Source organism: Campylobacter sp. JMF_06 NA1, from assembly GCF_027737785.1.
Taxonomy (GTDB): Bacteria; Campylobacterota; Campylobacteria; order Campylobacterales; family Campylobacteraceae; genus Campylobacter_B.
On the sequence record NZ_JAOVUA010000002.1, the window covers coordinates 1 to 115,343 of the forward strand.

The window sequence follows — 115,343 nt, forward strand, 5'->3', positions numbered from 1 at the left end:
CCTCCCCCTTACCAACCCCCACCCCTGTAAAACCTTAGAAGTGGCTAAATTTAAAGCTTCGCTTTAAATTTAGCTGGTTTTATTTTAACTGAAATGCTTCGCATTTCTCGCAATGACACAAAATTTTACGCTCATAGCTTGCGCTACATTTTTTACAATGACAGATTTGGTGTCAAATTTAGCTGTTTTTACCCAAAAATTCTAAAATTTCTCTCTCTAAAATTTTGCTTGGGGCGTGTATTTTGCCCTCAAACTGCGATTTATTAAATGTGCGCTGGCGTTTGGCGAGCTGGCGCGTGTGTATTGTGATGAGTTCCTCGCAACTAGCCCTTGAAATTTCGCCCCGCAAATACTCCCCGCACTCCTTCAAACCCACGCAGGATAGGGATTTGCACTCATATCCATATCGCTCAAACAAAAATTTCGCCTCGTCTAAAATTCCCGCTTCAAACATTTTTTTGGTTCGAAGCGCGATTCGCTCGTTGATTTCGTCCTTTTCGCGCAAAATTTCAAAAATTTTGAGATTTTTTATCACGGGCTGGGCAGTATTTTTATGCAAAAATTCGCTTGGAATTTCGCCAGTAGCGACATAAATGCTATACCATTTGCGCAGTCTAAATGTATCAAATGCGCTAAATTTGGCGCAAAACTCACTATCAATTTTTTGCGCAAGCGCGAAAATTTCGCTATTTTGCGGGAAAATTTGAGCGTCTGGGATTTTGGGCGCAAGGCCTGAGAGCATGGATTTTAGGTAAAATCCGCTTCCGCCTGTGATGATGAGTGGAATTTGCGATTGCGCGGCAAATTCGCGCGCTTTTTCGTATTCTTTGATAAACTCGCCCACGCTAAAATATTCGTTTGGTTCTATCAAATTTATCCCAAAATACGGCACCTGCGCTAGCTCGTCTTTGCTAGGTTTTGCGCTAGCGATGTCGATTAGCTTATAGACACAAAGTGCGTCGAGGCTTAAAATCACAGCGCCTGTTTTTAGGGCGATTTTGTGCGCTAAATCCGTCTTTCCGCTGGCTGTCGTGCCAATGAGTGCAAGTTGTAAAATTTCGCTCAAATTTTGCCTTTTATTAAATTTTGGGGCTAATTTTAGCAAATTTAAGATAGAAAAATTTAATTATAAATAGATTTTTTGCCAAATTTTTGCTAAAATACCGCCCGAAATAAGGGAATTTATGGAAAAATTTAAACAAATTTTAAAAGATATCAACGAATTAATAGTTTTCAAACACTCGGTTTTTGCCCTGCCGTTTATTTTCGTGGCGATGATAACAGCCTCAAAGGCGCAAAATGGCTCAATGTGGTTTGGCTTTGGACTTTTTGTTTTGGGTATTTTGTGCGCCGTGAGTGCTAGAAGCTTCGCAATGGCCGTAAATCGCTATTTGGACGAAGAAATCGACCGAAACAACCCCCGTTGTGCTTCAAGACCTAGTGTCGATGGGCGAATAGGTCGCAAAAATTTGCTTGCATTTATTATAGCAAACGCCGTGATTTTCGTGTTTGTGGCGTATTTGATAAACAGTCTTGCTTTTGCGCTTAGCGTGCCGATTTTGCTCGCACTTGGCTCGTATTCGTATTTCAAGCGATTTAGCGAAACTGCGCATTTAATGCTAGGTCTTTGCCTAGGCCTTGCGCCGATTGCCGGAAATATCGCAGTAACAGGCGCGATTTCGATTTGGTCTGTGGTGCTGTGCCTGGGCGTGGTGTTTTGGGTAGGTGGATTTGATGTGCTCTACTCGCTCCAAGATATGGAGTATGACAGGCAAAATGGGCTATTTAGCATACCTTCGCGTTATGGCAAAGAGGCTTCGATGTTCATTTCGAAGCTTTTTCACGCAATTTGTGTGATTTTTTGGTTTTTATACTGCGCGCTGGCAAATTTAGGCACATTTGCCTATATCGGAGTGGCTGTGTGTGCGCTGATTTTATACAAAGAGCATAAAATCGTCGAAAAAGATTTTAGCAAAATCGATAGAGCGTTTTTTACTTTAAACGGATATTTGGGTATTATATTCTTTATATTTGTTTGGATAAGTTTGTTTTAAGGAGATAAAGTGGATTTAAATATGCTTATTATTTTGGGACTTTGTGTAGTTATAGTTTTGATTTTAATCGTTATGTTTATCAAGGACAAACAGACAGATAAAAAATTCGAACGCTTCGATCAGGTCATCACCGATAGCATGCAAGAAAACTATATGTTAAAGAAAAAGCTCGAAGAACTTCACGCTATAATTGAGGGTGAGGGCAAAGGCGTAGCCAGCCTAGATATCAACGCAGTCGCTGATGTCATCGATGAGGTGATCGAGCAAAGACTAAGCGGGGTTTCAGCTTTGGTCGATACTAGGGTCGAGGCGCAAATCCGCCCGCTTTTAGAGCAGTTAAAAGAGCTACTTGTAAGCGTGAAAAAATAAACCAATCAATATAAAAATAAAATTTTGCAAAAAGAATTTTATTTATATATAATCGCTGAAATTTAGAAATTTAAGGTTTATAATGCTAATCGACAAATTTGGTAGAAATATTAATTATTTGCGAATTTCAGTTACCCAAAAGTGTAATTTCAGGTGCCGTTATTGCATGCCAAACACCCCATTTGAGTGGGTGCCTAGGGAAAATCTTCTAAGCTTTGAGGAGATGTTTAGCTTCGTCAAGGTTGCAATTGATAAAGGCATAGAAAAGATCCGTATCACAGGCGGTGAGCCACTAATCAGGCGCGATATAGCAAAATTTGTCAAAATGATAAGCGATTATGCGCCAAGTATCGATTTGGCCCTTACCACAAACGGATATTATCTCAAAAATTACGCCAAAGATTTAGCGGATGCTGGGCTAAAACGCATAAATATGTCGCTTGACTCACTTCGCCCAGAGCGCGCCAAATACATCGCTCAAAAGGGCGTTTTATACAATGTCTTAGAAGGGCTTGAAGCAGCACTGGAAGTGGGGCTGAAAGTCAAACTAAACACCGTCGTTTTGCGTGGGATTAATGACGATGAAATTTGCCATTTAATCGAATTTGCCAGAGAAAAAGGGGTGCAAATTCGCTTTATAGAGTTTATGGAAAACACTCACGCGCAAAATTTAAAAGGCGTGAAATCAAATGAAATTTTAAAAATTATCGGCGAAAAATACCAAATTTCACCACTTCAAAAGCAAGCCACCTCCCCAGCTTCGCTTTATGCGTTAGATGACGGCTACACTTTTGGCATAATTGATCCGCACAAACACGATTTTTGCGCTAGTTGCAATAGGCTAAGACTGAGCGCAGAGGGGCATTTGATACCGTGTTTGTATTTCGAGGACGCCCTAAGCATAAAAGAGGCTGTGCGCGCCGGCGACATCGCAAAAGCTAGCGAAATTTTAGCGCAGGTCTTAGAAAACAAACCAGAAAAAAATCGCTGGGAAATCGGCGCTCAAAACGAAATTTCAAGCCGTGCATTTTACCAAACCGGTGGTTGAGATTGCGCCTAGTAGAGAGCTTTTTAAGTATCCAAGGCGAGGGCAAATACTCAGGCAGGCTTGCGCTGTTTATGCGCTTTGCGGGGTGTAATCTAAAATGCGCTGGATTTGGCGCGAGCGCGCGCTCAATTAAAACTGGCGAAATTTTGGTTGGGTGTGATACGATTCGCGCGGTGCAGACGGGGCATTTTGAGAGTGAAGAAATCACTAGCGCAAACCAACTTTTTTTAAAATTTTATGAGCAATTGCCAGAGAAAAAATATAAAAATGCTATCGTCGTCATAACTGGTGGCGAGCCACTTTTGCACCACAAAAACGAAATTTTTATCGAATTTATCCAAAATTTACAAAGGTTAAATTTCGAGGTGCATTTTGAAACAAACGGCACGATTTTAATCGATTTTGAAAAATTCCCGTTTTATAAAGATTGCGTTTTTGCTATCTCGCCGAAGCTTTCAAACTCGCTTGAACCGCGCGAAAAACGGCTAAATTTCGAGGCTTTAAAAGCGATTAAAAAAAATGCAAAAGATAGCTTTTATAAATTTGTAATTTCGCCTGAATTTGACGCCGAGGCCGAAATTTGCGAAATTTTAGCAGAATGCGATAACGAGGTTTTTTGTATGCCTCTTGGCGCAAACAAGGCGGAGTTGGAGCAAAACGCAGAATTTGTCGCTAAATTTTGCATAAAAAATGGTTATAATTACTCCGATAGAGCGCATATTAGAATTTGGAACGATAAGGAAAGTGTATGATAATCAGAAAAATGTATGAGTTCGAAAACGCTCATATAGTGCGCTTTTGCGGGTCGCAAAGGTGCAGACAGAGTATCCATGGGCACTCGTATAAATGCGAGGTTTTATTAAGCTCAAATTACCTTGATAATGCCGGCATGGTCTATGATTTTGGCTATATGAAGCTTGGGATTAGGGATATAATCGATAGTTTCGACCATGCTACGACGATATTTTCTGGCGAGAGCGACGAATACAAAAACGATTTGAAAAAATACAGCGCGCGCTGGATAGAGATCCCGCAAAATGCGAGCGCGGAGCAGTTTGCGAGAATATTTTTTATATTAATTCGCAGACTTTTAGAACTAAGCGAAATGAAAAACGGCGAGCGCGGAGTAAGGCTTCATAGCGTCATCGTGCATGAGACTTCCACGGGCTATGCGCAGTGCTTCGAAGAAGACGCTGATAACGAAAATATGGGCAAAATCGAGCTAGAAGATATTAAATTTTCCCCTGGCGTAATGGCTGAGTGGAGGGATAAAAAAATGTTTGAAAAGCTCGTAAATGGCGTGAATTTTAGCTACGAAAAGGATTGCTAATGAGAGCGAAAATTTTGGGTATTTTTGCGGTTTTAGCACTTTTTACGGGGTGCAAAGAAGAGGAAGAAAAGGTGCTAGAAAAGCCGCCTGTATCTAGCGAGGTGCCTAGTGATGTGAGCATCGCAAACCCTGACCCGCTCCCGCAAATCAACCCGCAACTCCCGCCAGAACCAGTGGTAGAGTAATGGAGTATATGTTTGCTAGCGCGCTAGGCTTTCATAAATTTTTCGCCTTTGTCTTTGGCGTGCTTACGATTGTGTATTTTGCTCTAACGCGCCTTAAAATCGATAAAAACATTAAATTTTACACTTTAAATTCAGCCGAGAAAAACGGCGTCGTGAAATTTCCTGCTTTGCGAAATTTAAGGGGGATAAAAGCGCGCAAAAAGCTTTTTAATGGGCGAAAATATTTAGCTAGAATTCGCAAATTTTTGCCCGTGTATTACGCTGTTTTGGCAGCGATTGTAACAACTGGGGCTGTAATGTTGCCAGTAATGGCTAGCGTGAGCGTGAGCGTGGGGCTAATGTGCGTGGGCGCAGTGTGCATAATGGGGCTGTGCGCGGTGGGATACAAACGCCTTAAACGCGCATTTTTGGGGCAAAAATTTGAAATTTACCGCGCGCAAATAGGTAAAATTTTGGGCGCAATTTTTGCGATAATTTTGATAGTGAGTTTTATATAATGGTATTTTTTTATGATAAAAACGCAGGAAGCGAAATTTTAGAAATTTCGGGTGAAAATTTTTCTCATTTGCGCGCTAGACGCCTTAGCGTGGGCGATAGAGTGGATTTTAGAAATTTGCGCGATGAGAGCAATTATATCTATGAAATTACCGAGATTTCGCGCAAAACCGCGGTAGCGAATTTGGTTTTTAAAAACTCCGTTATCGCGCCAAAGCACGAATTTTGCCTTGCTTGGGCGGTGGTCGAGCCAAGCGTAATCGAAAAAACACTTCCTAGCTTAAATGAAATGGGCGTGGCAAAAATCATTTTCGTTTATAGCGATTTTTCGCAAAAAAATATTAGGCTGGATTTGGAGCGCATGGGGCGAATTTTGATAAATTCGTCGTGTCAGTGCGGGCGAAATTCTATCATAGAGCTTGAAATTTTATCTAGCTCGGACGAGCTTTTGGCTAAATATCCAAATTCGGTTTTGATTGACTTTGAGGGCAAAAGTTTGGAGATTTTTGATAAAAACGAGATTCCTTTTATAGGCCCAGAGGGTGGATTTTCCGAAAATGAACGCAAAAAATTTAGCAAATCTTACGAGCTAAATTTACCATATATTTTGCGCTCAAATACCGCGATAATGACTGCTTGCGCAAGGCTTATTTTCTAAAAAAGTCAAATTTGATTTTTTAAAAATTTTATTGTATAATCGCGACCTTTTAAAATTTGCAAGGAGTTAAAATGAAAAAAGATATTCACCCAAATTATGTTGAAACAACCGTAACTTGCGCTTGTGGCAACACTTTTAAAACACGCTCAAACAAAGAAGAAATCCGTGTAGATATCTGCTCAAACTGCCACCCATTTTTCACAGGTAGCGAAAAAATCGTAGATAGCGCGGGTCGTGTTGAGAAATTCAAACAAAAATACGGAATGAAATAATTGCTTTATTTCGTTCCTACGCCGATAGGAAATCTCGCTGACATTTCAACCCATGCCCTTGAAATACTCACCAAATGCGAGATTTTTATCTGCGAGGACACAAGATTTAGTAAAAAACTTCTAAACTTACTTAGCGAAAAATATCAAATAAATTTCGGTCAAAAAGAATTTTATTCGCTTCACACGCACAACGAAAGCGAATTTTTCGCCAAATTTGACACCTCAAATTTCACCCAAAAAAATTGCGCATTTTTAAGCGACGCTGGCATGCCTTGCATTAGCGATCCAGGGATTGCGCTTGTGAAATTTGCCCAAAATAACGGCATTGAATACGAAATTTTAAGCGGGGCAAACGCGCTTTTGCTAGCAGTCGCGGCTAGCGGGATAGTGGAAAAGGAATTTTGCTTTTTAGGCTTTTTGCCAAATACTGGCAAAGAGCGCAAAATCGCCATAGAAAACATGCTCAAAAACCCCTATCCATGCGTGATTTACGAATCGCCAAAGCGAATTTTAAGCCTTGTTTGCGGTATCGAAAATTTAGACGAAAATCGCCAAATTTTCGCCATAAAAGAGGCGAGTAAAAAGTTTGAAACCAAATTTTTTGGCAGCGCAAAAGAGTTAGCCCTCGCCCTAAAAACCGCGAATTTAAACGGCGAGTGGGCTGTGGTGGTAGCTGGTGCAAAAGAGGCAAATTTCGAAAAAATCACCGAAAACGACATTAAAAGCCTTGAAATTTCACCCAAAATCAAGGCAAAATTGCTTGCCAAAATCACTGGAAAATCTGTCAAAGAAATCTACAACGATTTGATAAAATAAGGCATCTCTTAACCATTTTTTGCTAAAATCGCAAAATGATTATTTACGGAAAACAATTATTTTTACATATTTTAGAACACCATAGCGAAAAATTTGTTCGCATTATGCTTGCTAAGGAGTGCGAGAGCGATATTTTTCGCCGTATTGCGCGCACTGGCGTCAAAGTCGAGCGCGTAGATAGCAAAAAAGCCCAAGCTTTGGCGCATGGTGGCAATCATCAAGGTTTTTTAGCCGAGGTTAGCGAGTTTGAATTCGCTGAGTTTGCGAGTGTGAAAAACGATGAATTTTTGGTCGTTTTATATGGGCTGACCGATGTAGGAAACATCGGCGCGATTATGCGCACGGCTTACGCTTTGGGCGCAAATAGCGTGATAATTGTCGCAAATAATCTAAACATCGAAGGCATTTTAAGGGCTAGTTCGGGTGCTGCGTATGAGCTAAATGTAGTTAGGCTCGCTGACGGGCTTAGTGCGCTAAACGAGCTAAAACAATCTGGGTTTGAAATCTGCGCTGCTAGTGCGGACGGAGAGAATTTCAAAGAGCTTAAATTTGCCAAAAAAAGGGCGCTTGTCATGGGTAACGAGGGGTTTGGAATCCCTGCAAAAGTGCTTAAAAAATGCGATAAAAAAGTATCGATCAAAATGCGCGAGGGCTGGGATTCGTTAAATGTAAGCGCCGCTTTTGCGATACTTTGTGATAGGATTTTAAATGGATGAGAAGGAAAAAAAAGATCTAGATTTAGAGCGTTTGCGAGGCATGGATTTAGGCGAGGTCGCCAATGTAACGCATATCGAAGTGGAAAATTTAAAAGCGATTTTAGATAAAGATTTTCAAAAACTTGCGAATTTCAATGTCGCTGGATATATCAAAATTTTAGAGCGCGAATTTGGACTGGATTTGAGCGAGTGGTTGAGCGAGTTTAGGGCTGCAAAGGCTAGTTTCGAACCAAACAAAAGAGCTCATGTCGAAAAGGTCTATGCGCGTGCAAGCGGTAGCAAAAGAGAGGGTGGAGGCTGGATAATATGGCTAGTGGCGATATTTTTGATAATCGCTGCGATTTTTTATTTCGAGCTTCATAAGAAATTTAACGAATTTTTAGGCTCTGCGCTAAATGAAGAGAGCAGTACCACATACTCCGATAATAGCGTGGTTAGCGATACGCAAAAACAGCTAGAAAATGTAGGCATCAAGCCTTATGAATCGCCGCGCGCGTTGGAATTTAACGCTAGTGCTTATAGCGCCAGCGATTACAACGCAAGTGCGCCAAATGCGCTAGATCGAAGCATACAAATCATCAAAGCAGAGGCTAATGCAAGCGACGCAAACGCAAGTGATAGCAATGCTAGCGATAATAACACAAGCGCGAAATTTAGCCCAAGCGACGAGCTTAAACTCACACCGCATGTTAAAATTTGGCTAGGAATAATAAATTTAACTACCGGCAAAAAACGAGAATTTGTCACAACCGAAAGCTATACGCTAAGTGCTAGCGACGAGCTTTTGATCGCTACTGGGCATGGTATGTTTGACATAGGAAAGCCAGGCGATCCAGTGAAATTTAGCGAGAAAAACACAATCAAACTCCACATCAAAAACGGCGAAATAAACAAAATTTCAAACGAAGAGTTTATTCGGCTAAATAAGGGTAAAAAGTGGTAAAAATCGTTTTCGCGCTCGCGTTTTGTTTGGGGCTGGCTTTTTGTGCGAGCCCTAGCGAAATTTTGGCGCGTTACGATATCAACGCAAGTGAAGATTTGAGCGATAAAAACGGCTTTGCCGACCTTGCAAAGATAAGCAAAATTTTAGAAAAAAACCAAATTTTAAATTTTACTCCAAGCGATAGGGCGCGCGGGATTGAGATAAAATTTCTTACGAAGCAAAATTCAAAATTTCTTTTAAAACCGCTAAATTTGGTCTTTGACAGGCTAAATTTAGAGAATTACAAAAATTTAGCTTTTCTAAATTTAGACGAGGGCGAAAAGCTAAGAAGCATACTTTTGCGCACAAACCGTATGATCGATCCAGGCGCGATTTATACTGAGCTTAAAAAGCATAAAATTTATGTCGAGGATTTTATGATTTTAGGCGATGTAATGCTGTTTCGTCTGAATTTTGAGAGTATGAATTTACTCACAAACAAAGAACAAAACGAGCTAAAAAGTAGCTATTTTATAAATATCGCAAACACCAAAAAAGCAGTTGTTAAAACCAAAGGCGCGCAGGTTTGGTATCCAAACATAGCCTTTTATGACAAAAATTTAGACGAAATTTCAAATAAAATCAGTGAGGCAAAAGTAAAAGAGTTGGAGATTAAATTCCCGCCAAATGCGCATTATATGCACCTTTGCGACGCATTTGCTGGGGAAAATATCAAACAAGGCTTAGAAATCAAACTTATAGGAGGATGAGATGTTTGACGAGATTAGATTTGGCAAAATCGAGCGATTGCCTAATTATGTTTTTGCTGAGGTCAATGCGATTAAAATGGCAGCACGCCACAAGGGCGATGATATAATCGATTTTTCTATGGGTAACCCAGACGGCCGCACGCCACAGCACATCATCGACAAGCTTTGCGAAAGCGCGCAAAAGGACAAAACTCACGGATATAGCGTAAGTCAGGGCATTTACAAACTTCGCTTGGCATGTGCTAACTGGTATAAGCGCAAATACGGCGTCATGCTTGATCCAGATAGCGAAATCGTCGCGACAATGGGCTCGAAAGAGGGTTTTGTGCATTTAACAAGCGCGATAATCAACCCTGGAGATGTAGCCGTAGTCCCAGATCCTGCCTATCCGATCCACACCCAAGCCTTCATTATCGCAGGCGGAAATGTGGTGAAAATCCCTTTGCCCTATGATACGCAAACTTTGGAATTTGACGAGAATAAATTTTTCATAGAGCTTCAAAAAACATTTGACGAGAGTATTCCTAGACCAAAATATGTCGTGGTAAATTTCCCACACAATCCAACAACCGTAACCGTCGAAAAGAGCTTTTATGAGCGTCTTGTAGCAATGGCAAAAAAAGAGAGATTTTATATCATCAGCGATATAGCTTACGCTGAGATTAGCTTCGATGGATACAAAACTCCAAGTATCTTTGAAGTCGATGGTGCCAAAGATGTCGCAGTTGAGGCATACACACTATCGAAAACTTACAATATGGCTGGCTGGCGCGTGGGTTTTGTATGCGGAAACAAACGCCTAGTTGCCGCGCTTAAAAAGATAAAATCGTGGTTTGATTATGGTATGTTTACCCCAGTCCAAGTCGCCGCTACAATCGCGCTTGATGGCCCGCAAGAGTGCATTGACGAGATAAGGGCTACTTATCAAAAACGAAGAGATGTCTTGCTAGAAGCCTTTGGCAACGCAGGCTGGGAGATTGCGACCCCACAAGCTAGCATGTTTGCATGGGCAAAACTGCCTCCACAATGCGCTGGATTAAAGAGCATGGAGTTTTCAAAACAGCTTCTAACACAGGCTTGCGTGGCTGTTAGCCCTGGAATTGGCTTTGGAAGTGCGGGAGATGATTATGTGCGAATCGCCTTTATCGAAAACGAAAATAGAATCCGCCAAGCAGCGCGAAATATCAAAAAATATCTTAAAGAGGTCAAATGAGAGTAGCGATTTTAGGCGTCGGAACCGTCGGTAACGAGGTAGCAAACATACTCATCGAAAACGAAAAGTTAATCACTGCGCGCGCTGGGGTTAAAATCGAGCCAGTTATCGGCGTGGTGCGAGATCTAAGCAAAAAGCGCAGTGCCAAAATCTCGCTAAGCGATGATTTAAATTCAGTCATAAACCGCGATGATATCGATGTTTTTGTCGAACTCATGGGCGGGGTCGAAAAGCCTTATGAGATAGTTAGTGAAATTTTAAAACGCAAAAAGGCTGTCGTTACCGCAAATAAGGCACTTTTGGCTTATCATAGATATGAGCTTGAAAATTTAGCCGGCTCCACGCCTTTTGGTTACGAAGCTAGCGTAGCTGGTGGAATTCCGATAATCAAGGCTTTGCGTGAGGGTTTAAGTGCGAATAAAATCGAAAAAATCATTGGTATATTAAACGGCACTAGCAATTATATTCTCACAAATATGATGCAAAAAAACGAAAATTTTGAAGACGCGCTAAAAAAGGCGCAAGAGCTAGGTTATGCTGAGGCTGATCCGACCTTCGATATAGGCGGATTTGACGCAGCACACAAACTGCTAATCCTAGCTAGCATTGCTTATGGGGCGCAAGGTAGGCCTGAGGATATTTTGATTAAAGGTATTGATAGGATTAGCAAAGAAGATATATATTTCGCGCACGAATTTGAGTATGTAATCAAGCTTTTGGCGATTGCAAAACGCATTGACGAAAGCCGTGTCGAGCTTCGTGTCCATCCAGCCCTAATCCCGCAAAACGCAATGCTTTCTAAGGTCGGTGGGGCGATGAACGGCGTGAGCGTTTTTGGGGATTGTATGAGCGAGAGTATGTTTTATGGCCCAGGAGCTGGTGGCAGGGCTACGGCAAGTGCAGTTATAAGCGATTTAATCGATATAGCTCGCGGTAACAAAAGCCCGATTTTAGGCTATAAAAAAGAGCTTGAAAATGATTTTGTGATTTCGCCTATGAGTGAAATTCGCACGAAGTATTATTTGCGAATTCGTGTTAAAGACGAAAAGGGCGTTTTGGCTAAAATCACAAATATATTAAGCGAAAACAACCTCTCAATTGATAGCTTTTTGCAAAAACCAAAGCAAAAAACCGAAGAGTGCGTTACGCTGTTTTTCACCACTCACACGAGCTTAGAGGCCGATGTCAAGCGCGCTATGGGCGAGTTAGACGCGCAGGAGTTTATCATACAGCGACCATTTATGATTAGAATCGAAGAGTAATGGGGCTAAAAAATTATCTCTTTGGATTTTCTGCCGAGGATAGGGCTGCTGGGTGGTTAGAGCAGAATAAATTTAAGATAATCGCGCGAAATTTTCACTCACGATTTGGCGAGATTGATATCATCGCGAGCAAAGATGAAATTTTGCATTTTATCGAGGTTAAGGCGACTAGTGGCGATTACTGCGCTGCTAGCCGTGTAACGCCTGCGAAGATGAGCAAAATTTTAAAGGCGATTGATTATTACATTTTGACAAATGAAATTTGCGATGATTGGCAGATTGATTTAATTGAAATTTATCCGCAACGGATAAATTTTATCAATAATATTTCATTATAACCCAAATTTTTACCTTTCATTAATATTGTAAAACTATAATAGTCCGATTTTCAACCAAATTTATTTAAAGGAGAATTTATGGGAAAATATATCGAACTTACATCTGCAAATTTCAAAGATGTAGTAGGCGAGGGTGTTGCGTTAGTTGATTTCTGGGCTCCATGGTGCGGACCATGCCGTATGATTGCCCCTGTCATCGACGAGCTAGCAAACGAGTTTGAGGGTAAAGCTAAAATTTGCAAGGTAAATACCGATGAGGCGCAAGATTTGGCAGTAGAATTTGGCGTTCGCTCGATCCCAACTATGCTATTTTTCAAAAACGGCGAAGTTGCAGCTCAACTAATCGGCGCGCAATCAAAACAAGTAATCACTGATAAAATCAACTCATTACTTTAAAATTTAAGGGCGAAAGCCCTTTTTATTTTTCACTGAAATTTAGCCCTAAATTTGATTAAAAAATAAAACAAAGGAGAAAAAATGTTAGATTTAGCAATCATCGGTGGCGGTCCAGCTGGGCTAAGTGCGGGACTTTACGCCACAAGGGGCGGACTTAAAAATGTCGTAATGTATGAAATGGGTATGCCAGGTGGGCAAATCACAAGTAGCTCTGAAATGGAAAACTACCCTGGCGTAGCGACCGTGATGGACGGCATGAGCTTTATGGCGCCATGGCAGGAGCAGTGCTTTCGCTTCGGGCTCAAACACGAAATGATAAGCGTCGAGCGTATCAAAAAGGACGAAGACGGCGCATTTAGCATATTTTTAGAGGGTGGCAAAACCGCTCGTGCCAAGGCTGTAATCGTAGCCACTGGCTCGAAACCTCGCAGAGCAGGGGTCAAGGGCGAGGACGAGTTTTTCGGACGCGGGGTTAGCACATGCGCTACTTGCGACGGATTTTTCTATAAAAACAAAGAAGTAGCGGTCCTTGGCGGTGGAAATACTGCGCTCGAAGAGGCGCTGTATCTAGCAAATATCTGCTCGAAAGTCTATCTAATCCACAGAAGAGACGGCTTCCGCGCTACGCCAAACACTATCGAAAAGGTCAAAAATAACGAAAAAATCGAGCTTATCACAAATGCAATCGTCGATGAGATCAAAGGCGATAATAGCGGAGTAACGGGTATCGTCGTTAGCGATAAAAACACAGGCGCAAAAAGAGAATTGAGCCTGCCCGGGATTTTTACCTTCGTGGGGCTTGATGTGCGAAACAGCGTGTTAAGGGACGAAAACGGCGATTTTATCTGCAATATGAACGACGAGGGCAAGGTTGTGGTAAATCTAAAAATGCAAACAAGCCTGCCAGGTCTTTTTGCGGCGGGTGATTTGCGCATAGATGCGCCAAAACAGGTCGTTTGTGCAGCCGCAGACGGCGCGACAGCCGCCCTTGGCGTGATTTCATACTTAGAACACTCAAATTAATCAAATTTTAAATTCTTAAATTTCAAATCCCAGCCACACCTTGTGGTTGGGGTTTATGTAAATTTAAAATTTTTCAAAAATACTAAGTTTAAATTTTAAATTCGTATAAAATTTGCAGAATTGTGAATTTTGGAAAATTTTGCGCTAAGAATTTGAAATTTTGAAATTTAAATTTTGGCGAGAGAGTGAGGGAATCGAACCCCCCAGAAAGCGGTCAACCGCCCTCTTATCGGATTTGAAGTCCGCAGACGCCACCAGGTCATCATCCTCTCCAAAACTCGCCATTATAGCAGGCTAAATTTGATTTTAGATTAAATTTTTAACCTAGATTTGCTCATTAAGAGTGAAGGCAGGATTATGAGCGCGCCAAGCAACAAAAGCGCCATTACAAGGCAGATCAAAAGCCCAAAATAAATCGTCGGCCAAAAATTGCTTATCATCATAACGCTAAATCCCAGAATTATCGCAAACGAAGTGTAATACATCGCATACCCGATACTAGCATGGCTTGCGCGGATTGCTTCTGCACTATCTTGCGTGCGCGCGAACTCGCGTCGGAAGCGAAATAGATAGTGTATGACATCATCTACGCCGATACCGATACTAATCGCGGCAATCGTAATACTCATAATATCTAGCGGAATGCCCAAAATCCCCATTATCCCAAAGCATACGCAAAGCGGGATTAGATTTACCACAATCGCGATAAATGCGTAGCTTAGCGAGCGGAAAATCAAGCAAAACAGCACAAACAAAACCCCAACCGTAATGCCAAGCGTGCCGATTTGCGAGCTCATTAGGGTTTGGAGCATGTTGTTATAAAGCACCATTATACCGCTTACCTGCGCGCTTACGCCGTCATTTGCGAGCAATTTATTTAAATCATTTTGCAAATTTTGCAAAAATTCATTTCTGCGCAAATTTGGATCGCTATCAATCGTGCGAACGCTAAAATGCGCCTCATTTTCTTCTATGCTGACATAGGGCGAAAGCACCATTTCTCGGTAGTTTTCAGGCAGTTCGGAGTAAATTAGCGCTAGCATTAAATCATCTAGCTCCTCGCCCGAGTTTATCTCGCGCCCGACTTGCAAAAGCGAGCTTAGAGAGCTTACTTGCCCGATAAATTTGTGATCGCTAATGTTTTGGTCTTTTAAAAATGCGTGAGTTTTATTGATAATGCGCATTTTTTGGGAGCTAAACCAGTATTTTGGGTCGTTTTCGTTCGCGGCGTATTCAGCCTCGAATTCGTCCATTTCCTCGCTTGGCGCGCTCTGCGATTTTGGGAATTTTATCACGATATCGAGTGGAATCGTGCCACCGAGCTTGGTGTCGATGACCTCCATACCGGCATAAATCGGGGTATTTTCCTTAAAATATCCGATAAAGCTGTTTTCCACACGCAATTTGCTAATCCCAAAAATCCCAGCCAAAACAGCTAGCGCGCAAACTGCGTAAATTTTGCCTCTGTGATTTAGGGCTAAATTCGCACAAAAATGGGTGAAGCGAAACTGCTTCTCAAAACTGCGATTATTGTGTGTGCGCTTAGATATGCTCATCACCGCGCCAAAGAGGCAAAACACCACGACTAGCGAGCACGCAATTCCCACGCTCATCATAATTCCTAGCGAAATTACAGGCTTAATATCGCAAAAGATTAGCGACATAAATCCCACAATCGTGGTAAAAATCGCAAAAAAGCATGGCATAGCCCGCTCGCGCAAGACCGCATATACTAGCTGGCGTTGCGAAAAGCTAGGAAATCTGGCGCTGTATTCGCGGTAAGCTACGATTAGGTGGATACACACAGAAACCGTGATGATTAGCACAAGGGCAATGAAATTCGAGCTAATTACGGTGATTTCAAAGCCCAAAAGCCCAAAAAGCCCGCTACTAATCATTACCGAGTAAGCGCAAATGATAAGTGGAAGCACGATGAATTTCGCCTGCCTAAAAAAGAGCCAAAAGCACGCTAGCAAGAGCACCAGCGCGCCCACGCCATAAGTGCTAAGATCATTTCTTACATAGCTTATCATATCATCGGCTATCATATTTATACCGCCCAAAAACAGCCGCTCGCTAGGGTGCGCGCTAGAAAATTCGGTGATTATGGCTCGAAGGTTTTGTAAATTTTCGTGGTCTTTGATACGAAGTTCATCTCTGTAAGCTTTGAAATTTTGCTCGGCAAGTTTTAAATTTTGCTTTAAATTTGAAATTTCGGAATTCGCCAAATTTGATTTTTTTGCCAAATTTAGGGCGTTTTTCGCACTATCTCGCGCACGAAGTAGCTCTTCGTATTTTTTCTCTGGCTTTAAATTTATCAAAATTCCAGTCGTGCCAAAATCCGCGCTGACTAAATTTGAAGCGTAAAATGGGCTAGTTAGTAGCTCTTTTTTAGCAGCGGCTAGGTCGATATCTGCGTCTTTTAGCGTGGGGATATGTTTTAAAAGCTCGCTCAAATCGCCCTTTTTGTTTAACAAAAGTGGCACATTTCCCAAATCCACCACGCTATCAACGAAATCTAGCGCGCTAAATTTGGCGTTAAGCTCTGCTATGTTTGATAGCGTCTGTTTGCTTAGCAAGTCTTGCGAGGGCGTGTATGCCACGACGAAAAAATTCGGCGTAGCATACCTCGCGCTAACTTCGCGCCAAATCTCTAAATCCTTGTCGTTTTCTAAAAGCAGGGTTTGGCTAGAAGCGTCGATTTGCAGGTGCGTGCAAAAATAACCAAAAAAGAGCGCAAGAGCGCTAAACAGCGCTAAAACACTCTTTGGAAATTTGACAATTAAGCGAAAAATGCGTTTCAAGCGTTATTTGCCACTTTCGATTACGGTCGCATTAAGGCGTTTTAATAGCTCGTCAAAGCCCAAATTTTGCGCGACATCGCCAAATTGTGAGCGATATGTTTGGATTAGGCTAACGCCCACGATATCGACATCGTAAATGCGCCAATCGCCGTTATTTGGGAAAAATTTAAAATCTATTGCGTAGTTTTTATCCTCGCCGATGATTTGCGTTTTTAGCACCCGTCTTTTTTCGCTTGGAGCTTCTTTGCTTAAAATTTTCATATCTTGGTCGGTATAAAGCGAGAGTTTATCAATAAATGAGCGTTTCAAATGCGCCTCATAAGCTTTGTTAAACTCGGCGATTTGGGCGTCTGAAAGGTTCGCATAATGCTTGGCAAGGGATAGTTTTGCCATTTGTTTATAGTCGAAATACTCATCAAATAGGGCGAAAATTTTGGCTGGTTTAGCGTCCTTTGCGAGCGCGCCGTCCCTCATAATCGAAACTGCTGTGGCGACCTTTTGGCTCATTACTGGCTCGATATCAGCGTCGCTAATAGCGTGTGAAAAACTAAAAAGCAAAAACGCCAAAGTTAAAATTTTAAAAAATTTCATTTTTATTCCTTTATTTTTTGTTCTCTGCTTTGCTCATAAGCATCGCGTAAAAATGGATATAAATCCACAGCCCCGCTTGTCATTTTCTCGTAAAATTTAGGATCGCGAGAGTAATCGTTAAAAATCCTAAACGCATTTACCGACATACTCACGGTGCTATCGTCGATATAATTTATCGGATTGGTGAAAAAATCGCCCACAAGCCCGAAAGTATCGCGCAGGTTGCTAGACCCTAGTATCGGCCACACGATATGCGGTCCTGCTGGCACGCCCCAGTATCCTAGTGTCTGCCCGAAATCCTCATCGTGGCGCGGTATGTTAAAATGCAAAGTCGCTGCGTCGCTAAGCCCAGCAAAACCGATTGTGGTGTTTATCAAAAATCTCTTTGTCTCGTCCCAAGAATTTTCCCATTTGCCCTGTAAAAGGTTGTTTGTCAGGCGCATTGGATACATTAGATTGTGGAAAAAGTTCGCAAACGCCCCTTGTATGGGATCTGGCATGACATAATCATAGCCTGTGGCCACAGGTGTCACCAAATAGCGGTAAAACACATCGTTAAAGCCCGTCATTACGCGGTTATAGCCACTTAGCGGATCGAAAACTTCCTTTTGACTATACTCGGCGTCAAACTCATCAATCTCGGCGCTAGTATCGGTGGCATACAGCGCACAGCTACACGCAACAGCGCATAAAAAAGCTCTATGAAATTTCAACCATTATCCTTTTAAATTTAATCGAAAGGGCGATTTTACAAAATTTAAGTAAATTTTTGTCTATGTGTGAAATTAAAATTAAAATAATAAAATAAAATCCCATAAAAAGGTATTTTTAAGCTTTTTAAATATATTATTTTATACAGACAAAATCATAAAAAGTAAATGAAATAAAAAGGAAAATTTATGAACGCTAAATTTGCGCTAGAACTTTATCTTAGCAAGGATACGACGCTGATTTCACGCCATATCGCCTTGCTAAAAGCTGTGGGTGAAACTAAATCAATCACCAAAGCCGCCCAAAAAATCGGCATTAGCTATAAAAACTGCTGGGATAGCCTAAATTTGATAAACAACGCCAGCAAAAAGCCTCTGATTTCTCGCGCGCAAGGCTCGAAAAAAAATAGTGGCTCGGAGCTCACTGACTATGCTAAAAGCCTAATTCGCTCCTATGATATCATCAGCAGGGTTGGTGATAGCTTTTTGGAGCAAATTTTAAAGGCTGATGATATCAGCGATGAAAATTTAATCGGACTTGAAAGAATCGGCATAAAACTCTCAGCCAGAAATCAATTAAACGCCGTTATTAGCGAGATTAGCAGAGGCGCAGTCGATAGCATAATCACACTCACGCTTTCAGGTGGCGAGAAGCTAGACGCGCAAATCACAATAGAAAGTGAAAAAAACCTAGAATTAAGGCCTGGCAAAGAGGTTTTGCTAATTTTCAAAGCCCCAAGTGTGAAAATTTTAAAAGGCGAAAATTTGGGCGAGTGTAACGGCGTGAAATGCAAAATCAGTGATGTCAAAATCGGCATTAAAAACGCTCAAATTTGCCTTGATACCGCAGGTCATCAAAACATAATCGCCATAATCGCGCGCAAAAGCGCAAATGAGCTAAATTTGGGCGTGGGCGATGAGGTGATGGCGTGCATAGAGCCTGATGATATCATTATCGGCGTGTGATTTGAGCGATAAATTTTAAAATTTAAAATCCATTTTTTTTAAGGAGAATTTATGAAACACAAATTTTTACTTTGCGCTCTTGCGCTATGTGGTGCGTTAAATGCGGGCGAGGTATCTATCGCAGCGGCTGCGAATACGACTTACGCTTTTGACGAGATTAAGTCTGAGTTTGAAAAGCTAAACCCAGATACTAAGCTAAATGTGAGCCTTGGTGCAAGTGGCGCGCTAAATACGCAGATTAAAAACGGCGCGCCATTTGATATTTTTATGGCGGCTGATATGAAGTTTGCCGATGATTTGTTTGAGGCTGGTTTTGCTACGGCAAAAGCGCAAACTTACGCCAAGGGCAAGGTTGCAATGCTAAGCGTGCGTGGCGTGGATTTAGGGAAAGGGCTTGACGCGCTAAAAGACGAAAAGGTAAAAACGATTTCTATCGCAAACCCAAAAACAGCCCCTTACGGCACAGCCAGCGTAAATGCTATGCAAAAAGCTGAAATTTATGATAGCGTAAAAGGAAAAATCGTCGAGGCTAAATCAATCGGCGAAGCCCTAACACAGACGCTAAGTGCGGCTGATGTGGGATTTATCGCAGCCAGTGCGATGTATGCGCCAAAAATGAAAGAGAGTGGCTGCAATGAAAGTGCATGCGAGGAGGGCAAACATTTCGTGCTTGTGCCTAGCTCGCTTTACGAGCCAATCGCGCAAGGTATGGTAATACTCAAAAAAGCCGAAAATAACGCCGAAGCAAAGGCATTTTATGACTTTATTTTAAGCGATAAGGGTAGAGAAATTTTCGCCAAATACGGATATGAGTTTTGAGAGTTAGGGTAGAGCAAATTTTAGCGAGCGAGGGAATTTATAAAATTCTTTTCTCGCACGGGCTTTGTGGAGTTTTTTTAGAACTCCCAAAGCCCCTTAGCGTGGGATTGGGCGTAGAAATTGGCTTTAAAGCGACGCAGGCAGTATTAGCTCGCAAAAAATGCGAAATTTCGGCAGAAAATGAAATTTGTGCCGAGATTTTAGATATTAAATTTGGCGAAATTTTATCAAATTTAAGCTTTTGCAAAAGCGGGCAAAATTTAGAATTTGACATTATCGCAACCACGCAGAGCGTGCGAAATTTAGGGCTTTGCGTGGGCGATGAAATTTACATTTATGCAAATGCAAGCGCGATTTTTATAGAGAAAATTTATGATTAAGATTGATTGCGAAAAACGGCTAAACGAAAATTTTAAAATCAGTGTGAATTTAAAGATAAAAAAGGGCTCCTTTGTCTGTCTGTATGGGGCTAGTGGATCTGGCAAAACCACGATTTTAAGGCTACTTGCTGGCTTTATGAAAATAGATAGTGGGGCGATTACAAACGGCGAAATCACGCTAGATAATGGGCGAAAATTTATGCACGCTAAGCAGCGAAAAATTGGCTTTTTGTTCCAAGATTACGCGCTTTTTGAGAATATGAGCGTGATAGAAAATCTGCTTTTTGCCAAAAAAGATTTGCAAAAAGCAGGTGAAATGCTAAAATTTTTAGAGCTTGAAAAATACGCAAATTTCGCTATTTCGCAGCTCTCTGGCGGACAAAAACAGCGCGTGGCACTAGCCCGCGCTCTAATGCAAAGCCCAGAAATTTTGCTACTTGATGAGCCATTATCGGCGCTAGATTATAAAATTCGTGAAAAAATCCAAGACTATCTCAAAAAAATCCATGAGAAATTTCGCCCTACAATTATCCTTGTCAGCCACGATATCAGCGAGATTTACAGGCTGTGCGAGCGTGTGTATGAGCTAAAAAACGGAAGCCTTGTGCGCGAGGGCTCGCCAAGTGAAATTTTCTTGCAAACTAGCGGTTCGCAAAAATTTAGCTTTCGTGGCAAGGTGGTTGCTTTGCGCGAAGCAGGTGGCGTAAATATCGCTATAATCGCTGTTGGGGCGCAACTTTGCGAAGTGGTTTTAAGCGTGAGCGAGGCTAGGGATTTGCGCGTGGGCGATAGCGTGAGCGTGGGCGCAAAGGCCTTTAATATAAATTTGAAAAAAATCGAGGAAAACAGTGATTGAAGCTTTACAAAATTTAGACCTCACGCCGTTTTTGATTTCGCTTAAACTCTCGGTGGTGACGACATTTACTCTGTTTTGGATTTGCCTGTTTTTGGCATATTTTATGGCGTATAGGGAGTTTCGCGCCAAAAGCGTGATTGAAAGCGTCATTTCGCTTCCACTCGTGCTTCCACCAAGCGTGCTGGGATTTTATCTGCTTGTGTTTTTATCGCCGTATTCGACGCTTGGCAAATTTTTCGATGAAAATTTTGGTCTGCGATTTGTCTTTAATTTCAGCGGTTTGGTGATTGCAAGCTGTATTTACTCTCTACCATTTATGTTTTCGCCCATGCTTAGCGGGTTTCGTTCGCTTCCAGCCTCGCTTCGCCACGCTTCGTGGTCGCTAGGTAAGGGGTTTTTTGCTACGCTTTTTAGGGTGCTACTACCAGCGATGAAACCGTCCTTGATAAGCGCTGTGGTGATATGCTTCGCGCACACTATGGGAGAGTTTGGCGTGGTGCTGATGATAGGAGGCTCTGTGAGCGAGCAGACCAAGGTAGCTTCGATTGCGATTTATGAGGCGACTGAAATTTTGGATTTTACCAGCGCGCATTTATACTCGGCGATTATGCTGATTTTTAGCTTTTTGGTGCTTTTGGCTATGCATTTTTTGGGAGAAAGGTCAAATAAAATAAGACTTTAATCACTTTTTTGCTAAAATGGCGCGAAAAATTTAAATTTTTGGCATAAAAATGGAAGATAAAAGAGTAATAACCAAACGATTTTTTATAGCTTTGATTCTTGGAATTTTGGCTATTTTCGCGCTTGTTTTTTGCATTTTTGGCTTTGTGGGCTCAAATATCCAAGCCGAGCTTTCTACCAAATTAAGCGTAGCAAAAAACGCTGTAAAAGACCGCAACGACGAGCTTTTTAGCGAACTTCAAATTTTATCTGAAAACCTTAAAACCTATCAAGGTTTAAAAACCGAAAACGAGTATGCAAGAAGAACCTTGTATTTCCGTCTCATCGAGCATACAGCCTCGCAAAAGCAAAATTTCGACGCGATTTTTTATGTCAGGGCTGTGGGTAATCAAGACGAGGTTATAGCCTCGTATTTTAATGATTCGGCTATGGCAAATTTGGGCGAACTCAGGCTTGATAATTTTATCTCAAAAATCAAAGACAACCGCTATATCTCGCGCTTCATGCGGATTAATGGCGCAAATAGATATTTTTTGATCCAAAAGGTCGAGGCAAATACATTTTTGATAGCCTTTGCAAACACAACCTCGCTAAATGACAAATTTACCGGCCTTGGCGAAATTTTGATTTTTAACAAAGAGGGCGAAATTTTTAATATCACAAACGATATTTTCGCACTTTATACAAATAGATTTGATTTTGAAGGCGAGAAAAAACTCAAAATTTTAAAAAGCCTTGGCGAGCGCAAATTTGTCTATTTTGAGAAATTTGATGATTCGAACAATTTCATAATGATAAGCAAAAATTTAAAAGAATATCTAAGCCTAAAAAACCTTTTGGTTTTGCTAGCACTTGGGTTTTTGTTTTTGTATTTGCTAATCACTTTGGTAAATTACAAATTTTTAAAACGCCGAATTTTCGATCCTTTGCACCTGCTTCACAGCTCTGTTTCAGGTGGCGTTTATAAGGCCACGGCGACTAAGATCGAAACCATGGGCGCGCTAGATCAAATTTTAGAAATCGCGCAAAAACTCGATGAAAGCGTGCAGTATTCTGGCAGGGCTAGCAAGGTGGATTTTACATTTATCGACGCGCTGAAAAAAAGCTCGCTAATGATTTTTAGCGTAGAAAACACAAATGGCATGATAAACAACGCTAGCCTCAGAGCCAAGGAGCTTTACGGCGATGATATCGTGGGCAAAAATATCTTTACGCTAGAAGCGACTTCACTGTATGAAAACGCCCGCCAAAGCCAAATTTCACTTTACACCAAAGAAAATTATGTTATCCACACGCACGATACCCCAAACGGCAAAAAGGATATGTATATCAAAAAGACCTTTGTGCGCAATGGCGAGGATATTTTGGTGCTTTATGTCTTGCTGGACGCCTCAAAATACCGCAAATTTTACACCGATACCAAAGAGAAGTATAAATATCTAAATGACGCTCCAATCGTAACCGTAGTCATCAAAGGTGGCGAAATAATCGATGTCAGCGCTAGTTCGCGTGAAATTTGGGGATATGAAAATACTCAAATTTTAGAGGGCAAAACATATTTTTGGAGCCTATTTCAAAAAAGCGACGCTGATTCTTTGCAAAACGAGCTAAGAAACCTTATGAGCGATACTAGGCAAAATAACGAGGTTACAAAGCGGGTTTATCCGATTTTGCATAGAAATTCGATTAGGGCGTTTTATGAGATTACGATTTGTCTGTATAAAAAAGAGCGCAAAGTCGTTATGTATTTTACCAACATACACGATAAGCTCATGGAAATCAACAAACTCAAATCAGATATGAAAAGCAACGAAGAGCTTTTAAAAACCAGATCGTATAGCCCATGCACGATTGATTTGCTAGCCAAAAAAATCATGCTTAGCAAAGAGTATATGGAGATTTTAGGTAGTAAGGAAGCTAGCGTCGATACAGAGATGAGTATAGGCGATTTCGTAGCGAAAATTTACTATGTGGATTTAAAGAAATTTAACGACGAACTTAACAAATGCAAGCTAGGCATAAGTGATGAAATTTCATGCGAAATCAGAATCAAGCTAAACGACGAGCTAAGCGATAACGACGAGCTAAAATACGCGTGGATTAGCCTACAAGGATATGCTAGCAAAAAAGAAAAAAGAAGTGGCGGTGCCGAAGAAATCGTCGCTACTATCGAGGATATCACTGCTAAAAAAGACATTGAAGCTGAGTTAAATCTAAATTCAAATGTATTTTTAAGGTCGTTAGAAGCGATTGTCATCACAGATGATATCGGTAGGATTATCCGCGCAAATAGGGCATTTTATACGATTATGCAATTTAGCGAAACCGATGTCGTGGGCGAGGTGCCAGAGTATTTCAGAGTCGATCATGACGGCGGTATAATGGGCGAAATCAAGGAAAAGCTTGACAAAGAGAGCCTAAGCTATACAGATGAAATTTACTGCGTCAAGAAAAACGGCGATGATTTCCCTGCGCTGTTTTCGGCTATCGCGATAAAAGATGAATTTGGCGTGGTAAGCAACTATATTTTAATGTTTAACGAAATTTCTGAGATTAAGAAAAAAGAGAGCGAGCTTGTCAAAATCGCTCACCACGACGCGCTTACAGGCTTGCCAAATAGAATCTACATTATGAACGCAGCGGGCGAGTATCTAAGCGCGGCAAAGGAACAAAACAGGCTTGCGGCTGTGCTATTTATAGATTTTGACGGATTTAAGGCAATTAATGATAATTTCGGCCACGATGTGGGGGATTTGTTTTTGCAAGAGGTCAGCAAGACTATGAATAACCTACTTCGCAAGGGCGATATTTTAGCTAGACTTGGCGGAGATGAGTTTGGCGCGATTATCGGGGATTTGAAAGACGAAAAAGCAGCGCACGCGCTATTAGAGCGACTTTTAGGAATTGCGAATAAAAAATTTAATCTTGATGGCAACGAGGTAAGCGCGAGCGTGAGCGTGGGCGCGGCGTTTTACGACGGAAGCGAGGAAATCGATTTCAACGAGCTTTTAAGCAGGGCAGATCGGGCGATGTATCGCGCTAAAACGAGCGGAAAAAATAGATATTGTATCTTTGATAAAGAGAATTTCGACGATTTGCAAATCAGCGAGGAAAGGCTGAAAAAATCTATCGAAAACAATGAATTTTTCATGCTTTATCAGCCTATCATCGATGATAAAGACAAAATTTACGGCTATGAGCTTTTGCTTCGTTGGCGACGCGAAAATTTGGGCGTTTTGTTGCCTAGCGACTTTTTATTTGATATCAGAGAGCCAAAACTTGAAATTTTAATCTCTAAATTTTCATTTACGCAAATGTTGAAATTTAACAAAGAGACAAATTCTCTTTGCTCGATAAATATCAGCCTAGAAGTGCTAAAAAGCGATGAATTTTACCATTTTGCTTCGCGCGCGATAGAAAAATACGCGCCAAAGACCGAGCTATTTATGTTTGAAATCACCGATTTTAACGACAGAACCGCGGCTGATTTTAAACTCATTAGACAAAGATACGCTGATTTTGGTATTAAATTTGCTCTAAATAATGCAAATCACCAAAATTCAAAATACCTAAAAGGTATGCCTTTTGATATCATTAAAATCGATATGAGGCTCTGCCTAGATGTCGCCAAAAAGCGTGAAGGTATAAAAAATCTGCTAGATTTGGTGAAATACTTGCGCGGCGAGCTGAAATTTGAAAAACTAGGCGCGCAGGGTATCGAAAATGCGCTCTCACGCCGTTTGCTTAAAAATTTCAAATTTAATTTTATGCAAGGAAATTTCCTCGGAAAAGCCGTAGATAGAAGGGAAATCACCGCTATCATCGCCAAGCTAAAAGAGGCCAAGGGCGCTAAGCCAATCACAAAAGATGAGTTTGAAAACTTTTTGATTGCCCTTGATTACAAAAATATCGCGCTTGAATTTTTAGAAAACGCAGAACACGGCGATATCACCGATCTTCGCTTTGAAGTTTTCCAAGAAGAAATCAAAGAGATCAAAACCAGAATCGAAAAATCCACAAGCCATAAATTTATGCTAAATACAGAAATTAATAAGCAAATTTTGGATATTCTTGCGCTTGAATTTGAAGATTTACAAAACTTCATTACAAAATACAAAGCGCGAGTAGATAAGTTTATACTAAATTTGGAGGAATCATGATAAATAGCGTCAGTGCGGACTTCGATCACGAAATACCAAATGGTTCGCGCCTATATTTTGGCACAAGCGCAAAACTAAAAAGAGAACTCGAAAACAAAGCTAGCAAAATTTTAGAAAATCACGGTTTTAGCGAAATTCTCACGCCGTATTTTTCGTATCATCAGCATTTGAGCGTGGCTGGGGCGAAGCTTTTGAAATTTTCCGATCCTAGCAACCACGAAATCGCACTCCGTGCCGATAGCACGGTCGATGTCGTGCGAATCGTGCGCCGAAGATTAAAAGATGAAAGCTTAAAAAGACTTTTTTATATCCAGCCTACATTTAAATACCCTAGCGAGGAATTTTACCAAATCGGCGCAGAGTTAATAGATGAGAGCAATCTAGCCTTGGCGATAAAAATCGCAATACAAATTTTTAGAGAATTTAGCTTAGAACCTGTTTTGCAACTAAGCAATATCGAAATTCCAAAGCGAATTTGCGAAATACTAAATTTGCCAATTAGCGTTTTTGAAAAGGGTGAGATCGAGACGATTTTGGCTCAAAACTGCGACTGGCTAGCTAAAACAGCGCGCGCGACAAATTTGGACGATGTGGAAAATTTACGAAAAATCGTGCCAGAGGAGATCAGGCCTTGTTTAGATGAAATTTTAAATTTAGGCGTAGAGTATAAAAATATCAGAGTTTCACTTTTGTATTATTCAAAAATGCGCTATTACAAGGCGCTATTTTTTAGATTTTTAGACGAAAATAGCGTGCTTTGCAATGGCGGAAATTATGAGATTGACGGATTGAAGTCGAGTGGTTTTGCACTTTTGGTTGATGCATTGATAGAAAAATTAATGATAAAGGATTAAACATGAGTAAGGTTGATGTAATCGTAGGCGCTCAATGGGGCGATGAGGGTAAAGGTAAAATCGTAGATATGATTAGTGCTAATTACGATTTCGTATGCAGAAGCTGTGGCGGACACAACGCCGGTCATACAATCATCGTAAATGGCGAAAAATATGCGCTTCACCTAGTCCCAAGCGGTGTTTTGCACAAAAATATCATAAATATCATCGGAAATGGCGTGGTCATTAACCCTGATGTTTTAATCACTGAAATGGCGCAATTTGGGGATTTGAAGGGTAGATTTTTTATCAGCGAAAAGGCGTTTTTAAATTTAGAGTATCACTCGCTAATCGACCAAGCTAAGGAAAAATTAAAAGGCGATAAGGCTATTGGCACCACAGGCAAGGGTATCGGACCTGCGTATGCGGATAAAATTTCGCGCACAGGACACCGCATAATCGAGCTTTTAGAGCCAGAGAAATTAACTGAGGCTTTGGTTAGGGATTTTGCGAGCAGGGCGCAACTTTTTGAGAGCTTAAATATCAAAATTCCTGATAAAATGGAAATTTACGAGGAAATCAAACGCTACAAATCTGTGCTAGAACCATATATCGCAAACACAACTAATATGATTTGGAAGGCACTTGATTATGATAAAAAAGTCCTTGTAGAGGGCGCGCAAGGAAGCTTGCTAGATATCGATCACGGCACATATCCGTATGTAACTAGCTCTTCGACTATCGCAGCTGGGGCTTGCACAGGTCTTGGCTTAGCGCCAAAAGATGTTGGCGAGGTCATCGGAATTGTCAAAGCCTATACTACGCGCGTAGGAAACGGCGCTTTCCCAACAGAGGCCAAAGATGAGTATGGCGACAGGCTTTGCGAAATCGGGCGTGAGTTTGGCACTACGACAGGTAGAAGACGCAGATGCGGGTGGTTTGACGGCGTAGCAGCGAAATACACATCTAGAATCAACGGAATTGATAAATTTGCCCTTATGAAACTCGATGTTTTAGACGGATTTGAGAGTATTAAAATTTGCAAAGCATACAAAATAAATGGCGAAGTGATTGATTATTTCCCAATCGAGCTTGGCGTGGTAGAGCCTGTATATGAGGAAATGCCGGGCTGGGATAGCGTAAAAGGAATCAAAAAATTTGAAGATTTGCCACAAAATGCGCAAAATTATATTAGAAAAATCGAGGAACTAACAGGCACAAAGGTAGGATTTATCTCTACTAGCCCTGAGCGAACAGATACAATTATATTATAAGAAAGGCGGATAATGCGAATACAACTAGCACATGTTCCATACATAGCGCAAAAAATTGCGATAGATATATTAAATTCTGGCATGGTTACACTTAGCTCTGGCGTCGAGCCCATAGCCAAGGTAGCAGCTGAGATCATCAAAACTGATTTGCAAAAAGAAAAAGCCATAGACGAGCGCGCAAATGAGCTAATGGACGAGAGAATCGATGAATTTGACGAAATGAATGTAAATAAAAAAGATATGTTTTGGCTCATCAAGCGCAAACTCGCCGCACAAGAGAATTTCGAGCTGATTTTCGAGGATAGATACTCAAATATTTCGCATGAAATTTTAGAGACGATTTGGAAGAAAAATTTAGTAGATTATCAAGTGAGCGAAAATCGCATTAAAACTATCATTTACAACTCAATCGAGGGGTATTTGAAAATTTACAAAAAAATCGAAGAAGATGTCTATGAGCTAATGCAAGGACATGGCAAAAAGCTAATCCCAGGCACTGAGGAATACGAGCTTGTGTTTGCACAAACTTACGAAAAAGAGCTTAAAAAAAGAGGTATGCTGTGAAAGCGTATGTTTATTTAGAAAACGGCGTGTTTTTGGAGGCAAAGGCGTTTGGCAAGGGTGGAAGTGCCTTTGGCGAGCTTGTATTTAACACCTCTATTACAGGATATGAAGAAATCATCTCAGATCCTAGCTATGCTGGGCAGTTTATTGTATTCACTATGCCAGAAATCGGCATTGTAGGCACGAACAGCGACGATGAGGAGAGTGGCAAAATCCACGCTAGTGGAATTTTCATCCGCGAGTTTAACAACACTCCCTCAAATTTCAGATCCGAGCAAAATTTAGAAGAGTATTTCATCAAAAACGGCAAATTTGGCGTATATGATATAGATACGAGGTATCTTACAAAAATGCTTCGCGATGAGGGAAATTTGCGGGTTTTTGTCTCGACTGAAATCAGTGACAAGGAAACCTTGAAAAAAGCTCTTCAAGACTCAGCTAGGATTGAAGAGGTTAATTATGTCAGCATTGTAAGCACCAAAACCCCATATATCCACGAAAAAGGCCATTGGGACGCGAATAAAGGCGCTTATAGCACGCCGAAAAAAAATGGCAAAAAAATCGCTGTAATGGATTATGGTGTGAAGCGAAATATCCTAAATGAGCTTTGTGATTTGGGCCTTAGCGTGGAGGTTTTCCCGTATAATACTAAGGCAAAAACGCTGATTGACAAATTTAACTCTGGCGAAATTCACGGCGTATTTTTATCAAACGGCCCTGGCGAGCCAAAAATGCTAAAAGACGAAATCGCACAAATCAAAGAGATAATCGAGGCTAGGATTCCGATTTTTGGCATTTGCCTTGGTCATCAGCTTCTCTCAAACGCTATGGGCTATGAGACATACAAACTCAAATTTGGCCAGCACGGCGCAAACCACCCTGTGCAAAATTTGTTTAACAAATCTATCGAAATCACAGCGCAAAACCACAACTACAATGTGCCAGAATCCATAGCTGAGATTTGCGATATCACGCACAGAAATCTATTTGACGGCACGATTGAGGGCGTGAGATACAAAAACTACCCTGTTTTTTCGGTCCAACACCACCCAGAAGCGAGTGCCGGACCAAACGAAAGCAAATACATTTTCAAAGAATTTTTAGAAATTTTATGATTAGTTTTTTTGCTATCATACCCGCCACGCTAATGCTGAGCTTGACGCACTGCATCGGCATGTGCGGGGGCTTTGTGATAGCATACAATGCCAAACTAGCTAGCCTTAGCCCTGCTAGGGCGTTTTTTTTCTCGCTTGTTTATCAAATTTGTAGAATTTGCGCTTATATCATGCTTGGCGCACTTGGTGGGGCATTTGGCTCGGTCATAGTTTTTGGCGATAAAACAGCTGGTTTTATGCAGTTTTGCGCGGGAATTTTGCTAATTATCTTTGGCGTTTCTTTGCTAAAACGGGGCGCACTTTTAAAATTTATCGAAAATCAAAAAATTTATAATCTTTTTTTAGCCAAACCTATGAAATTCGCCCTTGGCAGGGAGGATATTTTGGGGTTTTGTCTGCTTGGGTTTTTAAACGGACTTTTGCCATGCGGGCTAGTTTATACCTACCTAGCCATGGCGATAATGAGCCACGATGCCCTGCAAGGCGCGCTTGTAATGGCGGTTTTTGGATTATCTACCTTGCCTGCGCTATTAGTTTTTGGTGGCGTGGCGAATTTCATCAGCGCAAAATTTTCGCGCGCTATGCTTTATATCTCTTCATTTATCATAATTATCTTTGGAATTTATTGGGCTTATTGTGGATTTATTCTCACAAGATAAATTTTTTAAGTCTTATATAAGTTAAATTTTGAAAAAATGATAAATTACATTTTAAGGGGCGTTTTATGAGTGATATTTTAAAAAATTTAAGCATATTGTTGGTCGAAGATGAGAGTAAGATGAGAAACTCTCTAAGAAATACATTTGAAGGGATTTTTAAAAATGTCTATGAGGCCAAAGACGGCGTAGAGGGACTTAAAAAATTTAAAAAATACAATCCAAATTTGGTCGTTACAGATATTTTGATGCCTATCGAAGACGGGCTTGAAATGACACGCCAAATCAAACAAATCTCCCCAGACACCCCAGTTGTCGTCCTTAGCGGATTTAGCGAGAAAGCTCAGCTTCTAGGGGCAATCGAGGCAGGTGTAGCCAAATACTTCATAAAACCTGTTGATATGGAAGAATTTAAAGAAGCGATAAAAAGCCTAATGAGCGCGAAACTTAGCGTCAGTAGCGTGGTAGAAATTTCAGGCGGATATAGTTTTGATCCGCTAAAAAGGGTCTTGACTCACGGCGAAGAGGAAATTTCACTTACAAAAAAAGAGCTTGCTTTTATTTCTTTACTAGTTTCTAGGATTGATACTTTGGTCTTGCACGAAGAGATTAAACGATATGTCTGGGCGAACGACAACTCAGTCTCAGATGTGGCAATCAGAACTTTTATCAAACGAATTCGAGATAAAATCGGCGCAGATGTTATCAAAAATATCCCAAGTTTGGGCTATAAAATCGAATCTAAAAAAGAGTAAAATTTTCGTTGATAAAAATGTCACAAGTTTAAAACTTTTGCAAACAAAAAGTTAATAAAAAGTCAAATTTAAGCTTTTTAAAACTTATTAACTCTTATAATCCTCCATAAAGTTTCTCGACTTTTAACCAAATTTTTAAGGAGGGTTTTATGAATCCTGAACAGGCATTACGCAGTGGCAAGATGCTAAGCTACGATTATACAGTGGCGAAATTGTTTTTGTATTCTACTCTGGCATTTGGTATCATCGGTATGCTTATAGGCACGCTTATAGCATTTCAGCTAGCATATCCAGATCTTAACTACTTGCTTGGAGAGTATGGTACATTTGGCAGACTTAGACCATTACACACAAATGGTGTCATTTATGGTTTTATGCTATCTGGAATTTGGGCTACATGGTATTATGTAGGACAGAGAGTTTTAAAAGCATCGATGAGCGAATCAAAATTTTTGATGTGCGTGGGTAAATTGCACTTTGTGATTTATATCCTAATCATCTTACTCGCTGTGGTTTCACTTTTGGCTGGTGTTACGACATCAAAAGAGTATTCTGAGTTAGAGTGGCCTATCGATATTTTGGTTGTTGTCGTGTGGGTTTTGTGGGGAATTAGCATTTTTGGTCTAATCGGTATCAGACGCGAAAAAACGCTTTATATCTCTGTTTGGTATTATATCGCTACCTTCCTTGGCGTTGCTATGCTATATTTGTTTAACAACATGGAGATCCCAACTAGATTGCTTACTGGTATGGGTAGCTGGATACACTCTGTATCAATGTATGCTGGCACAAATGACGCTATGGTTCAATGGTGGTTCGGTCACAACGCCGTTGCGTTTGTATTTACCGTAGCGATTATCGCTGAAATTTATTATTTCTTGCCAAAAGAGAGTGGTCAGCCGATTTTCTCATATAAACTATCTTTGTTCTCATTTTGGGGATTGATGTTTATCTACCTATGGGCTGGCGGTCACCACCTTATCCATGGACCAGTTCCTGATTGGGTTCAGACAATGGGTTCGGTTTTCTCTGTTGTTTTGATTTTGCCATCTTGGGGAACAGGTATTAATATGCTCCTTACAATGAGAGGCGAGTGGAATCAACTAAGAGAAAGTCCATTAATCAAATTTATGATTTTGGCTTCTACTTTCTATCTATTCTCTACTTTGGAAGGTCCAATCCTTTCTGTCAAATCAGTAAATGCCCTAGCGCACTTTACAGACTGGATCCCAGGACATGTCCATGACGGCACACTTGGCTGGGTTGGATTTATGACAATCGCTGCTATGTATCACATGGTGCCTAGAATGTTTAAAAGAGAACTTTATTCAAAATCTTTGATGACAGCTCAGTTTTGGATCCAAACAACAGGCGTTGTGCTATTTTTCAGCTCAATGTGGATTGCTGGTATCACACAAGGTATGATGTGGAGAGCAACTGATGATTATGGCAACTTGCTATACTCATTTATAGATACAGTTAGCGCGCTAGTTCCTTATTACTGGATTAGAGCGATTGGTGGTTTATTATACTTCATAGGTTTGTGTATGTTTGTATATAATATCTTGATGTCTATTCGCGCAGGCAGAAGCTTAGACCAAGAGCCTAGAAGCGCTTCACCTATGGCTGCGTAAGGAGAGAAAGATGTTTAGTTGGTTAGAAAAAAATCCGTTCTTTTTTGCGGTTGGTGTTTTTGTAGTCATCGCTTATGCTGGTATCGTTACAATTTTGCCAGATTTTGCTAATAGCGCTCGTCCAATCGAGGGCAAACAACCATATACTGTTTTGCAACTCGCTGGTCGCCATGTCTATATCCAAGAGAGCTGTAATGCCTGCCATTCACAACTTATTCGTCCGTTCAAATCAGAAACTGACAGATATGGCGATTATTCAAAAAGTGGTGAATTTGCTTATGATAGACCATTTTTGTGGGGTTCTAAAAGAACTGGCCCGGATCTTGCTAGGGTCGGACGCAACAGAACCACAGGCTGGCACGAAACTCACATGAAAGATCCAAAAGTCTTAGTCGGCAAATCAATCATGCCTGCATACAAATCTATGTTTAAGAAAAACGCAGATATGCAAACAGCCTATGCTGAGGCTTTGACGATTAAAAAAGCCTTCAATGTCCCTTATGATACAGCTGGCGCACCAAAGCTCGAAGCTGATCCTAGCAAGGACGCTATGTCAAATTTTGAAAGCTATAAAGCTGAAATGATGGCAGAGGCTGAGGCAATCGTAAATGATATGCGCGACGAAGATGTCAAAGCGGCATTTAAAAACGGCGAAATACGCGAAATCGTTGCGTTAATAGCATATTTAAATAGCTTAAAATAGGGGGTTTGTGATGAGCGTTGATTTCATAAGGCAGCTACAAGCTTACGGCTTTATAGCTTTTGTCATATTGGCCTGCCTTGGAGTTTATGGATACTGGTTTCATTTAAAACACTCTGAAAAAACAGGGCGCAGAAACTACGAAAAGTATGCAAATTTGGCGCTTGATGATGAGCTTGGCAGTGAAATCATAGAGTCTCGCACACCTACGAAAGAAGAAAAAGGAAAATGATATGAAATGGCTAAATTTAAGCGATAATGTTAATGTTGCGGCGCTGATAGCGTCGTTTATACTTGTCGCAGTTACGGCTTTTATCGTTAAAAAATATGCTGGTCAAAGTAAGAGCTTAAACGAAACTACCGAGACAACTGGCGAAGATTTTGACGGAATTGCCGAGCTAAAAAATGGCTTGCCAAAAGGCTGGGCTATATGTTTTGTTTTGATGTTTGTCTATGCGTTAGTGTATTTTTTCATCGCTTATCCGCTAAATTCTTACTCACAAATCGGCGAGTATAACGATGAGGTAAAGGCACACAACGCTAAATTTGAAAAAACCTATGCAAACGCTGATAGCACTACGCTAAAAGCTATGGGCGAGTCGGTGTATTTGGTGCAATGCTCACAATGCCACGGACTTGACGGAGATGGAATCGATGGCGAGTCTGCTGACCTTACTAAATGGGGCAAAGAAGCTGGCATAATTGACGCTATCAACAAAGGCTCAAAAGGTCTAAATTATCCACTTGGCGAAATGCCAGCAGGTATGGTTAGCCCTGAGGACGCAAAAGCGGTAGCTGCATTTATGGCAAAAGAAATTTCTAGCCTAAAAGCTACAAAAAATGAAAATTTGGTTGAAAAAGGTAGAGAGCTATGGCCTACTTGCGCTGCTTGCCATGGTGATGACGGCAAGGGTATGGACGGCTCAGCGCCAGATCTTAGCAAATACGGCTCGGCTGAATTTAGCGTCGATGTGCTAAATCGTGGCAAAAAAGGCTTTATCGGCACAATGCCAGCCTTTGATGACGGGCGTTTAAACGATGTGCAAAAACGCGCCGTTGGCGAGTATATCAACTCTATCAAATAAAGGGGCGATTATGGAAAATGTAAAAAGATCGGTTTTTGCGCTAAATGGCGTAACTGGAATGCTAATCGCAACTGCGCTTTTGCTGGCGATTCTTGCATGCCTTACCTGCCTTGGCATTAAGACACAGCAAGCTGTCATGGATAAGCCTTATGAGCTAAAAGACATTAGCTCTGTAAGCGAAAAAAGCTCAGTCGATACGCAAAAAAAAGTATTTGTGATAAAGGATAAGTGATGAGTGATGCATTGATTGAAAAATTGATTTTACTTGGTTGTATCGCTTTGGCTGTGGCAACTGCTGCCTCTGTTTTGACTAGAAATATCCTATTTATCGGTTAATGAGAGCAATTTTTGCGATTTTTTGCCTGTGCATTTTAGCGCAGGCAAAATTTGTTTTAAACATGGGCGAGATTATCACGCCTATGCTTGCAGAAAAAATCGAAATTCTAGGCGCTGAAACGCAGGATAAAACCGGCGTGGGTGTCTATGTCCTAGCCACGAAGAGCCTTGGTGGCGCAAGTTTAGAAAATTATGCCCTAAATTTCGCCTCAAATTTAAGCTCGCCTTATGCGCTTTTAGTCTTTGCTGAGGCTGAGCATAAGGTCGAAATTTACGGCTCGCCTGAGGCGTTAGCGCTTTTTGATAGAGAGCAAATTTTAAGCGTAGGAAGCCGTGGCCGAATAATCCCAATCATCGCTTCGCAAAAAAAAGATCTAAACCAAACCCAAAAAATTGGCGTTTATAACGCTGCGCTTTTAAACGGATATGCCGAGATTTGCGACCAAATCGCCGCTTCAAAGGGGGTTGGGTTGGAGAATTCTATCGGCAATACAAACAACAATTTCATAAATTTCTTGCGCTATATTTTTTACGCGACGCTGATTTTCGCGCTAGGCTCATATCTATACAAAAAAGGCAGAAAAAATGGCGCAAAATAAAAAAACTCTGTGGCCCTATGGTATCGCATTTAGCATAGTAGCAATCATCGCAGCGTGCGTAGCGACGATAATTTTCTCGCTAGATTATCCGGTGCATAGCGATAATTTTTACTTCGATAAATACCAAAAAGTCGATGAGAATTACAATGAGATCCAGCTAAAACAGCAAAATTTCGAAAAAAAATATGAGGTAAATTTTGAAATTTCAAATCCGCAAAATACAGAAAAATTTAGCCTAAATTTGCCGATAAAAGCGAAAAATAATGCCAAATTTGATAAAATCTCAGCCGAAATTTTACTTACTAGACCAGATAGCACGACTTATGATAAAAGGCTTAATACGCAGTTTTTAGATGGTGTGTTACGAAGCGAAAATTTTAGTATCGAAAAGCTTGGCAGGTGGCAGGTAATGGCAAAAATTTCAGATTCCATAGATACAGGATTTTACAAATTTGAATTCAACGCAACCAAAACAACTTCGGGTATTTACGACTTACAGATCCTTGAAGGAGGCCGTAAATAGGGCAGAGTGCGGAATAGTTTTCGCTGAGAGTTTAAGCGAATTTTACAAAAAGGCGGTTTTTGTAAATGGCTTTGATGAGTGCGGACAGATCGAGCGCACACTTTTTATGCAAGAGGCCGTCAAAAATACCAAAAATGCAAACGAAAAACTCCATTTCCCAAGCGAATTTTTCGAATTTATGCAACACAAAGATTATCTGTTTAAATTTTTCAAAGAGCTTGCTAGCGAAAAGGTGAGCCTGCAAACTCTCGATTTTAGCGATACTTACGCGCAATACAGCGAACATTTCGAAATCTTAAAAGAGCTTTTGCAAAATTACCAAAATTTTTTGCAAAACGCTAAAAGCTACGATGAAATCACGCTTCCGCAAATTTATGAATTAAACGAAAATTATCTCAAAAGATTTGATAGCATTGAGATTGATATCGACGGAAATCCGAGTAAATTTGAGTTTGAGATTTTAAAGCGAGCTTCGCAGGTTACGCAAATTTATCTAAATTTTAAGGCAAGTAAATTTAATCAAAAAACGCTCCGTAGTATTAGCGAGCTTTGCGGGCTTAACTTTGAGAGCGGATTTAGCTACAAGCTAAATTTAAGCGAGAATAAAATTTTAGAGCCTTACACTGCGCCAATCCCACAAAATAGCGAAATCGTGCTAAAAGGATTTGAGCTTAGGGCTTTGCAGGCTTGCTATATTTTTGAGAAAATTTCAAAATTTATTAGTCTTGGAATTAATCCGGAAAAAATCGCAGTGATTTTGCCTGATGAGAAATTTGCTAAAACCCTTAAAGCTTTGGACGAAAAAATTAACAAAAACGCTCCAATGCTGAATTTCGCCATGGGTGAAAGTGTCAGAGATAGCCTATTTGGTGTGAGTTTGGCTAAAATTTCAGAGTGCATTAAAGAAAACATAAGACCAAATTTCAACCCACAATATCTAAATTTAGGCAAAGATACGCCGCGGGATTTGCCAAATGAGTATGATTTGTTTTTTAAAGAGGCTGGGATTAGTGAAGAAATTTTTGATAAATTTAGAGAAAATTTCAACAAAAGCGTAGAATTTGAGGTTTTTGATGCTTGTATAAATGAGCTTTTGCGCGCAGTCAAAACCAAAAACGATGCCCTAGCAAACAAGCTAAAATCGCCAAAATTTTTAATCAAAATTCTAAACGAAAAATTTGGCGAAAACCTTACGCTATCAAATTTGATTGATCTTTTCCTTGGCGAGCTAAAAAATGTCAAACTCGATGATATTAATGGCGGAAAGGTCACTGTAATGGGGCTTTTGGAGAGTCGTGGTGCAAACTTTGAGGCTGTGATAATCCCTGATTTCAACGATGATTTTGTGCCAAAGCGAAGCGAGGGCGAGATGTTTTTAAACAGCACTCTTCGGGCCAAGGCTGGGCTAATTAGCCACAAAGACAGGGAGGATTTGCAGAGGTTTTATTACTCTTGTTTGATTTTTGGCGCGAAAAAAGTGGCGATTTGCTACCATGATACAGCGGAAAAATCGCCGTCTAGGTTTTTGAAAAATTTTAACACGCAAGAAGATATGGACGAGTTTAGTATGCAAGATTATTTGCGCATTTTTAATGGCAAAATCTATGAAAAGCCGGAATTTAGCGATTTTACGCCAAATATGAAGCATGATTTTTTTGCTCAGCCTGTTTCGCACGCTAGATTTGATACATTTAGCACATGCAAAAGAAAGTATTATTACTCATATATTTTAAATATCAAAGAGGGGCTGAAATTTGGCGAGGATAACGCTTCTATGGGAAATATCTTGCATGAGGCATTTGAGGAGTATTACGCTAAATACCCTAAATTTGACTATGCAAAATTTGAGGAAATTTACCTTAAAAAGGCTATGAAAAAAAATGCCGATTTTTACAGCATTTATTATGATTTATGCAGGGTTAAATTTTTGGCTAAAACCATAGTTGAACATGAACAAAAGTGGAATTTTGCGCAAAGTGAGGCGAATTTTGACGGCGTTAAATTTAACGAATTTGCCACAATTAACGGAAAAATCGATCGCATAGACACAAACGAAAGTGGCGATAGATTTATCATTGATTACAAAAGAGGCGATTACAACGCCAAATCAATGCAGCTAAAATTCTACAAAGCCCTTTTGGGTGATGATGAAATGGAGGCTGCGTATCTCTCGCTAAGGGATAAAAAATTCGTTTTCGATGAAAACGAAAAAGATGATGCCACAAAAAGCGCATTTGAAATTTTATCTGAAAAATTTGAAGAAATCAGAGCGCTTTGCGAAAGCGAAATCAGCTTTGAGCGCGCGAGCAAGAGCGGTGCATGCAAATATTGCGCGTATAAAATAATCTGTAAAGGCGAAATCAATGATTAAGATGAAGACAAATGAAGGCAAGGACGCAAGATATCTAGCGCTTGAAGCTAGCGCAGGTAGCGGAAAGACATTTTCTTTGGCGGTTAGGTTCGTAGGGCTCGTGCTTTTGGGCGAGAATATAAATGAAATTTTGGCCTTGACCTTTACTAAAAAAGCGGCCGCTGAGATGAAGGTGCGTATAATCGATACATTTTCGCTGCTTCACACTCCACAAAAAGAGGCTGAGCTTGACGCGCTTTGCGTGCTTTTGAGCAAGGAAAAAGAGGAAATTTTGCGCCTTAGAGATGAGCATTTGGCGAAATTTATGGATTGCGCTTTGAATATTTCGACCTTTGATGCGTTTTTTGGCAAAATACTGCGCGCGTTCGCCCTAAATGCGGGGATTAATCCAAATTTTCAAAACGACGATAATATACTAAAAGCCCAAAATGACGCTTTTATCAAAGAAGCTTTCAAAAACGATGAATTATCGGGCAAAATGTATGGATACATAAACGATGCAAATTTAAACAAACAAGCGTTTTTTGAGGGCATTAGCGAGCTGTGGGAAAATGGAATAAGCGCAGATATTAGCCAAAGCAAAGCCCCGAATTTAGACGAAATCAATGAAATTTTAGCCCGTATGCACGAAATTTTAGTGCGCAATAAAGCGAGCGATAAACAACTAAACTTTATGACGCAAACTAACAATATTAGCGAATTAAGTGGCAGATCGTGGTTTGATAAACCAAGTTTAGATTACAGAACTTTTGCTAAGGCTTTTTCGCCTGATTTAGATGATGAATTTGCAAATTTAAAGCGCGCAATGCTTGAATATGCGATAAAATTTGAAAATTATCAAATTTCATCTTTGGCAAAATTTCTAAATTTCTACTCACAAAACAAAAAAGAACTTAGCAAAAAAAGCGCTAAGATGACATTTTCTGATGTTAGCGTGGGCGTGCATGAGCTGTTTTGCAAAACTGGCGAGATTGGAGAGCACAATGATTTGCTCTATTTTAGGCTCGATTCGAAAATCAAGCACCTTTTAATCGATGAGTTTCAAGACACCAGCGTTTTGCAGTATGAAATCATGCTTCCTTTGATTGATGAAATCGTCGCAGGGCTCGGTCAAAGTGGGCTAGGAAGCCTTTTTTATGTGGGCGATAAAAAGCAAAGTATTTATAAATTTCGCGGGGCAAAAAAGGAGCTTTTCGATTCGCTCAAAGATAGACATAATCAAATAGTTTTGGAAACTATGCCAAAAAATTATCGCAGTTTAAAGCTTTTGGTTCGATTTGTAAATGCGATTTTTGGGGATTTGGTGGCAAATGAAGAAACGGGCGAAAAATACGATTACAAACCGCAAGAAGCAAATAAATTTAATGAGAGCAAATTTAGTGCAGAGGTTTTAGATAAAATTTTAAAATTCCCAAAAGAAAATAAAAATTTATCGTTTTTTACGCCAGATGACGACGATTTTGGCTATATTTGCGCTAAGACATACGAAGATGTTTGCGAGGGCGCTGTAAGCGAGGCTATACGCTTGATTAAAGAGCATAGCGTAAGCCCTAGCGACATAGCGATTTTGTGCTGGACAAATAAAGATGTAGCAAAGATACAAGAGCTTTTGTCGCTAAAAAATATTCCATCTTCGACTGGCGCTACGAAAAAACTAATTGCTACGCCCCAAGTTAAGGCGATTAGCGAGTATGCGAAGTATCTAATTAGCAAAGATGAAATTCGCGCTTTAAATATAAAATCGCTTTTAAATTTAAGCGACAAGCCAGAATTTAGCCCAGTTTCGCTAAGTGATGAGCCTGTGAGCGTAGCTAAGACAATCGCTGAAAATTTAGGGCTAAATTTTGGTGATGAAAATTTACTCATATTTTTTGAAATTTTGCAAAAGTATGATAGCTTCGCGCAGTATCTTTTCGCAGATGATAACAGCGACGCCTATGCCAAGGAGCTTAGTGGGGTCAAGATTATGACCGTGCATAAGTCAAAGGGGCTAGAATTTGCGCATGTGATTTTGTGCGATTTACTTAGCAAAGGAGGCGGTGATAGGGATAAATTTATGCTAGGCTACGACGGGCAGTGGCGCATAAAATACCGCATGACAAATAGAGAAATTTACGATGCAGAGTATGCAAAATTTAAAAAAGATAGCGAAAATTTGGAACGAGCTGAGGTTTTCAACAAGCTATATGTGGGCTTTACAAGAGCCGAAAAATCGCTGATAATCGTAAAAAAAGGCGGTGTTTTAAACGGAAACAACCCTAGCTATTTTACGCCTTATACTTCGAATAAAGTTGATAAGAAATTTTTAGTTATCGAGGATTTTGAGTATGGCTACATCATACCAAGTAGCGTTACGCCAGCGTTAGTGCAAAAACCAAAAAAGATAAATCTACAACCAGTCGCGAAACAAAATATCACAGAGTATGAAAGAGCCAGCGATAGGGCTGTCGTGGCGGAATTTAGCAAGGTTTATAAGGGCGAGGCGCTGCACTACACGCTTGAAATGCTCGATGATTTTGAGATTTCTAGCTTGGAGAGTGCGCTAAATTTGGCAAAAAATCGCTATGCGAAATATTTGGATTCGAGCGATTTTGATGAGATTAGGCAAAAGGTCGAAAGCTTGTGCGCTAATGAGGAGTTTTTATCATACATATCAGGGTGCGAAATTTACAAAGAAATTTCGATAAAACGGGAAAATGGCGGAGTTTCTAGGGTGGATTTGATGTGCGTTAGAGATGATGAGGTTTTGCTTTTTGACTACAAAAGCTCTCCATATTTTTTAGAAAAAAACAAAAAACAGATTAAATCATACAAAAAAGATTTAATCCTATCAAGCAAAAATCCAAATTTGAGTGTTCGCACATTTATCGTGGTTTTAGAAAATTCTGTAAAAATCGAAGAGGTAAAAGAATAAATTTAACTCCCAAAATGGGAGTTAAATTTTAGTATAGCACTACATGGACATTTCGTGGTCCATGCACGCCAAGAACTGTGATAAGCTCGATATCTGCGGTGCGAGATGGTCCCATGATAAAGTTGATATTTGTAGGCAACTCATCTTTTGTAACCTCTGCTAAGGCTTTATCTAAGCTTTCTACAAGGGCATTTTTTCTAAGCAAAATAATGCAGTTTGTCGGAAGCAAGCTAAGAAGTCTTGGTTGTGCTTTTGAGCTAACTACGCAGCATACGCCAAAGTTTGAAACGCCAAGTTTTGCTTGAATAATCGAAGTATCCGCATCAAAAAGCGCTTCTCTTATCTCATTTACTGGTTTGTCAAACGGCAATTTTTCTGCTTGCAATTTGTCTGTTTTGATTGGCAAATCTGAACCAAACATAACTGTTTTTGCGCCGACTGTTTTGACGATCTCTTCTACTAGCGCTTGAAGTCCTTTTTCGTCTGTCTCATGAACAATGGCTTTATTATTTGTCAAATTTGTCTTAAAGTTTTCATATTTATCGCCTTCGTTTTCGACAAATTTAGTTATATCTAGTGGTTCGATTTCTGTTCTTTTAGCTACTCTGTTTGACCTAATTTTAGCTAAAATTGTCTCTTTGCTACTCATAGATTACTCCTTCGATTTTTTGGATATCTGCGTGTAGATTTCCTTTTAAGACAGGTGCTGAGCGATGTCTTGTCCATAGTTTTACCACAGGGATTGAATCTGCCTTTTTAACTACGAAATTTGAGAATTTAGAAGCTATGGAAATTCCAGTTCTCCACATAAATCCATTTGTAGCAACTGTTCTAAATCCAGCAAATCCCATTGCTTCGATTTTGCTGTGTTCTAGCAAATCAGAGCCTTTTGCTTTTTTCTTACCTTCACCGACTTTATTGCTTCTTAGCTTTCTGATTGTCTCTGCTAACGGAATTTTAACAGGGCAAACTTCGCTACATCTACCACAAAGTGAGCAGAAATTAAGAATATCTGCATTTTTTTCCATACCAAAAATTTGTGGGCTGATTACTTCGCCGATTGGTCCTGGATATACAGCGTGGTATGTGTGACCGCCGATTTTCTCATAAACAGGGCAGTAGTTCATACAAGCACCGCATCTAACGCATCTTAGAGCTTCGAAGTATTCTTCATTTGTTAGCATATCGGTTCTACCGTTATCTAGTAAGACAACATGGACTTCTTTTGGACCGTCTAACTCGCCCTCTTTTCTAGGGCCTGTGATGATGTTGTTATAGCAAGTAATAGGCGCACCTACGGCTGATGGAGTAACAGGCGAGTGAGCGCTTACCACATCTTCAAATGTCTCTAAAACTTTTTCTATACCACAGATTACGATATGCACATCAGGGGCTGTGGTACACATTCTACCGTTACCTTCGTTTTCTAGCAACCAAATGGCTCCTGCCTTGCTAATACCAAAATTTGCGCCTGAAATTCCGATTTTCATCGTTCTAAATTCGTTTCTTAGGTGGTTTCTAGCGATTGCATTTAGTTTTTCAGGTTCGCTCTCTAATGGCGCACCTAAGCGCTCTTGGAAAATTTTACCGACTTCATTGCGGTTTTTGTGAATCGCAGGGACGACGATATGAACAGGCGGATCTTGGATTAATTGGATAATCAACTCACCAAGGTCGGTTTCTTGGGCTTTGATGCCTCTTTCTTCTAAATAGTGGTTTAGGTGAATTTCTTCACTAGCCATTGTTTTTTGTTTTAGAACTTTATCTCCGTTGTGAGATTTTATAATTCGATAAATTATCTCGTTTGCTTCCTCGCCATTTACTGCCCAATGCACTTTCATGCCGTTTTTTGTAGCATTTGCTTCAAATTCGAGTAGTCTTTCATCAAGTGTCGCAAGAGAGTTATTTTTAACGGTTCTTGCTCTGCTTCTTAACTCATCAAAATTTTTAAATTTTGTAGTGCTAAGTCTATTTCTGTTACCTTGAAGAGTGTGCATAGCAGAATCAAGGTTTGCTCTTAGTTGTTTGTCAGCAAGCTTTTGATTTACTAGATTTTCATGATTCATCATAGCGCTGCTCCTTCAATTCTTTTGATTATGAAATCATATAGATGAATACCTTTTACTCTTGAACCATTTTTTTCCATAGTTCCTGCGATATTCATCAAACAGCCGCCATCACCTGAAACGATATAATCAGCTCCGCTTTCTTCTATGAATTTAATCTTTTGTTGAACCATAGCGTTAGAAATTTCAGGCTCTTTTACAGCGAAAGTTCCGCCAAATCCGCAACATTCCTCTTCTCTTTCAAGCTCGATTAATTCTACATTTTTGAATTGAGCTAGCAAATTTTTAGCGTTTTGGATTGATTTTTGGACGCGCAAAGCGTGGCAGTTCGAGTGCCAAGTGATTTTTACTTTTTCGCCTTTGTCTTCGTATTTGACATGCAAAACCTTGTCTAAATACTCGCACAAATCATAAACCCTAGAACTAAATTCTTTGACTTTTCCTTCGTATTCTGTGCCTTTGAAAAGCTCGACATAATCGTGCTTCATCATGCCAGCACACGAACCAGATGGAACGATAACAGGATAATTTTCGCTAAAAAGATTGATATTGTGTAGGGCTATTTTTTTAGTGTCTTCGAAATAACCTGTATTGTAGCTTGGTTGGCCACAGCAAGTTTGATCTTTTTTGAAAATAACCTCTACACCCTCTCTTCTTAAAAGCTTAACTGCATTTAAAGCGGTATCGGTAAAAACCGCGTTGCCAAGACAGGTTGCAAAAAAATAAACCTTATTCACCTTTATTCTCCTTTCTCGAATAAATTTAAATTTAAACTAGTTATTTTATCACGCTTTTGGAATATTTTGTATTAAATTTGGATTAAAATAACATTAAATTATAATTAAAATGAAATGTAATTTTTTTATTACAATATTTTTTAAGTTTAAAAAAAGAAAAATTTGAAAATTTTAAAATTTAAGCGCAAAAACAGGATAAAAAATAGTGAAATTCTATCCGCAAAGATAGAATTTCACTCATAAAATTTATAGCAATATCACACCGATTATAACGGCTATTATTGCATAAAATACTGCTGGGGCTATATTGTAAGTAAGACATCTAGCCTCACCCTTACCTAGCAAGCCAACAGTCGCACACACAGCAACGATATTGTTGATACAAACCATGTTACCGATAGCACCACCAACATTTTGGAGTGCAACAATAACTTCGGTTTTTAAGCCAACAAGCGTAGCTGTTTCGTATTGAAGACCTGAGAAGAGCATATTTGATACGGTATTTGAACCAGAGAAAAATGCTCCAAGAATACCAACTAGTGGCGCAACAGCAACATAAGCTTGACCTGAAATATCAGCAAAGAATTTCGCCATAAGTTTAATCATAGAGTAGTTAGTTCCATCAACTGTTGTGCCGACATTTAACATGATTTGAACCAAAGCCAAACCAGCTGCTAGTGGAATTGCCGCTGCTGCAACTTGTTTGAAAGTTTTGCTCCAAGCCTCTTTTACATCATTGCCACTCATTCTGTGCAAGAATATAGTAAGGATAGCAACCAAAATAAATGGAATAATACCTGGTAAATAGCCGTAGTTGAAGCTATATGCAGTGCCAGGGACACCAAACATCAAGTTATCAGGAGCAGTAAATAGATTTATTTTCCAGCTTTGTAGAATTGGTTTTAATCCGATTGCAGGAATACGAGTAACAACTAGTATAAATGAAATAAGGATGTATGGTAACCAAGCCATAAACAATGGCATCTCTTTTTTGCTACTCTCTTCTTGTTTAGGTGCATTTTCAGAAGCCTGAGTTGAACCTATCCAAAATTCTTGCCATTGTGCGCGAGGAACGAAATCCCAGTTCTCTTTTGGAGTCATAAATCCAGCTTTTGCAGATGCGATAAGGATACCAAGAGATATAAGACCAGCAAGAAGTGATGGTAACTCAATACCCAAGAATTTTGCGCCTATCAAATAAGGAACGATGAAGCTAACTGAGGCAAGCATAGCAAATGGCAATGCAGGAAGAGCGTCTTTGAAGCTTCTGTTTTTACCGAATAGTTTTACCATTATCATAACAACGATAAAAGGAATAAAAATAGCGCCTACTGAGTGGATGATAGCAGTATTTGTGCTAACGGTAGTGATATATGAATCTATGTTTCCGCCACTTCCTTCTACAAGACTTTGAACGGTAGTTTTAACACCAAATGTTGGAGTTCCAACCGCACCGTAGCTAACAGGCGAGCTGTTTAGCACAAGACATGCAAGAGCTGCACTAAGAGCAGGAAAGCCAAGACCTACTAGAAGTGGAGCAGCCAAAGCAGCAGGTGTTCCAAAACCAGCCGCACCCTCAATAAATGCACCAAACGCCCAACCGATAATCAATACTTGAACACGGCGGTCGGTTGAAATTTTGGTAAAGCCGTTGTTGATTGATTGCATAGCGCCTGAGTATTTCATAGTGTTTAATATCAAAATAGCACCAAAAATGATGACTAAGATATCAAACGCCTTCATAAAGCCCAAAAGCACATACGCCAAAACGCTGGTGCCATCAGCATTTACACTAAACGCAGACAGAGCTATACCAATCGCTAAAAACATGGCAACACTAAGCGAGAGCTTAGAACTAAGTTTAAACCCTATCATCATAACCAAAATGACGACAATAGGTAAAAAGGCTAGCAAGGTATGCATCGTTAGATCTCCTTTGCAAGATAAATTTAGATTATCTTTTGATAATTCTTAAATTGAAAGTCTATACAAAAATAAATAAATAATAAATAAAAAAGAATACTTTAATTATTTTTTAAAAAAATTTTAAAGAAAATGTATTTAAGGTATCAAAATTTCCAAAATTTTGCCCCAAAAAAACTTAAATTCTTTAAATTTTACTTAAATTCAGTTTTTTATAAGGTTATTTATGTAAAATCCCATTTTTCAAAATTTTTAAGAAGGCGGAAATCATGACAGAAATTACAAAGCCTAGCGAAGTCAAACGCGACTGGGTTGTTATTGATGCAACTGACAAAAGATTCGGTAGAATGCTAACCGAAGTCGCAGTTTTATTGCGCGGCAAACACAAACCATGCTACACACCAAATGTTGATTGTGGCGATTATGTCATTATCGTAAATGCTTCAAAAGCAGTTTTTACAGGTGCAAACAAAGGCGAGGATAAGCTATATCACAGCTATTCAGGGTATTTTGGAAGTCTAAAAAGCGTTAAATTTGAGGATATGTTGAAAAACAATCCTGCTAAATTATACAAACTTGCAGTTCGCGGTATGCTTCCTAAAACAAAACTAGGTAAAGCAATGATTAAAAAGCTTTTCGTTTATGAGGGTAGCGAGCACCCACATACAGCGCAAACAACAAGTAAAGGAAAATAATTATGGCAACAATTTACGCAACAGGCAAAAGAAAAACAGCCGTAGCTAAGGTATGGTTAAAACCAGGTAGCGGTAAAATGGTTGTAAATGGTATGGACCTAAATACTTGGCTTGGCGGTCACGAGGCTATTAAATTAAAGGTTATTCAACCGCTTTTAGTTACAAAACAAGAGACATCTATGGATATCACTGCTCAAACACTAGGCGGTGGCTATTCAGCTCAGGCAGAGGCGTTGCGCCACGGTATTTCACGCGCACTAGCAGCTATGGATAAGGATTTCAGAGCGGCTCTAAAACCAAAAGGTCTTTTAACTCGCGATTCTCGCTCAGTCGAAAGAAAGAAATTTGGTCGCAGAAAAGCGCGCAGAAGCCCGCAATTCTCAAAAAGATAATAGGGTTTTGGCTGTTATTTTTCAAGGTTTTTTTAAACTTAATTGGAAAATTTTAAAAAATTTTAAAAAAAGATTTACTATAATTAAAAGTTTTAAATTCATTTCGAAAGGATGTTTAATGAAAAAAGTTTTACTTGCACTAAGCTTGTGTGCATCAAGTGCACTACTTGCAACAGATGCGGATTATCACTGGGAGATTACTCCTACAATCGGTGGTATGACTCACGAAGGTAACATGGATTTGGATTCAAATTTCATGGCAGGTCTTCGCCTAGCTAAAAACCTTCAAGATTCATTTATCGATCAAATCGAGTTAGGTTTTGACTATTCTCGCGATATCGGTTTAGAGGATCTTGCTCACAGAAATGGTGGCAAAGAGCCAAACGCTAAATACTACCACATCAATTTGGTAAAAGATTTAGTAAATTTCACTGACAACTTCAAACTATATGGCTTAACTGGTGTTGGTTATATGGATTATAGCAAAGATGTATATAATGACGGCGACCAAGACAGCGGTTTCTGGCAATATGGTCTAGGTATGAAATACTACATCACAAGAAACTTTGCTACAAAACTTGAAGCAAGAGACGCTATCAGATTCGAAGACGGCAACCATGTTCTATTCTACACACTTGGCTTCGCTGTTGATTTCGGTAAAAGATTCGCTGACGCTGCTGCAACTGGCTGCGTAGATTCAGACAATGACGGCGTATGCGATGATATGGATAGATGCCCAGGCACAGCTGCTGGTGTAGTTGTAGATGAATACGGCTGCGAAAAAGTAATCAGACTAAACCTAGGCGTAAATTTTGCTACTGATAGCTCAAAAATTTCAGACGAATACATGAGCGAAATCAAAAATGTAAGCGACTACCTAAATGAGCACTCAGATTACAGCGTAATCCTAGAAGGCCACACAGATAGCACTGGTTCAGACGCTTACAACCAAAAACTATCTGAGAGAAGAGCAGCTGCTGTTGCTGGCGCATTGCAAAACTTCGGCGTTGATGCTGCTAGAATTTCTAGCGTAGGCTATGGCGAGTCTCAACCAATCGCTACAAACGCTACAAAAGAAGGCCGCGCTCAAAACAGACGCGTTGATGCTAAATTTAGAAAATAATCTTTCTAAAAATTTTAAGCGGGGCTTAGGCTCCGCTTTTTTTATTTACAAAAATGCAGAAATTTAACACTACAATTTTATTTGATTTAGACGGGACTTTGATAGATTCGACCTCTGCGATTTTGGAGGGTTTTGCTTATGCTTTTTCTAAAATGGGCGAGGCTTGCCCAGATGATGAAGCAATAAAAAAACTAATCGGCTATCCACTCGATGAAATTTTTGCTGGACTTGGCGTAGTGGGCGATACGAGCGAATATGTAAGGCTCTATAAAGAGAAATATGTCAAAATTTATCTAGATCAAACCACGCTTTTGCAGAGTGCTTACGAAGCTGTGGAATTTGGTGCTAAATTTGCAAATTTAGGCGTGGTTACCACGAAAACATCGAAATTCTCTAAACTCTTGCTAGACAAACTTGGCGTTGGCGAGTTTTTCAGCGTGATAATCGGCAGAGAAGATGTAGAGCATGTCAAACCGCACGCCGAACCTATCATAAACGCGATGAAGGGATTAGGCTTACCTGTGGATAAAAGCGTTTTTATGGTGGGCGATACGAAGCTCGACGCACTAGCAGCGAGCAACGCCGGAGTGCGTAGCGTGGGTGTAATGTGTGGGTATGGCGATGAGGCGCAGCTTAGAAAGCACTGCGAGTTTGTCTGCGAAAACGCTTATGCGGCAGTGAGTTTAATCAAACAAAATTTATAATTCCCCTTGGGCTATCGTCTAATGGCAGGACAACGAACTCTGGATTCGTGAATATAGGTTCGACCCCTATTAGCCCATCCAAAATTTTAAATTTTTTCAAAATTCACAAAAAACTAAAAATTCACTTTTTTGCTATAATCTATCTTATTAAATTTTTTAAATTCGGAGATTTTATGAAAAAAATAATTTTGACGCTATGTATAATAGGACAAATTTTTCTAAATGCCAATCAAAGCGATAAAGAGTTGATAAATTCGCCAGAACTTGATAGTAAAACAAACGAGCAAATGCAAAATTTATTTAAACTTGCATATTATCGCACTGCTTACAATGTCGCTAAAATGGATAAATTTAGACAAAAACTCGACAATAAGGAAATAACTTTTGCCGAATTTGACGAAGCTACGAAAGATTTAAGCATAAAAACTACAAAAGATTATTATGACAATCTTGGCATTTTTAGAGAAATCAAACTTTCAAAACACGCCAATTTTATGGTTAGCTCTGCCGTTAGACAAGATGATATAAAAGAACTTCCAAGCGAAATTTGCATGCTTGAAAATTTAGAAGAAATCGATGTAGAAGGCACAGGTATTACCGACCTGCCACCTTGCGTGATAAATTTAACCAAGCTTGAAAGGCTAAATTTCGGTAAAACTTACATAAAAGAAATCCCTGAAACCATAAGCAAAATTCCAAATCTAAAACGCCTATCTTTGCGAACTTCTAAGCTAGAAAGATTAGGAGAACACATATCAAATTTAAAAAATTTAGAAGAACTAGACATTTCGCAAACAGCGATTTCTGAGATACCACCGCAAATCGAAAATCTTGTAAATTTAAAAGAGCTTCGCTGCTACAACTGCGACAATCTAAATTCACTGCCAAAAGAACTTGCAAATTTGCAAAATTTGGAAGTATTGGACTTGATGAATTTAACTATAAAGGACTTTCCAGATGAAATTTTAAATTCAAAAAGCCTAAAATTACTAGATTTAAGTTTTGAAAATTTCCCGTCGAATTTTGCAAATCTTCAAAGTTTGGAAGTATTGAAAATCGGAAAAATAAATATGGAAAATTTGAGCGAAATTTTGAAATTAAAAAATTTAAAATGCTTAACGATTAGAAGCGGAAACGTTACTGCCCTACCCGATGAGATAGAAAATTTAATGGATTTAGAAGAGCTTTATTGCACGAACGGGGATTTGGAAACAATCTCACCAAAAATCGCAAATTTAAAAAATCTAAAAGAGCTTTGGATTGACGGCAACAAAAAACTATCGCAGTTGCCAGAAAATTTGGGCGATTTAGAAAGCTTAGAAACCTTGCTTATATATGATACGAATATAACCAAACTACCGCAAAGCATGGCAAATTTAAAAAAATTAGATGAATTATGGATTTCAAATACGGGGATTAACGAACTTCCAAGCAGATTTGGGAATTTAGAAAATTTAAGAGAACTAGGTATAAATAACACCAAAATAACCGAATTTCCAAGCGGTTTTGAAAATTTAAAAAATTTAGAACAGCTGTATTTCAAAAACACACCGATTAAAAACCAAGAAATTTTATCAAAAATGCCGAATTTAAGGATTATTGAGAAATAAATCAATTTCTGTGATTTATTTCTCATATACAAATTCAATCAAAACTTCTTGTAACCTTGAAATTTGGCGAATTTGCGTTCGCCAAATTTTGCTAAATTTTATATTTTCGCAAACACTGCCTCGAATTTGTCTGATTTGTCATTGCGAGAAAACGAAGTTTTCGAAGCAATCCAGAAAAATTTAAAGCAAAATTCAACCTAAATTTAGCATTGAACGATTTTTTAAATTTTAGATTGCACCGTGCTTTTCTCGTAAGGGGGAAGGGGGCTTGAATTGCGAGGTCGCGCCCCTTCCCCCTTACAATCCCCCAACCCCCGACGACGCTTTACAAGGTGGCTAAATTTAAAGCTTCGCTTTAAATTTAGCTAATTTTATTTAACTGAAATGCTTCGCATTTCTTTGCAAAGATAGATTGAGTAAATTTTTGCCTTAAATTTCGCCAAATTTTATTTGATTTTTTCCTTGCCTTTGTATGTGGCGACGACCTTTGTGGTGCCGTCTTTTTTGATTGCGATGACATCGTAAATCTCAGGCTCGGCGCCAACTTCCATGCCTGGGCTTTCTAATGGCATGGCAGGAACTGCGATTCCTACAATATCGCTTGGTTTTTGATTTAGGATTATGCGGATTTCGCCTGCTGGGACATGGCCTTCGACGACATAGCCATCAATCAGCGCAGTGTGGCAGCTAGCAAGCTCCAATGGGACTTTTTCGTCGTATTTTTTTTGGATAAAAGCTTCATCGTCTAGGTAGATGTGTTTGGTCTCAAAGCCATTTTCGCGCAGATAAGCCGACCATTTGTGGCAGCACTCGCAGGTTAAGCCCTGATAAATTTCGATGAAATTACCAGCGTGCAAATTCGCGCAAAATACGCCGAAAAGCGCTGTGGAGAGTAAAATTTTATTCATTATAAATCCTTTGATTACAAAAATTGTGGCGATTATATGACAAAAGATTAAATTTTAAAAATTCCTTGCCAAATTTGGCAAGGAAGGTGGATTATAAGCATTTTGAGATTGCTGATGAGATCGCAGATTTAGGGACATAACCCTCAGAATCGCTAGTCAAAGAGACATCGCAACCTGGTTTGTAGTTTTTCCAAGTGTAGATATTGCCGTTGTTTGCGGTAGTGCGGATAGAATCTGGCTGTTTATTCCACGCTGAAATTACTTGGTTGATATGAAAAGCATCGCTTTTATTGACTACGGCATCGGTTGTGCTTGCATCTGGTAGGTTCTCTTCGACCATTTCTACGGTGTCGTTTGAGACCTCTTGGACTTTGTCTGTCACGCCACTTATGCTTGGCTCATTTGCTGGGGCAGTGGTTTGAGAAGCGCTTTGAGTGCGTGCGCCGGTTGGTTGGTTGGCTATATTCCAGTTAGAACAGCCTGTGAAAATAGCGGATAAAAGGATTATCGCAGCTAATTTTTTCATCTAAATTCTCCTAAAATAAATTCACGCTGATAGTATCACATTTATGTTTAGTTTAAAATTAAAACTGCAAATATCTTAAATTTTATTATGCGTTTCAGTAGGAATTTATGAAATTTAAGATAAAATCCCAAGTTTATTACCAAATCGGGCTATTAAATTTTGCAATGCAAATGCCCTTTTGGCTACCAAATTTTTAAGGAGCTTTGATGTATGCAATCATCAAACACGGCGGCAAGCAATATAGAGTAGAAGAGGGAAACTACCTAAATCTAGATCATTTTGCAGCAGAGCCAAAAAGTAAAGTCGAACTTAGCGAAGTTTTAGCGCTAAATGACGGCGAGTTAAAGGTAGGTGCGCCATTTGTTAAGGGTGCAAAGGTGGTTTTAGAGGTCGTTACAGAGGGTAAAGACAAAAAAGTCGTAATCTACAAAAAACGCAGAAGAAAAGACTCAAAATTAAAACGCGGTTTCAGACGCCAATACACTCGCGTCAAAGTTGTCGCAATCAACGCATAAAGGATAGCTAATGGCACACAAAAAAGGTCAAGGTTCAACCCAAAATAACCGTGATAGTATCGGACGCCGCTTAGGTGTGAAAAAATTTGGTGGCGAGTTTGTTAGAGCTGGCAATATCATCATCCGCCAAAGAGGCACTGCAACTCACCCAGGTAGCAATGTAGGTCTTGGCAACGATCACACAATCTTCGCTCTAATCGACGGCGTAGTAAAATTCGAGCGCAAAGACAAAAATCGCAAACAAGTATCAGTTTATCCTGTTGCGTAATTTTAGGGGCTTTTCGCCCCTTTTCTTCTTAAAATTTCCACTTTAAAAAGTATTTTTAACCGATTTGGCTATAATTGCCGTTTTTAAATTTAAGGATTGTTATGTTTATAGATAGTGTAAAATTTAGTGTAACTTCCGGCAAGGGCGGAGCAGGGTGCGTAAGTTTCAGACGCGAAAAATTTGTCATTTTAGGCGGACCTGACGGCGGAGACGGCGGAGCAGGCGGCGATGTATTTTTTAAAGTAGATAAAAACTCTCACACTCTCTCATTTTACAAAGGCAAACGCGCTTTCAAAGCCCAAAATGGCGCGCCTGGCGAGGGTCGCAAAAAAACCGGCAAAAGTGGCGAAGATCTATATCTCATAGTGCCACCTGGAACGGCGGTGTATGACGATGATAGTGGCGAGCTTTTGCTTGATTTGACGATTGATGGGCAAACGGAGCTGTTTTTAAAGGGTGGCAAAGGGGGCCTTGGAAATGTGCATTTCAAAAACTCCGTAAATCAGCGCCCTGAATACGCTCAACCAGGGCTTCCTGGCGAGGCAAAAAATGTGCGATTAGAGCTAAAACTCATCGCAGATGTAGGACTTGTGGGCTTCCCAAATGTCGGCAAATCCACTCTAATCTCTGTTGTTTCAAACGCCAAACCCGAAATCGCAAACTACGAATTCACTACAATCACGCCAAAGCTTGGCATGGTTAGCGTAGATGAGTTTAGCAATTTCGTCATCGCTGATATCCCTGGTATCATCGAGGGGGCGAGCGACGGCAAGGGGCTTGGGCTAAAATTTTTGCGCCATATCGAGCGCACTAAAATTTTGCTTTTTATGCTTGATCTTGCAAATTATCGAAGCCTAGGCGAGCAATACCGCGCACTTCGCGCCGAGCTTGAAAAATTCTCGCCAGATCTCGCAAAGCGCGCCTTTGCGATTGCGCTTACGAAATTTGACGCATGCGAAAATTTTGAGGAAAAATGCGATGAATTTTTGCGCGAATTTGGTTTTGAAAAAAGGCAAGATTACGAAATGTTTGGCAAGCTCGATGAGAGCAAACCAGCCTTTGTTATGGGGATTTCAAGCGTTGTGGGCGCAGGTATAAACGAGCTAAAATTTGAGCTATTTAAACTTGTGAAAAAAGAGGAAAAATGAAAATAGTTTTTATGGGCACGCCAGAGTATGCGACGACGATTTTAAGGGCATTGGCGGCTAAATTTGAGATTGTGGGGATATTTTGTCAGCCAGATCGCCCTGTGGGTAGAAAACAAATTTTAACCCCGCCAAGCGTGAAAATCTGGGCGCAGGAAAATTTAAAAAGCGTGCCGATTTTTCAGCCAAATAGATTGCGCGAGGGTGATAATGAGCGCATTATCAGGGAGCTTGCACCCGATTTTATCGTCGTGGCAGCGTATGGTCAAATTTTGCCAAAAGGGATTTTAGAAATTGCGCCGTGTATAAATTTGCACGCTTCTATTTTGCCAAAATTTCGTGGCGCTAGCCCTATCCAAAGCGCGATTTTAGCGGGAGAGGCGCAAACTGGCGTAACGGCAATGCTCATGGACGAGGGGTTGGATACTGGCGATATGCTGGATTTTGCCCGCACTTCGTGCGAGGGCAAAATGGCTAGTGAGCTTTTTAGCGAGCTTGGCGAGTTAGCGGCGGGGCTGATTGTCAAAGTTTTGCAAAATTTCACCCAAATTTCGCCGATTAAACAAAATTCCGCCCTTGCTTCGCATTGCAAAAAAATCCTTAAATCCGACGGCCTTGTGGATTTTAGTGAGAGTGCAAGCGAGATTTATAACAAATTTCGCGCTCTAACTCCGTGGCCTGGAATTTACACTGCCTCGGGGCTTAAAATTTTAAATTTAGAGTTAGCGCAGGATTTCAAAGAGAGAGAATTTGATAAATTTGGCCAAATTTTAAGTATCCAAAAAGACGGATTTTGCCTTTCTTGCAAAAGAGGCGCGATTAAAATCACAGCTTTGCAAGAACCAAGCAAAAAGCCCATAAGTGCGAGTGATTTTATAAATGGCAAACGACTGGGCGTGGGTGAGTTTTTATGCAGATAGAATTTGCTGGGATTTTGCCCTCGACGCAAAGCGAATTAATCGAAAGATTGAAAAACGGAAGCGCCACTGCGCCTTTTTGTTTAGTGGCGCAGGCGCAAAGTAGCGGTCTGGGCTCGCGCGGAAATAGCTGGGAGAGTGCAAGCGGAAATTTGGCGTTTTCGTTTTGCGTGGAGATTAGCGATTTGCCCCAGGGCGTGCCACTGCAATCAAGCAGCATTTATTTTGCGATGATAATGAGAGAATTTCTCGCTTCGTGCGGTTCTGAAATTTGGCTCAAATGGCCAAATGATTTTTACATAAATGATCGCAAAATTGGCGGAATTTTGACTAACAAAATCAAAAACACCCTAGTTTGTGGCATAGGTATAAACCTAGTTAGCGCGCCCGAATTTGCGGGTATATTAGACATAGAAATCACTCCAAAAGACGCTGTGGAGGGGTTTTTAAATTTATACAAAAATAAAATCTCGTGGAAGCAAATTTTTAGTAAATTTTCGTTACAATTTCGCCTGTCTCAAAATTTTTGCGCTCATATCGAGGGCGAAAAGGTCCCACTCTCGCAAGCGAGGCTTTGCGACGACGGGGCGATAATAATAAATAAAAAGAGGATTTATAGTTTAAGATGAGCGAGATAATAACGATTGCAAACCAAAAAGGCGGTGTAGGCAAGACAACCACAGCGATAAATTTAAGCGCGTCGCTTGCGATGAAAAAAAAGCGAGTGCTTCTAATCGATGTCGATCCTCAGGCAAACGCCACGACTGGGCTTGGCTTTAATAGAAGCGATTTTGAGTTTAATATCTACCATGTCTTAACTGGTCGCAAAAAACTCTCCGAAGTCATACAAAAAACACAAATGGAGTATATGGATCTAGCCCCTTCAAATATCGGTTTGGTGGGTATCGAGCGCGAAAGTGCTGACGAGGCTGATTTCAAACTAATCCTAAAAAACAAAATCGAAGAGATAAAAGATATATATGATTATATCATTATTGATTCGCCGCCTACGCTTGGCAGTATCACGGTAAATGCCCTAGCAGCTAGCAATAGCGTGATAATCCCGATTCAGTGCGAATTTTACGCATTAGAGGGTGTCGCACTCGTGCTAAATACCATAAAAATCGTCAAACAAACCATAAATAAAAATTTGCAAATCAGGGGCTTTTTGCCGACAATGTATTCTGCGCAAAACAACCTTGCCAAGGAAACTGTGGCGAATTTGCAAGAGTATTTTGGCGAAAAGCTATTTTACATCGGCAAGGATAAAAACCTTGTCGTAATCCCACGCAATGTAAAACTCGCCGAAAGCCCAAGCTTTGGCAAACCGGTAATTTTATATGATAAAAAATCGGCTGGTTCGCTAGCGTATCAGGATTTAGCAAAAGCAGTAATGGAGAAAAGATGAGCAAGGTCAAAAAAAGTGTGCTAGGACGGGGTTTAGGCAGTATTTTAGAAGATGTCGAAAAGGCATACACAAAAGAGCTAGAAGATGGACAATCTGAAAATTTAGTCATCGAAATCGATGTGGATAAAATTTCGCCAAATCCATATCAACCAAGGCTAAATTTCAACGAAGAAGCACTTCGCGAACTAAGCGAGAGTATCCTTAGACACGGCCTTATCCAACCAATCGTAGTCATCGAAAAAAATGGTGCCTATGTCCTAATCGCCGGCGAGAGAAGACTAAGAGCAACCAAGCTAGCAGGTCTAGCTAAAATCAAAGCCGTTGTAGCAGACCTTGGTTCGCAAAACATGCGCGAACTAGCCCTAATCGAAAATATCCAAAGGGAGAATTTAAACCCAATCGAGCTAGCCAAATCATACCGCGAACTAATCGAAGAGTATAAAATCACGCAAGAAGAGTTAGCCGATATCATCAAAAAATCCCGCACGCAAATCACAAACACCATGCGTTTGCTAAATTTATCAGCCCCGCTCCAAGATGCTTTGCGCACGGAAAAAATCAGCCAAGGCCATGCTAAGGTCATCGTAGGTCTTAGCGAAGATGAGCAAATTTTGGTTTTAAATACAATCACTGGGCAAAAACTCAGCGTCAGAGAGACCGAGGATTTGATCAAAAAACTAAAAAGCAAAGAAAATGTCAAAACTGCAAACAACCATAAAGAATTTCAAACCTTTAAGCCAGAACTTATGAAGCTGAAAGAAAAATTAAACAAATTTGGAAAAATCAGCGTGAAAGATAAGAAAATTCTCATAGAATTTAGCGAAATTTCACAAATTTCAGACTTTATGAAACAGATAGGTTAAAATTATATTAAATTTTAATCTTAATTATTGTAGTATCCCAAGTTTATATAAAATTTAGCCAAGGAGGTGTAATGCTAGAAATTAGTGTATCTGCAATGCTGACGACAATCATTGTGTTTTTAGCTCTAATAGCATTTTTAAATACAAAGCTTTACAAACCGCTTCTTGCGCACATGGAAGCGCGCGAAAAAGCGATTAGAGAAGATGAGGAAAATGCTAGAAAAAACGCACAAGATGTCGATTCTAACAAAGCAGAGATAGCAAAGGTTCTTGACGCTGCGAGGGTCGAGGCAAGTAAAATTAAGCAAGAAGCGGTAGATAGCGCAAAAGAGGTTGCTAGCAAGGAAATTGCTGAGCAAAAAGCTAAATTAGAGGCCGATTTTGCGAAATTTAGCGAAAGCTTAAACGAGCAAAAAGCAAGCTTAAAAAGTGATTTGAGTGCGAAAATCCCTGATTTCAAAGACGAAATCAAATCTGCACTTTCAAAAATTTAAGGAGTCGGCGTGAAAAAATATCTAATTTTCCTTATTTTGCCACTTATCTCGCTAGCTAGCGGACATGACGGCCCCAAAGACTACGATATAGTATGGAGAACGATAAATTTCGTATTGTTTTTCGGCATTTTATATTACCTTCTAAAAGGCCCTGCAAAAGACGCTTTCAAAGCCAGAATCGATAGTATCGCTAAACGCCTTGAAACAAATCAAAGAATTTTAAAAGAATCAAATGAGAAAAAAGAACAAGCAAAAAAAGATTTAGAAGAGGCAAAAGCCCAAGGCGCATCGTTAATCGAAACTGCTAAAAAAGAGGCTGTGTTTGCAGCTGATAAAGTAAAAGCAATGAGCGAGCAAGAGATTAAAAATTTAAACAAATCTTTCGCTGAGCAAAAAGATTTCGAAACGCGCCGTATCGAAAAAGAGGTCGTAAATGAAATCTTAGATGAGGTTTTTGCAAAAGATACTATGGAATTCAAGCAAGACAAGCTTCTTGATATCATTGAGAAAAAGGCTGTGTGATGATAGATAATACGGCGAAAAAATATGTAAGCGCACTGATTAAAACTTATAAAAAAGACGAATTAGGCGCTGTTTTAGGCACATTGGAGACTATCTCATCTGCGTTTAAGGTTTCAAAATTTGGCGATATTATAAAATCTCCAACAATCAAAGACGCTGATAAAGTGAATTTAATACTTTCTTTTATCAAAGATCCAAGCGATAAAATCGTAAATTTTATTAAATTTCTTGCCAAAAACAGAAGAATTGGTTTGATTCCTCAAATCACAGATGATTTGCGTAAAAATATCTCTGCTATGGATAACAAATTCCACGGCAAAATTTACTCAAATCAAGATATTAGCGAGGATAAAATCAAAGATTTGCAAGGCAAAATTTCAAAGAAATTTAACGCCGAAATTTTACTCGAACTAGTCAAATGCGACTACGAGGGTATCAAAATCGAGGTCGAGGATTTGGGATTTGAGATTAGTTTTTCAATCGATAGATTGAAACAAAAAATGAGTGAATATATTTTAAAAGCAATTTAATAAGGAGTAAAGTGTGGGTGCGAAAATTAAAGCAGACGAAATTAGTAGCATAATTAAAGAGCGAATTGAAAGCTTTGATCTTAGCGTTGATGTCGAAGAGACAGGTAAGGTTGTATCTGTTGCTGACGGTGTCGCTAATGTTTATGGCCTAAAAAATGTTATGGCTAATGAAATGGTTGAGTTTGAAAACGGCTCTCGCGGTATTGCGCTGAATTTGGAAGAAAGCAGTGTCGGTGTCGTTATTTTGGGCGATACAAGCGGTATCAATGAAGGAAGTAGCGCAAAAAGACTTGGCAAACTTTTGCGTGTTCCAGTAGGCGACGCGCTAATAGGACGCGTTGTAAATGCCCTTGGCGAGCCGATTGACGGCAAAGGCCCAATCGATACAAATACAACAAGATTCGTTGAAGAAAAAGCAAAAGGCATTATGGCTAGAAAATCAGTTCATGAGCCACTTCAAACAGGTCTTAAAGCGATCGACGCCCTTGTTCCAATCGGTAGAGGTCAAAGAGAGCTAATCATCGGCGATAGACAAACAGGTAAAACAACCGTTGCAGTTGATACTATCATCAACCAAAAAGGTCAAGATGTCGTTTGTATCTATGTCGCTATCGGTCAAAAACAATCAACCGTAGCACAAGTCGTTAAAAAACTAGAAGAATACGGCGCTATGGAATACACTATCGTAGTTTCAGCTGGTGCTAGCGAGGCCGCTGCGCTTCAATACCTAGCCCCATATTCAGGCTGCACAATGGGCGAGTATTTCAGAGATAACTCACGCCATGCTTTGATTATTTATGATGATTTAAGCAAACACGCTGTTGCATACCGCGAAATGTCATTGATTTTAAGAAGACCACCAGGTCGTGAGGCTTATCCGGGCGATGTTTTCTATCTACACTCTCGCTTACTTGAAAGAGCTAGTAAGCTAAGTGATGCGCTAGGTGCTGGTAGCTTAACAGCGCTTCCTATTATCGAAACACAAGCAGGCGATGTTTCAGCATATATCCCTACAAATGTTATTTCGATTACTGATGGTCAAATTTTCCTTGAATCAGGTCTATTTAACTCAGGTATCCGCCCTGCGATCAATGTTGGCCTCTCAGTTAGCCGTGTTGGTGGTTCAGCGCAAATCAAAGCGATTAAAAAAGTTTCAGGCACACTTCGCCTTGACCTTGCTCAATACCGCGAACTTCAAGCGTTTGCACAATTTGCAAGCGATTTGGACGAAAGCAGTAGAAAACAACTAGACCGCGGTCAAAGAATGGTTGAAATCCTAAAACAACCACCTTATAGCCCGCTTCCAGTTGAAAATCAAATCGTCATTATTTTTGCAGGTAGCAAGGGATATTTAGATGATGTCGCACCAAGCGCAATCGGCAAATTTGAAGCTGAGCTTTATCCATTTATCGAGGCTAAATACCCTGAAATTTTCGAGCAAATCAGAACCAAAAAGACTTTGGAAAAAGATTTAGAAGAAAATTTGGCAAAAGCATTAAATGACTTTAAAGCGACATTTTCGGCATAATAAGGCTAAAAAATGGCAAATTTAAAAGATATTAAGTTAAAGATAAAAAGCGTAAAAAATACAGAAAAAACAACAAAAGCTATGAAGCTTGTTTCTAATGTAAAGCTTAAAAATACCAAAGAAGCTGCTATGCGCTCTCGTGCTTATGCTGTGAAGATCAACGATGTTCTTGGCGAAATTTCAGCACGAATCAAAGACTATGTAGCTGCTAGCGTAGGTGATGATGATAAGCTAAAAATTTTTAACACAAGCAGAGAAGTCAAAGTTGTTGATTTGCTTTTTATCACAGCAGATAAGGGACTTTGCGGTGGTTTTAATATCAATACCATTAAACAAGTAAAAGCCCTAATCGAAGAGTATAAAGCGAAAAATGTAAAAGTTCGCCTAAGAGCTGTGGGCAAAAAAGGCATTGAGTATTTTAACTTCCAAGGTGTCGAGCTTTTAGAAAGATATGTTGGCGTAAGCTCATCGCCAAATCCTGAGAAGGCTAATGATATCGTAAATGCTGCGGTTGCTGATTTTAGAGAGGGCAAAACTGATAAGATCGTTCTTATCCACAATGGATATTTGAATATGATTTCGCAAGAAATGAGAGTTTCTACCCTCGTGCCTATTGGACAGCCAGAGATTGATGAGAGTGCTTTTAAAACTGGTTCTGTAATGGAAGTAGAAGTTCAGTATCCAGAAGATGAAGAAATTTTGATGATGAATTTGGTGCAAAGCTATTTGAGTTATAGTATGTATTATGCTCTGATAGATTCACTTGCAGCAGAACATTGTTCTAGAATGAATGCTATGGAAAACGCGACAAACAACGCAAAAGAGCGTGTCGCTCAGCTAAATTTGGCATATAATAAAGCTAGACAAAGTTCTATTACTACTGAGCTGATAGAGATTATCAGCGGTGTAGAATCAATGAAATAATAAATGAAAGGAGAATTAATGAAGGGAATAATTTCTCAGGTAATGGGTCCTGTCGTTGATGTTGATTTCAATGACTACTTACCTAAAATTAACGAAGCTATCGAAGTCAAATACGATGTCGAAGGCGAATCAAAAAGATTAATTTTAGAAGTTGCAGCTCACTTAGGTGATAACCGCGTAAGAACAATCGCTATGGATATGAGTGATGGTTTGCGCCGTGGTTTGGAGGCTGAGGCACTTGGTGCGCCTATTAGCGTTCCAGTTGGCGAAAAAGTTTTGGGTAGAATTTTTAATGTTACAGGCGATTTGATTGACGAAGGTGAAGAGGAAAATTTCGAAACTCGCTGGTCAATCCACAGAGATCCGCCAAGCTTTGAAAACCAAAGCACAAAAAGCGAAATTTTCGAAACTGGTATTAAAGTTGTTGATTTGCTAGCTCCTTATGCAAAAGGTGGAAAAGTTGGTCTATTTGGCGGTGCCGGTGTTGGTAAAACCGTTATTATTATGGAGCTAATTCACAATGTTGCTTTCAAACACAGCGGTTACTCTGTATTTGCGGGCGTTGGCGAGCGAACAAGAGAGGGAAACGACCTTTATAACGAAATGAAGGAATCGGGCGTTTTGGATAAAGTTGCCTTAACCTATGGTCAAATGAACGAACCACCGGGAGCAAGAAATAGAATTGCTTTGACAGGTCTTACAATGGCTGAGTATTTCCGTGATGAGCTAGGACTAGATGTTTTGATGTTTATCGATAACATTTTTAGATTTTCTCAATCAGGTTCAGAGATGTCAGCGCTTCTAGGACGAATTCCAAGTGCCGTTGGTTACCAACCGACTTTGGCAAGCGAAATGGGAAAACTTCAAGAGCGTATTACATCGACTAAAAAAGGCTCAATTACATCAGTTCAAGCTGTTTATGTTCCAGCTGATGACCTTACAGACCCTGCTCCTGCAACGGTTTTTGCTCACCTTGATGCGACAACCGTTCTAAACAGAGCGATTGCAGAAAAAGGAATTTATCCTGCGGTTGATCCACTTGATTCAACTTCAAGAATGCTTGATCCGCAAATCATCGGCGAAGAGCATTACAAGGTAGCTCGTGGCGTTCAAGCTGTGCTTCAAAAATACAAAGATTTGCAAGATATTATCGCAATTTTGGGTATGGACGAGCTTAGCGAAGAGGATAAACTTGTGGTCGATAGAGCTAGAAAGGTCGAGCGTTATCTTTCACAACCTTTCTTTGTCGCCGAAGTTTTCACAGGAAGCCCTGGTAAATATATCAGCCTTGAAGAGACTATCGCTGGATTTAAGGGAATTTTAGAGGGTAAATATGATGATTTACCTGAAAATGCTTTCTATATGGTAGGAAATATTGACGAGGTAGTGGCAAAAGCCGAAAAAATGAAGGCATAGGAATCTGCTATGAATAAATTTTTACTATTAGAAATCGTTACGCCAGAGGGTTTGGTATTCTCTGGCGAAGTTGCGTCTGTCCAACTTCCAGGTCAAACCGGCGAACTTGGTGTTTTGCCTGGACACTCTACCTTGCTGACTGGTCTGAAAAACGGCAACGAGGGTGGTATCGTTGAGATTGTAGATAAAGAGGGCAAAAAGCAATTAGTCATAGTAAATGGTGGATTTTTAAAAGTCGATGAGGAAAAAACCACTATTTTGGCAACTCAGGCTGTGGCGATAGGTGGCGATAGCGAAAATGCTGTCGCAAAATCGTTGCAAAAAGCCAAAGAATTGCTAAATTCTATCAGCACAGATACTATGGCTACCTCTGCTATCATGGCCAGAGTTGATGAATTTGCAAGGCAAAAATAAGTATGTTGGATCTTATTTTAAGTTATTTTACAAGAAGCACATTTATTACGATATTTGTGCTTTCTTGGCTTTCGATATATTTTATAGTTACATTTACCATTTTAATTTCGCGCTACGCAGGGCTTAGTGCATGGCAAGTCAAAGAAACAAAGGCGCTAGAATCGCTTTTAATGGGTGGCAAGATTGCACTTTCTGGATCGATTTTTCAAAAAATTACTCCCGAGCGAACGACCAAAGAGGCCCTAAATGTCTATAAAAGCAAGGCTGAGCGCGACGCTACTAGTGGGCTAACTTGGCTTTCTATCATCGCTTCGACATCGCCATTTATAGGGCTTTTTGGAACGGTTGTTAGTATTTTGGATACATTTTCAAAGCTAGGGGGCGGAAATTCAGGAATAGATACTATCGCACCAGCCATTAGCGAGGCTTTGGTTGCGACAGGTTGTGGAATTTTCGTCGCTATTCCTGCATATACTTTTGCTTTACTTATTAAGCGTAAAGCTTATGAGGTTACAAGCATTATAAACCGCACATCTGATATCTTGCTTCATAAAGCAGGCGCAAAGTAGAGTTGTATGTATAATTTCGATGAAAATCCTGAATTAAATATAACTCCGCTTGTCGATATTATGCTGGTTTTGCTCGCTATTTTAATGGTGGCGCAAACTGCGATTATTTATGATGAGAGAATCGAGCTTCCAAGCGGTTCGAAATCGGCTTCATCGCAAAATACAGCCGAATTTATGCTCGTGCGTGTAGATGCAGATAGTAAAATTTATATCGACACTAGCACTATGAGTTTGGCTGAATTTCCAGATAATTTGCAACTCATCAAAAGTAGCGGCAAATACGCTGTGGATAAGCCAGTTTATATCCAAGCCGATAAAAAAATCATTTATGATAATGTAATGTTTGTTTTAAAGACGCTAAAACAAGCTGGTTTTAATAAGGTTGTGCTTCAAACAAATGGCTAGATATTCAAATTTCACCGGGGTTAGATATGATAATTTTAGATCATTTCTAATCGCTTTGGCTCTATATTTTAGCTTGCTTGCTATTTTTCTTTATCAAATTTCAGAATACAAAAATAAAGCGAAAAAATATACCGATGATTTGGGCGCGATTATGGATATCGCAATCCCAATAGATTTTGACGATTCGCCGATACCAACAGCCCCAAATATCGCCGAAGAGGACAAAGAGGGCGACCAACACGAGCAAGAAGAAAAGCCAGTCGAAGAAGAAACTCTAAAAACAACCACTGAGGTTACTACCCCACCTCCACCACCTGCGCCAAAACCAGAGCCAGCAAAAGAGGAGGTAAAAAAAGAGGAGCCAAAACCAGAGCCTGAGCCAGAACCAATCCCGGAGAAAAAGCCAGAAGAGCCAAAGCCAAAAGAAGAGGCTAAAAAAGAGCCTGAGCCAAATTTGAACGATCTGTTTTCTGATACTACGAAAGATAACAAAAAGCTAAGCGAGAGTGTATCGAAAAACGACGCTGTGCAAAGTAGCAAAAAATCAGATAAACAAACCCAAACCAAGGCGAAAAATCAGGCGACTTCGCGCAACGCGCTAGTAAAATCAAATGTCGTTACTGGCAAAACTCAGCTTACTGGCGAATACGACGCATATCGTGGCAAGATAAACAAAATCCTCCAACGCCTTTGGAGCAAATACGCAACCACTGTCAATGACGATTCCACCGTCGTTGTAACCTTTGGTGGAGACGGCAGGATTAGCGATTATCAGATCAAAAGACTTGGAGCAAATACCGAATTTAACCAAAAACTAAGAGATTTCCTAGGAAATTTGGAAATGCAAAATTTCCCAAAATCGCCTGACGGGAAGCCTTTTATTTATGAGATAAATTTAAACGATGTAGTTAGAAATAAATTTTAATTTACAAATTTTTACTACAATTGCATTTTTTTAAAATTTTGCAAGGAGAGATAATGAAAAATTTAATGTTGATTTTTGCATTTTGTATGGCTGTTTTTGCGGCAGATGCGACGACTACGATTACAAACGAGGGCGTAAGCCTGCCAAGAATTGTCGTTCAAAATGCATCAAATCTTTCAAACGCTGAGTTTAATAACAAATTTTTTAAACTCATGGTAGGGGATTTAAAGGTTGGCGCTACTTTCGATGTTAGCGACGAGTATTTGGTGAGCGATTATAACGGGGACGCTAATTCAAATTTAGGCGAGCTAGGGGCTGCGCTTATCGTAAGATACGCAGTTAGCGACAAAACATCACCTATGAATTTAAAGGCCAAAGTCATCGAGGCTGGGACTGGTAGAGTAATGTATGAGAAAAGCTTTTCTCTCTCAAACGCCGAGAAATACCCATTTTTGGCTCACATGGCAGTTTCTGAAATCGTAAAAGAGCTAGGATATTCTGATGTGGATTGGATGAAAGAGATGATTTTGCTCTCTCGATATACTTCGACAAAAGAGAGTGAGATTATGGTGGCTGATTATACGCTGACATACCAAAAGGTAGTTTTGCGTGGTGGATTAAACATCTTCCCTAAATGGGCGAGTGCGGCACAAAATGAGTTTTACTATACTTACTATGTGAATCAAAATACCCCTGCGATTTATAAATACAACCTTTCAAACGGCTCAAAAAGTAAAATTTTCACAGGTAAAGGTATGACAATCGTAGGCGATGTAAGCTCTGATGGTCGCAAACTTCTAATCACAAACGCACCAAAAGACCAACCAGATATTTATTTATATGATGTAGGCTCAGGTTCAGCTAGACAGATTACAGATTACCCTGGAATCGATGTAAATGGAAATTTCATCGACGGCGATTCAAGGGTAGCTTTCGTAAGCGATAGACTTGGGTATCCAAATATTTTTGCCACTAGCATAAATGGTGGAAATGTAACACAAATGGTATATCACGGCAAAAATAACAACTCAATTAGCACAAATGGAAATTATATAGTCTATTCTAGTCGCGACGGATCTGGTAGCTTTAATATCTATATGATCTCAACTCAAACAGATATGATTCGCCAGCTAACATCTGGTGGCAAAAATATGTTCCCTAGATTTTCTAGCGACGGCGGCAGTGTTATGTATATCAAACAAGCAGGCGGTGGAAGTTCAGTAGGAATTATCCGTGTAAATGAGAATAAAAGTTTTCAATTTCCATTAAAAATCGGTCAAATTCAATCGGTTGATTGGTAATTTTAAATATTTTTATGCTATAATCTTGTAATTTTTTTTGAAAGGATAAGTATGAAACATTTAGTTTTAACTTCAGTTGCAGTTGCTGCTCTACTTTTGAGCGGTTGTTCTAAAAAGAATCCAGAGGTAGATTCAAATTTAAGCGATGCTGACAGATTGGCTGCATTAGCTGCTCAAATTCAAAGCGAAGTTGGCAATGTATATTTTGATTTCGATAGATTTAATATCCGCGCTGATCAACAAGGTACAATCAACAACAACGCAGCTTTATTCAACCAAGCTGGCGCAGAGGCTTTAACTGTTAAAGTTGAAGGTAACTGCGATGAGTGGGGCACAGATGAATACAACTACGCTCTTGGTCTAAAAAGAGCAAAAGCTGCAAAAGATGCATTGGTTGCACAAGGCGTAAATGGCGACAGACTATCAGTTGTTAGCTACGGCGAGAGCAACACAGTATGCAAAAATGGCACAAAAGAGTGCGACGCTCAAAACAGACGCGACGAATTCAAAGTAGGTTTCTAATTTGAGTTTCAAATCAAATTTAGCTGTGGCGCTTCTTGGCGTTACAGCTTTTTTACATGCAGAAGTTTCGGCATTTGATGCTGGCAATATCGGTTCAGACAGCTCTTATGGTCTGACAGAAAACGAGCAATTCTTACGCGACAATCGTAAAAAAGTAAATGATATGCAAAACAACCTAAATAGTGTTAATGAAAACATGGAGGGTTTGCGCACTGTCGTAGAAGGAGCTAATGAAAAAGTTTCAAATTTAGAAAGCAGAGTGGCTGATTTAGAGATTCGCACGACTGGTCGCAGTAACGGCAGTAGCGAGCTAGATCAGATGAAAAAAGATATCGCATGGCTAAAATCTCAAATTTCTGAAATTAATGCAAAACTTGGAAATTCAAGCGTAAAAAAAAACGCTGAAATAAGCAAAAATACTGGCGCTCAAAGTGCCAAGGGCGCTAGTGCAACTACCACAAATAAATCAAATTTTAGCGCCAAAGACAATGCTTCAATCGCAAAAGAGGCAGAGGAATTATTTAAGAAAAAAGACTATGCAGGCGCCAAAGAGCGCTACGCTTACCTTGCTAGCAAAAATTATCAACCAGCAAGATCAAATTATATGTTAGGCGAAGTGGCGTATTTTTCGGGCTCTTACGGGGACGCGATTAATTACTACAAAAAGAGCATTTCGCACAATCAAAAACAAGACTACACACCAAGACTTTTATATCACACAGCAATTAGCTTCGATAAAATCGGGGATAGCGCAAGCGGAACGAAATTTTACAACGCTCTAAAATCATCTTACCCTGATTCAAAAGAGGCCAAAGCTGCACCAACACGCTAAAATCAAAATTTGATAAATTTTAATTTAAGGAGAATTTTATGGCGCAAAACAGAGTTATAAAAATGTATTATGAGCTAAAAGACGCAAATTCAGGCGAAATTTTAGAGTCAAATTTCAACGCAAATCCGATTGCCTTCATCACTGGCAAAGAGCAAATTATCCAAAAACTAGAAGATGAAGTTCTAAGCCTAGGCGAGGGAGAGAGCAAAATTGTTAGAATTTCACCAAGTGACGGCGTTGGCGAATACAACGAAAACGCTATCCAAATTTTGCCAAAAGAGGAATTTGCAGGTATTGATTTGGTCGTAGGCATGGAGCTTTTCGGTCAGGCAGAAGACGGCGCGACAACCCGCGTAATCGTCAAAGCAATCGGCGAAGAAGATGTTACAATCGACTTTAACCACCCATTTGCAGGCAAAGAGTTAGAATTTAATGTCAAAGTCGTCGAAAACCGCGAGCCGAGCGAAGACGAGCTAATGACAGGCGTGCCTGAGGGCGAGCATACTTGTGGTTGTGGCGGACACGGACATCATCATGGCGAAGACCACGAGTGCTGCGGCGGACACGGTCATCACCACCACGGAGATCACGAGTGTTGTGGCGGGCATGGACACCACCACCATGGTGATCATGAGTGCTGCGGCGGACACGGTCATCACCACGAGGACTAAGATATGAAATACGCATTTATTTTCCCGGGTCAAGGCTCACAAAGCGTGGGTATGGGCAGAGAAATTTACGAAAATTTTGCCAGCGCAAAAGAGCTTTTGGACACTGCTAGTGCGCATACTAAAATCGATTTTGCAAATTTGCTTTTTGAGGCAAATGACAAACTTGATATTTCTGAATTTACTCAGCCAGCAATCGCGCTAAATTCGATGATGTGTGTTTTGGCGCTAAATGAGCAGATTAAAATTTCGCCTGAGTTTTTGCTAGGACACTCGCTTGGCGAGTTTAGCGCGCTTGGTGCTGCTGGCGCGATTGAGGCAAAGGAAATTTTAAGGCTTGTAAATATCCGCGGGAAATTAATGCAAAATGCTTGCGAGGGCAAAAATGCCGGTATGATGGTGGTTTTGGCCCTTAGCGATGAGGTAGTTTGCGCTATTTGCGACGAGGCTAGGGCGCAGGGCAAGCAGGTTTGGGCTGCGAATTTCAACTGCGACGGACAAATCGTCGTGGCTGGCAACCGCGATGATTTGGCGAGTTTGGAAGCTAAATTTAAAGAAGCTGGCGCAAAGCGCGCAATGTTGCTTAATATGAGCGTAGCTAGCCACTGCCCAATGCTTCAAAGCGCAAGCGACGAGCTTGTGAGCCATTTAGAGCCTGCGCTAAATGAGAGTTTCGCCCCAGTCGTAGCCAATGCAACAGCTAAAATTTATAGCACAAAAAGTGAAGCCCTAGGGCTTTTAAAAGCGCAACTAATCAGCCCAGTGCTATACAAACACAGCGTGAAAAACTACGAAAATAGCGTGGATTGCTTCGTCGAATTTGGCGCAAGCGTGCTAAAAGGGATAAACAAAAAAATCACCGACAAACCGACTTTTAGCATTTCAAATTTAAGCTCGCTAGAAGAATTTGTAAAATTCGTAAAGGAAAACGCTTGAAAATCGCAATTTTAGGCGCAATGCCAGAGGAAATAGAGCCACTTTTGGCGAATTTAGACGCCAAAAAGATTGATTATGCAAACAACGAATTCTACCTTGCGAAATTCGGCGCGCACGAGCTTATCATCGCTTACTCAAAAATCGGCAAGGTAAATTCTACCCTTACTGCCACGCTGATGATAGAAAAATTTGGCGCGGAGAAGCTTATTTTCACGGGCGTTGCAGGCGCGCTTAAAGAGGGTTTGAAAATCGGCGAAATTTTATACGCTACCCGCCTAGTCCAGCATGATTTGGATATCACTGCCTTTGGTCATCCGCACGGATTTGTGCCAGGAAGCCCGATTTTTGTGGATACTGACGCGAATCTTAACGAAATCGCACAGCGCGCGGCAAGGGAATTGGGGCTAAATTTAAAATCAGGCATTATCGCAAGTGGCGATCAATTCGTATGCGAAGAGGCGCGCAAAGCTTGGATTAAAGCCGAATTCGACGCGAGCGCGGTCGAAATGGAGGGCGCTAGCGTGGCGCAGGTTTGTCATGCGCTAGGTGTTGGCTTTTGCGTGTTAAGAGCCATTAGCGACGAGGCTGGAAACAAGGCTGAGTTTGATTTCGACGAATTTGTCGTAAAAAGCGCGAAAATCAGCGCGAATTTAGCCCTAAAAATGGTCGAACTTCTTTGATAAATATCTCCAAAAAACTTTTGCGCGTGGTCGGTCAAACCAACGCAAAATACAAAATGTTCGAAGAGGGTGATAAAATTTTGCTCGGACTTAGTGGTGGCAAAGATAGCATGTCTTTGGCACACATTTTGAAGCATTTCCAAAGTGTAAGCCCGCTAAAATGGGAGTTCGAGGCCGTAACGATAAGCTACGGCATAGGCGAAAATTTGAGCGAAATTTCAGCGCATTTTAACAAACACGAAATCCCATATCGTATCATTGAAACCAAAATTTTCGAATTTGGCAAGGAAAAAATCCGCGCAAACACCACATTTTGCAGTTTTTGCTCGCGCATGCGCAGAGGCTATCTCTACACATACGCACTCGAAAACGGATTTAACAAAATCGCCATAGCACACCATTTAGACGACGCTGCGGAGAGTTTTTTTATGAATTTCACCTACAATGGCGCACTTCGCACGCTAGCTCCTAGATATACCGCCGAAAATGGACTAATTATAATTCGCCCGTTGATTTTATGCAGGGAGCGCCAGCTAAGTGCCTGTGCGCAAAACAACGCCTTGCCCGTGATGAACGAGGAGGAGAGCTGTCCAGCCCGCCAATACGGCGGCAAGGAACCAATCGCCAGAGCTGCGACAAAGGAACTTTTAGCCCAGTATGAAAAGGCTCACCCGAAATTTTTTATCAGCTTAGAAAGCGCGTTTAACAACATCCACGACGACACATTTTTCACACCGAAATTTTAAAATTTTGAAATTTGGTAGTTAAATTTTAGTTTCATATTAATAAAATTTTAATAATAAATAATTTTTCAACCTAAATTTAGACGAATTTTGATAAATTTACATGTCAATTATCAGATTTCTTTGAAAAGGCTGTCGTGTGAGTAAAATTCATCAAATTGTAATCACAAATCCGGAGCTTTGCATAGGTTGTAAGGCGTGCGAGAAGGCTTGTGTTAAAGAATCTATAAAACGCGGCAAACTAGGAATTACACGCATTAGAGTATTCAAAGTAGAAAAAACTTCTTCTACAAACCAATGTCGCCAATGCGACGATGCTCCATGTGCCGTAGTTTGCCCAAGCGGTGCTTTGCAAAATTTAACAGATTTTGTCCATCTCAATGAGCATTTATGCGTCGGCTGTGGGCTTTGCACCGTAGCCTGTCCGTATGGCGCCGTCTCATTAGATAGCACTGGTGTTTTTGGAGTCGAAAAAGACGCGAACTATCTTAGCCAACCGGGATTTCCAAGTCTCGCTGTCAAATGCGATATTTGTGATGGTAGAGAAGAAGGTTCGGCCTGTGTCGAAGCCTGTCCAAAAGGTGCGATTATAATGCTAGATTCAAATTCAGAGCATAAAATCGGAAAAAAACTCAAAAATACGGAAAATATGCAAAATTTCATCAAGGCTATCAGCGATAGAGATGTTGATTTAAGCGAGTTCGTGGCTCCACCTGCGCCAAAACCTGCGCCAGAAGCGAGCGTGGCTGAAAAACCAGCTGAAAAAGCGGCTCCTGACACGGCGTCTGCGCCACAGAGTGCGCCAGCCCAAAAACCGGCTGAAAAACTAGCCCCACAAACAGCTCCTGCCCTAACTCCTGCACCAGATGAGAAAGTGGCCCAAAAACTGGCTTCTCAAAAGGTTGAAGCAAAAACCGAGCCAAAAGCGGAAGTCAAAGCTGAGCCAAAAACCGAGCCAAAGCCTAGCGATGAGATAAAACCGCAAAAAGTAGCCTCTAAACCGAAAAAAGAGAGCAAAGGGGCAAAAAATCCGAATTTGAAATCTAACGATAATAAGGATGACAATGCTTGAATTTATTTTTATTTCATACTTATTAATAGGCGTTATCAGCTTAGCTCTTTATAATTCGCAAAAGACTGCTTTGTATTTTGGATTTATTTCAAATGCCGCTATTTCGGTAGTGGGCGCGCTGTATTTCCTATCGCAACTGCATGGAAGTAGCGAATTTGTGCTTAGGGGATTTTTGTTTGAACCAAGCTTTTTGCTAACGCCTTTGGGTGCATTTTTTAGTTTTATAGTATGTTTTATAGGCGCGATGAGTGCAATTTATTCGCTTGGATATTTGCAAAATTTCAAGCTGAATTTCGCTGTAAAATCTGCGCTTTTTAGCTTTTTTATGCTAAGCATGCTAATGGTTATTAGTAGCAACGATGTCTTTGGATTCGTGGTTTTATGGGAGTTAATGACGCTAGTTTCTGCGCTAATGCTCAAATTCAACGACACTCCAAGTTCGAATTTCACAGTTATGCTATATCTTGGCGTGGCGCAAGTGGGCGCGTTTTGTATCGTTATAGCGTTTTTGATTATGGCGCATAGTGCTGGAAGTTTGCATTTTAGCGACTGGAATTTCAATACTTCATCTTTATTTATTTGCATTTTGCTTTTTATCGGATTTGGCACGAAGGCTGGTCTTGCGCCGTTTCATGTGTGGAGCCCACTAGCATATCCTCTTGCAAATTCAAATGTCTCAGCGTTATTTAGTTCCGCGATGAGTAAGGTCGCGATTTTTGGTTTGATTAAATTTATGTTGATTGCCAAAATTCCTGCCTCTTTTGCCTTAGCTATGATGATTTTGGGCGCATTTGGTGCTGTTTGGGGTATCATTTTTGCTGCGCTTCAAAACGAGTATAAAAAACTAATCGCATATAGTTCTGTCGAAAATATGGGAATTATTTTGCTAGCACTTGGTGCTGGACTTTATGGGCTTGCTACTGCAAATAATATTTTGGCAGCCTTTGGTTTGGCTGGTGCGATTTTACATAGCTTAAATCACAGCGTGTTTAAGGCTGTTTTGTTCTTTGCTGCTGGAAATATCTACAATGCAAGCAAAAAGCTAAAAATCAACTCTTTGGGTGGTTTGGCCAAATTTATGCCAATCACTGCGTTTTGTTCGCTAATAGCTGTGTTAAGCATAGTCGCAATTCCGCTATTTAACGGCTTTGCGAGCGAGTGGCTGATATATAAAGCGCTTTTATCAAAAACAGATCCTGGAATTTCAAGATTAGTTTTTGCGCTTTCAACTATCGGTTTGACGCTAGCTGGCGTGCTTTGTGCGTTTGCCTTTGTTAAATTTTACGGATTAATATTTAGTGGCAAAGCCAAAGGCGAGTATAGGGAGGCTTCGATTTTCTCGCTCGTGCCTATGGTGATTTTGGCACTTTTCTGCGTGATTTTGGCTCTTTCATCGCCTATGTTTGTAAGCAAAATTTGGTCATTTATGCCAGTGGCAGATAGTGGAGCGACGCTATCATTTTCGCTACTTTGGCTATGTTTGATTGCTATGTTAATCTTGCCATTTGTGATTTTGCTAGTTTTCAAATCGCCTTTTGATAAACCAAAACTAAGCGATCCGTGGGCGAACGGATTTAAATTCAGCAACGATTTCTTGCCAAATTCAAACACAGCCGTGGGTGATTTAAGGCGAGTTTTGGCTAAATTTATGTGCATAAAAATGCGCAAAAAAGGTAGCTCTTATAGTATTATCGTAAAAGATGTTTTTATGGAGTATATCTATAAGCCTATAATTGATATAAATATGAAAATAGCCGATAAAATCGCCATTATGCAAAACGGCAAGAGTGCGACTTACGCATTTTATATGGTGCTTTATCTTGGCATTTTAGGCGTGGGAATATTTTACTTTTTTGGAGGCAAACTATGATATTACAACTACTTTTAGCTCTTGCCTTGATGCCACTATTTGACGGTATTTGTCGAAGTTTGCGTGCAAAAATCCAGTCTCGCCAAGGACCGCCGATTTGGCAAACTTATTATGATTTGTTAAAACTTTTGCGCAGAAAGCGAACAGCTCCAAATTCAGCCCATTTTGTCTTTAAATGGACGCCGTATTTGCTCGTGGCAATCGGAGCATTTTTGGTAATGCTAACTGCTGCTAGGTGTGAGAGCATTTCAGATTTGATTGTTATCGTGTATCTGCTGGTCGCATTTAGGGTTATTCTAAATTTAGCGGCATTTGATAGCCTTAACCCATTTGCGGCAATCGGCGCAAACAGAGAAAATATGCTAGCCCTTTATGCTGAGCCTATTATGATTTGCGGTTTGATTGTGGTTTGTGTAATGTTTGGGACTACAAATTTAACCACTATTCATAATGCGGTCATTAACGGCGAAGTTGGATTTAAAATTTCATTTATAATAGCAGGAATCGTATTGTTATGGTCTGTTTATATCGAAATGTCAAGAAAGCCTTTTGATATAGCAGAAGCAGAACAAGAGGTTCAAGAAGGCGTCGTGGCTGAATTTAGCGGTAGAGATTTGGCGCTCATCGACATTGGAGCTATGCTAAAACAATTTGCCGTAATTTGCCTATTTGTTAAAATTTTTATCCCTTTTGGGTTTAATAATTTACTACTAGATTGCATTTTTACGGTGATTTTGGTCGAATTTGCCACAACGGCTGCTGTGTTAATCGATAACTTCGGTCCTAGGTATGCAATGCTTTCGACTTTGAAATTAAACGCTTCGTGGATGCTAGGACTTGGCGTTTTAAGCGTAATTTTGTTTGCTGCGGGGGTTTGATATGGAAGTGTTTGCAATACTTTTAATGATGATTTCTTTGGCGGTATTTTCGTTTAGGGATTATAAAATTTCAATTTCTCTTTATGCGTTAAATACCCTTTGTTTGGTGACGCTATTTTTTATCATGGCGGCCAAATTTGGAGCTGGCGAGCTGTATTCGTGGGCGATAATCGCGGTCATTACCAAGGTGATTTTGGTGCCTGCGATACTTTTCTTTACCCTTATTAGAATCGATGAAAAGCACGAAAACGACCCATACACAGGATTTTTCTTATCGCCTGTGATAGCTTTTGCTTTTTCGATTGGGCTAGCTTATCTTTTGACGCCAATCTTTATGAAATTTGCAATTATTCAAAATGAATTTGTCATTTGCGCTGCGATTTTTACATTTTGGATTGGGGTTTGCGGATTTATTTTAAGAAGGTCGTTTTTAAAACAAATTTTGGCTTATTGTTTGATAGAAAATGCGGTTCATCTAAATTTAGCCACAAACGCTTGTAATGCTAGTTCGCTAGTCGAGCTTGGAATTTTAAGCGACGCTGTGTTTGGAATTGCGATTATGGCTATTTTGGCGGTTAGATACAAAGAGGTCTTTGGTAGCCAAAATACGAATTTAGCCAGCGAGTTAAAGGGTTGAGTATGATAATATGTTTATTGCTTATTTTGCCGTTAATATTTGCGGCGTTGATTTATTTCGTGCCTGATAACAAGATAAAAGTCGCGAATTTGGTCTTTGCGCTAATTATTTGTGCGGTTATTTTTAAAGCTATTTCGCTTATAGGATATTCGCCGCTTTTCGCACTAAATAAAATGCTGTTTTTAGATAGCTTGGGTGGAATTTATCTGACAATCATCGGCATTACAGGGACTTTGGTAACGCTATATTTTCCTACTTATCTTGGTTGGAGAGATGAAAGTCCTAAAAAAATCAAAAAAATGCTAGTTTTAGCCTATATCACGACATTTGCTATGATACTATCTGCTGTGGCAAATGATATTGCTATTATGTGGGCAGCGGTCGAAGCGACAACGCTAAGTAGTGTTTTTATGGTTGTTTATAACAAGAAAAAACAAATCGTAGAAGCCGGTTATAAATATGTAATGGTCTGCTCTCTTGGTCTAGCATTTGCTATGTTGGCTACTATTTTGCTTTATTCAAGTGGCGGGATTTTATTTACAGATTTGATTGATAAAAAAATCGATCCGCTTACGATGAAAGTTATTTTTATCCTAGCTCTTGTGGGATTTGGCACAAAAGCAGGTCTTGTTCCAACCCATACTTGGCTTCCTGATGCTCACGCGCAAGGTCCATCTCCGACTTCTGCTGTGCTTAGCGGTATAGTGCTAAAAGTCGCAATGCTAGCTCTCATTAGATACTATTTTATCGCTGCAAATTCAGTCGGCATGGAATTTGTAATGGATACTATGCTTGTAAGTGGCGTGATTACACTTTATGTGGCTGGGTATTTCTTGGTAACTCAACACGATGTAAAACGCATGCTTGCTTATCACAGCGTAGTTCATATGGGCGTTATCGCATTTGCTTTGGGAGTTGGCGGGAAAATCGGCGTAGCGGCAGCACTTTTCCATTGCCTAGCTCACAGCCTTACAAAAGCCCTAGCTTTCCTTACCACGGGAAATACTTGGAGAATTTACCAAACAAACAATATGCACAAAATGGGCGGTCTAGCATACACTGCACCGCTTACTTGCGTGTTTTTTGGAATTTCGATTTGCTCACTTGTTGGAGTTCCGGCTTTTGCGATTTTCGTAAGCGAATTTATGACTTTTACACAAGCAATTTTGACAGAGCGATATGTCGTAGCGATTATTTTTGCGATTGCATTAGCAGTTATTTTCATAGCAGACTTTTCACACTTTTTCTTAGCTTCATTTGGCAAAAACCAAAGCGAGTTAAAATACGATAAAGAGATGAGTTTGTTTGAAAATTTACCGCTTATATTTTTGGGCTTTTTTGTTATCGCTTTCGGACTTTGGAAGTTTGAGTTTTTCTGGAATTTGCTTGATTTGAGCGTGAATTTAATAAAGGATTTAAGATGATAGGTGATTTATACATTAGTCAAATCGAAAGCGAATTTAACATACTTGAAACCACTAGACAAACCGATAAACAAATAACGATTTTGGTCGATAGAAACGACCTGCCTGCTGTGGTAAATAAGCTATATTATGGTATCGGCGGTTGGTTGGTGACGATGGTAGCAAATGATGAAAGGTCTATAAATAAACATTTTGCGCTTTATTATGTGCTTTCTATGGAGGGTTCTAAATTTAGCCAAGATGATGAATTAGAAGAGAAATGCTTTATAACCGTTAAAACTCTAATTCCGGCTGATGATCCTGTTTATCCCTCAGTTACGCCACTCGTTAAGGCTGCTGTTTGGTATGAAAGAGAAGCTTTTGATCTTTTTGGGCTTAGAGCGGAAGGGTTAATCGATCCAAGAAGACTTGCTATGAGTGATGATTGGCCACTAGATTTATATCCGCTTAGAAAAGATGAGATGAATTATAAATTTCGTCCAGATCCACTAAGCATAGAGCCTGATTATGAATTTAAAAAGCCAAAGGGAGTAAATACCCAAGCTATCCCGCTTGGACCGCTTCATATCACGGCTGATGAACCGGGACATTTTAGGCTTTATTGTGACGGCGACACGATTGTAGATGCGGATTATAGGCTGTATTATGAGCATAGAGGCATGGAAAAACTAGCCGAAAATCGTATGAACTACACTCAAATGGCATTTTTAGCCGAGAGAGTTTGCGGAATTTGCGGTTTTGCGCACTCTATCGCTATGGCAAGAGCCACAGAAAACGCTATGGGGCTAGAAATCCCTGAACGCGCGCAGGCACTCCGTATAATGAGCGCAGAGGTCGAAAGACTTCACTCAAATTTGCTAAATATCGGTTTAGCGTGCGAGGTTACAGGAAACTATACTGCATTTATGCATGTATTTAGAGTGCGTGAATACACGCTCGATTTGGCCCAAATTTTAACAGGTGGCAGGAAAACTTACGGCACGGTAACCGTAGGCGGTATGAGGCGAGATATCAGAGCCAAAGAGATAAAAGAGATTTTAAATTTGCTCTCTAAAATCGAGCAAGAATTTGAAGATGTCTGGGAAGTCATCATAAATGATGAAAGACAAATGTCTCGCTGGAAGGGAATTGGCGTTTTAGATCCGCAGGTCGGTAGGGATTATGGCTCAGTAGGACCTACAATCAGGGCTAGTGGATTTAAGCGAGATGTTCGCTACGATTACCCTGATGAATTTACGAAAAAACTCAAATTTAACATAAATACCGAAACTAGTTGCGATGTCTATGGCAGAGTCAAGGTGCGCTACCACGATACAAAAGACGCGATTAGTGTGATTAGGCAGTGTATTGATATAATGCCAGGTGGCGATATCATCGTAAGTAGCGATTATAGGGTTAAGCCAAACAGCTACGCAATCGGTTATATCGAAGCTCCACGCGGTGAAGATATACACTGGATAATGCAAAGTGGTAGCCAAAAGGTATATAGATGGCGTGTCAAAGCCCCTACATTTAGCAACTGGCCAGCCCTAGCTCATCAGCTTCGTGGCTACACCGTCGCTGATGCTGCGCTTATCGTATGTAGCCTAGATCCGTGCTATTCATGCACCGAAAGGCTAACCGTAGTCGATATAAAAAGCGGAAAAAGCAAAATTTTAGCCGGAAAAGAGCTTAAAGCGATTTGCCAAAAAGGAAATTAGATGAAAATTTTTGATTTAGTGAAAAAAAAGGGAGTTGTTACAAAGCCTTATCCGTTAGCGCCGTATGAAATGAGTGAAAATTTCAGAGGCCGCCCAGAATACACCTACGCTTTGTGCATTGGTTGCGCGTCTTGTGGTGTGGCTTGCCCGCCAAACGCAATCAGCGTCAAAATCGAAGATGAAAAATCAGTAGTGTGGCGATACGATACTGGCAGGTGCATTTTTTGTGGTCGTTGCGAGGAGGTCTGCCCTACAAAAGCTATCAAACTTAGCTCTAAATTTGAACTAGGCGTGAATTTCAATCGAGCTGATTTGCATGTGTGTGGCACTATGGAGGCGCATAACTGCTCGCAGTGTGGTAAGGCCTTTACTTCGAAGCGTTTTGTCCAAACCGCGCTTAGTAGAATCGCGTCTTCGAATATGAGCGATGATCGCAAAAAGCTAGCCAGAGAATATACGCAAATTTGCCCTGCTTGCAAACGCGAAAACACAGCAGCGAAAATGCGAGAAAATGATTATCAAAGGATTGTGTGATGAGCGGCGATGATAAATTAAAATTTTTAAAACAAATTAGGCGAAGTTTCAGCGTTTTTCGTGTCGATTGCGGCAGCTGTAATGGTTGCGAAATCGAGATTTTCGCCACTCTTGCTCCACAATGGGATCCAGAGAGATTTGGCTTCAAACTCGTCGCAAACCCGCGCCACGCCGATATTTTGCTAGTAACTGGACCTGTTACTAGGCAGATGTATTATCCGCTTTTGCGCGCGTATGAGGCTATCCCTGAGCCAAAAATCGTCGTAGCCTTGGGCGCGTGCGGTTCAAGTGGCGGAATCTTCCACGATAGTTACGCCGTGTGGGGCGGTGCGCAAAGCGTAATTCCAGTCGATGTCTTTATCCCCGGCTGTCCTCCGCACCCAGCTGGCATTTTATATGGGCTAGCTAGCGCGCTTGGGCTAGTAGATCAAAAGCTAAAAGAGCAGAAATTTGAAAAAAGTGAGAATTTTATTTTCACAGATAAACCTTCGTTAGTAGGCGATATGGCGTTTGAAAAATCAGCTTACCAAAAGGCAAAATTTTTGATGAGCTATGTCCATGCTGATGAGCTTTATGACAAATTTATGGACGCGCTTCGCACAAGCGGTGAGCCTAAAAACCCTGCTAGCGTCAAAACAGCTGTTTTAAACGCGATTAGCGCAGAAGAGGATCCGAGATTTAAAGAGTGCTTGGGAATTATCTACAACGATGTGTATGGCAAGTATTTTGGCGCAGAAAAAATCGATCCAAAATCCCTTGCTTGGGCGTAAATTTTAAATTTACGCCCCTTTTTAAAATTCTACAAATTTTATCTAAATTTATCAAAAATATCCCAATCTGATAATTTATACAAAAATACTAAATTTTTATTCAAATTTTGCTCAAATTTAAGCAAAATTAAGGGGGGGGGGGTATAATGAAGAGTATTTTTAAAAGGGGAAATCATGAAAAAACTTCTTTGTTCATTGGCGGGCGTAGCTTGCTTGGGTGCTGGCGTAGCCAGCGCAAACACGCTAGATCAAATCAAATCTAGCAAGGTTTTAAGAATCGGCGTGAGCGAGCACATGGCACCATTTAGCGTATTGCAAAGCGATGGCTCATTTGTGGGCTTTGAGATCGACTTTGCAAAAGAGGTCGCAAAGGCTATTTTAGGCGATGAGGGCAGGATAGAGTTCGTAGGCGTGCCTCAAAAAGAGCGCTTAGACTATGTCAAAGACAACAAGGTCGATTTGCTAATCGCAGCTTACACTAGAAACGAAAAACGCGCCCAAGTGGCTGATTTTTCGGTGCCGTATTTTTCTATCAATCTCTCGACCGTTTCGAAAAGATCAGCCGGTATCAAATCAATTGAGGATTTAGAGGGCAAAAGAATAGCCGTCATCGGCGAGAGCAACTCAGATGTCTGGGTGCGCAAAAACCCTAATATCACCCCAGTGCCATGCCAAAACAACAAAGACTGCTACGACAAGGTCAATCGTGGCGAGGCTGACGCGTATATGCACAATATCGTCTCAGTCGCCTCTGTGCCGGTGCTAGATCTAAATTTCGAAGTATCAATCCCAAAAATCGGCGAGACATTTTTCGACTGCGTCGTCACCCAAAAGGGCAACAGAGATATGCTACAATTGGTCGATCAAAAGATTTTCGAGCTCTCGCAAGCAGGCTATTTCGATAAAAAATACGATGAGACTATCGGGCCGTTTTATAACGGAAATGTCCCTAAACACTACTTTTTGTTAGATGATTTATACAATCAATTTTTAACTATGTAATCACCGCGAAATTCGCATTGATTAAAATTTTAACTTCTTAAAAATTTGGCGCGAGTGTTAGATCGCGCCAAATTTCAAATTTAGGCTTTTTGCCTACTAAAAATCCCAAAATACGCACAAAACGCAAAGCCAAGCGCCACTGCATACGGCGCGAATTCGCTAATCCCCTTAGCCGAGCTAGCTAGCGAGAAATTATGCGCGATAGCCCCGCCACACGCCATGCCAGCGACGAAAATCGCAGAGTTTAGGTTTCCGCTTCCAGCCTGGACTAGGTGTTTGCCAGGACAGCCTTCGCACAGCGAAAAGCACAGCCCCGCCAATGCCATGCCAGCAAAATTCCAGATAAATTCGTTATGCGCGATTGGTTGAGCTTCGAAGCCGAATTTATACTGCCCAAACGCCAAATTTGCGATTGAGGCACTCGCGATCACCGCCACTATGCCCCAAAACATAGAAAAATCGCCGTTAAAAGTGCGCGAAAGTGCGCCAACGGAGCAAAATTTGCTTCTTTGCATAGCCGCGCCGATGATAACGGCTACGATTAGGGAGATAAAAATCGGCGCATGTTGCGAACCAGGGCCCGAAGTCGAGCTAAAAATCGCGCCATTTTCGCCAAATTTCACCCCGCTAATGAGTGCTAGCAAAAGCAAAATTCCGATGATAAGTGGCATTGCGCCAAGCGGTTTTGAAAGCTCGTTTTCGCGCTCTGTCTCGTATCCGCTAGCCTTAAAAAACCTGCCACAAGCCACCCCGGCAAATAGCCCCACTACGCCAGCGATTGCGCTCATATCGCCTCCGCCTAGGCGCAAAAACGCTCTCCACGGACAGCCCAAAAACACCAAGCAGCCAATCATCGCAAAAATCCCTAAGATAAATCTCGTAAATGGCGATGAGGCCGAGAGTGTGCGATACTCGCCACTAATTAGCGAGGCGATAAAACCGCCGATGATAAGGCCGATGATTTCTGGGCGTATGTATTGCACCACGGCCGCTCTGTGAAAGCCAAGCGCACCAGCTGTATCGCGCAAGAAACACGCGGCGCAAACGCCCATATTCGCGGGGTTGCCATAATGCACGAGCGCGGCTCCGCCAAGGCCAAGAAGGGCACCTGAAATGATAAAAAGTATGGTTGATTTTGGCATTAAATTGCCTTTTTGATAAGTTAAGCAGACCTGCTTTTTTCGGGGCGAATTGTAGCGAAATTTGATTAGAGTTGATTGAAAAAATTTGATTAGTTTGGGATAGAAATTTGGTTTTAAATTTATGAAATTTGCGGGTTTTGAGTTATTGCATTAAATTTTGGGTTTGGGCTTTGCTTTCGCGCAAAAGTAGTTTTATGTGTTTTAGCAAAATAGGTGAAGCATAGGGTAAAAGTTCGCTAAATTCGGGGTCGAGCGTGGCGTAGGTTTTGGCTAAATGGTTGTAAAATCTCGCTTTGTCATTTTCGGTGCAAATGAAAAGCTCTTGCTCGAAAACGCCTAACGCCTGAGCGATGAACGGGATTAGCTCGACTTTTAGCTCACGATTGCCGTTGAGGTAGTTGTAAAGCGTGGGTTCGCTAGGGATTTCGCCTGTGGAGTTGAGGTGCGGTTCGAGCGATAAAATCCGCCTGACAAGCTCTTTTTTGCTAATATTTTTTTCTTTTGCAATCTCGGCGATTTTTTCGTAAATTTCCATTTTCGTCCTAAATATTCAAAATGAATAACTTCTTTGAATTTTAAATATTTTTTTATTCGTATTGAATATTTATAGACTTCGAATTGAATAAATTTAGGGAAAATTGGGTAGAATTAGGGGAAATTTTTAAAAAAAGGAAAAATTATGAAAAAATTATTTCAATTTTCTATCTTAGTTGTTGCCGTAATGTTATTTAACGGCTGTGCAGAATTAAATCAAGCATTAGAAGAGAGCGTATCGGAACCTGATTGCAGAAGCGAAGGAATAAATGCTTGTGCTATGCTTTGCGAACAAAATGTAAGTGAAAATTTCTGCCTTTATACATCGTGTATGTATTTACAAGCTGGAAATGAGGCGAAAGCTCGTGAATACCGCACTAAAATTTGTGATTTTTCAAGCGTAGCCGATAAATATGGCGGTAAAATCAGTTGTATTTTAAACCAAAATGAACAATTTAAAAACACAATTCCTGATTGCAATAAATATTTGGATAAGGAATAAAAATGAGATTTTTGTCAGTTTTGTTTTGCACATTTTCTTTTTTATTAAGTGCGGATGTTTCTACCATAAAATCGGATATATTTCAAGGTAAAAATATCCAAAACGGATTAAATGAGTTGATTTTGTTATGCGAAAACGGGCAGGCTAGTGCGTGTGGGGCTGTCGGCGAGATAGCTACTAGTCAAGGAGACAATAAATTTACTATTTCATATTTGAAAAAATCTTGCGAACTTGGTGGAGATTGTTCGTGCTACGAAAATTTTATGGCAGGTAATCCGATAAAAGATTGCGAAAAAGAGCCTACACAAGATATTGAAGAGGCAGAAGCTATCAAAAATGAGCTGAACGAACTAATGTTGTTATGCGAAGAGGGCATTGCTAGTGCGTGCGGAGCTTTGGGCGAGATAGCTGCAAAGCAAGGAGATACAAAATTTGCCACTCAATATCTAAAAAAATCTTGCGAACTCGGCGGAAATTGTTTATGTTATGAAAATTTTATGGCAGGAAATTCGATAAAAGATTGCGAAAAAGAGCCTACAAAAGATATTGAAAAGGCAGTAATTGTCGAACAAGAGCAAACTATACAAGAACAAATTGCCCAACAACCACAAACCAAAGCAAATTCTCAATCTGCACATGTAGCACAAGAAAAAATAGAATATACACAAACAAATGCGGAAAAAGAGCCACCAAGCATAATGGAAGGAATTAAAGCCATATTTTATGTTACAATTTTTTATATCATTTATAAAAAAATTTTGCGTCCGATATTTTCTTTTTTTGGCAGAATAAATTCTTCATTTAGCAGTGCTTCGCGAGATGATGACATGTATGATGAACGAAAAATGGAAAAAATGCATAAAAAACAAATGAAAGAAATAGAGCGAAAAAATAAAGAAATGCAAGAAAAAAATCAAAGAGAAATGGAACGGAAAAATAAAGAAATGGAGGAAAAAAATCAAAGAGAGCTTATCGGTTCGGCCGTGCAAGACGGAAATTATGTGTATGTCTATAATCTAAAAGGAAGTCGATTATTTTCTAGGTTAGGAGAGCTCGTTGGCTATACTAGCACAACGGTTTCTGTTCTAGATAAAAATAGCGATGGCAAATATGGCACGGTATATGTGTATAACAATAAAGGAAGCCAAATAAGCTCTAAACCATGGCGTAAAAATTAAAGGAGATAAAAAATGAATAATGATATAACGATAAAAAATTCAACCGAATTACTAGACGAACTTTGGAATACTATAAAATCGAGTGGGCTTTATGCCTACTCGAAAAATGATATTTATGATTATCTGATTTATCTGATAAACAAATATGATGAAAATCACTTTTTTGATAAAAATTCAAATGCTAAAAATTCAAGACTTTTAAAGATTTCTCAAACTCGCATCAAAACGGCTAAGACAAATATTTTAGTTAAATTTATGGGGCAAGAGACTGATTATGATGAAATTTTTGTAAATTTTTTGAATAATTGCAAAGACAATCTTGTTAAATTTACAGAAATCATAGAAAAAGGCAAAATCAAGTTTGTGTTGGAAAATCCAGCAATTCGCATAGTCTTAGAAAGTAAGCTAAAAAAATCAGCTAGCAATACCTTGGATTATCATCTAAATAAAGAAATTGTTGAGATAGAAATAAATGATTTTTTAAATATGCTTTTAAAAGAATTAGAAGAACTTGAAGCAAAAAAGAAGATTAAAAAATTAAGCGAAAAAGAGCAAGAGTTATTTGAAAAATTAAGTCGTGTTAAAGAAACTTTGACCGAAAAAGAAAATAAGATGAATAAAAAAGCCAATATAGACACGACTATAAAAATTACAAATGCAATTAGTTCGTTTTTAGGATTTGTTACAAATTTGGGTGAGAAATTAAATTTTTTATAAAATAATTTTAGCAAATTTAAAGGATAAATTTATATATAACACAAAATTTATCTGCAAGGAATTAAAATGATAAAAAAAGCAAAAAACCTAAAAATGAGACGAAAAATTAAATTAGGCATAGCGTGTGCGCCAGAAAACGATACCACAAAATATTTTTACATCCACGGATATAATTCGACAGGATTTGAAACTGCGAAAAATATCGAAAAACTAGGGATTGAGGTTGAAGTTTTGGGCTGGGATAGTAGGGCGGATTTCGAAATAAATTTTCAAAATTTATGCGTCAAATTGCCAAAAAAAGGCGATTTTAAAATAATTGCAACTTCGCTTGGCTGCTATTATGCCAGAGCGATTGCTGAGAAAAATTGTTGTGATTTGGTCCTTTTTAATCCGTGTTTTGACCCACAAAACTACGATTTTATCGCGGAGAGAAAATCATATAATCATAAATTTAACCCAATGCTTACGGTGCCAATGTCGATTTTCGTCTCGCAAAGCGATGAAGTTTTGGTAAATAATGTAGAAAAAGTTAAAGAATTATTCGGCGGTTGTTGTTATATCGAAGTAACGAACGAGCGCCACCGAATAACAGATTTTTCGAAATACAAAGATACAATTTTAAAAGATAGTTGGTTATAAGTATAAAATTTTGGCGATTATTCAAAAATAATATAAATATAAAGCTTTCCTTGAAAATTTAAGGAAAGCTTGAAGAGATTTGGTAGTTAAAATTTATGATTTCTTCTAAAAATTTAATTACTTCATCGTATTAAACACCCTATCGCCAGCGTCTCCTAGACCTGGGACGATGTAGCCGTTTTCGTTTAGCTTCTCGTCGATTGCGGCGGTATATACAGGCACATCTGGGTAGATTTCACTGAATTTTTTTAGTCCCTCAGGTGCTGCGATGATAGAGATAAATTTGATCTTTTTCACGCCCTTTTCTTTGAGGAATTTCACCGCGTCAATCGCCGTGCCACCGGTGGCAAACATCGGATCTATGATGATTGCGGTGCGCTCTTTGTAGTCGGCCGGGAGTTTTGCGTAAAAAAACTCAGCCTGCAAACTCTCTTCATTTCGCTGAAAGCCCAAAAACCCGACGCTCGCATCCGGAATTAGCTTAAAGACAGCATCCAGCATACCAAGTGCAGCGCGCAAAATAGGGCAGATCATAATCTTTTCGTCTAATCTTTTTGCTGTCATTTTCGCCACAGGCGTCGTAATCGGCGCGTCTTTTAGGCGCAAATCGTTGCTTGCCTCAAAAAGCATTAGGTAGCTAATCTCGTCGATTAGCATTCTAAACTGAAACGGATCTGTCTTTTTGTCTCGCAGGATTGAGAGTTTGTGCTCGATTAGGGGGTGTGAGATTTGTTTGATATTTTTCATGATTTCACCTTTCATAAAATTTGCCTATTATACAGAAAATTGGTAATGAAAGGGTAGATTTTGGGATTTTGATCGGTGGCGGACAGGGAGGGATTCGAACCCTCGAGCCCCGGTTAGAAGCTGCACCCTTAGCAGGGGTGTGGTTTCGGCCAGCTCACCCACCTGTCCAAGTAATAAGAAATCGCATTATATCGAATAAAACTAATATAACGCTTAAAATTTCGCTAAATTTTGAAATTTTGGTTGTTTTGTGGTAGGGCTGGGGAATACTGCGCCGAGAATTTTGGCGTGTGTATAATGCGCTATTGAGCGTAAATTTTGTTTGATTTGTCATTGCGAGCGAGTGTAACGAGCGAAGCAATCTAGCACGGCGAAGCCGTAACGAAAAATTAAACCAGCTAAATTTAGAAAAACTTCGTTTTTCTAAATTTAGCCACTTCTAAGGTTTTACAGGGGTGGGGGTTGGTAAGGGGGAGGGTAGCGTCTCCTAAAAAGCGCGCCCTCCCCCTTACAGAGAATTTCAAAATTTCGCCTAAAATTTAAAAAATCGTTCAATGCTAAATTTGGGTTGAATTTTGAATTTAAATTTCCCTGGATTGCTTCGAAAACTTCGTTTTATCGCAATGACACGGAATTTGCGTTTTGGTGATTTTAGCGCGTAGATTGCGAGAATTTTTGCTTCGCAAAAATTCTCGCAATGACAAATTAAGGGTGCGGGAATTTCTCTGGATTGCTTCGCTATGCTCGCAATGACAGCAAATTCAGCGCAAGGAATTTTAAAGTCGTAGATTGCCATGACGGCGACAAGTCGCCTCGCAATGACAAATTTGACAAATTTGATAAATTTTGGAGATTAAATTTTAAAAAAGCAAAATCAGGGGGCGCGAAGCCCCCGAGCAGAAATTATTTTTTTACGATTACGGAAATTCCGTTTGGAATCACAGTTAGGCTCTTTTTGCCTAGCGCATGCGCCATTTCTAGGGCTTCTTCAAGGCTAGCGGCATATTTCATTTTCATATCTTCGACCATGGTTTTGATCTCAGGGCGCGTTACCATGATGACTGTGTGTTTGATCAAAACGCGCGCGAGAATTTGGCTTTCCCATTGATCTGGGATTGTTTTTTCTTGTGGGGTTGCCATACATTGATCGTAAAAGGCTTGCGCGCTTTCGCAATCTTTAAGTGAGCGATAAAATCCCTCGCCACCGTGTCCATCAGCGCAGTATGAGCACTCGATGATGACGCCACCAGGGTTACAGGTAGCCTCAGCCGCGGTCATTGATTTGACGCATTGGTATAAATTTTGATCAAGTGGCGCGCCGCCATTTGATGTGATGACGATGTCTGCCATTTTTGGCTCAACTTTGGCGTAACTTAGCAAAAAGTCGCAACCTGCTCTGTGCGCTGTGACATAATTTCCCGCAAACGCTGCGACCGTTTTTTTATCCTCGTCGATTACGACATTTACGATGTAGGCGAGTTTGGCAAATTTCGCCGCTGCTAGCATATCTGTGTGCAATGGGTTGCCATCTAGCACGCCAGTGCGGGCAAATTCGCTATCTATGAATTTCGAGCAGTGATTTCCTAGCACGGTTACTTTGTCGCAAACGCCAGGCAAAACGCTCTTTCTGCCGCCACTAAATCCAGCGAAAAAGTGCGGTTCGATGAAGCCCTCTGATACCAAAAGCTCGGTCTCTACGGCTACTTTGTCGATTACACACGGCGCGCCTGATGGCAAAATGCCGATTTGTGTGTTTGAATTTGGATCGAAGCAATCATGCACCACGATTTTTGAGCTTTCATAAATTTCATCGCCTAGTTTGGCGCGGAGCTCGGCCTCTGTGGTAGGGCGGTGAAATCCAGTGGAAACTAAAAGCGTGATTTCGATATCGGGATTTCCCTCTTTTAGCTCGGCAAACATATTTGGCAAAATATCCTTGCTTGGCACTGGGCGGGTGTGGTCTGAGATGATGATGACGCAGTTTTTCTTGCCTTTGGCAAGCTCGCACAATCGCGGGCTATCGATTGGGTTCGCCATAGCTTTTTTTACGATTTCTAGGCCGCTACCCTCGGCTTTAAGCTCGTCGATTTTAGAGCGCAAAACATTTGCGTCCCCCTCGTCGAAGTCGATAAAAGTATTGCCGTAAGGAATCTTTAACATTATGTCTCCCTTAAAATGAAATGAAAATTAAACTTTTTATTATACAGCGATGGGGTGTATATTTTGCTTAAATTTCAAAATAAATTTTAAAATTTAAGTTATGAAAAATATCGGCAAAATTCCTAAAATAGGGCATATCAAGGCGCAGGTTTTAGAGCGAATAGCGCCAAGAGCGCATAAATTTGCAAGCACAAAAAGTGGAAGTGGAATTTGCGCCTTGAAGCTTGGAAGCGTGAAATTTAAAAAACTAATCAAAGCCTCATCAAAAACCCCGCCCAATCCGCACAGGTGCAAAACCACGCTAAGAGGGTAAAAAATCACAAAAATATATCCGATGATAATCACGCTAAGTTGCTGAAATGAAGCTAGCGGAAAGAAAAAATACACCGCGATATTCATCGCAAACCAGACATAAAGATTAAAAAGCGCCAAATTTGCGAAAGTGCCAAATTTGCCCCAAAAATGGTGCGAATACAAAAAAATATAAAGCACACCAAGGGAGGAAAAATAAAACCCTACGCTAAAAGCTAGATGCGGAAAAATGGCCAGTAAAAGCGCAATGCTAAGGAAGAGATTGGCGAAATTTAAAAGCTCGAAATTGCGCCACAAAAGGGAAAATCCCACCACGCACATCGCCAGCGAACGCAAAAAACTAGGCGTAAAATCCAGCACAAAAAGATAGCCAATCATCAGCAAAATCGCCGTAACGCTAAGGTCAAATTTGAGATTTCTCCACGGGAAAAATCGCCTCTGCAAAATGCGATAAATCGGCGCAAAAATCAGAAAAAACGATGAAAAAATAATGCCTAAATGAAACCCGCTAATCGAAACAATATGCGCGATCCCCCAGTGCGTGATGTTTTGGCGCAAATCATAAGGCATGGGCGTGGCGAAATACAGCGCGCTGTAAAGATCGGCTATAAGGGGGTTTTCGTGCTGAGAACGAATAAAATTTATGGCTTTGGTTTTGGGCGAGTTTTCGTAAAATGGGGCGGAAATTTTAAAATTTGGCGCATAAAACCTAGCCTTCACAAAATCCAAAAAACTCAAATTTTGCGTGATGATACCCACACTCACGCGCGCGAATCGTGGGAATTCGCGCCCGGTTTTGGTCGTGGTATAAATCGTAAAATTCCCTGATTTTAGTTTTAGCACGGTGTATGTGCGGCCTTTGGCGTTTGTTTTGTCGTAGGAATTTAAAATTTGGCTTTGTAAAAATATGCGAGAATTTGATTTAAATTCGCAAAATTCGTGGTATTTAAACGCCAAATTTAGCGCAAAAATCAAAATGATAAAAAGCGAAAATAGGCAAAATTCTTTTTTGTTATAAAAGAGTTTGAGTTTCAAAATTTTGAAATTTGGGCGAAATCACTTTCGCCCACGCGCCCTTAGCACGAAAAATTCATCTTAAACTCATACGGAGTAGGGCGTGCTTCGTATGGCCAAACTTGGGTTTTAAATTTCATGTGTTGATAAGCTTGGATAAAATCGTCGCTCATAATATCTTTGAGATACGCTCTATCGCGGATCAGCGCTTCTAGCGAGCCACGAAGCGTGTGCGGGAACTGCTCGATACCGCGCTCGCGAATCTCATCAAGGGTGAGTTTAAATAAGTTTTCGTCCATTGGCCCTGCTGGCTCGATTTTGTTTTTCACGCCATCAAGTCCTGCCATTAGCATTGCAGCGAAGGCTAAATACGGATTTGAGGTGCTATCTGGGAAGCGAAATTCAGCCCGCACACTCTTTTCGCCTGCGCCATAAGGAATTCGCACAGAAGCTGAGCGGTTTTGGCTAGAATATGTCAAAATCGACGGAGCCTCAAAGCCCGGGATTAGGCGTTTGTAGCTGTTTGTGCTAGCATTAGTAAATGCAGCGACACTTCTAGCGTGAGAGAGCACGCCACCGATATACCATCTGGCGAAATCGCTTAAATTTGCGTAATTTCCCTCGCCATAAAATAGGTTTTTGCCGTCTTTCCATATTGATTGATGCACATGCATGCCATTTCCGTTGTCGCCATAAAGTGGTTTTGGCATGAAAGTCGCGGTTTTGCCGTTTAGTTGGGCTACCATTTTGATGACATATTTGAGTTTTTGCACATTGTCAGCCATTTCGACTAGATTGCCAAATTTCACGCCGATTTCGTTTTGGCCTTGGGCTACTTCGTGGTGTCCTAGCATGACATCTAAGCCCACTTGCTCCAAAACCTGCATCATCTCAGCCCTTAAATCAGTGGCTGTATCGATTGGCTGAGTCATCAAATATCCGCCTTTTTTGCGTGGGCGGTGACCGCTATTGTATCCTGATGAGAAGTTCGTATCGTCGTTCCACTCGCCTTCTTCGGTGTCTATCTCATACATAGCGCAGTTTGTGCTATCGACGATTTTGACATTATCGAAGATGAAAAATTCATTTTCAGCCCCGAAATACGCCTCATCGCCAAGCCCGCTATCTTTTAGGTATTTCATAGCCTTTTTGGCGATTGAGCGAGGGCATTTTTCGTAAAGTTCGCCCTTGTAAATATCGAAAATATCGCTAAAAACCACAGCCGTAGGGTCTGCGGTAAATGGATCTAAAAATGCAGTTTCGACATCTGGCATCATTAGCATATCACTTTTATCGATTGGTTGCCACCCGTCCATCGAGCTAGCGTCCATTGGGATACCATTTTTGAACTGATCTGGTTCGACGATTTTGATATTGTAGCTGATAGAGTGCCAAAATCCCTTCATATCCGTAAAGCGGAAATCGACAAATTTAACTTCGTTTTCTTCGCAAAATTTGAAAAATTCATCGACATTATTCACAAATTTTCCCATTTCTTCTCCTTAAAAATTCTAAATTTTATAATTTTACCCTTTTGTTACTTAAAATACGAAGCGAAATATTTTTGTGTGAGTTAAATTTTGAAATTTGCGCAGTTTGAAAATTTGGTGCTAAATTTAGTGATAAATTTAAAAAACCCCGCGAAATTCGCAGGGTTAGGGGAGTATGAAATTATTTTAGGAAGGCTTATTTTTTATCTTTTTTAAGCTCTTTTTGCGCCTCTCTTTTTTCCTTGCGCTCTTTTAAATTTTTAGCCAAATTTGACTTTTGCTCTGCGTTTAGCACACCAAGCAAGGCCTCGATGACACCAGCCTCGGCGGTGATTTGCTCGGTAAATTTTTTGCTATTATTTTCGATAAATTTTGCTTTGTCAAAATTAGCGATATCTTCTAGCAAATTCTCGCGTGGCTCTGATTTTTTGGCGATTCGCGCTTCGTTTGCTTCAAACATTATTCTGCGCACCTTCGCCCATTGCTCATCGCTTAGATCAAGGCGTGGAAGCTCGCGCATAATCGCGCCTGTGTAGCGGTCATTGTGCCCCATTTTGTGGAATTTTTTCATACCTTGGCCAAATTTCGCCCCCTTTGCTTGGCAGTTTTTCATATCGCCAGCGCACGGCATTGCGCCGCCTTCGAAACCGCCTTCGAAACCACCCTTAAATCCGCCCATTTTTGGCATTAAATTTGGAGCGCATTTATGCTCTGCGTTTGCGCATGGAAGCGGAGTTTGTCCGCCTTGCGGACCTTGTGCGAAAGCCCCAGTTGTCAAAACAGCGCACGCTAATGATAGAACTAACTTTTTCATTTTTTCTCCTTTGCTTTAAAGTTGGCGTGATTATACGCGCGCAAACTAACCCCAAAACCCACGCTTTGCTAACCAAAGCTAACTTTGAGAAAAATTTACGATAAATTTGGAGTTTTGAAATACTGCGCCGATATGCTCGCTATTGTCATTGCGAGAAACGGCGCAAGCCGTTTCGTGGCAATCTACGAGCATAAAATTCCTTGTGCTAAATTTGCTGTCATTGCGAGCCGACACCTAACTACCAAAAGATAAATGTTAATTTTTAAATTCGCAGTTTGCAATTCGTTTCCTTTATTTGATTTTAAAGTAAATTTCTTGTTTTTCATCATAAACAAATATTCTTTTATCCATTTTATTTGCTTCAAAATAATCAAGTAGCTCGGTAACTTCCGAAAGCATATCTTTACTAATTTCCATATATGATATTTCTTCATTGTGATTTAAATGTTTTTGTTGCACTTCATAAGAATACATTGCAGGCATATTAAAAAACATTATATGAGCCTTTTTTTTAGTAATTAAATGATATTCATCATTGATTTTAATAACTTTTTGCAAATCCGAATATAACTTTTTAGTTTCATCGTCAAATTTGCAAGTAACATAAAAATCTACAAAGTCCAAATGCGAAAGTGTATAGCTAACATACTTTTTACAAGTTTTATAAAATTTATCTCTTTGTTTCTCTAAAATCTTATCATACTCCTTTGTTAGCTTTTCTATCTCATCATCGCTTTTATCTAATGCTTTAAGTTTAGCGTTATAATGGCTTTTTAAATAATACAACTCATAATTTATCAAATCATCTTTCATTGCTTTTATAATAAAAGGTTCTCTAAAAAATAACAAAACTATCGGTAAAAAATATATCACCATCAATATAGCGATAAATTTAAAAAATTTTTTAACAAATTTACGCAAATTCTGTTTCACTTTTTTATAAATTTTATAAAATTCACGCCATTTTCGTGCGAATAGGCGATTTCGTAGCCGTTTAAAATCGCTGTTTTTTGTATGATAAATAGCCCAAATCCATACCCGCTCGAACTTTTATGCCGCACGCTTTTATCCAATTTCCAGTTTAGTTCTAGCTCGCCGTTCGCGCTAGAAATGTCCTTGGCTAGGGGCTCGCCGCTGTTTTCGAAAACTATCGCGCCATGCGTGGCGTAAATTTTAATCTCGTGATTTGGCGAGTAATTCAGCGCATTTTCGATTAAATTTTTAAGACAAATCTCCCACAGCTCGGCACTTCCGTAAATTTTAAAATCGCGTGCTAAATCAATGCAAATTTTATCATTTTCGCGCAAATTTAGCTTTTCGCGTGTGCGCTCAAAAACCTCGCCAAAGCCCATTTGCTCGCACTCTACCGCCTCGGAGCTAACCAGACTTTCAAGAAGCCTGAAATTTTCTAACTGCTCGTTTATCTGCGCAAAAAGCCTAGCCAAATTGCCCTGATTTTGCGGGCTGGGAGCGTTTTTTAGGTAGAAAGCGCCCTTGGCAAGGGGAGTTTTCATCTCGTGCATGAAGATTTTGTTAAACATTTCTCTGGTGCCAAGAAGCTGTTTTATGCGCAAAATCGCGCTATTATAGGCGTTTTGGATACGAGAAATTTCTTTATAATCGCTTTTAATTTCCAAAATTTTAAACTCGCCGTTTTTTAAATTTAGCAAATTTGAATAAAGCAAATTTAATGGCGCCAAAGCCTTATTTAAAAAGAAAAAAAGTAGTGCCAAAATGCCTAGCAAAACGCAGAAAAAAATGTCGAAAACCGCGAAATCTCGGTCATTATCCAAGGCGCGCAAAACCATATAATTAATCGGCGTGTATATGAAAAACAGCTCCTCGCGCCCTGATTTTACGATCTGATACCCGCTGTTTTTATCGCCGAAACTCTCGATGATTTTGGCATTTTTGGTGCCGAAATTTTCGGCTAAAACAAAGCCATTTTGCGCCAAAATTTCATCGCTTGGCAAGCTAGCGTTTAAAAGCTCTTCTTGGAAACTTTGCAAATTTAGCCGTAAATTTAGGCGCAAAGTCTCTTTGTAGCGATAATCCTTCCAGCTATGCACGCCAAACCACAAAAAAACTACCCCCAAAAACGCTACCAAAAAAAGTATCAAAATGCGCCTGAAAATGGACTTTTGCGCGCTGTTTTGCGAATTTATTTGCGCTGAAATTTTTGCGCCCTTTTGCGTATCCGTATGCGTCAAATTTTGAGAATTTCCCTGCGCTGAATTTTGCGCCGAATTTTGCTCGCTATTTGGCAAGGCGATACCCTCTGCCGCGAAGTGAGATTATGTGATTTGCCTCGCTGTGAGGTTTGATTTTGGCTCGAATTTTGCTGATTATCATCTCCAAATTTTTCTCATTTGCCGATACAATCGAGGGCGAGGCGCGCAAAATTTGCTCCTTGCTGACAGCGGCTGGGAAGTTGCGAACTAGCTCGCCAAGCACTTCAAACTCAGCCAGCGTAAGCCCCAAATTTACGCCCTTAAACAGCACATCGCCTAGATTTTTATCCACGCTAAACGCTAAATTTTCGCTCTCTTCTTTAAAATCATTTGCCCTGCGCAAAAGCGAGATTATGCGCGCGTATAGCTCGTCTGGGTCGTATGGTTTGGGCAGATAGTCATCAGCCCCGATTTGCAGGGCGCTTACCTTATCGACGGTTGAGGCGCGCGCGCTTGAAACGATAACCGGGATTTTGCTTTTTTTGCGGATTTCTTTGCAAACTTCCAGCCCGTCCATGCCAGGAAGCCCCAGGTCTAATAAAACCAAATCAAACTGCGCCAAATCCGTGCTAATCGCCAAAAACGGATCCTCACACGCCTCCACGCTAATGCCTCGCGAACCTAAAAATTCGGCTATCAATCCAGCAAACTCTGCGTCATCTTCAATCAAAAAAATTTTTACCATTTTCGCTCTTTAAATTTTGATATAAAACCTTAATTATATGTAAATTTTGTAAATTTGAGAGTTCTAAATAATAAAATTTATTAATTAGATACTTTTTATTTAAATTTATCGTTTATAATACCGCCGAATTTAAATTAAGAAAGGAGACATGAAAATGTCAAAAGTAACAAAACAACTAAACCAAATCCAAGCAGATGCACACGCGCTATTTGTCGCATTTCACGCATATCACTGGAATATCAAAGGCCTACAATTCGCGCCAATCCACTCTTACACAGAGGAGGCTTACGATGAGTTTGGCGTGCTTTTTGATGACGCAGCTGAAAGAGCCTTGCAAATCGGTGGCAAACCAGTAATCAAAGCCGAAGAGCTAATCAAACTAGCCTCTGCTCCAATCGATCTAAAAGACGATTATAGCGCAGAAGAGGTGCTAAAAAATGTGAAAAAAGCCTATGAATATTTGCTAAAAGAGTTCAAAAAACTAGCCGAAATCGCAGATGAAGCAGGCGATATCGTAACATCAAATTTCGCACAAGACAAACTTGGCGGATATGAAAAACGCCTTTGGATGCTTGATGCAATGCTTGCAAAATAATTTTTGCAAACCTCAATAAAAGTCGCCAAATTCGGCGACTTTTTTAAATTTAATCTCAAAATTTAAACCTAAATTTAAACCTTGAAATTTCAGTCAAATTTAGTCTAGCATTTTCCTGCTTTTTTTAGCAATGCGTTGCATTTTTGGTTTGACGCGCCATTTGCGCCGCCGATTTTGGTGCATAGCGTATCAGAATCTAGTGCTACGACGCTGGTGAAATAGCATCTATATAGATTGCCTTTATTATCATTGACCTTAAAATGCACAGAGTCGATTTCGCTGACCACTGAGTCTTTAACGATTGTTAAATTTGATTTTTCTATACCTGTGGCAAGCTCGGCTCTATCCAAAAGTGAAGCCTCTTTTACAAATGGTTTTTTGACATAACCGCATCCACTTACTAAAAGCGCGATAATAGCGCAACCAAAAATAGATTTTTTCATATATACTCCTATTTGGGTAAATTTAAAGGAAGTGATTGTAACCCCCTCCCCATTAAAATTCACTTAATTTAGTGTGAGATGAAATTTTTGAAATTTAAAAAATTAAGCAGAAAAGTCGCCAAATTTGGCGACTTGTGAAATTTGTGAGTTTTAGAATTTATCGTGCGTATTCGCGCCGTTTGTGTTATCCCACGGAAGTTTGGTTCCTCCAAGGATATGAAAGTGCAAATGCATGACCTCTTGGCCGCTGTTTTCGCCGCAGTTGCACACTAGGCGGTAACCTGTCTTATCTAGCCCCATTTTCACAGCGACTTCCTTGATAAAACTGCTTAGCCCTACCATGACTTCTGGTGGGGTTACTTGGAAGTTTTCATAGCATTTTTTCGGAATTGCCAAAATGTGGATTGGTGCCCTTGGGCTAATGTCGTGAAACGCCAGAAAATCGTCGTTTTCTAGGACTTTGTTGCATGGAATTTCGCCTGAAACAATTCTTTCGAAAATATTCATAATAAATCCTTTTTGGGTTAAAAAATCAAGGCGAATTATAGCTAAAAATTTCAAATTTATGAATTTTTACCTTGCTTTTATGAAATTTTAAATAAAATCGCAAAATTCATTTTTTTACAAAAAGGATAAATTTTGCAAGAAATCAAAGCCAAAATCGAAGCAGCCACTAGCTTAGATGAAATCGAAAAAATCCGCCTTGAATTATTTGGCAAAAAGGGCGTTATCACCGAGCTTTTCGCTCAGTTAAAGTCCGTCCCTGCCGAGCAAAAAAAGGATTTTGCAAAAGAGGCAAACCAAAAGCGAGATATTTTTTCCGAGCTAATTGGCGCGAAAAAATCAGCCTTGGAGGCAATCGCGCAAAAAGAGGCGATGAAAAAAGAGGCGATTGATGTTACGCTGTTTAACGAAAATGTCGCTAGCGGGGCACTTCACCCTGTAATGGAGACTATGGATAAGATAATAGATTATTTTGTATCGCAAAATTTCAGCGTAGAATCTGGTCCGCTAATCGAAGATGATTTCCATAATTTCGAAGCGCTAAATTTACCGAAATACCACCCAGCGCGCGATATGCAAGATACATTTTATCTAAATTCAGGCGAGCTTTTGCGCACACACACTAGTGGCGTGCAAATCCGCACAATGGAGAAATTCAAAACTCCGCCAGTGCGTATGATAGCCCCAGGTGCGGTATTTAGACGCGATATGGATTTGACACATACGCCGATGTTTCACCAAGTAGAGGGTTTAGTCGTCGAAAAGGGCGCAAATGTGAGCTTCGCAAATTTAAAATACATTTTAGAGGATTTTTTGCATTATATGTTTGGCGATGTCAAAGTGCGATTTCGCCCTAGCTTTTTCCCATTCACCGAGCCTAGCACAGAGGTCGATATTAGCTGTATTTTTTGTGGCGGATCGGGCTGTCGCGTGTGCAAACAAACTGGCTGGCTAGAAGTGCTAGGAAGTGGCGTGGTAGATCCAAATGTGTTTAAAGCGGTAAAATGGAGCGATGTGAGCGGATATGCCTTTGGGCTTGGGGTCGAGAGATTTGCTATGCTACTTCATAGAATTCCTGATTTGCGCTCACTTTTTGAAGGCGATATTAGATTATTGGAGCAATTTAAATGATAATAACGAAAAATTGGTTACAAGATTGGATTGATTTAAGCGAAGTCTCATCAGAAAATTTAGCCCTTACGCTAAATTCGATTGGCTTAGAAGTCGATGCGCACACTCGCATGAATATCCCAAATTTGGTCGTCGTGGGGCTTGTTAAAAGCAAAAGACGCCACGAAAATTCAGACCATTTAAATGTCTGCGAAGTCGATGTGGGCGAAAAAACGCTCCAAATCGTGTGCGGAGCCAAAAATGTCGATGCAGGGCAGTTTGTAGCAGTAGCACTCGTGGGAGCGAAGCTTCCTGGCGGATTGGAGATCAAACCAGCCAAACTTCGTGGCGAAGAGAGCTTTGGTATGATTTGCTCATCGACCGAGCTTGGGCTTCCTAAGACCTTTGATGGGATTATGATTTTAGACGAAAGTATCGGCGAGCTAATCCCTGGCAAGGCGCTAAATGAGTATGAAATTTTTAACGACGATATAATCGAGATCGAGCTGACCGCAAACAGAGGCGATTGCCTTAGTATTTTAGGTATCGCGCGAGATCTTGGTGCTGGGTTAAATTTAGCGTTGAAAGAAAAAGTCGAGTTCAAAGATTCTGAAAATGCCCCAGGAATCGGCAGAATTCTAAATGTCCATACAAACGCCGAAAGCAACGCGAGATTTTCGTTTCGCGCCTTTGAAGCAAAGAAAAATTTCGGCCTTTCCTTCAAACACATTTTGCGCCTTGCGATTGCCGATTTGCTAGGCTCTTGCGCTGTGCAAAACTATCTAAGCTATGTTACGCACGCGACGGGAGTTTTGCTAAGGGCGTATGATTTCGAAAAAATCGCTGGTGGGAGCGAAAAAATTTCACTTGATATTAAACAGCTACAAAACGGCGAATTTGGCGTGTATTGCGGTGAAAAACTGCTAAGTATCGCCGGAATTTGCCAAGATGAAAATTTTAAAGCCTGCGATAACACAAAAATCGCAATCATCGAGGCAAACTACACCAAACCCCTTGTCATCGCAAAAGCCATAAACGAAAACAAAAGCCTAAAAGGCGACGAGCAGGTTTATCGCTCATCTCGTGGTAGCGAGCCAAGTCTAGGCGTGGGAACGGATCTTTTATTTCGCATTTTGGGCGAAAATCCTTCGATTTTGCCGTATGCTGGCGCGCAGAGAATTTCGAGCGCGTATGAGCCTGTAACGATTAGATTTAGCGACAAAGAGATTAATAAAATGATTGGCGCAGATATTTCGCGCGATCAAATCGTAAAAATTCTAAAAAAACTAGGATTTGATATCAGCATAGAGGCTGATTTTATCAACGCCAAAGTTCCGCATTTTAGGCACGATGTGCTAAATGCGCACGATATTTGCGAGGAAATCGTGCGAATCGTAGGCATCGATAATATCGCCTCAGCACCGATGAAATTCGAGGAAAAAACACGCATAAACGAAACTTATATAAATTTGCAAAATTCACGCAAAGTGCGCAAAAAAGCGGCTGCTTTGGGATTTTTCGAGTGTGTGCATTATGTCTTTGACGATAGCAAAATTTTAGCCTCTCTTGGATTTGCGCCGTGCAAAAAAGAGATTTTAAACCCAATCAATAGCGAGTTAGACGCGCTTCGCCCAACGCTGATAAATCATCTTTTGGCTTCATCTGAGCGAAATTTGAAAAATTCGAAAAAAAGTGTCAAACTTTTTGAGCTTGGCACGGTTTTTGACGCTGAGGGCGTGCAATCGCAAAAACTAGGATTTGTCGCAAGCGGACTAAAAAACGAAAGCTCTATCGCAAACGGCGCGAAACCTGTGGCTGTGGATTTTCTATACTTTGCGGGATTAATTCAAAGCGTGATTGGTAAATTTAGCGTGAAAATCCCAGAGCAAAAAATCGGCTTTTTAAGCGAATTTGAACAAGCTCTAATCGAGCAAAACGGCGAAATTGTGGGCTTTATAGGACGCGTAGATGGCGATGTAGAAAAAAGCCGTGATTTGGAAAAAACATATTTGTGCGAGATTGATTTTGGAAAGTTAAAATTTGAAAGAATTATGGCAAATGCTTATTCGAAATTCCCTAGTATTTCGCGTGATTTAAGTATTTTGGTGCCAAATGACCTTAGATTTGAGAAGATTAAAGAGGTTATAAGCTCCCTTAAAATCGACGCTTTGAAGGAATTTTTGCCGACTGATTTATACAGAGACGAAAGCCTAAAAGATAGCGCAAGTCTGACAATTAAATTTAGTTTCCAAGACGATAACAAAACCCTTGAAGATGACGAAGTAGCGGGCTTTATGGATAAAATTTTACAAGCATTAAATCAAAATTTAGGATTAGAATTACGATGAGAATTTTCGCTCAAAAATCGCCATTAAATGCCGAAATTTCAAATATCGGCTCGGATAAATCGATCTCTCACAGAAGCGCAATTTTCGCGCTTTTATCGGATAGGACAAGCAAAATTTCAAATTTTTTGCTAGCCGAGGATACGCTAAATACGCTAAAAATCGTAGAGGCTCTGGGCGCAGAGGTTAAGCGAGTGGGTGCTTTGGTCGAAATCACGCCAAAAGGCGCGATAAAAGAGCCAAATATGCCATTGGAGTGCGGGAACTCAGGCACTACGATTCGCCTTTTTATGGGGCTTTTAAGCTCGGTTAAGGGATTTTTCGTCCTAAGTGGCGATAAATACCTAAACGAACGCCCAATGCGCAGAATAGGGGGTCCCCTAAGCAAAGTAGGGGCGAAAATTTATGGTCGCGATAATGCAAACAAAGCTCCGATTGCAATCGAGGGAAATAGGCTTGAATATTTCGAATTTGATAGCAAAATTTCATCTGCTCAGGTCAAAACCGCTATGATTTTAGCCGCCCTTAATAGCAATGGTTGCAAATTTAGCGAACCTGAGCTAAGCCGCGATCACAGCGAAAAAATGCTAAAAGCCATGGGAGCGGATATTAGCACAAACGGCCTTGAACTGCGTGTAGAGCCACTACGCGCACCACTTAAACCGCTTGAAATTTTCGTGCCAAACGACCCAAGCTCGGCGTTTTATTACGCTGTGGCAGCCTCGATAATCCCGGGCTCGCATATCGTGCTAAAAAATATGCTTTTAAATAAAACTCGCATAGAAGCTTATGAAATTTTAAAGAAAATGGGCGCGAAAATCAGCTACAAAAAAACCGATGAAATTTACGAAGAAATCGGCGATATTGAAATTTCTTACGCCCCGCTTCACGCCGTAGATGTTAGCGAAAATATCCCATGGATGATAGATGAAGCCCCAGCCCTAGCCGTGGCGTTTGCCTGCGCGCAGGGCAAAAGCACTCTAAAAAACGCAAAAGAACTTCGCGTCAAAGAGTGCGACCGCATAGCTGTCATGGTCGAGGGATTAAAGGCGTGTGGCGTGAAAGCTAGCGAGCTAGAAGATGGCTTTGAAATCATGGGCGGTGGAGAAATGAGTCCAGCAATCATCACGCCTCATGGCGATCACAGAATTGCGATGAGCTTCGCTATTTTGGGGCTTAAATGCGGTATGATGATAGAAGATGCCAAATGTATCGCGACATCTTTTCCAAATTTCAGCGAAATTTTAAAACAAATCGGAGCTAGCGTTGAGGATTGAAATGGCGAAAAGCTACGGCTTTTGCTTCGGGGTCAAAAGAGCGATTAAAATCGCAGAAAACGCAGGCGAGGCCTCGACGATAGGCGAGCTAATCCATAACGCAGAAGAGATCAACCGTCTAAGGCAAAATTTCGGCGTAAAAACCCTAAAAGATGCTAGCGAAGTAAGCGATGAAAAAAAGCTCATAATCCGCACACACGGTATCCAAAAAGAGGATTTGACGCGCCTAAGAGCGCAAAATAAAGAGCTCATCGACGCGACCTGCCCCTTTGTGACCAAACCACAGCAAATCGTCGAAAAAATGAGCGATGAGGGGTATGATATCGTGATTTTTGGCGATAGCAACCACCCAGAGGTAAAAGGGGTGAAATCTTATGCTAAGGGCAGGGTTTTTGTGGTTTTAGAGCCAAGCGAATTGGACGAGATTAAGCTAAATTCAAAGGTTGCGGTAGTTTCGCAAACTACGAAAAAAATCGAAAATTTTGTCAAAATCGTGGATTATTTAATGCAAAAATCGCGTGAGGTGCGTATTTTTAATACTATCTGCAACGCAACGCTAGAAAACCAAGAAGCAGCCGCCGAACTTGCCAAAAAAGCCGATATTATGATAATCGTGGGTGGCAAAAATTCATCAAATACAAAACAACTTTTTTTGATTTCGCAAAGCTTTTGTAAGGATAGTTATTTGATCGAAAACGAAGACGAAATCGAGCAAATTTGGTTTAAAAACAAAAATTTATGCGGGATTTCAGCAGGGGCTAGCACGCCTGATTGGATTATCAAAAAAGTCGTTGAAAAAATCGAAAAAATATCAAAATTTTAAAATTTCATCTCAAATTTAACATATCAAAATTTAAAAAAATTTAGTTGATTAAAAGCAAAATTTAGGTAAGATTTAGTTTTTAGCATTTTTGTTAAAAATGTAAATAAATTTAAAGGAAGCTTTATGGCCGAGGTGAACGAGAAAGTTCAAAATCACGCAGATGAAGATTTTGCGAAATTGTTAGAAGAGTATGACAACCAAAAATCACACGATGAGGTAGTCACAGGTAAGGTTATCGCTGTTAAAGACAACGAGATTTTCGTAGATGTGGGTAGAAAGCTAGAAGGAGTTTTGGATGTATCCGAAGTGAGCGACGCCCAAGGAAACTTGTGTGTAAAAGTAGGTGATGACATTAAAGTCGCGATAATCGGAAGTAGAGGTGGTCGCCCGGTCGTATCATATAGAAAAGCTATAAAAAAAGAAAAAGTTAAAGCATTTATCGATTCTTACGATGAAAATGCAGAAAATGTATATGATGTCAAAATCGTCTCTTTTAACAAAGGCGGTTATGTTTGCGTTAGCGAAGATGATGTCGAGTTTTTTATGCCACGCTCTCAAAGTGCGCTTAAAAACCCAAATGGCGCTATCGGAAAGACTTTTAAAGTAAAAGTTCTAAAAGTAAATGAAGATGAGCTAAGTATCGTGGTTTCACGCAAAAAATTGCTTGATGAGGACCGCAAAGCTAGCAAAGAAATCATCGAAAAAATCGTAGCTACTGAGGGTGTCATCGAAGGCACAGTCAAAAAAATCACAACTTATGGTATGTTTGTCGATGTAGGCGGCGTAGATGGTCTAGTTCATTACAGCGAAATTTCATACAAAGGCCCTGTAAATCCTAGCTCGCTTTACAAAGACGGCGACAAAGTCCCAGTCAAAGTCGTCAAATACGATAGCGACAAAAAACACCTATCTCTTTCAATCAAAGCTGCAATGCCTGATCCTTGGAACGAGATCAAAGACAGCCTAGAAGTCGGCGACACAATCCGCGTAAAAATCAGCAATATCGAGCCTTATGGCGCATTTGTTGATTTAGGCAACGATATCGAGGGATTTTTGCACATTAGCGAAATTTCATGGGATAAAAATATCAAAAATCCAAAAGACTTCATCAGCGAGGGCGAAGAAATCGATGTAGAAGTCGTAGAAATCAACCCAGATGAAAGAAGACTAAGAGTAAGCCTTAAAAACTTGCTTCCAAAACCATTTGATGAATTTTTGGCAAAATACAAAGTCGGTGATGTGGTAAAAGGGGCAATCACAACAATCACAAATTTCGGCGCGTTCGTTAGAATCGACGGCGTAGAAGGTCTTTTGCACAATGAAGACGCTTCTTGGGATAGAAACGAAAAATGCAAAAATTTATTCAAAATTGGCGATGAACTAGAAGTCAAAATTATCAAAATCGACAACGACACACAAAAAATTTCACTAAATCGCAAAGAGCTAGGCGATAGCCCGATTAGCGATTATGCGAAATCTCACAAACAAGGCGATGTCGTAAAAGGTAAAATTCGCGATATCAAAGATTTCGGAATCTTCGTAGAGTTAGAAGGTGGCGTAGATGCGCTACTTCGCAAAGAGGATTTGGGCGATAAGAGCGCAGATGAGATCAAAGTCGGCGATGAAATCGAAGCAGCGATCGCATTTATCGACGAAAAGAAAAATCGTATTCGCCTAAGTGTTCGCAGACTAGCTCACCAAAAAGAGCGCGAGCTTTTAAATGAAGTAAATAGCGATGACGAAAAAATGACTTTGGGAGATCTTATTAAAGATCAACTAAAATAACCCCGCTTGCAAGGCAGTTTTGCCTTGCAACTCCACATACAAAATAGGAGAAATTTATGAAAACTGTAATAGTTTGCGACGCAATCCACAATATAGGTTTTGAACTTCTCTCAAAAGAATCAGATATCCATGTAATCGACGCTACCGATGTCCCAAAAGACGAGCTTTACGGCATGCTTGGCGATGCAGATGTAGCAATCACTAGAAGCTCGACTGCGGTAGATGAGAAATTCTTAAATTCAGGAACTAATCTCAAAGCTATCGTGCGCGCAGGCGTGGGCGTGGATAACTGCGATATCGACGGCTGCTCTAAGCGCGGAATTATCCTTATGAATGTCCCTACGGCAAACACAATCGCCGCTGTGGAGATGACTATGTGCCACCTGCTAAATGCCGCCCGCAAATATGTAAATTCGTGCAATGATTTGAAAATCAATCGCATTTGGAAACGCGAAAAATGGTATGGCACCGAGCTATACAAAAAAAGCTTAGGCATTATCGGTTTCGGCAATATCGGCTCTCGCGTGGGTGTGCGCGCACTTGGCTTTGGTATGAGCGTCATCGCGTATGATCCATACATCGATCCAGAAAAAGCCACAAAACTAGGCGTAAAATACACTACGAATTTCGACGATATCCTAGCGTGCGATTTCATCACAATCCACACACCAAAAAACCGCGAAACTATCAATATGATCGACGAGCCACAAATTGCGAAGATGAAAGACGGCGTGCGCCTCATAAATTGCGCGCGCGGTGGATTATACAACGAAGCAGCCCTAGTAAAAAACCTAAAATCAGGCAAAATCGCATATCTAGGCATAGATGTTTTCGACAAAGAACCAGCCACTTCGCATGAATTTTTAGATATCGAAAATTTAACCGCCACTCCGCACCTTGGCGCGAATACTTTGGAATCACAAAGAAATATCGCGGTCGAAGCCGCTGAGCAAGCTATCAGCGCAGCACGCGGTATCAGCTACCCAAATGCGTTAAATTTGCCTATCAAATCCGAGGATTTACCAGCCTCAATCGAAGCGTATGTGGATTTGATATCAAAAATGGCATATCTAGCCGCCCAAATCAACAAAGGTCCGATAAAATCTATCAAAATCGAGGGTAGTGGCGAGATTTCGCAATACCTAAATTCAATGCTAGTTTTCGCTATCGTGGGCGCACTACACGATAGTTTGGGCGATTCGCTAAATTATGTCAATGCGAAATTCTTAGCCGATGAGAAGGGTATCGAAACCGAGTATAAAGAGTGCGTGGGCAGTATCTACAAAAATGAGATTGGCGTTACGATTATCACAGACAAGGATACTTCGAGCGTCGTGGGCACGGTCTTTGACGGCAAAGAGGGTCGCATAGTCAATGTCAATGGATTTAAAACTGACTTCAAGCCAAAAGGCAAGATGATAATCTTCAAAAACACCGATGTCCCGGGCGTCATCAAAAACATAAGCACGATTTTAGCCGATGAGAATATCAATATCGCTGACTTCCGCCTAGGCAGAGGCGAGGACGGCAACGCACTAGCCGTGATCTTAGTCGATTCTCAGGTGCAAAAATCAGTCCTCGAAAAGCTCGCTAAACTTGACACTTGCCTCATGGTGCGCTACGCATCGCTATAAATTTAGTCAAATTTAATGGTGGGGTTATAATAATGATTTTATTATAACCCCAAAAGAAAGCAATATGATAAAAAATTTAAAATTCTATAAATTTTAGATGCAAAATTTTATACATTTACAAAATAGCGCAAAAATGGGACTTTTTTATAAAATTTTAAAATTTTTTCAAATTTTTTGCAAAAATAATTGAATTTTTTAATTTTTTTTGCTATAATCCACGCAAGTTTTACATATATGTATGTAAAATGAAATCTATTTGCAAGGAGGAAACCATGAGAAAAGGTTTCACTATGATCGAGTTGATCTTCGTTATCGTTATTTTAGGTATTTTGGCAGCTGTTGCTATTCCAAGACTTGCAGCTACTCGTGATGATGCTGAGCTTAGCAAAGCAGCAACTAACCTTTCAACAGTTGTAAGCGATATCACAGCTTATTACACAGCTAAAACTTCATTTAGCAATGATGTGAAAGATATGACAAATGTTAGTTTGGGTACTGGCACTGGTACTATATCTGGTAATTTACAAATAAAAGGTGCCAACTGCATTAACATCGAGGCAGTTGAGGCAGTTGCAGATACTGTATCAGCTTCTGGCACTATCACTCAATATGGAGTTCCAGCATATGTTCATTTGACAAAAGATGGTACAAATAGTCCGTTATGCGATAGTTTTGCAGCTATCCCTGCTGTTGCAAAAATGTTAGCTGCTGAGCCTATCTATGGTAAAAAGATTAAGAGCGATGGTACGTTAGACACTAGTGCAAAACTACCAAAGGGTTCATATCCAGTTGGTGGAAGCAACGTAGTTTATTAATAAATAAACTAAGTTAATAAACTTACACACTTAGCCCTAGCTTCGGCTAGGGCTTTTTTATTAATCATAAATCCAAAAAATGATAGCGATAAGAAAAGTATGAAAAATATGGAAGCCTTCGAAAAAGAATATTGTAAATATATAAATGAGTAAAATCTATGATTTCCCTAATTTTATTTTTCATTTTTTTAGTAGCTCTGTTTTTTGTCCAATCTGCTAAATTTAGAGTCTTTGGCGTGGTTTTGACATTTTTGTTTTTGGTTATTACTATTTTTAATTACACGGCGTATTTTTATACTGGACATTTTTTGAATTTATCGCTTATAAATCTCTTGGCGATTAGCTTAGAGGGTGCGCCGATGATGAGCTTTTGGCGCGAAATTTTGATCGTTGTTTTAGTTTTGGTTTGTGTAGTGTTGTTTTGCATAATGCTTTGGCAAAGGTTGAAGCGAAGAGAAAATTCGATTAAATTTTGCGCTATTTTGGCTATCGCTTCCTACATTTTGGCGATTGTTTTCAATCCTTTAACTAAATCTTGCGTAGAAATTTTTCAAATTTTAAATCCCAAATATCATAAAGAAGCTCGTGCTATGCTTCAAAAATATATCGTCAAGCCAAAAATAAATCCAAATTTTAAAAACAAAAATATCGTTTATATATATTTGGAGAGTTTTAGTAGAGATTTTACTACTGAATTTGTCGGTCTTACGCCAAATATAAATGCTCTTACGAATCGTTTGGATTTTACAAATATCAATCAATTATCTGGGGTATGGGGAGGTGCGAGTGTTACCATAGAAGGGCTTTTTGCGTCACAATGTGCTTTTCCATTTGGGTTTTTTAGAAAACCAAAAAAGGGCGAAAATACCGTAGCCGAAGCAAAAAAAGTAAATTTTCCAACAAAAATCTCGTGTGCCACGCAAATTTTGCAAGATCAGGGGTATTATACATATTTTATCAAAGGTGCCCCTTTGAACTATCAGCGCACCAAAGAGCTTTTATCTAATCAAAACTATAATGAAACCAAAGGTTTTGATGAGCTCAAAAATCAGGGCGCAAAGAGCAAAAACGAGTGGGGTGTAGATGATGATGAGATGTTTGAGTTCGCGTGGCGGGATTTCGAGCGTTTGAGCCAAAGGGGGGATAAATTTATCCAAGTCGTTTTAAATGTCGGAATGCATGTGCCAAATGGTTTCATATCAAAATCTTGCGAAAATTTAGCTTTTCCATATAACGAAAAAATGCTAAAAGCTGTGCATTGCACGGATTATTTAGTTGGCAAATTTATAGGTAAAATTCGCTCGTCGCAGTATGGGAAAAATACTATTATCGTCATCCAAAGCGATCATCTTATGCCATATACATTTACTGATATAAAAGATGAAAATTTAGAGGATTCAAAACTCTTTTTTACGATCTTAGACGATGATATTGCTGGTGTGCAAAAAGTGGAAAATTACGGCTCATCGCTGGATACATTTACTACATTTTTGGGATATATAGGCGTGATTGATAAGATGAATCTAGGCAGAAATATACTCAAAATTCCGTCTATAAATTCCGAACAAGATATTAGGTATATTTATAATACAGCCATATCTAGCTTTGATGATTTGGACTATAAAGAGCGGTAAAATTAAATTCCTCGCACTAAATTTGCTGTCATTGCGAGCATAGCGAAGCAATCCAGAGAAATTTCATTGACTTTAATTTGTCATTGCGAGAAATAGTGCAAGCCGTTTCGTGGCAATCTATAAGTTTAAAATTTAAGGTCAGTGTTTTTGCGAAATTTTAAAATTTAAGTAGAATTTTGCTTTAAATTTTACTGGATTGCAACGCTGGGCTTGCAATGACAAATTGGAGTAAATTTTATAATAATAGCAAGCGTATCGGCGCAGTATCACGCAAAACACCAAAACAATTTCAAATCAAATTTTACAAAATTCATTGTAAATTTTGAAATTTCTGGTGATTATAAACTCTCATTTGCTTTGTGTGAAAAAGATAAATGTGGTAAGATGGTTGCAGAGGAGGGATTTGAACCCCCGACCTTCGGGTTATGAGCCCGACGAGCTACCACTGCTCTACCCTGCGATACAAAAATGATTTAAAGAAGAGTGGATGGGGTAGGAGGATTCGAACCTCCGCATGATTGGACCAAAACCAATTGCCTTACCGCTTGGCGATACCCCAATGCAAAAGAATTTGTATTGTACAGAAAAACAAAGCAAAAGTCAAGAAAAATCGTGAAATTTAGCAAAATTATATTTAAATTTTAAAATTTCGCAAAAACACTGACCTTAAATTTTAAACTTGTAGATTGCCACGAAACGGCTTGCGCCGTTTCTCGCAATGACAAATCAGAGGCAATGGAATTTCTCTGGATTCTTCGTCGCTAACGCTCCTCGCAATGACAATAGCTAGCGTGTCTGGGGCAGTATTCACAGCTCGCGAAGCGTAATGACAGCAAATTTGGCGTTTGGTGATTTTAATTTATAAAATTTTCACAGAATTTAACTTAGTCTATCTTTGCTAAAATGCGAGATTTAGGAGAGTTTATGAGAGTATTGCGCTACGAATTTCGAAATTTTTAATCTGTATAGATTTTGGAATCGCGCATTATCTCATCATACGAAATTTCGGTAAAAATACGTGAGGCTTTTTTGTAAATTTCATCATCATCTTTAAAAGGCAAACTATCCGTCGCAAGTAAATTTCTCCCTAAATTCATCTCGCCCAGTATCCCCATATACCCAAGCAGGGTGGTAAAAGTATCAAACGAAGTGCCTTTTTTATCTATCGTTACGGTGCCATTTATATCATCGTCTAAAATCATAAAAAAATTTTTTGAATTTCGTAAATCTGTATCAAGCTTAGTATCACTACTATAAGATAATGGGTGATCGTTTTGTAAAACTATGATAGTATTTTTGCTAAATTCAGAAGCGCGAATTTTATCTATAAATTTTCCGACTAAAAAATCGGTGCAATGCGCTGCTTTTTGCATTTGGCTATCGCTGGCAAAGGGCAAATTTTCGCAACTTTTGGATAAAAATCCATTTGGCGCGTGAGTTCCTATCGTCAAAAGCGTTTGCAAGAAATTCTTTTTTTCTTTCGAAAGGCGCACGAAGTCCTCCCACGCGATTTCTAGCATATCGTCATCATCTACACCCCATGCGTTGAGATTTTTCTCGCCTTGTTCTAAAATCTCAATTTTCCCTTTCATTTCATTATATTTTCGGTGATTTAAAAATGTTCTTGTTGATTGAAATTCTAAATCAGCACCCTTCATAAAATACAGATAATATCCTTGCTCTTTTAAAATATCGCTGGCGCATTTGATATTTTTGGAAAAATTTTTATCCATTTTATCTTTGTCAAAAACATAGATATAATTCAACGCGCAATGTGACCCAAAAAGTCCTTTTAGCGTAAAATCAGTATCGACAACTTGTGTCGTATTTGTAAAATCAATTTTATTATTTAAATTAGAAAAATACGGCGTGAGATTTGGAAAAAGTTTTTCATCTAAATAGTTGCGATTAAAACTCTCCAAATAAATATAGACTATATTTTTATTTTTGGCCGCTTGTTTGGGCTTAGGAACTGCGATATATGGATAAACGGTTTTTTTAAATTTAGCCACAGGAGGATTGTAAATCTCGTAAAGCTCTTTTGCGTTTATATAAAGCGGATTTGTCAAAAAAGCCGTTATGAAAAATATCGCAAAAATCGGAATAAATTTGATATTTTTGGTAAGTTTTGGCGAAATTTTTTGATATAAAATCATGCAAAAAAGCAAAATCGCCAAAATGACGCAACCAAGAAGCGCGAGTTCTTTTGCAAAGGTCGAAAACGGTGCGCCTATAATAGAAGTTTTTATAAATGTAACGACATAAAATCCAAAATGTTTGCCAAGATAAATCAGCAAAATCGTATCAAAAACAAAGGCCAAAATATACACAAAAATTCCAGCACAAGCAACGCCCAAAAGCCATTTTTTGTGTAAAAATTTAGCCAAAAAAAGTGAAACGATAAAGCAAAGCAACGAAGCGTATGTCATTTTAACCTTTTTATGCAAATTCGCGCAAAATATTTAAAACGCCGAATTTTAGCAAATCCTTGTTTAAAATTCTCAAAATTTTATCTTTTTGCGCTATAATTTAAATTTTACAAAATTTCAAAAGGATACAATCATGATCAAGACTTGCTTATTTCCTGCTGCGGGGTATGGCACGCGCTTTTTGCCAGCCACAAAATCGCTACCTAAGGAAATGCTCCCAATCCTTACAAAACCACTAATTCACTATGGCGTAGATGAGGCGTTAGAAGCTGGTATGAATAATATGGCATTTGTCACAGGGCGTGGAAAGCGCGCTTTGGAGGATTATTTCGATAGAAGCTACGAGCTAGAAGACCAAATCAAGGGCACTAGCAAAGAGTATTTGCTAGATGATATTAGAAAATTAATGTCATCTTGTCAGTTTTCATTTACCCGTCAAGAGGATATGAGAGGGCTAGGACACGCGATTTTTACAGGCAAAACTCTCGTTAGAGATGAGCCATTTGGCGTAGTTTTGGCTGATGATTTGTGTATAAACACCGCTGGCGAGGGCGTGCTAGCACAAATGGTTAAAGTTTATGAGAAATATCGTTGCTCAATCGTAGCCGTAATGGAAGTAGAAAAAGAAGATGTCAGCAAATATGGCGTAATCGCGGGCAAAAGCATTAGCGATGATTTGATTATGGTTAGCGATATGGTCGAAAAACCAGCCCCAAAGGACGCCCCATCAAACCTAGCAATCATTGGCAGATATATACTCACGCCTGATATTTTCGATATCATCGAGCGCACGCCAGCTGGCAAAAACGGCGAAATCCAAATCACCGACGCGCTCTTAGAGCAGGCCAAAAACGGCGTTGTAATGGCGTATAAATTCAAGGGCAAACGCTTTGATTGTGGCTCTGTGGAGGGCTATGTCGAGGCGACGAAGTATTTTTATGAAAAAGAATTTGCAAAGAAAAAAAATGATAAAAAATAAACTTTTTTTCACCAAAGCCAAAAACGACGCGCTAAAAAATGTCGCTTTGGCGCTAAAAGATGAATTCGAAAGTGGCGAGATCGGGTATTATCACCTACCAAATAGCGGCGAGAGCGCGATCGCGCAGGCTAGCGAGTTTTTAGCTGGCAAAAATTTTAGCGCTGTCGTAGTCGTGGGAATCGGCGGTTCGAGCGTGGGTGTAAGGGCATTTTACGAAATGCTACGCGAAAAAATAGAGCCAAATTTAAGATTTGAAATTTTGGATAATTTAGACGATTTTAGCGTCAAAAACGCCTTAAATGGGCTCAAATTTAACGATACACTCTTTATCATCTCGTCCAAATCCGGCACCACAATCGAAACCATTTCGCTATTTAAGGTCGTTTTAGATGAGTTTGGTGCGCAGGATTTGAGCCGCAATTTCATCTTTATCACAGATCCAAATTCGGCGTTAGAAACCTACGCAAAAGCTCAAAACGCCACCGTGATAAATATGCCAGCCAATGTTGGCGGGCGATTTAGCGTGCTTAGCGCAGTTGGCCTCGTGCCAGCTCTCGCTCTTGGGCTTGATGCGCGCGCCTTGCTAGCTGGCGCGAAAATGGCGCAAGAAAGGTTCTTGGGCGAAATTCTAAACGGAAATTTCGAAAATTTAGAAAATAACGAAGTCGTGCAAAAAGCCCGCCACTACGCCACTCACAAAAACGCCACAATCAATGTGATTTTCAGCTATTGCGACAGGCTCAAAGCCTTCAACGACTGGTATGTCCAGCTCTGGGCAGAGAGTATCGGCAAAAAAATCGGCTACACGCGATATGGGCTTACGCCTGTCGGGCTAGTTGGCTCGCGCGATCAGCACAGCTTCTTGCAGCTTATCATGGATGGCGTGAAGGACAAGACAGTAACATTTATGAAGCTAAAAAACTCCGGCACATCGCGAAAAATCCCAAATTTGAGCTTGGAAAATTTGGCTAGTTGCGACTTTGTAAATGATCTAAGCTTGGAGAGTGTGCTAAATTTCCAGTGCGACGCGACCGCGCAGGCTGTGATAAACGAGGGCGTGAGTGTCGATGTCATCGAAGTAGGCGCGCTAGATGAGGCAAATGCTGGATTTTTGTTTTATTATTTTGAGCTACTAACTAGCGCGGTTGGGGCGATTTTGGGCGTGAATACCTACGACCAGCCAGGCGTTGAAGCAGGCAAACGCATACTAAAATCAATGATTTTAAATAGATAATTTTTTGAAATTTAGCGCATTAAACAGCTTCTCGCAATGACGATAACCTATCATTGCGCTTCGCAAGTCGGGGATACTGCCCCGATACGCTAACCATTATCATTACAAGAATTTTTGAAGCATTCGCTATTGTCATTGCGAGGTGACGCAGTCGCCGTGACAATCCACGAGCCTAAACTACCATGCGCTTTAATTCCTGTCATTGCGAGCGAGTGTAACGAGCGAAGCAATCCAGAGAAATTTCCTTGCCTTTTATTTGTCATTGCGAGAAACGGCGCAAGCCGTTTCGTGGCAATCTACGAATATAAAAAATTTCGGCGCAGTATTTTTGCAGAATTTCAAAAATTTAAGTGGAATTTTGCTTTAAATTTTACTGGATTGCTTCGCTATGCTCGCAATGACACGAAATTAATATTTTGGTGATTGTCGCTCGTAGATTGCTTCGCTTTCTGCGAAAGCTCGCAATGACAGATTAGACAAATTTGTTCGCTATTGTCATTGCGAGGAGCCGTGCAACGGCGACAAAGCAATCTACGAATTTAAAATTTGAGGTCAGTGTTTTTGCAGAATTTCAAAATTTAAGTGGAATTTCCATTTAAATTTTACTGGATTGCTTCGCTATGCTCGCAATGACACGAAATTTACATTTTGGTAATTGTTATTCGTAGATTGCTTCGCTTTCTGCGAAAGCTCGCAATGACAAATCAGCCAAAATTTCCTCGCAATGACAATCAAGCGGCGCGCAGTCGCTGTCGTGGCGAAATTTTGCCCTATCCGAACCCCATATTTCAGCGAAATTTTCGAAATTTATGAGTAAAATTTAGCCCAAATTTGGCAAGGAAAATTTATGAGAAATCCATTTCACTCCCTCAAATACCGCAATTTCAGGCTTTATTGGATTGGTATGAATCTCTCATTAATCGGCTCGTGGATGCAAACAATCGCGCTTCCCTGGATTGCGCTCACGCTCACGCACGACCCCTTTAAGGTGGGGCTTGTTAGCCTCGCGCAGTTTTTGCCCTCGCTACTATTCACGCTATTTTCAGGCGTTTTGCTCGATCTCTTTGACAAGCTTCGCATACTTTTGTGCGCGCAAATCGGCATGATGATCATAGCGTGCATTTTCGCCTTTTTGGCGTGTTTTGAGGCGTTTAGCTTCGCAAACATTTTCACGCTTTCCCTCATAAACGGCGTATTTACGGCGTTTGACTCGCCCTCGCGCCAAGCCCTCGTGCGCTCGCTCATCGCTTCTAGCTCCGAGCTTCCAAACGCAGTCGCGCTAAATTCGATCTCTTTCAACCTAGCCCGTATCACAGGACCTGCGCTTGCTGGGCTGATAATGGCGCACTTTGGCGCGAAATGGTGCTTCGTGATAAATGCTATTAGCTTTTTAGCCGTCATTATCTCGCTATTTTTTGTCAAAATTTCCGAGCCCGCTAGCAAAGTGTCGCGCTCAAATTTAAGCCCCCTAGCACTCATCAAACAGGGCTTTTCGTATATGATTTCTAAAAAAATTTTAAGCGAAATTCTGTTTATTGTGCTGATTTTATCGACCTTCATACCTAATTACAATATCACAATTTCAGCTTTTGTGAAATTTGATTTGGCTCAGGGCGAGCGGTATTTTGGGTATTTGATGTCGCTTTTGGGGCTTGGGGCGCTGTGCGGGGCGCTAGGAGTTGCTAGTTTTGGGAATTTATCGCTGAAATCTATCCGCATTTGCGCCGTGCTTGTGTGCGTGATCTGTGCGCTGGCTGGGGCTGTGGCGAGCTTTGCTTACAATGCCACGCTAATCGCGCTGCTTGGATTTTTTTTCGTTTTGACAAACTCGTCGATGAACTCGACCGTGCAAATGCACACCAGCAACGAATTTCGCGGCAGAATAATGAGTATCTACACTCTATTTTTCTTGGGAAGCACGCCATTTGGCGCGCTTTTTGCGGGGTTTTTCACGGATAAATTTGGCGCGAAATTCGGCTTTTTTATCAGCGGATTTTGCGCGCTAATTTTGCTTTTGGCTCTGTTTTATCTGCGCAGAAATAAATAAAAACCTACTTAAACGCTATCTTTAAATTTGCGCTTAAAATTTGGGCAAATTCGTCGAAATTTGGCAGGTCGAGTTTGGCTTTTCGCATTTTTTTGCCCCACATACTCTCGGGGAAAAAGCTATCATTTTTAAACCTAGCTTGCAGGTGAATATGGACTTTGGGCACATAGTTTGCGAAGCTTGCGATATTGATTTTATCGGGGTTGTAGAAGTCTCGCATGCTCCTTTCGCACTCCAAAACAGCCGCCCAAAGGTGCGCGATCTGCTCGCTTGGCAAATCCGTAATCTCCTTCGCCTTAGTTTTGGTGAAAATTTTGATCCACGGAATTTCGCTCTCTTCGCGCTCGATAAAAATTATATCATCTTCGTATATCATATTTTCTCCTTATAAAAATATGGAATTTTAAACAAAATTTAATTAAAATCGCGTAAAAATTTAAAGGAAATCCGTGAAAATCGCCGTTGCAATCTATGATAATTTCTCACTTTTAAACCTAGCCCAAATTTTAAACACCCTAAGTGAAAGCGAGCACAAAGTGCGAATCTATGCGCTCAAAGAAGCCGTGCAAAGCGCGCAAAAAGCCTGCGTGAGGGCCGATGTCAGCGACGATAGCCTCTATGGAAACGACGCTGTAATCATCTGCGACGGAGAGTGCGAGGATTTGGTGTATAACTCGATCTTTACCGCGTGGCTTCGCTCCGGCGCAATGGCGCGCAAAATCATCGGCTTTGGGCGCTCTGCTCTGCTTTTAAATGCGGCAAAATTTGAGAATTTTACCCTTTTTGATAATTTTGATAAAGATGAATTTTTGCAAAATTTAGTATAAATTTTGATTTTCTCAAATTCCGCTACCGCAAGCTTAAAACACTGCGCCGAAATTTTGAGTTTGTGTAAAATTTCAAATTTTGCTTTTAAGTGTAGTAAGCCCGCAAAGCTGGCGCAGTAATCTACAAAGTGTTTTAAATCATAACAAATTAAAGTCTAAAAAATGCACTCAAAACCCCACTTAGTGTGTTTTGGGCTATATTTTTTCAAATCTTAAAAATTATGACTCATAGTCCAAATTTCTATTTTTCACTCATTAACTCAGGTATGTGTTTCAAAAAATCAGTAAAAGATACACATCTATTTTTTGGAATAGCGGCAGCAATCCAATTTTTGCCTCTTCCCTTTTCTATTCCGCCGTCTTTTTTCAATGGATTTTTAAAGCTGAATTCTTCTTCTAGAAAATAGT

The 115,343-nt window shown here is 40.1% G+C and carries 119 protein-coding genes, 5 tRNA genes and 2 pseudogenes (1 of these 126 running past the window's edge); 97 read left to right on the plus strand and 29 right to left on the minus strand.

The annotated features are described in order from the left end of the window. Positions 1–178: 178 nt before the first annotated feature. On the minus strand, positions 179–1,057 hold the full coding sequence (gene miaA, locus OFO07_RS02670) for a tRNA (adenosine(37)-N6)-dimethylallyltransferase MiaA (RefSeq protein ID WP_270871063.1): 879 nt from the start codon (positions 1,055–1,057) through the stop codon (positions 179–181). Positions 1,058–1,184: 127 nt separating this feature from the next. Between miaA and mqnP the strand changes: the two genes are divergently transcribed. The 18 genes from mqnP (at position 1,185) to trxB (ending at position 13,867) form a co-directional block, all read left to right on the plus strand. Further along, positions 1,185–2,054 carry a menaquinone biosynthesis prenyltransferase MqnP gene (gene mqnP / locus OFO07_RS02675; protein WP_270870851.1) on the plus strand — a complete coding sequence of 290 codons (870 nt, stop codon included), beginning with the start codon at positions 1,185–1,187 and terminating at the stop codon, positions 2,052–2,054. A 9-nt stretch (positions 2,055–2,063) separates the two neighbouring features. Next, on the plus strand, positions 2,064–2,423 hold the full coding sequence (locus OFO07_RS02680) for a hypothetical protein (protein ID WP_270870852.1): 360 nt from the start codon (positions 2,064–2,066) through the stop codon (positions 2,421–2,423). Positions 2,424–2,505: 82 nt separating this feature from the next. Then, positions 2,506–3,471, plus strand: coding sequence for a GTP 3',8-cyclase MoaA (gene moaA, locus OFO07_RS02685; RefSeq protein ID WP_270865852.1), 966 nt, complete (start codon positions 2,506–2,508; stop codon positions 3,469–3,471). A gap of 2 nt (positions 3,472–3,473) precedes the next feature. Next, the gene (locus OFO07_RS02690) at positions 3,474–4,223 is read left to right on the plus strand and encodes a 7-carboxy-7-deazaguanine synthase QueE (protein WP_270871064.1); all 750 of its coding nucleotides are present in this window, start codon (positions 3,474–3,476) and stop codon (positions 4,221–4,223) included. Beyond that, positions 4,220–4,801, plus strand: coding sequence for a 6-pyruvoyl trahydropterin synthase family protein (locus OFO07_RS02695; protein ID WP_270870853.1), 582 nt, complete (start codon positions 4,220–4,222; stop codon positions 4,799–4,801). The genes OFO07_RS02690 and OFO07_RS02695 overlap by 4 nt, the downstream gene beginning before the upstream one ends. Continuing rightward, the gene (locus tag OFO07_RS02700; RefSeq protein ID WP_270858431.1) at positions 4,801–4,986 is read left to right on the plus strand and encodes a hypothetical protein; all 186 of its coding nucleotides are present in this window, start codon (positions 4,801–4,803) and stop codon (positions 4,984–4,986) included. Before OFO07_RS02695 ends, OFO07_RS02700 begins: the two co-directional genes overlap by 1 nt. Next, positions 4,986–5,483 (plus strand): hypothetical protein, encoded by a 498-nt coding sequence (locus OFO07_RS02705; RefSeq protein WP_270870854.1) that lies wholly within the window; start codon positions 4,986–4,988, stop codon positions 5,481–5,483. Before OFO07_RS02700 ends, OFO07_RS02705 begins: the two co-directional genes overlap by 1 nt. Continuing rightward, on the plus strand, positions 5,483–6,139 hold the full coding sequence (locus tag OFO07_RS02710) for a 16S rRNA (uracil(1498)-N(3))-methyltransferase (protein WP_270870855.1): 657 nt from the start codon (positions 5,483–5,485) through the stop codon (positions 6,137–6,139). Before OFO07_RS02705 ends, OFO07_RS02710 begins: the two co-directional genes overlap by 1 nt. A 71-nt stretch (positions 6,140–6,210) precedes the next feature. Beyond that, complete coding sequence (gene rpmE, locus OFO07_RS02715; RefSeq protein WP_270858428.1) at positions 6,211–6,411, plus strand: 50S ribosomal protein L31; 201 nt, start codon at positions 6,211–6,213, stop codon at positions 6,409–6,411. After that, positions 6,412–7,227 carry a 16S rRNA (cytidine(1402)-2'-O)-methyltransferase gene (gene rsmI, locus OFO07_RS02720; protein ID WP_270870856.1) on the plus strand — a complete coding sequence of 272 codons (816 nt, stop codon included), beginning with the start codon at positions 6,412–6,414 and terminating at the stop codon, positions 7,225–7,227. Between the two features lie 35 nt (positions 7,228–7,262). After that, entirely contained in the window at positions 7,263–7,943 is a 681-nt protein-coding gene (gene rlmB / locus OFO07_RS02725) for a 23S rRNA (guanosine(2251)-2'-O)-methyltransferase RlmB (RefSeq protein ID WP_270864809.1), read from the plus strand. Further along, complete coding sequence (locus tag OFO07_RS02730) at positions 7,936–8,886, plus strand: hypothetical protein (RefSeq protein ID WP_270870857.1); 951 nt, start codon at positions 7,936–7,938, stop codon at positions 8,884–8,886. Before rlmB ends, OFO07_RS02730 begins: the two co-directional genes overlap by 8 nt. Continuing rightward, a complete protein-coding gene (locus tag OFO07_RS02735) occupies positions 8,880–9,635 on the plus strand; it encodes a hypothetical protein (protein ID WP_270870858.1) in 756 nt (251 codons plus the stop codon). The genes OFO07_RS02730 and OFO07_RS02735 overlap by 7 nt, the downstream gene beginning before the upstream one ends. Position 9,636: 1 nt before the next feature. After that, positions 9,637–10,848 (plus strand): LL-diaminopimelate aminotransferase, encoded by a 1,212-nt coding sequence (locus OFO07_RS02740; protein ID WP_270862213.1) that lies wholly within the window; start codon positions 9,637–9,639, stop codon positions 10,846–10,848. Next, positions 10,845–12,110 carry a homoserine dehydrogenase gene (locus OFO07_RS02745; protein ID WP_270870859.1) on the plus strand — a complete coding sequence of 422 codons (1,266 nt, stop codon included), beginning with the start codon at positions 10,845–10,847 and terminating at the stop codon, positions 12,108–12,110. Before OFO07_RS02740 ends, OFO07_RS02745 begins: the two co-directional genes overlap by 4 nt. Then, entirely contained in the window at positions 12,110–12,448 is a 339-nt protein-coding gene (locus tag OFO07_RS02750) for a YraN family protein (protein ID WP_270864814.1), read from the plus strand. Before OFO07_RS02745 ends, OFO07_RS02750 begins: the two co-directional genes overlap by 1 nt. Positions 12,449–12,526: 78 nt before the next feature. Further along, complete coding sequence (gene trxA / locus OFO07_RS02755) at positions 12,527–12,844, plus strand: thioredoxin (protein WP_270862210.1); 318 nt, start codon at positions 12,527–12,529, stop codon at positions 12,842–12,844. Positions 12,845–12,925: 81 nt separating this feature from the next. Then, complete coding sequence (gene trxB / locus OFO07_RS02760; protein WP_270862209.1) at positions 12,926–13,867, plus strand: thioredoxin-disulfide reductase; 942 nt, start codon at positions 12,926–12,928, stop codon at positions 13,865–13,867. A gap of 175 nt (positions 13,868–14,042) precedes the next feature. Here trxB and OFO07_RS02765 read toward each other — a convergent pair. From OFO07_RS02765 to OFO07_RS02780, 4 genes are all read right to left on the minus strand, one after another. Further along, positions 14,043–14,140 (minus strand) — tRNA-Sec (locus OFO07_RS02765). Between the two features lie 38 nt (positions 14,141–14,178). Beyond that, positions 14,179–16,671, minus strand: a complete 2,493-nt coding sequence (locus OFO07_RS02770; protein ID WP_270870860.1) for an efflux RND transporter permease subunit — start codon at positions 16,669–16,671, stop codon at positions 14,179–14,181. A gap of 3 nt (positions 16,672–16,674) precedes the next feature. Further along, complete coding sequence (locus tag OFO07_RS02775) at positions 16,675–17,262, minus strand: Tgt2/MlaC family protein (RefSeq protein ID WP_270870861.1); 588 nt, start codon at positions 17,260–17,262, stop codon at positions 16,675–16,677. Between the two features lie 2 nt (positions 17,263–17,264). Further along, positions 17,265–17,975 carry an MlaA family lipoprotein gene (locus OFO07_RS02780; RefSeq protein ID WP_270870862.1) on the minus strand — a complete coding sequence of 237 codons (711 nt, stop codon included), beginning with the start codon at positions 17,973–17,975 and terminating at the stop codon, positions 17,265–17,267. A 186-nt stretch (positions 17,976–18,161) separates the two neighbouring features. On the opposite strand from OFO07_RS02780, the gene OFO07_RS02785 reads away from it, so the two are divergent. The 22 genes and pseudogenes from OFO07_RS02785 to OFO07_RS02885 all read left to right on the plus strand — a co-directional run bounded on the left by OFO07_RS02785 (position 18,162) and on the right by OFO07_RS02885 (position 41,193). Continuing rightward, a complete protein-coding gene (locus tag OFO07_RS02785; RefSeq protein WP_270870863.1) occupies positions 18,162–18,938 on the plus strand; it encodes a TOBE domain-containing protein in 777 nt (258 codons plus the stop codon). A gap of 51 nt (positions 18,939–18,989) precedes the next feature. After that, entirely contained in the window at positions 18,990–19,757 is a 768-nt protein-coding gene (gene modA / locus OFO07_RS02790) for a molybdate ABC transporter substrate-binding protein (protein ID WP_270870864.1), read from the plus strand. Continuing rightward, positions 19,754–20,137: a hypothetical protein gene (locus OFO07_RS02795; protein WP_270870865.1), complete on the plus strand. Its 384-nt coding sequence runs from the start codon at positions 19,754–19,756 to the stop codon at positions 20,135–20,137. The genes modA and OFO07_RS02795 overlap by 4 nt, the downstream gene beginning before the upstream one ends. Further along, positions 20,130–20,993 (plus strand): ABC transporter ATP-binding protein, encoded by an 864-nt coding sequence (locus OFO07_RS02800; protein WP_270870866.1) that lies wholly within the window; start codon positions 20,130–20,132, stop codon positions 20,991–20,993. Before OFO07_RS02795 ends, OFO07_RS02800 begins: the two co-directional genes overlap by 8 nt. Continuing rightward, complete coding sequence (gene modB, locus OFO07_RS02805; protein ID WP_442868065.1) at positions 20,989–21,675, plus strand: molybdate ABC transporter permease subunit; 687 nt, start codon at positions 20,989–20,991, stop codon at positions 21,673–21,675. The genes OFO07_RS02800 and modB overlap by 5 nt, the downstream gene beginning before the upstream one ends. A 49-nt stretch (positions 21,676–21,724) precedes the next feature. After that, positions 21,725–25,834, plus strand: coding sequence for a sensor domain-containing diguanylate cyclase (locus OFO07_RS02810; protein WP_270870868.1), 4,110 nt, complete (start codon positions 21,725–21,727; stop codon positions 25,832–25,834). Next, complete coding sequence (locus OFO07_RS02815) at positions 25,831–26,688, plus strand: ATP phosphoribosyltransferase regulatory subunit (RefSeq protein ID WP_270870869.1); 858 nt, start codon at positions 25,831–25,833, stop codon at positions 26,686–26,688. Before OFO07_RS02810 ends, OFO07_RS02815 begins: the two co-directional genes overlap by 4 nt. 2 nt (positions 26,689–26,690) lie before the next feature. Next, a complete protein-coding gene (locus tag OFO07_RS02820; protein WP_270870870.1) occupies positions 26,691–27,941 on the plus strand; it encodes an adenylosuccinate synthase in 1,251 nt (416 codons plus the stop codon). Between the two features lie 12 nt (positions 27,942–27,953). Next, positions 27,954–28,505, plus strand: coding sequence for a DUF507 family protein (locus OFO07_RS02825; protein WP_270870871.1), 552 nt, complete (start codon positions 27,954–27,956; stop codon positions 28,503–28,505). Continuing rightward, the gene (carA, locus tag OFO07_RS02830; protein ID WP_270858406.1) at positions 28,502–29,620 is read left to right on the plus strand and encodes a glutamine-hydrolyzing carbamoyl-phosphate synthase small subunit; all 1,119 of its coding nucleotides are present in this window, start codon (positions 28,502–28,504) and stop codon (positions 29,618–29,620) included. Before OFO07_RS02825 ends, carA begins: the two co-directional genes overlap by 4 nt. Continuing rightward, the gene (locus OFO07_RS02835) at positions 29,617–30,279 is read left to right on the plus strand and encodes a sulfite exporter TauE/SafE family protein (RefSeq protein ID WP_270870872.1); all 663 of its coding nucleotides are present in this window, start codon (positions 29,617–29,619) and stop codon (positions 30,277–30,279) included. The genes carA and OFO07_RS02835 overlap by 4 nt, the downstream gene beginning before the upstream one ends. Positions 30,280–30,344: 65 nt before the next feature. Further along, positions 30,345–30,692: pseudogene (locus OFO07_RS07855) on the plus strand (response regulator transcription factor); the annotation flags it as partial. Positions 30,693–30,782: 90 nt separating this feature from the next. Then, positions 30,783–31,031: pseudogene (locus OFO07_RS07860) on the plus strand (helix-turn-helix domain-containing protein); the annotation flags it as partial. 182 nt (positions 31,032–31,213) lie between these two features. Further along, a complete protein-coding gene (gene ccoN, locus OFO07_RS02845; protein ID WP_442867883.1) occupies positions 31,214–32,665 on the plus strand; it encodes a cytochrome-c oxidase, cbb3-type subunit I in 1,452 nt (483 codons plus the stop codon). A gap of 10 nt (positions 32,666–32,675) precedes the next feature. Further along, the gene (ccoO, locus tag OFO07_RS02850) at positions 32,676–33,368 is read left to right on the plus strand and encodes a cytochrome-c oxidase, cbb3-type subunit II (protein ID WP_270858402.1); all 693 of its coding nucleotides are present in this window, start codon (positions 32,676–32,678) and stop codon (positions 33,366–33,368) included. A 10-nt stretch (positions 33,369–33,378) separates the two neighbouring features. Continuing rightward, positions 33,379–33,597: a cytochrome c oxidase, cbb3-type, CcoQ subunit gene (locus tag OFO07_RS02855; protein WP_270870873.1), complete on the plus strand. Its 219-nt coding sequence runs from the start codon at positions 33,379–33,381 to the stop codon at positions 33,595–33,597. A gap of 1 nt (position 33,598) precedes the next feature. Next, positions 33,599–34,450, plus strand: coding sequence for a c-type cytochrome (locus OFO07_RS02860; protein ID WP_270858400.1), 852 nt, complete (start codon positions 33,599–33,601; stop codon positions 34,448–34,450). A gap of 10 nt (positions 34,451–34,460) precedes the next feature. Continuing rightward, positions 34,461–34,682: a DUF4006 family protein gene (locus OFO07_RS02865; protein ID WP_270858399.1), complete on the plus strand. Its 222-nt coding sequence runs from the start codon at positions 34,461–34,463 to the stop codon at positions 34,680–34,682. 103 nt (positions 34,683–34,785) lie between these two features. Then, the gene (locus OFO07_RS02870) at positions 34,786–35,385 is read left to right on the plus strand and encodes a TPM domain-containing protein (protein WP_270870874.1); all 600 of its coding nucleotides are present in this window, start codon (positions 34,786–34,788) and stop codon (positions 35,383–35,385) included. Next, on the plus strand, positions 35,372–35,908 hold the full coding sequence (locus OFO07_RS02875) for a 4-hydroxy-3-methylbut-2-en-1-yl diphosphate synthase (protein ID WP_270870875.1): 537 nt from the start codon (positions 35,372–35,374) through the stop codon (positions 35,906–35,908). Before OFO07_RS02870 ends, OFO07_RS02875 begins: the two co-directional genes overlap by 14 nt. Further along, the gene (locus OFO07_RS02880) at positions 35,838–38,279 is read left to right on the plus strand and encodes a PD-(D/E)XK nuclease family protein (protein ID WP_270870876.1); all 2,442 of its coding nucleotides are present in this window, start codon (positions 35,838–35,840) and stop codon (positions 38,277–38,279) included. The genes OFO07_RS02875 and OFO07_RS02880 overlap by 71 nt, the downstream gene beginning before the upstream one ends. Beyond that, on the plus strand, positions 38,272–41,193 hold the full coding sequence (locus tag OFO07_RS02885) for a RecB-like helicase (RefSeq protein ID WP_270870877.1): 2,922 nt from the start codon (positions 38,272–38,274) through the stop codon (positions 41,191–41,193). Before OFO07_RS02880 ends, OFO07_RS02885 begins: the two co-directional genes overlap by 8 nt. Before the next feature lie 28 nt (positions 41,194–41,221). Here OFO07_RS02885 and OFO07_RS02890 read toward each other — a convergent pair whose 3' ends face one another. The 4 genes from OFO07_RS02890 to OFO07_RS02905 all read right to left on the minus strand — a co-directional run bounded on the left by OFO07_RS02890 (position 41,222) and on the right by OFO07_RS02905 (position 45,919). Continuing rightward, positions 41,222–41,842 (minus strand): LutC/YkgG family protein, encoded by a 621-nt coding sequence (locus OFO07_RS02890; RefSeq protein WP_270870878.1) that lies wholly within the window; start codon positions 41,840–41,842, stop codon positions 41,222–41,224. Beyond that, positions 41,835–43,262: a LutB/LldF family L-lactate oxidation iron-sulfur protein gene (locus tag OFO07_RS02895; protein ID WP_270858393.1), complete on the minus strand. Its 1,428-nt coding sequence runs from the start codon at positions 43,260–43,262 to the stop codon at positions 41,835–41,837. The genes OFO07_RS02890 and OFO07_RS02895 overlap by 8 nt, the downstream gene beginning before the upstream one ends. Continuing rightward, entirely contained in the window at positions 43,259–43,996 is a 738-nt protein-coding gene (locus OFO07_RS02900) for a (Fe-S)-binding protein (protein WP_270870879.1), read from the minus strand. The genes OFO07_RS02895 and OFO07_RS02900 overlap by 4 nt, the downstream gene beginning before the upstream one ends. A 246-nt stretch (positions 43,997–44,242) precedes the next feature. Next, on the minus strand, positions 44,243–45,919 hold the full coding sequence (locus OFO07_RS02905; protein ID WP_333720483.1) for an L-lactate permease: 1,677 nt from the start codon (positions 45,917–45,919) through the stop codon (positions 44,243–44,245). A 269-nt stretch (positions 45,920–46,188) separates the two neighbouring features. On the opposite strand from OFO07_RS02905, the gene rplM reads away from it, so the two are divergent. The 6 genes from rplM to OFO07_RS02935 all read left to right on the plus strand — a co-directional run bounded on the left by rplM (position 46,189) and on the right by OFO07_RS02935 (position 50,443). Then, positions 46,189–46,614 carry a 50S ribosomal protein L13 gene (gene rplM, locus OFO07_RS02910; protein WP_270858390.1) on the plus strand — a complete coding sequence of 142 codons (426 nt, stop codon included), beginning with the start codon at positions 46,189–46,191 and terminating at the stop codon, positions 46,612–46,614. Between the two features lie 2 nt (positions 46,615–46,616). Beyond that, the gene (gene rpsI, locus OFO07_RS02915) at positions 46,617–47,006 is read left to right on the plus strand and encodes a 30S ribosomal protein S9 (RefSeq protein ID WP_270858389.1); all 390 of its coding nucleotides are present in this window, start codon (positions 46,617–46,619) and stop codon (positions 47,004–47,006) included. A 118-nt stretch (positions 47,007–47,124) separates the two neighbouring features. Then, the gene (locus tag OFO07_RS02920; RefSeq protein WP_270868453.1) at positions 47,125–48,129 is read left to right on the plus strand and encodes an OmpA family protein; all 1,005 of its coding nucleotides are present in this window, start codon (positions 47,125–47,127) and stop codon (positions 48,127–48,129) included. Positions 48,130–48,182: 53 nt separating this feature from the next. Beyond that, positions 48,183–48,833, plus strand: a complete 651-nt coding sequence (locus OFO07_RS02925; RefSeq protein WP_270870880.1) for an HAD family hydrolase — start codon at positions 48,183–48,185, stop codon at positions 48,831–48,833. 7 nt (positions 48,834–48,840) lie between these two features. Further along, positions 48,841–48,914 (plus strand) — tRNA-Gln (locus tag OFO07_RS02930). A 92-nt stretch (positions 48,915–49,006) separates the two neighbouring features. After that, a complete protein-coding gene (locus OFO07_RS02935; protein ID WP_270870881.1) occupies positions 49,007–50,443 on the plus strand; it encodes a leucine-rich repeat domain-containing protein in 1,437 nt (478 codons plus the stop codon). A gap of 446 nt (positions 50,444–50,889) precedes the next feature. On the opposite strand, the gene OFO07_RS02940 is transcribed toward OFO07_RS02935, so the two are convergent. Together OFO07_RS02940 and OFO07_RS02945 are read right to left on the minus strand one after the other, a co-directional pair. Beyond that, positions 50,890–51,351, minus strand: coding sequence for a DUF411 domain-containing protein (locus OFO07_RS02940; RefSeq protein WP_270870882.1), 462 nt, complete (start codon positions 51,349–51,351; stop codon positions 50,890–50,892). A gap of 91 nt (positions 51,352–51,442) precedes the next feature. Beyond that, the gene (locus OFO07_RS02945) at positions 51,443–51,877 is read right to left on the minus strand and encodes a hypothetical protein (RefSeq protein ID WP_270858384.1); all 435 of its coding nucleotides are present in this window, start codon (positions 51,875–51,877) and stop codon (positions 51,443–51,445) included. A gap of 206 nt (positions 51,878–52,083) precedes the next feature. On the opposite strand from OFO07_RS02945, the gene rplU reads away from it, so the two are divergent. From rplU to OFO07_RS03110, 33 genes are all read left to right on the plus strand, one after another. Beyond that, positions 52,084–52,392 carry a 50S ribosomal protein L21 gene (gene rplU, locus OFO07_RS02950; protein WP_270858383.1) on the plus strand — a complete coding sequence of 103 codons (309 nt, stop codon included), beginning with the start codon at positions 52,084–52,086 and terminating at the stop codon, positions 52,390–52,392. 10 nt (positions 52,393–52,402) lie between these two features. Beyond that, positions 52,403–52,660 carry a 50S ribosomal protein L27 gene (gene rpmA / locus OFO07_RS02955; RefSeq protein WP_270858382.1) on the plus strand — a complete coding sequence of 86 codons (258 nt, stop codon included), beginning with the start codon at positions 52,403–52,405 and terminating at the stop codon, positions 52,658–52,660. A gap of 101 nt (positions 52,661–52,761) precedes the next feature. Further along, entirely contained in the window at positions 52,762–53,808 is a 1,047-nt protein-coding gene (obgE, locus tag OFO07_RS02960) for a GTPase ObgE (protein WP_270870883.1), read from the plus strand. Continuing rightward, positions 53,805–54,725, plus strand: a complete 921-nt coding sequence (fmt, locus tag OFO07_RS02965; protein ID WP_270870884.1) for a methionyl-tRNA formyltransferase — start codon at positions 53,805–53,807, stop codon at positions 54,723–54,725. Before obgE ends, fmt begins: the two co-directional genes overlap by 4 nt. Further along, entirely contained in the window at positions 54,716–55,351 is a 636-nt protein-coding gene (locus OFO07_RS02970; RefSeq protein ID WP_270870885.1) for a biotin--[acetyl-CoA-carboxylase] ligase, read from the plus strand. The genes fmt and OFO07_RS02970 overlap by 10 nt, the downstream gene beginning before the upstream one ends. Next, a complete protein-coding gene (locus tag OFO07_RS02975; RefSeq protein WP_270858378.1) occupies positions 55,348–56,130 on the plus strand; it encodes a ParA family protein in 783 nt (260 codons plus the stop codon). The genes OFO07_RS02970 and OFO07_RS02975 overlap by 4 nt, the downstream gene beginning before the upstream one ends. Continuing rightward, positions 56,127–56,993 carry a ParB/RepB/Spo0J family partition protein gene (locus OFO07_RS02980; RefSeq protein WP_270858377.1) on the plus strand — a complete coding sequence of 289 codons (867 nt, stop codon included), beginning with the start codon at positions 56,127–56,129 and terminating at the stop codon, positions 56,991–56,993. Before OFO07_RS02975 ends, OFO07_RS02980 begins: the two co-directional genes overlap by 4 nt. 71 nt (positions 56,994–57,064) lie before the next feature. Next, positions 57,065–57,487: a F0F1 ATP synthase subunit B family protein gene (locus OFO07_RS02985; protein WP_270858376.1), complete on the plus strand. Its 423-nt coding sequence runs from the start codon at positions 57,065–57,067 to the stop codon at positions 57,485–57,487. 9 nt (positions 57,488–57,496) lie between these two features. Further along, positions 57,497–58,009 (plus strand): F0F1 ATP synthase subunit B, encoded by a 513-nt coding sequence (locus OFO07_RS02990; protein ID WP_270858375.1) that lies wholly within the window; start codon positions 57,497–57,499, stop codon positions 58,007–58,009. Continuing rightward, positions 58,009–58,539 carry a F0F1 ATP synthase subunit delta gene (locus tag OFO07_RS02995; protein WP_270858374.1) on the plus strand — a complete coding sequence of 177 codons (531 nt, stop codon included), beginning with the start codon at positions 58,009–58,011 and terminating at the stop codon, positions 58,537–58,539. The genes OFO07_RS02990 and OFO07_RS02995 overlap by 1 nt, the downstream gene beginning before the upstream one ends. 13 nt (positions 58,540–58,552) lie before the next feature. Further along, positions 58,553–60,067, plus strand: a complete 1,515-nt coding sequence (gene atpA, locus OFO07_RS03000; RefSeq protein WP_270858373.1) for a F0F1 ATP synthase subunit alpha — start codon at positions 58,553–58,555, stop codon at positions 60,065–60,067. Positions 60,068–60,079: 12 nt separating this feature from the next. Continuing rightward, positions 60,080–60,991 carry an ATP synthase F1 subunit gamma gene (atpG, locus tag OFO07_RS03005; RefSeq protein WP_270858372.1) on the plus strand — a complete coding sequence of 304 codons (912 nt, stop codon included), beginning with the start codon at positions 60,080–60,082 and terminating at the stop codon, positions 60,989–60,991. Between the two features lie 18 nt (positions 60,992–61,009). Beyond that, positions 61,010–62,407: a F0F1 ATP synthase subunit beta gene (atpD, locus tag OFO07_RS03010; protein WP_270870886.1), complete on the plus strand. Its 1,398-nt coding sequence runs from the start codon at positions 61,010–61,012 to the stop codon at positions 62,405–62,407. A 9-nt stretch (positions 62,408–62,416) separates the two neighbouring features. Then, positions 62,417–62,821, plus strand: a complete 405-nt coding sequence (gene atpC, locus OFO07_RS03015) for an ATP synthase F1 subunit epsilon (RefSeq protein WP_270858370.1) — start codon at positions 62,417–62,419, stop codon at positions 62,819–62,821. Positions 62,822–62,823: 2 nt separating this feature from the next. Further along, positions 62,824–63,390, plus strand: coding sequence for a MotA/TolQ/ExbB proton channel family protein (locus OFO07_RS03020; protein ID WP_270862173.1), 567 nt, complete (start codon positions 62,824–62,826; stop codon positions 63,388–63,390). Positions 63,391–63,396: 6 nt separating this feature from the next. Further along, entirely contained in the window at positions 63,397–63,795 is a 399-nt protein-coding gene (locus OFO07_RS03025; protein ID WP_270858368.1) for an ExbD/TolR family protein, read from the plus strand. Continuing rightward, entirely contained in the window at positions 63,788–64,720 is a 933-nt protein-coding gene (locus tag OFO07_RS03030) for a TonB C-terminal domain-containing protein (protein WP_270864845.1), read from the plus strand. The genes OFO07_RS03025 and OFO07_RS03030 overlap by 8 nt, the downstream gene beginning before the upstream one ends. 53 nt (positions 64,721–64,773) lie before the next feature. Further along, positions 64,774–66,021, plus strand: a complete 1,248-nt coding sequence (gene tolB / locus OFO07_RS03035; protein WP_270869242.1) for a Tol-Pal system protein TolB — start codon at positions 64,774–64,776, stop codon at positions 66,019–66,021. 51 nt (positions 66,022–66,072) lie between these two features. Beyond that, positions 66,073–66,543 (plus strand): OmpA family protein, encoded by a 471-nt coding sequence (locus OFO07_RS03040; protein ID WP_270858365.1) that lies wholly within the window; start codon positions 66,073–66,075, stop codon positions 66,541–66,543. Position 66,544: 1 nt separating this feature from the next. Further along, positions 66,545–67,375, plus strand: coding sequence for a hypothetical protein (locus OFO07_RS03045; protein WP_270858364.1), 831 nt, complete (start codon positions 66,545–66,547; stop codon positions 67,373–67,375). Between the two features lie 38 nt (positions 67,376–67,413). Continuing rightward, positions 67,414–68,046, plus strand: coding sequence for an FKBP-type peptidyl-prolyl cis-trans isomerase (locus OFO07_RS03050; protein ID WP_270858363.1), 633 nt, complete (start codon positions 67,414–67,416; stop codon positions 68,044–68,046). 3 nt (positions 68,047–68,049) lie between these two features. After that, positions 68,050–68,979 (plus strand): ACP S-malonyltransferase, encoded by a 930-nt coding sequence (gene fabD, locus OFO07_RS03055; RefSeq protein WP_270870887.1) that lies wholly within the window; start codon positions 68,050–68,052, stop codon positions 68,977–68,979. After that, positions 68,976–69,659, plus strand: coding sequence for a 5'-methylthioadenosine/adenosylhomocysteine nucleosidase (locus OFO07_RS03060; protein WP_270870888.1), 684 nt, complete (start codon positions 68,976–68,978; stop codon positions 69,657–69,659). Before fabD ends, OFO07_RS03060 begins: the two co-directional genes overlap by 4 nt. Further along, the gene (locus OFO07_RS03065) at positions 69,656–70,405 is read left to right on the plus strand and encodes an ATP-binding protein (protein WP_270870889.1); all 750 of its coding nucleotides are present in this window, start codon (positions 69,656–69,658) and stop codon (positions 70,403–70,405) included. The genes OFO07_RS03060 and OFO07_RS03065 overlap by 4 nt, the downstream gene beginning before the upstream one ends. Positions 70,406–70,541: 136 nt before the next feature. Further along, positions 70,542–71,474: a 4Fe-4S dicluster domain-containing protein gene (locus tag OFO07_RS03070; RefSeq protein ID WP_270870890.1), complete on the plus strand. Its 933-nt coding sequence runs from the start codon at positions 70,542–70,544 to the stop codon at positions 71,472–71,474. Continuing rightward, positions 71,467–73,344, plus strand: a complete 1,878-nt coding sequence (locus tag OFO07_RS03075; protein WP_270870891.1) for a proton-conducting transporter transmembrane domain-containing protein — start codon at positions 71,467–71,469, stop codon at positions 73,342–73,344. Before OFO07_RS03070 ends, OFO07_RS03075 begins: the two co-directional genes overlap by 8 nt. Continuing rightward, positions 73,341–74,222: a respiratory chain complex I subunit 1 family protein gene (locus OFO07_RS03080; protein ID WP_270869691.1), complete on the plus strand. Its 882-nt coding sequence runs from the start codon at positions 73,341–73,343 to the stop codon at positions 74,220–74,222. The genes OFO07_RS03075 and OFO07_RS03080 overlap by 4 nt, the downstream gene beginning before the upstream one ends. 1 nt (position 74,223) lies before the next feature. Then, entirely contained in the window at positions 74,224–74,859 is a 636-nt protein-coding gene (hyfE, locus tag OFO07_RS03085; protein ID WP_270858356.1) for a hydrogenase 4 membrane subunit, read from the plus strand. 2 nt (positions 74,860–74,861) lie between these two features. Further along, complete coding sequence (locus OFO07_RS03090) at positions 74,862–76,283, plus strand: proton-conducting transporter transmembrane domain-containing protein (RefSeq protein ID WP_270862243.1); 1,422 nt, start codon at positions 74,862–74,864, stop codon at positions 76,281–76,283. After that, positions 76,280–77,983, plus strand: coding sequence for an NADH-quinone oxidoreductase subunit C (locus OFO07_RS03095; protein WP_270869692.1), 1,704 nt, complete (start codon positions 76,280–76,282; stop codon positions 77,981–77,983). The genes OFO07_RS03090 and OFO07_RS03095 overlap by 4 nt, the downstream gene beginning before the upstream one ends. Next, positions 77,984–78,517 carry a 4Fe-4S dicluster domain-containing protein gene (locus OFO07_RS03100; RefSeq protein WP_270870892.1) on the plus strand — a complete coding sequence of 178 codons (534 nt, stop codon included), beginning with the start codon at positions 77,984–77,986 and terminating at the stop codon, positions 78,515–78,517. Continuing rightward, a complete protein-coding gene (locus tag OFO07_RS03105; protein ID WP_270862246.1) occupies positions 78,517–79,287 on the plus strand; it encodes an NADH-quinone oxidoreductase subunit B family protein in 771 nt (256 codons plus the stop codon). The genes OFO07_RS03100 and OFO07_RS03105 overlap by 1 nt, the downstream gene beginning before the upstream one ends. 174 nt (positions 79,288–79,461) lie before the next feature. After that, entirely contained in the window at positions 79,462–80,289 is an 828-nt protein-coding gene (locus OFO07_RS03110) for a transporter substrate-binding domain-containing protein (protein ID WP_270870893.1), read from the plus strand. Positions 80,290–80,369: 80 nt separating this feature from the next. Here OFO07_RS03110 and yedE read toward each other — a convergent pair whose 3' ends face one another. Beyond that, the gene (gene yedE, locus OFO07_RS03115; protein WP_270870894.1) at positions 80,370–81,431 is read right to left on the minus strand and encodes a YedE family putative selenium transporter; all 1,062 of its coding nucleotides are present in this window, start codon (positions 81,429–81,431) and stop codon (positions 80,370–80,372) included. A gap of 142 nt (positions 81,432–81,573) precedes the next feature. Beyond that, the gene (locus OFO07_RS03120) at positions 81,574–81,966 is read right to left on the minus strand and encodes a helix-turn-helix domain-containing protein (RefSeq protein WP_270870895.1); all 393 of its coding nucleotides are present in this window, start codon (positions 81,964–81,966) and stop codon (positions 81,574–81,576) included. Positions 81,967–82,110: 144 nt separating this feature from the next. Here OFO07_RS03120 and OFO07_RS03125 point away from each other — a divergent pair, with 144 nt between their 5' ends. From OFO07_RS03125 to OFO07_RS03140, 4 genes are all read left to right on the plus strand, one after another. Next, positions 82,111–82,467, plus strand: a complete 357-nt coding sequence (locus tag OFO07_RS03125) for a hypothetical protein (protein ID WP_270858348.1) — start codon at positions 82,111–82,113, stop codon at positions 82,465–82,467. Between the two features lie 2 nt (positions 82,468–82,469). Continuing rightward, positions 82,470–83,645 carry a hypothetical protein gene (locus tag OFO07_RS03130; RefSeq protein ID WP_270870896.1) on the plus strand — a complete coding sequence of 392 codons (1,176 nt, stop codon included), beginning with the start codon at positions 82,470–82,472 and terminating at the stop codon, positions 83,643–83,645. A gap of 12 nt (positions 83,646–83,657) precedes the next feature. Then, complete coding sequence (locus OFO07_RS03135; RefSeq protein ID WP_270870897.1) at positions 83,658–84,362, plus strand: hypothetical protein; 705 nt, start codon at positions 83,658–83,660, stop codon at positions 84,360–84,362. 66 nt (positions 84,363–84,428) lie between these two features. Then, positions 84,429–85,001, plus strand: coding sequence for a YqiA/YcfP family alpha/beta fold hydrolase (locus OFO07_RS03140; RefSeq protein ID WP_270870898.1), 573 nt, complete (start codon positions 84,429–84,431; stop codon positions 84,999–85,001). A gap of 117 nt (positions 85,002–85,118) precedes the next feature. Here the strand turns inward: OFO07_RS03140 and upp are convergent, their stop codons facing one another. The 6 genes from upp to OFO07_RS03170 all read right to left on the minus strand — a co-directional run bounded on the left by upp (position 85,119) and on the right by OFO07_RS03170 (position 91,538). Then, complete coding sequence (upp, locus tag OFO07_RS03145; RefSeq protein WP_270868537.1) at positions 85,119–85,748, minus strand: uracil phosphoribosyltransferase; 630 nt, start codon at positions 85,746–85,748, stop codon at positions 85,119–85,121. Between the two features lie 76 nt (positions 85,749–85,824). Further along, positions 85,825–85,916: transfer RNA gene (locus tag OFO07_RS03150), tRNA-Ser, on the minus strand. Between the two features lie 735 nt (positions 85,917–86,651). Beyond that, entirely contained in the window at positions 86,652–87,908 is a 1,257-nt protein-coding gene (gene larA, locus OFO07_RS03155; RefSeq protein ID WP_270870899.1) for a nickel-dependent lactate racemase, read from the minus strand. Positions 87,909–88,001: 93 nt separating this feature from the next. Next, a complete protein-coding gene (locus OFO07_RS03160; protein ID WP_270870900.1) occupies positions 88,002–89,255 on the minus strand; it encodes a ComEC/Rec2 family competence protein in 1,254 nt (417 codons plus the stop codon). Between the two features lie 41 nt (positions 89,256–89,296). Then, positions 89,297–90,727 (minus strand): type I glutamate--ammonia ligase, encoded by a 1,431-nt coding sequence (glnA, locus tag OFO07_RS03165; protein ID WP_270870901.1) that lies wholly within the window; start codon positions 90,725–90,727, stop codon positions 89,297–89,299. Positions 90,728–90,920: 193 nt separating this feature from the next. After that, entirely contained in the window at positions 90,921–91,538 is a 618-nt protein-coding gene (locus OFO07_RS03170; protein ID WP_270870902.1) for a hypothetical protein, read from the minus strand. A gap of 84 nt (positions 91,539–91,622) precedes the next feature. On the opposite strand from OFO07_RS03170, the gene OFO07_RS03175 reads away from it, so the two are divergent. After that, positions 91,623–91,790, plus strand: coding sequence for a hypothetical protein (locus OFO07_RS03175; protein ID WP_270870903.1), 168 nt, complete (start codon positions 91,623–91,625; stop codon positions 91,788–91,790). Between the two features lie 39 nt (positions 91,791–91,829). Here OFO07_RS03175 and OFO07_RS03180 read toward each other — a convergent pair whose 3' ends face one another. Genes OFO07_RS03180 through OFO07_RS03190 form a run of 3 tightly spaced genes read right to left on the minus strand, consistent with a single transcriptional unit; the run spans position 91,830 to position 94,454 of the window. Then, positions 91,830–92,471: a hypothetical protein gene (locus OFO07_RS03180; RefSeq protein WP_270870904.1), complete on the minus strand. Its 642-nt coding sequence runs from the start codon at positions 92,469–92,471 to the stop codon at positions 91,830–91,832. Continuing rightward, complete coding sequence (locus OFO07_RS03185) at positions 92,468–93,805, minus strand: hypothetical protein (RefSeq protein WP_270870905.1); 1,338 nt, start codon at positions 93,803–93,805, stop codon at positions 92,468–92,470. Before OFO07_RS03185 ends, OFO07_RS03180 begins: the two co-directional genes overlap by 4 nt. Then, complete coding sequence (locus OFO07_RS03190; protein WP_270870906.1) at positions 93,795–94,454, minus strand: response regulator transcription factor; 660 nt, start codon at positions 94,452–94,454, stop codon at positions 93,795–93,797. The genes OFO07_RS03185 and OFO07_RS03190 overlap by 11 nt, the downstream gene beginning before the upstream one ends. A gap of 154 nt (positions 94,455–94,608) precedes the next feature. On the opposite strand from OFO07_RS03190, the gene OFO07_RS03195 reads away from it, so the two are divergent. After that, a complete protein-coding gene (locus OFO07_RS03195; RefSeq protein ID WP_270858336.1) occupies positions 94,609–95,049 on the plus strand; it encodes a Dps family protein in 441 nt (146 codons plus the stop codon). A 104-nt stretch (positions 95,050–95,153) separates the two neighbouring features. On the opposite strand, the gene OFO07_RS03200 is transcribed toward OFO07_RS03195, so the two are convergent. Continuing rightward, entirely contained in the window at positions 95,154–95,492 is a 339-nt protein-coding gene (locus OFO07_RS03200) for a hypothetical protein (RefSeq protein WP_270858335.1), read from the minus strand. Positions 95,493–95,642: 150 nt separating this feature from the next. Further along, positions 95,643–95,999, minus strand: a complete 357-nt coding sequence (locus OFO07_RS03205; protein WP_270865914.1) for a histidine triad nucleotide-binding protein — start codon at positions 95,997–95,999, stop codon at positions 95,643–95,645. 132 nt (positions 96,000–96,131) lie between these two features. Here OFO07_RS03205 and pheS point away from each other — a divergent pair, with 132 nt between their 5' ends. The 8 genes from pheS (at position 96,132) to OFO07_RS03245 (ending at position 107,419) form a co-directional block, all read left to right on the plus strand. After that, the gene (pheS, locus tag OFO07_RS03210; protein WP_270870907.1) at positions 96,132–97,127 is read left to right on the plus strand and encodes a phenylalanine--tRNA ligase subunit alpha; all 996 of its coding nucleotides are present in this window, start codon (positions 96,132–96,134) and stop codon (positions 97,125–97,127) included. Then, positions 97,124–99,454, plus strand: coding sequence for a phenylalanine--tRNA ligase subunit beta (pheT, locus tag OFO07_RS03215; protein ID WP_270870908.1), 2,331 nt, complete (start codon positions 97,124–97,126; stop codon positions 99,452–99,454). The genes pheS and pheT overlap by 4 nt, the downstream gene beginning before the upstream one ends. Next, positions 99,451–100,728, plus strand: a complete 1,278-nt coding sequence (aroA, locus tag OFO07_RS03220; protein WP_270870909.1) for a 3-phosphoshikimate 1-carboxyvinyltransferase — start codon at positions 99,451–99,453, stop codon at positions 100,726–100,728. The genes pheT and aroA overlap by 4 nt, the downstream gene beginning before the upstream one ends. Next, entirely contained in the window at positions 100,718–101,551 is an 834-nt protein-coding gene (locus tag OFO07_RS03225) for a 4-hydroxy-3-methylbut-2-enyl diphosphate reductase (RefSeq protein WP_270858330.1), read from the plus strand. The genes aroA and OFO07_RS03225 overlap by 11 nt, the downstream gene beginning before the upstream one ends. Positions 101,552–101,674: 123 nt before the next feature. Continuing rightward, positions 101,675–103,336, plus strand: a complete 1,662-nt coding sequence (locus OFO07_RS03230; RefSeq protein ID WP_270870910.1) for a 30S ribosomal protein S1 — start codon at positions 101,675–101,677, stop codon at positions 103,334–103,336. Between the two features lie 56 nt (positions 103,337–103,392). Continuing rightward, positions 103,393–104,970: a phosphoglycerate dehydrogenase gene (serA, locus tag OFO07_RS03235; protein WP_270869712.1), complete on the plus strand. Its 1,578-nt coding sequence runs from the start codon at positions 103,393–103,395 to the stop codon at positions 104,968–104,970. Positions 104,971–105,242: 272 nt separating this feature from the next. After that, positions 105,243–105,785: a type IV pilin protein gene (locus OFO07_RS03240; RefSeq protein WP_270870911.1), complete on the plus strand. Its 543-nt coding sequence runs from the start codon at positions 105,243–105,245 to the stop codon at positions 105,783–105,785. A gap of 158 nt (positions 105,786–105,943) precedes the next feature. After that, complete coding sequence (locus OFO07_RS03245; RefSeq protein WP_270870912.1) at positions 105,944–107,419, plus strand: sulfatase-like hydrolase/transferase; 1,476 nt, start codon at positions 105,944–105,946, stop codon at positions 107,417–107,419. Positions 107,420–107,804: 385 nt separating this feature from the next. Here the strand turns inward: OFO07_RS03245 and OFO07_RS03250 are convergent. The 3 genes from OFO07_RS03250 to OFO07_RS03260 form a co-directional block, all read right to left on the minus strand. After that, a tRNA-Met gene (locus OFO07_RS03250) sits at positions 107,805–107,879 on the minus strand. Between the two features lie 24 nt (positions 107,880–107,903). Then, positions 107,904–107,978: transfer RNA gene (locus OFO07_RS03255), tRNA-Gln, on the minus strand. A 397-nt stretch (positions 107,979–108,375) separates the two neighbouring features. Next, complete coding sequence (locus OFO07_RS03260; RefSeq protein ID WP_270870913.1) at positions 108,376–109,866, minus strand: sulfatase-like hydrolase/transferase; 1,491 nt, start codon at positions 109,864–109,866, stop codon at positions 108,376–108,378. A 115-nt stretch (positions 109,867–109,981) separates the two neighbouring features. Between OFO07_RS03260 and galU the strand changes: the two genes are divergently transcribed. The 3 genes from galU (at position 109,982) to OFO07_RS03275 (ending at position 114,108) form a co-directional block, all read left to right on the plus strand. Then, a complete protein-coding gene (gene galU / locus OFO07_RS03265) occupies positions 109,982–110,827 on the plus strand; it encodes a UTP--glucose-1-phosphate uridylyltransferase GalU (RefSeq protein ID WP_270870914.1) in 846 nt (281 codons plus the stop codon). Next, positions 110,814–112,061, plus strand: a complete 1,248-nt coding sequence (locus tag OFO07_RS03270; protein ID WP_270870915.1) for a glucose-6-phosphate isomerase — start codon at positions 110,814–110,816, stop codon at positions 112,059–112,061. The genes galU and OFO07_RS03270 overlap by 14 nt, the downstream gene beginning before the upstream one ends. An 847-nt stretch (positions 112,062–112,908) precedes the next feature. After that, the gene (locus OFO07_RS03275; RefSeq protein WP_270870916.1) at positions 112,909–114,108 is read left to right on the plus strand and encodes an MFS transporter; all 1,200 of its coding nucleotides are present in this window, start codon (positions 112,909–112,911) and stop codon (positions 114,106–114,108) included. Between the two features lie 4 nt (positions 114,109–114,112). Here OFO07_RS03275 and OFO07_RS03280 read toward each other — a convergent pair whose 3' ends face one another. After that, on the minus strand, positions 114,113–114,484 hold the full coding sequence (locus tag OFO07_RS03280; RefSeq protein ID WP_270862986.1) for an HIT family protein: 372 nt from the start codon (positions 114,482–114,484) through the stop codon (positions 114,113–114,115). A gap of 73 nt (positions 114,485–114,557) precedes the next feature. Between OFO07_RS03280 and OFO07_RS03285 the strand changes: the two genes are divergently transcribed. Continuing rightward, entirely contained in the window at positions 114,558–114,935 is a 378-nt protein-coding gene (locus OFO07_RS03285) for a hypothetical protein (RefSeq protein ID WP_270870917.1), read from the plus strand. A 241-nt stretch (positions 114,936–115,176) separates the two neighbouring features. On the opposite strand, the gene OFO07_RS03290 is transcribed toward OFO07_RS03285, so the two are convergent. Next, positions 115,177–115,343 carry the end of a hypothetical protein gene (locus OFO07_RS03290; RefSeq protein ID WP_270870918.1) on the minus strand. 838 nt of this gene lie beyond the right edge of the window, so only the last 167 of its 1,005 coding nucleotides appear in the window; its start codon lies off the right edge, out of view; its stop codon occupies positions 115,177–115,179.

What these genes read in the sequence shown, in the direction of transcription:
- mqnP (WP_270870851.1), top strand. Translation starts at nt 1,185, where the DNA reads ATGGAAAAATTTAAACAAATTTTAAAAGATATCAACGAATTAATAGTT.
- moaA (WP_270865852.1), top strand. Translation starts at nt 2,506, where the DNA reads ATGCTAATCGACAAATTTGGTAGAAATATTAATTATTTGCGAATTTCA.
- OFO07_RS02695 (WP_270870853.1), top strand. Translation starts at nt 4,220, where the DNA reads ATGATAATCAGAAAAATGTATGAGTTCGAAAACGCTCATATAGTGCGC.
- OFO07_RS02700 (WP_270858431.1), top strand. Translation starts at nt 4,801, where the DNA reads ATGAGAGCGAAAATTTTGGGTATTTTTGCGGTTTTAGCACTTTTTACG.
- OFO07_RS02705 (WP_270870854.1), top strand. Translation starts at nt 4,986, where the DNA reads ATGGAGTATATGTTTGCTAGCGCGCTAGGCTTTCATAAATTTTTCGCC.
- OFO07_RS02710 (WP_270870855.1), top strand. Translation starts at nt 5,483, where the DNA reads ATGGTATTTTTTTATGATAAAAACGCAGGAAGCGAAATTTTAGAAATT.
- rpmE (WP_270858428.1), top strand. Translation starts at nt 6,211, where the DNA reads ATGAAAAAAGATATTCACCCAAATTATGTTGAAACAACCGTAACTTGC.
- rlmB (WP_270864809.1), top strand. Translation starts at nt 7,263, where the DNA reads ATGATTATTTACGGAAAACAATTATTTTTACATATTTTAGAACACCAT.
- OFO07_RS02730 (WP_270870857.1), top strand. Translation starts at nt 7,936, where the DNA reads ATGGATGAGAAGGAAAAAAAAGATCTAGATTTAGAGCGTTTGCGAGGC.
- OFO07_RS02740 (WP_270862213.1), top strand. Translation starts at nt 9,637, where the DNA reads ATGTTTGACGAGATTAGATTTGGCAAAATCGAGCGATTGCCTAATTAT.
- OFO07_RS02745 (WP_270870859.1), top strand. Translation starts at nt 10,845, where the DNA reads ATGAGAGTAGCGATTTTAGGCGTCGGAACCGTCGGTAACGAGGTAGCA.
- OFO07_RS02750 (WP_270864814.1), top strand. Translation starts at nt 12,110, where the DNA reads ATGGGGCTAAAAAATTATCTCTTTGGATTTTCTGCCGAGGATAGGGCT.
- trxA (WP_270862210.1), top strand. Translation starts at nt 12,527, where the DNA reads ATGGGAAAATATATCGAACTTACATCTGCAAATTTCAAAGATGTAGTA.
- trxB (WP_270862209.1), top strand. Translation starts at nt 12,926, where the DNA reads ATGTTAGATTTAGCAATCATCGGTGGCGGTCCAGCTGGGCTAAGTGCG.
- OFO07_RS02775 (WP_270870861.1), bottom strand. Translation starts at nt 17,262, where the DNA reads ATGAAATTTTTTAAAATTTTAACTTTGGCGTTTTTGCTTTTTAGTTTT.
- OFO07_RS02785 (WP_270870863.1), top strand. Translation starts at nt 18,162, where the DNA reads ATGAACGCTAAATTTGCGCTAGAACTTTATCTTAGCAAGGATACGACG.
- modA (WP_270870864.1), top strand. Translation starts at nt 18,990, where the DNA reads ATGAAACACAAATTTTTACTTTGCGCTCTTGCGCTATGTGGTGCGTTA.
- OFO07_RS02800 (WP_270870866.1), top strand. Translation starts at nt 20,130, where the DNA reads ATGATTAAGATTGATTGCGAAAAACGGCTAAACGAAAATTTTAAAATC.
- OFO07_RS02810 (WP_270870868.1), top strand. Translation starts at nt 21,725, where the DNA reads ATGGAAGATAAAAGAGTAATAACCAAACGATTTTTTATAGCTTTGATT.
- OFO07_RS02815 (WP_270870869.1), top strand. Translation starts at nt 25,831, where the DNA reads ATGATAAATAGCGTCAGTGCGGACTTCGATCACGAAATACCAAATGGT.
- OFO07_RS02820 (WP_270870870.1), top strand. Translation starts at nt 26,691, where the DNA reads ATGAGTAAGGTTGATGTAATCGTAGGCGCTCAATGGGGCGATGAGGGT.
- OFO07_RS02825 (WP_270870871.1), top strand. Translation starts at nt 27,954, where the DNA reads ATGCGAATACAACTAGCACATGTTCCATACATAGCGCAAAAAATTGCG.
- OFO07_RS02835 (WP_270870872.1), top strand. Translation starts at nt 29,617, where the DNA reads ATGATTAGTTTTTTTGCTATCATACCCGCCACGCTAATGCTGAGCTTG.
- ccoN (WP_442867883.1), top strand. Translation starts at nt 31,214, where the DNA reads ATGCTAAGCTACGATTATACAGTGGCGAAATTGTTTTTGTATTCTACT.
- ccoO (WP_270858402.1), top strand. Translation starts at nt 32,676, where the DNA reads ATGTTTAGTTGGTTAGAAAAAAATCCGTTCTTTTTTGCGGTTGGTGTT.
- OFO07_RS02855 (WP_270870873.1), top strand. Translation starts at nt 33,379, where the DNA reads ATGAGCGTTGATTTCATAAGGCAGCTACAAGCTTACGGCTTTATAGCT.
- OFO07_RS02860 (WP_270858400.1), top strand. Translation starts at nt 33,599, where the DNA reads ATGAAATGGCTAAATTTAAGCGATAATGTTAATGTTGCGGCGCTGATA.
- OFO07_RS02865 (WP_270858399.1), top strand. Translation starts at nt 34,461, where the DNA reads ATGGAAAATGTAAAAAGATCGGTTTTTGCGCTAAATGGCGTAACTGGA.
- OFO07_RS02870 (WP_270870874.1), top strand. Translation starts at nt 34,786, where the DNA reads ATGAGAGCAATTTTTGCGATTTTTTGCCTGTGCATTTTAGCGCAGGCA.
- OFO07_RS02875 (WP_270870875.1), top strand. Translation starts at nt 35,372, where the DNA reads ATGGCGCAAAATAAAAAAACTCTGTGGCCCTATGGTATCGCATTTAGC.
- OFO07_RS02885 (WP_270870877.1), top strand. Translation starts at nt 38,272, where the DNA reads ATGATTAAGATGAAGACAAATGAAGGCAAGGACGCAAGATATCTAGCG.
- OFO07_RS02890 (WP_270870878.1), bottom strand. Translation starts at nt 41,842, where the DNA reads ATGAGTAGCAAAGAGACAATTTTAGCTAAAATTAGGTCAAACAGAGTA.
- OFO07_RS02895 (WP_270858393.1), bottom strand. Translation starts at nt 43,262, where the DNA reads ATGATGAATCATGAAAATCTAGTAAATCAAAAGCTTGCTGACAAACAA.
- OFO07_RS02905 (WP_333720483.1), bottom strand. Translation starts at nt 45,919, where the DNA reads ATGCATACCTTGCTAGCCTTTTTACCTATTGTCGTCATTTTGGTTATG.
- rplM (WP_270858390.1), top strand. Translation starts at nt 46,189, where the DNA reads ATGACAGAAATTACAAAGCCTAGCGAAGTCAAACGCGACTGGGTTGTT.
- rpsI (WP_270858389.1), top strand. Translation starts at nt 46,617, where the DNA reads ATGGCAACAATTTACGCAACAGGCAAAAGAAAAACAGCCGTAGCTAAG.
- OFO07_RS02920 (WP_270868453.1), top strand. Translation starts at nt 47,125, where the DNA reads ATGAAAAAAGTTTTACTTGCACTAAGCTTGTGTGCATCAAGTGCACTA.
- OFO07_RS02925 (WP_270870880.1), top strand. Translation starts at nt 48,183, where the DNA reads ATGCAGAAATTTAACACTACAATTTTATTTGATTTAGACGGGACTTTG.
- OFO07_RS02935 (WP_270870881.1), top strand. Translation starts at nt 49,007, where the DNA reads ATGAAAAAAATAATTTTGACGCTATGTATAATAGGACAAATTTTTCTA.
- OFO07_RS02940 (WP_270870882.1), bottom strand. Translation starts at nt 51,351, where the DNA reads ATGAATAAAATTTTACTCTCCACAGCGCTTTTCGGCGTATTTTGCGCG.
- OFO07_RS02945 (WP_270858384.1), bottom strand. Translation starts at nt 51,877, where the DNA reads ATGAAAAAATTAGCTGCGATAATCCTTTTATCCGCTATTTTCACAGGC.
- rplU (WP_270858383.1), top strand. Translation starts at nt 52,084, where the DNA reads ATGTATGCAATCATCAAACACGGCGGCAAGCAATATAGAGTAGAAGAG.
- rpmA (WP_270858382.1), top strand. Translation starts at nt 52,403, where the DNA reads ATGGCACACAAAAAAGGTCAAGGTTCAACCCAAAATAACCGTGATAGT.
- obgE (WP_270870883.1), top strand. Translation starts at nt 52,762, where the DNA reads ATGTTTATAGATAGTGTAAAATTTAGTGTAACTTCCGGCAAGGGCGGA.
- fmt (WP_270870884.1), top strand. Translation starts at nt 53,805, where the DNA reads ATGAAAATAGTTTTTATGGGCACGCCAGAGTATGCGACGACGATTTTA.
- OFO07_RS02970 (WP_270870885.1), top strand. Translation starts at nt 54,716, where the DNA reads ATGCAGATAGAATTTGCTGGGATTTTGCCCTCGACGCAAAGCGAATTA.
- OFO07_RS02975 (WP_270858378.1), top strand. Translation starts at nt 55,348, where the DNA reads ATGAGCGAGATAATAACGATTGCAAACCAAAAAGGCGGTGTAGGCAAG.
- OFO07_RS02980 (WP_270858377.1), top strand. Translation starts at nt 56,127, where the DNA reads ATGAGCAAGGTCAAAAAAAGTGTGCTAGGACGGGGTTTAGGCAGTATT.
- OFO07_RS02985 (WP_270858376.1), top strand. Translation starts at nt 57,065, where the DNA reads ATGCTAGAAATTAGTGTATCTGCAATGCTGACGACAATCATTGTGTTT.
- OFO07_RS02995 (WP_270858374.1), top strand. Translation starts at nt 58,009, where the DNA reads ATGATAGATAATACGGCGAAAAAATATGTAAGCGCACTGATTAAAACT.
- atpG (WP_270858372.1), top strand. Translation starts at nt 60,080, where the DNA reads ATGGCAAATTTAAAAGATATTAAGTTAAAGATAAAAAGCGTAAAAAAT.
- atpD (WP_270870886.1), top strand. Translation starts at nt 61,010, where the DNA reads ATGAAGGGAATAATTTCTCAGGTAATGGGTCCTGTCGTTGATGTTGAT.
- atpC (WP_270858370.1), top strand. Translation starts at nt 62,417, where the DNA reads ATGAATAAATTTTTACTATTAGAAATCGTTACGCCAGAGGGTTTGGTA.
- OFO07_RS03020 (WP_270862173.1), top strand. Translation starts at nt 62,824, where the DNA reads ATGTTGGATCTTATTTTAAGTTATTTTACAAGAAGCACATTTATTACG.
- OFO07_RS03025 (WP_270858368.1), top strand. Translation starts at nt 63,397, where the DNA reads ATGTATAATTTCGATGAAAATCCTGAATTAAATATAACTCCGCTTGTC.
- OFO07_RS03030 (WP_270864845.1), top strand. Translation starts at nt 63,788, where the DNA reads ATGGCTAGATATTCAAATTTCACCGGGGTTAGATATGATAATTTTAGA.
- tolB (WP_270869242.1), top strand. Translation starts at nt 64,774, where the DNA reads ATGAAAAATTTAATGTTGATTTTTGCATTTTGTATGGCTGTTTTTGCG.
- OFO07_RS03040 (WP_270858365.1), top strand. Translation starts at nt 66,073, where the DNA reads ATGAAACATTTAGTTTTAACTTCAGTTGCAGTTGCTGCTCTACTTTTG.
- OFO07_RS03050 (WP_270858363.1), top strand. Translation starts at nt 67,414, where the DNA reads ATGGCGCAAAACAGAGTTATAAAAATGTATTATGAGCTAAAAGACGCA.
- fabD (WP_270870887.1), top strand. Translation starts at nt 68,050, where the DNA reads ATGAAATACGCATTTATTTTCCCGGGTCAAGGCTCACAAAGCGTGGGT.
- OFO07_RS03075 (WP_270870891.1), top strand. Translation starts at nt 71,467, where the DNA reads ATGCTTGAATTTATTTTTATTTCATACTTATTAATAGGCGTTATCAGC.
- OFO07_RS03080 (WP_270869691.1), top strand. Translation starts at nt 73,341, where the DNA reads ATGATATTACAACTACTTTTAGCTCTTGCCTTGATGCCACTATTTGAC.
- hyfE (WP_270858356.1), top strand. Translation starts at nt 74,224, where the DNA reads ATGGAAGTGTTTGCAATACTTTTAATGATGATTTCTTTGGCGGTATTT.
- OFO07_RS03090 (WP_270862243.1), top strand. Translation starts at nt 74,862, where the DNA reads ATGATAATATGTTTATTGCTTATTTTGCCGTTAATATTTGCGGCGTTG.
- OFO07_RS03095 (WP_270869692.1), top strand. Translation starts at nt 76,280, where the DNA reads ATGATAGGTGATTTATACATTAGTCAAATCGAAAGCGAATTTAACATA.
- OFO07_RS03100 (WP_270870892.1), top strand. Translation starts at nt 77,984, where the DNA reads ATGAAAATTTTTGATTTAGTGAAAAAAAAGGGAGTTGTTACAAAGCCT.
- OFO07_RS03105 (WP_270862246.1), top strand. Translation starts at nt 78,517, where the DNA reads ATGAGCGGCGATGATAAATTAAAATTTTTAAAACAAATTAGGCGAAGT.
- OFO07_RS03110 (WP_270870893.1), top strand. Translation starts at nt 79,462, where the DNA reads ATGAAAAAACTTCTTTGTTCATTGGCGGGCGTAGCTTGCTTGGGTGCT.
- yedE (WP_270870894.1), bottom strand. Translation starts at nt 81,431, where the DNA reads ATGCCAAAATCAACCATACTTTTTATCATTTCAGGTGCCCTTCTTGGC.
- OFO07_RS03120 (WP_270870895.1), bottom strand. Translation starts at nt 81,966, where the DNA reads ATGGAAATTTACGAAAAAATCGCCGAGATTGCAAAAGAAAAAAATATT.
- OFO07_RS03125 (WP_270858348.1), top strand. Translation starts at nt 82,111, where the DNA reads ATGAAAAAATTATTTCAATTTTCTATCTTAGTTGTTGCCGTAATGTTA.
- OFO07_RS03130 (WP_270870896.1), top strand. Translation starts at nt 82,470, where the DNA reads ATGAGATTTTTGTCAGTTTTGTTTTGCACATTTTCTTTTTTATTAAGT.
- OFO07_RS03135 (WP_270870897.1), top strand. Translation starts at nt 83,658, where the DNA reads ATGAATAATGATATAACGATAAAAAATTCAACCGAATTACTAGACGAA.
- OFO07_RS03140 (WP_270870898.1), top strand. Translation starts at nt 84,429, where the DNA reads ATGATAAAAAAAGCAAAAAACCTAAAAATGAGACGAAAAATTAAATTA.
- upp (WP_270868537.1), bottom strand. Translation starts at nt 85,748, where the DNA reads ATGAAAAATATCAAACAAATCTCACACCCCCTAATCGAGCACAAACTC.
- larA (WP_270870899.1), bottom strand. Translation starts at nt 87,908, where the DNA reads ATGTTAAAGATTCCTTACGGCAATACTTTTATCGACTTCGACGAGGGG.
- glnA (WP_270870901.1), bottom strand. Translation starts at nt 90,727, where the DNA reads ATGGGAAAATTTGTGAATAATGTCGATGAATTTTTCAAATTTTGCGAA.
- OFO07_RS03170 (WP_270870902.1), bottom strand. Translation starts at nt 91,538, where the DNA reads ATGAAAAAGTTAGTTCTATCATTAGCGTGCGCTGTTTTGACAACTGGG.
- OFO07_RS03190 (WP_270870906.1), bottom strand. Translation starts at nt 94,454, where the DNA reads ATGGTAAAAATTTTTTTGATTGAAGATGACGCAGAGTTTGCTGGATTG.
- OFO07_RS03195 (WP_270858336.1), top strand. Translation starts at nt 94,609, where the DNA reads ATGTCAAAAGTAACAAAACAACTAAACCAAATCCAAGCAGATGCACAC.
- OFO07_RS03200 (WP_270858335.1), bottom strand. Translation starts at nt 95,492, where the DNA reads ATGAAAAAATCTATTTTTGGTTGCGCTATTATCGCGCTTTTAGTAAGT.
- OFO07_RS03205 (WP_270865914.1), bottom strand. Translation starts at nt 95,999, where the DNA reads ATGAATATTTTCGAAAGAATTGTTTCAGGCGAAATTCCATGCAACAAA.
- pheT (WP_270870908.1), top strand. Translation starts at nt 97,124, where the DNA reads ATGATAATAACGAAAAATTGGTTACAAGATTGGATTGATTTAAGCGAA.
- aroA (WP_270870909.1), top strand. Translation starts at nt 99,451, where the DNA reads ATGAGAATTTTCGCTCAAAAATCGCCATTAAATGCCGAAATTTCAAAT.
- OFO07_RS03230 (WP_270870910.1), top strand. Translation starts at nt 101,675, where the DNA reads ATGGCCGAGGTGAACGAGAAAGTTCAAAATCACGCAGATGAAGATTTT.
- serA (WP_270869712.1), top strand. Translation starts at nt 103,393, where the DNA reads ATGAAAACTGTAATAGTTTGCGACGCAATCCACAATATAGGTTTTGAA.
- OFO07_RS03240 (WP_270870911.1), top strand. Translation starts at nt 105,243, where the DNA reads ATGAGAAAAGGTTTCACTATGATCGAGTTGATCTTCGTTATCGTTATT.
- OFO07_RS03245 (WP_270870912.1), top strand. Translation starts at nt 105,944, where the DNA reads ATGATTTCCCTAATTTTATTTTTCATTTTTTTAGTAGCTCTGTTTTTT.
- galU (WP_270870914.1), top strand. Translation starts at nt 109,982, where the DNA reads ATGATCAAGACTTGCTTATTTCCTGCTGCGGGGTATGGCACGCGCTTT.
- OFO07_RS03270 (WP_270870915.1), top strand. Translation starts at nt 110,814, where the DNA reads ATGATAAAAAATAAACTTTTTTTCACCAAAGCCAAAAACGACGCGCTA.
- OFO07_RS03275 (WP_270870916.1), top strand. Translation starts at nt 112,909, where the DNA reads ATGAGAAATCCATTTCACTCCCTCAAATACCGCAATTTCAGGCTTTAT.
- OFO07_RS03280 (WP_270862986.1), bottom strand. Translation starts at nt 114,484, where the DNA reads ATGATATACGAAGATGATATAATTTTTATCGAGCGCGAAGAGAGCGAA.